This is a genomic window from Streptomyces sp. NPDC002463, assembly GCF_042889835.1.
Lineage (GTDB): Bacteria > Actinomycetota > Actinomycetes > Streptomycetales > Streptomycetaceae > Streptomyces > Streptomyces nymphaeiformis.
Map to the genome: position 1 here is coordinate 592,939 of NZ_JBIARL010000001.1, position 113,344 is coordinate 706,282.

General features: G+C 72.8%; 98 protein-coding genes, 1 pseudogene and 1 riboswitch (2 of these 100 running past the window's edge). Of the genes and pseudogenes, 31 read left to right on the forward strand and 68 right to left on the reverse strand.

Translation table 11 applies throughout. From position 1 onward, the window contains the following. Window positions 1–965, reverse strand: the 5' portion of a protein-coding gene (gene trpS / locus ACFYX3_RS02725; protein WP_389007369.1) for a tryptophan--tRNA ligase. Its footprint begins 49 nt before the window's first position; only the first 965 of its 1,014 coding nucleotides appear in the window; the start codon lies at window positions 963–965; its stop codon lies beyond the left edge, outside the window. Window positions 966–1,080: 115 nt separating this feature from the next. Beyond that, a complete protein-coding gene (gene glyA / locus ACFYX3_RS02730) occupies window positions 1,081–2,349 on the reverse strand; it encodes a serine hydroxymethyltransferase (protein ID WP_389007371.1) in 1,269 nt (422 codons plus the stop codon). A 63-nt stretch (window positions 2,350–2,412) separates the two neighbouring features. After that, a riboswitch (ZMP/ZTP riboswitch) is annotated at window positions 2,413–2,503 on the reverse strand. 115 nt (window positions 2,504–2,618) lie between these two features. Between glyA and rocD the strand changes: the two genes are divergently transcribed. Both rocD and ACFYX3_RS02740 read left to right on the forward strand, forming a co-directional pair. After that, window positions 2,619–3,824, forward strand: coding sequence for an ornithine--oxo-acid transaminase (rocD, locus tag ACFYX3_RS02735; protein ID WP_116159251.1), 1,206 nt, complete (start codon window positions 2,619–2,621; stop codon window positions 3,822–3,824). 170 nt (window positions 3,825–3,994) lie between these two features. Then, window positions 3,995–4,690, forward strand: a complete 696-nt coding sequence (locus ACFYX3_RS02740) for a polysaccharide deacetylase family protein (protein WP_389007374.1) — start codon at window positions 3,995–3,997, stop codon at window positions 4,688–4,690. Window positions 4,691–4,693: 3 nt separating this feature from the next. Here the strand turns inward: ACFYX3_RS02740 and ACFYX3_RS02745 are convergent, their stop codons facing one another. Both ACFYX3_RS02745 and ACFYX3_RS02750 read right to left on the reverse strand, forming a co-directional pair. Continuing rightward, window positions 4,694–5,878, reverse strand: coding sequence for a glutathionylspermidine synthase family protein (locus ACFYX3_RS02745; RefSeq protein WP_389007376.1), 1,185 nt, complete (start codon window positions 5,876–5,878; stop codon window positions 4,694–4,696). 18 nt (window positions 5,879–5,896) lie between these two features. Continuing rightward, complete coding sequence (locus ACFYX3_RS02750) at window positions 5,897–6,196, reverse strand: hypothetical protein (protein WP_389007378.1); 300 nt, start codon at window positions 6,194–6,196, stop codon at window positions 5,897–5,899. 149 nt (window positions 6,197–6,345) lie between these two features. Between ACFYX3_RS02750 and ACFYX3_RS02755 the strand changes: the two genes are divergently transcribed. Further along, window positions 6,346–7,185, forward strand: coding sequence for a hypothetical protein (locus tag ACFYX3_RS02755; protein WP_389008082.1), 840 nt, complete (start codon window positions 6,346–6,348; stop codon window positions 7,183–7,185). Here ACFYX3_RS02755 and ACFYX3_RS02760 read toward each other — a convergent pair. Beyond that, window positions 7,172–8,611, reverse strand: a complete 1,440-nt coding sequence (locus tag ACFYX3_RS02760) for a PLP-dependent aminotransferase family protein (RefSeq protein WP_389007380.1) — start codon at window positions 8,609–8,611, stop codon at window positions 7,172–7,174. The two genes, ACFYX3_RS02755 and ACFYX3_RS02760, sit on opposite strands and share 14 nt — an antisense overlap. Window positions 8,612–8,658: 47 nt before the next feature. On the opposite strand from ACFYX3_RS02760, the gene ACFYX3_RS02765 reads away from it, so the two are divergent. Beyond that, on the forward strand, window positions 8,659–9,159 hold the full coding sequence (locus ACFYX3_RS02765) for a carboxymuconolactone decarboxylase family protein (protein ID WP_389007382.1): 501 nt from the start codon (window positions 8,659–8,661) through the stop codon (window positions 9,157–9,159). Then, on the forward strand, window positions 9,156–9,884 hold the full coding sequence (locus ACFYX3_RS02770; RefSeq protein ID WP_389007384.1) for an isocitrate lyase/phosphoenolpyruvate mutase family protein: 729 nt from the start codon (window positions 9,156–9,158) through the stop codon (window positions 9,882–9,884). Before ACFYX3_RS02765 ends, ACFYX3_RS02770 begins: the two co-directional genes overlap by 4 nt. Here ACFYX3_RS02770 and ACFYX3_RS02775 read toward each other — a convergent pair. From ACFYX3_RS02775 to ACFYX3_RS02800, 6 genes are all read right to left on the reverse strand, one after another. Next, on the reverse strand, window positions 9,878–10,987 hold the full coding sequence (locus ACFYX3_RS02775; RefSeq protein ID WP_389007386.1) for a hypothetical protein: 1,110 nt from the start codon (window positions 10,985–10,987) through the stop codon (window positions 9,878–9,880). The genes ACFYX3_RS02770 and ACFYX3_RS02775 overlap by 7 nt on opposite strands. 1 nt (window position 10,988) lies before the next feature. Then, window positions 10,989–11,357 (reverse strand): hypothetical protein, encoded by a 369-nt coding sequence (locus tag ACFYX3_RS02780; protein ID WP_389007388.1) that lies wholly within the window; start codon window positions 11,355–11,357, stop codon window positions 10,989–10,991. Further along, window positions 11,350–13,086 (reverse strand): hypothetical protein, encoded by a 1,737-nt coding sequence (locus tag ACFYX3_RS02785; protein ID WP_389007390.1) that lies wholly within the window; start codon window positions 13,084–13,086, stop codon window positions 11,350–11,352. The genes ACFYX3_RS02780 and ACFYX3_RS02785 overlap by 8 nt, the downstream gene beginning before the upstream one ends. A gap of 183 nt (window positions 13,087–13,269) precedes the next feature. After that, window positions 13,270–14,259, reverse strand: coding sequence for a malate dehydrogenase (locus ACFYX3_RS02790; RefSeq protein ID WP_389007392.1), 990 nt, complete (start codon window positions 14,257–14,259; stop codon window positions 13,270–13,272). A gap of 360 nt (window positions 14,260–14,619) precedes the next feature. Continuing rightward, on the reverse strand, window positions 14,620–15,117 hold the full coding sequence (locus ACFYX3_RS02795; protein ID WP_389007394.1) for a DUF3017 domain-containing protein: 498 nt from the start codon (window positions 15,115–15,117) through the stop codon (window positions 14,620–14,622). A gap of 1 nt (window position 15,118) precedes the next feature. After that, window positions 15,119–15,979 (reverse strand): bifunctional methylenetetrahydrofolate dehydrogenase/methenyltetrahydrofolate cyclohydrolase, encoded by an 861-nt coding sequence (locus tag ACFYX3_RS02800; protein ID WP_382655163.1) that lies wholly within the window; start codon window positions 15,977–15,979, stop codon window positions 15,119–15,121. A gap of 248 nt (window positions 15,980–16,227) precedes the next feature. Between ACFYX3_RS02800 and ACFYX3_RS02805 the strand changes: the two genes are divergently transcribed. Next, a complete protein-coding gene (locus ACFYX3_RS02805) occupies window positions 16,228–16,959 on the forward strand; it encodes an RDD family protein (RefSeq protein WP_389007396.1) in 732 nt (243 codons plus the stop codon). 98 nt (window positions 16,960–17,057) lie between these two features. On the opposite strand, the gene ACFYX3_RS02810 is transcribed toward ACFYX3_RS02805, so the two are convergent. The 3 genes from ACFYX3_RS02810 to purN all read right to left on the reverse strand — a co-directional run bounded on the left by ACFYX3_RS02810 (window position 17,058) and on the right by purN (window position 20,796). Next, complete coding sequence (locus tag ACFYX3_RS02810) at window positions 17,058–18,491, reverse strand: DUF2079 domain-containing protein (protein ID WP_389007398.1); 1,434 nt, start codon at window positions 18,489–18,491, stop codon at window positions 17,058–17,060. Window positions 18,492–18,626: 135 nt separating this feature from the next. After that, window positions 18,627–20,192, reverse strand: coding sequence for a bifunctional phosphoribosylaminoimidazolecarboxamide formyltransferase/IMP cyclohydrolase (gene purH / locus ACFYX3_RS02815; protein ID WP_359507463.1), 1,566 nt, complete (start codon window positions 20,190–20,192; stop codon window positions 18,627–18,629). Further along, window positions 20,167–20,796 carry a phosphoribosylglycinamide formyltransferase gene (purN, locus tag ACFYX3_RS02820; RefSeq protein ID WP_359507466.1) on the reverse strand — a complete coding sequence of 210 codons (630 nt, stop codon included), beginning with the start codon at window positions 20,794–20,796 and terminating at the stop codon, window positions 20,167–20,169. The genes purH and purN overlap by 26 nt, the downstream gene beginning before the upstream one ends. A 218-nt stretch (window positions 20,797–21,014) precedes the next feature. On the opposite strand from purN, the gene ACFYX3_RS02825 reads away from it, so the two are divergent. Further along, complete coding sequence (locus tag ACFYX3_RS02825; protein ID WP_389007401.1) at window positions 21,015–21,740, forward strand: hypothetical protein; 726 nt, start codon at window positions 21,015–21,017, stop codon at window positions 21,738–21,740. Here the strand turns inward: ACFYX3_RS02825 and ACFYX3_RS02830 are convergent, their stop codons facing one another. After that, window positions 21,741–23,276, reverse strand: coding sequence for a DUF6350 family protein (locus tag ACFYX3_RS02830; RefSeq protein ID WP_389007403.1), 1,536 nt, complete (start codon window positions 23,274–23,276; stop codon window positions 21,741–21,743). A 119-nt stretch (window positions 23,277–23,395) separates the two neighbouring features. Between ACFYX3_RS02830 and ACFYX3_RS02835 the strand changes: the two genes are divergently transcribed. Beyond that, the gene (locus tag ACFYX3_RS02835) at window positions 23,396–24,988 is read left to right on the forward strand and encodes a sigma factor-like helix-turn-helix DNA-binding protein (RefSeq protein ID WP_389007405.1); all 1,593 of its coding nucleotides are present in this window, start codon (window positions 23,396–23,398) and stop codon (window positions 24,986–24,988) included. A gap of 131 nt (window positions 24,989–25,119) precedes the next feature. Here the strand turns inward: ACFYX3_RS02835 and sucD are convergent, their stop codons facing one another. The 6 genes from sucD to ACFYX3_RS02865 form a co-directional block, all read right to left on the reverse strand. Then, window positions 25,120–26,004: a succinate--CoA ligase subunit alpha gene (gene sucD / locus ACFYX3_RS02840; protein ID WP_389007407.1), complete on the reverse strand. Its 885-nt coding sequence runs from the start codon at window positions 26,002–26,004 to the stop codon at window positions 25,120–25,122. Window positions 26,005–26,025: 21 nt separating this feature from the next. Further along, the gene (sucC, locus tag ACFYX3_RS02845) at window positions 26,026–27,204 is read right to left on the reverse strand and encodes an ADP-forming succinate--CoA ligase subunit beta (protein WP_389007409.1); all 1,179 of its coding nucleotides are present in this window, start codon (window positions 27,202–27,204) and stop codon (window positions 26,026–26,028) included. A 395-nt stretch (window positions 27,205–27,599) separates the two neighbouring features. After that, window positions 27,600–28,739 (reverse strand): VWA domain-containing protein, encoded by a 1,140-nt coding sequence (locus ACFYX3_RS02850; RefSeq protein WP_389007411.1) that lies wholly within the window; start codon window positions 28,737–28,739, stop codon window positions 27,600–27,602. Then, entirely contained in the window at window positions 28,736–31,450 is a 2,715-nt protein-coding gene (locus tag ACFYX3_RS02855; protein ID WP_389007413.1) for a DUF5682 family protein, read from the reverse strand. Before ACFYX3_RS02855 ends, ACFYX3_RS02850 begins: the two co-directional genes overlap by 4 nt. Continuing rightward, window positions 31,447–32,604: an AAA family ATPase gene (locus ACFYX3_RS02860; protein WP_389007415.1), complete on the reverse strand. Its 1,158-nt coding sequence runs from the start codon at window positions 32,602–32,604 to the stop codon at window positions 31,447–31,449. Before ACFYX3_RS02860 ends, ACFYX3_RS02855 begins: the two co-directional genes overlap by 4 nt. 118 nt (window positions 32,605–32,722) lie before the next feature. Then, window positions 32,723–33,136, reverse strand: a complete 414-nt coding sequence (locus ACFYX3_RS02865) for a hypothetical protein (RefSeq protein ID WP_389007417.1) — start codon at window positions 33,134–33,136, stop codon at window positions 32,723–32,725. Window positions 33,137–33,284: 148 nt separating this feature from the next. Between ACFYX3_RS02865 and ACFYX3_RS02870 the strand changes: the two genes are divergently transcribed. Next, window positions 33,285–34,610 carry an SWIM zinc finger family protein gene (locus ACFYX3_RS02870; RefSeq protein ID WP_389007419.1) on the forward strand — a complete coding sequence of 442 codons (1,326 nt, stop codon included), beginning with the start codon at window positions 33,285–33,287 and terminating at the stop codon, window positions 34,608–34,610. 38 nt (window positions 34,611–34,648) lie between these two features. Beyond that, on the forward strand, window positions 34,649–36,421 hold the full coding sequence (locus ACFYX3_RS02875) for a DUF5691 domain-containing protein (RefSeq protein ID WP_389007421.1): 1,773 nt from the start codon (window positions 34,649–34,651) through the stop codon (window positions 36,419–36,421). Between the two features lie 221 nt (window positions 36,422–36,642). On the opposite strand, the gene ACFYX3_RS02880 is transcribed toward ACFYX3_RS02875, so the two are convergent. After that, the gene (locus ACFYX3_RS02880) at window positions 36,643–37,050 is read right to left on the reverse strand and encodes a cobalamin B12-binding domain-containing protein (RefSeq protein ID WP_116159276.1); all 408 of its coding nucleotides are present in this window, start codon (window positions 37,048–37,050) and stop codon (window positions 36,643–36,645) included. A gap of 299 nt (window positions 37,051–37,349) precedes the next feature. Between ACFYX3_RS02880 and ACFYX3_RS02885 the strand changes: the two genes are divergently transcribed. Together ACFYX3_RS02885 and ACFYX3_RS02890 are read left to right on the forward strand one after the other, a co-directional pair. Beyond that, entirely contained in the window at window positions 37,350–38,186 is an 837-nt protein-coding gene (locus ACFYX3_RS02885) for a lipase family alpha/beta hydrolase (protein WP_389007424.1), read from the forward strand. A gap of 222 nt (window positions 38,187–38,408) precedes the next feature. Next, the gene (locus ACFYX3_RS02890; RefSeq protein ID WP_389007426.1) at window positions 38,409–39,965 is read left to right on the forward strand and encodes a M23 family metallopeptidase; all 1,557 of its coding nucleotides are present in this window, start codon (window positions 38,409–38,411) and stop codon (window positions 39,963–39,965) included. Window positions 39,966–40,022: 57 nt separating this feature from the next. Here the strand turns inward: ACFYX3_RS02890 and pcrA are convergent, their stop codons facing one another. Continuing rightward, entirely contained in the window at window positions 40,023–42,473 is a 2,451-nt protein-coding gene (gene pcrA / locus ACFYX3_RS02895; RefSeq protein WP_376594248.1) for a DNA helicase PcrA, read from the reverse strand. An 80-nt stretch (window positions 42,474–42,553) separates the two neighbouring features. Next, window positions 42,554–42,907 (reverse strand): hypothetical protein, encoded by a 354-nt coding sequence (locus tag ACFYX3_RS02900; protein ID WP_184931532.1) that lies wholly within the window; start codon window positions 42,905–42,907, stop codon window positions 42,554–42,556. Window positions 42,908–43,264: 357 nt separating this feature from the next. On the opposite strand from ACFYX3_RS02900, the gene ACFYX3_RS02905 reads away from it, so the two are divergent. After that, on the forward strand, window positions 43,265–44,386 hold the full coding sequence (locus ACFYX3_RS02905; RefSeq protein WP_389007429.1) for an NlpC/P60 family protein: 1,122 nt from the start codon (window positions 43,265–43,267) through the stop codon (window positions 44,384–44,386). Window positions 44,387–44,587: 201 nt separating this feature from the next. On the opposite strand, the gene ACFYX3_RS02910 is transcribed toward ACFYX3_RS02905, so the two are convergent. Then, window positions 44,588–45,304 (reverse strand): LuxR C-terminal-related transcriptional regulator, encoded by a 717-nt coding sequence (locus tag ACFYX3_RS02910; RefSeq protein ID WP_389007431.1) that lies wholly within the window; start codon window positions 45,302–45,304, stop codon window positions 44,588–44,590. Further along, complete coding sequence (locus ACFYX3_RS02915) at window positions 45,301–46,563, reverse strand: PspC domain-containing protein (protein ID WP_389007433.1); 1,263 nt, start codon at window positions 46,561–46,563, stop codon at window positions 45,301–45,303. The genes ACFYX3_RS02910 and ACFYX3_RS02915 overlap by 4 nt, the downstream gene beginning before the upstream one ends. Before the next feature lie 156 nt (window positions 46,564–46,719). Here ACFYX3_RS02915 and ACFYX3_RS02920 point away from each other — a divergent pair, with 156 nt between their 5' ends. Further along, entirely contained in the window at window positions 46,720–48,060 is a 1,341-nt protein-coding gene (locus ACFYX3_RS02920; RefSeq protein ID WP_389007435.1) for a PspC domain-containing protein, read from the forward strand. 156 nt (window positions 48,061–48,216) lie between these two features. Here the strand turns inward: ACFYX3_RS02920 and ACFYX3_RS02925 are convergent, their stop codons facing one another. From ACFYX3_RS02925 to guaA, 4 genes are all read right to left on the reverse strand, one after another. Further along, window positions 48,217–48,678 (reverse strand): DoxX family protein, encoded by a 462-nt coding sequence (locus tag ACFYX3_RS02925; RefSeq protein ID WP_389008085.1) that lies wholly within the window; start codon window positions 48,676–48,678, stop codon window positions 48,217–48,219. 321 nt (window positions 48,679–48,999) lie between these two features. Further along, window positions 49,000–50,232, reverse strand: coding sequence for a hypothetical protein (locus ACFYX3_RS02930; RefSeq protein WP_389007437.1), 1,233 nt, complete (start codon window positions 50,230–50,232; stop codon window positions 49,000–49,002). 186 nt (window positions 50,233–50,418) lie between these two features. Continuing rightward, window positions 50,419–51,207: a class II aldolase/adducin family protein gene (locus ACFYX3_RS02935; protein ID WP_376594243.1), complete on the reverse strand. Its 789-nt coding sequence runs from the start codon at window positions 51,205–51,207 to the stop codon at window positions 50,419–50,421. A gap of 198 nt (window positions 51,208–51,405) precedes the next feature. Next, window positions 51,406–52,998 carry a glutamine-hydrolyzing GMP synthase gene (gene guaA, locus ACFYX3_RS02940; protein WP_389007440.1) on the reverse strand — a complete coding sequence of 531 codons (1,593 nt, stop codon included), beginning with the start codon at window positions 52,996–52,998 and terminating at the stop codon, window positions 51,406–51,408. Between the two features lie 392 nt (window positions 52,999–53,390). On the opposite strand from guaA, the gene ACFYX3_RS02945 reads away from it, so the two are divergent. After that, window positions 53,391–53,681, forward strand: coding sequence for a chorismate mutase (locus ACFYX3_RS02945; RefSeq protein WP_116159290.1), 291 nt, complete (start codon window positions 53,391–53,393; stop codon window positions 53,679–53,681). 697 nt (window positions 53,682–54,378) lie between these two features. On the opposite strand, the gene ACFYX3_RS02950 is transcribed toward ACFYX3_RS02945, so the two are convergent. From ACFYX3_RS02950 to ACFYX3_RS02975, 6 genes are all read right to left on the reverse strand, one after another. Next, on the reverse strand, window positions 54,379–56,193 hold the full coding sequence (locus ACFYX3_RS02950) for a GMC oxidoreductase (RefSeq protein WP_389007443.1): 1,815 nt from the start codon (window positions 56,191–56,193) through the stop codon (window positions 54,379–54,381). Between the two features lie 40 nt (window positions 56,194–56,233). Continuing rightward, window positions 56,234–57,907, reverse strand: a complete 1,674-nt coding sequence (locus tag ACFYX3_RS02955; RefSeq protein ID WP_389007445.1) for a succinic semialdehyde dehydrogenase — start codon at window positions 57,905–57,907, stop codon at window positions 56,234–56,236. 152 nt (window positions 57,908–58,059) lie between these two features. Continuing rightward, window positions 58,060–59,751: a serine/threonine-protein kinase gene (locus ACFYX3_RS02960; protein WP_389007447.1), complete on the reverse strand. Its 1,692-nt coding sequence runs from the start codon at window positions 59,749–59,751 to the stop codon at window positions 58,060–58,062. A gap of 172 nt (window positions 59,752–59,923) precedes the next feature. Continuing rightward, window positions 59,924–62,986 carry a protein kinase gene (locus tag ACFYX3_RS02965; RefSeq protein WP_389007449.1) on the reverse strand — a complete coding sequence of 1,021 codons (3,063 nt, stop codon included), beginning with the start codon at window positions 62,984–62,986 and terminating at the stop codon, window positions 59,924–59,926. A gap of 159 nt (window positions 62,987–63,145) precedes the next feature. Continuing rightward, the gene (locus ACFYX3_RS02970) at window positions 63,146–65,542 is read right to left on the reverse strand and encodes a protein kinase (RefSeq protein ID WP_389007451.1); all 2,397 of its coding nucleotides are present in this window, start codon (window positions 65,540–65,542) and stop codon (window positions 63,146–63,148) included. A 212-nt stretch (window positions 65,543–65,754) separates the two neighbouring features. After that, a complete protein-coding gene (locus tag ACFYX3_RS02975; RefSeq protein WP_389007454.1) occupies window positions 65,755–67,491 on the reverse strand; it encodes a glycerol-3-phosphate dehydrogenase/oxidase in 1,737 nt (578 codons plus the stop codon). Between the two features lie 276 nt (window positions 67,492–67,767). Between ACFYX3_RS02975 and ACFYX3_RS02980 the strand changes: the two genes are divergently transcribed. From ACFYX3_RS02980 to ACFYX3_RS02990, 3 genes are all read left to right on the forward strand, one after another. Continuing rightward, complete coding sequence (locus tag ACFYX3_RS02980; protein WP_382655093.1) at window positions 67,768–69,009, forward strand: nucleotide sugar dehydrogenase; 1,242 nt, start codon at window positions 67,768–67,770, stop codon at window positions 69,007–69,009. Between the two features lie 105 nt (window positions 69,010–69,114). Then, on the forward strand, window positions 69,115–69,381 hold the full coding sequence (locus ACFYX3_RS02985) for a hypothetical protein (RefSeq protein WP_389007456.1): 267 nt from the start codon (window positions 69,115–69,117) through the stop codon (window positions 69,379–69,381). A 48-nt stretch (window positions 69,382–69,429) separates the two neighbouring features. Then, entirely contained in the window at window positions 69,430–69,921 is a 492-nt protein-coding gene (locus ACFYX3_RS02990; protein WP_389007458.1) for a hypothetical protein, read from the forward strand. 68 nt (window positions 69,922–69,989) lie between these two features. On the opposite strand, the gene ACFYX3_RS02995 is transcribed toward ACFYX3_RS02990, so the two are convergent. The 4 genes from ACFYX3_RS02995 to ACFYX3_RS03010 all read right to left on the reverse strand — a co-directional run bounded on the left by ACFYX3_RS02995 (window position 69,990) and on the right by ACFYX3_RS03010 (window position 74,352). Further along, window positions 69,990–71,114 carry a GuaB3 family IMP dehydrogenase-related protein gene (locus ACFYX3_RS02995; RefSeq protein WP_086828596.1) on the reverse strand — a complete coding sequence of 375 codons (1,125 nt, stop codon included), beginning with the start codon at window positions 71,112–71,114 and terminating at the stop codon, window positions 69,990–69,992. A 105-nt stretch (window positions 71,115–71,219) separates the two neighbouring features. Beyond that, window positions 71,220–72,722: an IMP dehydrogenase gene (guaB, locus tag ACFYX3_RS03000; protein WP_376591567.1), complete on the reverse strand. Its 1,503-nt coding sequence runs from the start codon at window positions 72,720–72,722 to the stop codon at window positions 71,220–71,222. A 172-nt stretch (window positions 72,723–72,894) separates the two neighbouring features. Next, window positions 72,895–73,497 carry a sigma-70 family RNA polymerase sigma factor gene (locus ACFYX3_RS03005; protein ID WP_030211429.1) on the reverse strand — a complete coding sequence of 201 codons (603 nt, stop codon included), beginning with the start codon at window positions 73,495–73,497 and terminating at the stop codon, window positions 72,895–72,897. A gap of 243 nt (window positions 73,498–73,740) precedes the next feature. Continuing rightward, window positions 73,741–74,352, reverse strand: a complete 612-nt coding sequence (locus ACFYX3_RS03010; RefSeq protein WP_003948568.1) for a response regulator transcription factor — start codon at window positions 74,350–74,352, stop codon at window positions 73,741–73,743. A gap of 441 nt (window positions 74,353–74,793) precedes the next feature. On the opposite strand from ACFYX3_RS03010, the gene ACFYX3_RS03015 reads away from it, so the two are divergent. After that, window positions 74,794–75,141: a WhiB family transcriptional regulator gene (locus ACFYX3_RS03015; protein ID WP_352023917.1), complete on the forward strand. Its 348-nt coding sequence runs from the start codon at window positions 74,794–74,796 to the stop codon at window positions 75,139–75,141. 93 nt (window positions 75,142–75,234) lie between these two features. Here ACFYX3_RS03015 and ACFYX3_RS03020 read toward each other — a convergent pair whose 3' ends face one another. Beyond that, window positions 75,235–76,128 carry a LysR family transcriptional regulator gene (locus tag ACFYX3_RS03020; RefSeq protein WP_376591562.1) on the reverse strand — a complete coding sequence of 298 codons (894 nt, stop codon included), beginning with the start codon at window positions 76,126–76,128 and terminating at the stop codon, window positions 75,235–75,237. An 80-nt stretch (window positions 76,129–76,208) separates the two neighbouring features. Here ACFYX3_RS03020 and ACFYX3_RS03025 point away from each other — a divergent pair, with 80 nt between their 5' ends. Next, the gene (locus tag ACFYX3_RS03025; protein ID WP_389007463.1) at window positions 76,209–76,883 is read left to right on the forward strand and encodes an MOSC domain-containing protein; all 675 of its coding nucleotides are present in this window, start codon (window positions 76,209–76,211) and stop codon (window positions 76,881–76,883) included. A gap of 61 nt (window positions 76,884–76,944) precedes the next feature. Then, entirely contained in the window at window positions 76,945–77,718 is a 774-nt protein-coding gene (locus ACFYX3_RS03030; RefSeq protein WP_388771383.1) for an SDR family NAD(P)-dependent oxidoreductase, read from the forward strand. A gap of 219 nt (window positions 77,719–77,937) precedes the next feature. Here ACFYX3_RS03030 and ACFYX3_RS03035 read toward each other — a convergent pair. Then, window positions 77,938–79,204, reverse strand: a pseudogene (locus ACFYX3_RS03035) (RNA-guided endonuclease InsQ/TnpB family protein). Between the two features lie 138 nt (window positions 79,205–79,342). After that, window positions 79,343–81,172, reverse strand: a complete 1,830-nt coding sequence (locus ACFYX3_RS03040; protein ID WP_389007465.1) for a DUF2264 domain-containing protein — start codon at window positions 81,170–81,172, stop codon at window positions 79,343–79,345. 190 nt (window positions 81,173–81,362) lie between these two features. Here ACFYX3_RS03040 and ACFYX3_RS03045 point away from each other — a divergent pair, with 190 nt between their 5' ends. The 5 genes from ACFYX3_RS03045 to ACFYX3_RS03065 all read left to right on the forward strand — a co-directional run bounded on the left by ACFYX3_RS03045 (window position 81,363) and on the right by ACFYX3_RS03065 (window position 86,726). After that, window positions 81,363–82,460: a substrate-binding domain-containing protein gene (locus ACFYX3_RS03045; protein WP_382655072.1), complete on the forward strand. Its 1,098-nt coding sequence runs from the start codon at window positions 81,363–81,365 to the stop codon at window positions 82,458–82,460. Between the two features lie 102 nt (window positions 82,461–82,562). After that, window positions 82,563–83,879, forward strand: a complete 1,317-nt coding sequence (locus ACFYX3_RS03050; RefSeq protein ID WP_389007468.1) for an ABC transporter substrate-binding protein — start codon at window positions 82,563–82,565, stop codon at window positions 83,877–83,879. 4 nt (window positions 83,880–83,883) lie between these two features. After that, the gene (locus tag ACFYX3_RS03055) at window positions 83,884–84,837 is read left to right on the forward strand and encodes a carbohydrate ABC transporter permease (protein ID WP_389007470.1); all 954 of its coding nucleotides are present in this window, start codon (window positions 83,884–83,886) and stop codon (window positions 84,835–84,837) included. Then, window positions 84,834–85,688 carry a carbohydrate ABC transporter permease gene (locus ACFYX3_RS03060; protein ID WP_376591546.1) on the forward strand — a complete coding sequence of 285 codons (855 nt, stop codon included), beginning with the start codon at window positions 84,834–84,836 and terminating at the stop codon, window positions 85,686–85,688. Before ACFYX3_RS03055 ends, ACFYX3_RS03060 begins: the two co-directional genes overlap by 4 nt. A gap of 18 nt (window positions 85,689–85,706) precedes the next feature. After that, window positions 85,707–86,726 carry a hydroxyacid dehydrogenase gene (locus tag ACFYX3_RS03065; RefSeq protein ID WP_389007472.1) on the forward strand — a complete coding sequence of 340 codons (1,020 nt, stop codon included), beginning with the start codon at window positions 85,707–85,709 and terminating at the stop codon, window positions 86,724–86,726. Here ACFYX3_RS03065 and ACFYX3_RS03070 read toward each other — a convergent pair. Beyond that, the gene (locus ACFYX3_RS03070; protein ID WP_389007474.1) at window positions 86,703–87,125 is read right to left on the reverse strand and encodes a hypothetical protein; all 423 of its coding nucleotides are present in this window, start codon (window positions 87,123–87,125) and stop codon (window positions 86,703–86,705) included. The genes ACFYX3_RS03065 and ACFYX3_RS03070 overlap by 24 nt on opposite strands. Window positions 87,126–87,171: 46 nt before the next feature. On the opposite strand from ACFYX3_RS03070, the gene ACFYX3_RS03075 reads away from it, so the two are divergent. After that, on the forward strand, window positions 87,172–87,870 hold the full coding sequence (locus ACFYX3_RS03075) for an ester cyclase (protein WP_389007476.1): 699 nt from the start codon (window positions 87,172–87,174) through the stop codon (window positions 87,868–87,870). A 64-nt stretch (window positions 87,871–87,934) separates the two neighbouring features. On the opposite strand, the gene groL is transcribed toward ACFYX3_RS03075, so the two are convergent. The 4 genes from groL to ACFYX3_RS03095 all read right to left on the reverse strand — a co-directional run bounded on the left by groL (window position 87,935) and on the right by ACFYX3_RS03095 (window position 91,279). Then, complete coding sequence (groL, locus tag ACFYX3_RS03080) at window positions 87,935–89,563, reverse strand: chaperonin GroEL (RefSeq protein ID WP_041130811.1); 1,629 nt, start codon at window positions 89,561–89,563, stop codon at window positions 87,935–87,937. A gap of 110 nt (window positions 89,564–89,673) precedes the next feature. After that, window positions 89,674–89,982, reverse strand: coding sequence for a co-chaperone GroES (gene groES, locus ACFYX3_RS03085; protein WP_017239619.1), 309 nt, complete (start codon window positions 89,980–89,982; stop codon window positions 89,674–89,676). Between the two features lie 146 nt (window positions 89,983–90,128). Beyond that, window positions 90,129–90,368 carry a hypothetical protein gene (locus ACFYX3_RS03090; protein ID WP_389007479.1) on the reverse strand — a complete coding sequence of 80 codons (240 nt, stop codon included), beginning with the start codon at window positions 90,366–90,368 and terminating at the stop codon, window positions 90,129–90,131. Further along, window positions 90,365–91,279 carry a polysaccharide deacetylase family protein gene (locus tag ACFYX3_RS03095; protein WP_389008088.1) on the reverse strand — a complete coding sequence of 305 codons (915 nt, stop codon included), beginning with the start codon at window positions 91,277–91,279 and terminating at the stop codon, window positions 90,365–90,367. Before ACFYX3_RS03095 ends, ACFYX3_RS03090 begins: the two co-directional genes overlap by 4 nt. Before the next feature lie 164 nt (window positions 91,280–91,443). On the opposite strand from ACFYX3_RS03095, the gene ACFYX3_RS03100 reads away from it, so the two are divergent. After that, window positions 91,444–92,634, forward strand: coding sequence for an SAM-dependent methyltransferase (locus tag ACFYX3_RS03100; protein ID WP_389007481.1), 1,191 nt, complete (start codon window positions 91,444–91,446; stop codon window positions 92,632–92,634). Here ACFYX3_RS03100 and ACFYX3_RS03105 read toward each other — a convergent pair. From ACFYX3_RS03105 to tsaB, 8 genes are all read right to left on the reverse strand, one after another. Further along, the gene (locus ACFYX3_RS03105) at window positions 92,573–93,238 is read right to left on the reverse strand and encodes a hypothetical protein (protein WP_389007483.1); all 666 of its coding nucleotides are present in this window, start codon (window positions 93,236–93,238) and stop codon (window positions 92,573–92,575) included. The genes ACFYX3_RS03100 and ACFYX3_RS03105 overlap by 62 nt on opposite strands. Window positions 93,239–93,248: 10 nt before the next feature. Further along, a complete protein-coding gene (locus ACFYX3_RS03110; protein ID WP_389008091.1) occupies window positions 93,249–94,484 on the reverse strand; it encodes an RNA polymerase sigma factor in 1,236 nt (411 codons plus the stop codon). 64 nt (window positions 94,485–94,548) lie between these two features. Further along, window positions 94,549–94,914 carry a YciI family protein gene (locus tag ACFYX3_RS03115; protein WP_376591534.1) on the reverse strand — a complete coding sequence of 122 codons (366 nt, stop codon included), beginning with the start codon at window positions 94,912–94,914 and terminating at the stop codon, window positions 94,549–94,551. Window positions 94,915–95,013: 99 nt separating this feature from the next. Beyond that, window positions 95,014–95,859 carry a polysaccharide deacetylase family protein gene (locus ACFYX3_RS03120; protein WP_389007486.1) on the reverse strand — a complete coding sequence of 282 codons (846 nt, stop codon included), beginning with the start codon at window positions 95,857–95,859 and terminating at the stop codon, window positions 95,014–95,016. A 57-nt stretch (window positions 95,860–95,916) separates the two neighbouring features. Beyond that, window positions 95,917–96,156: a hypothetical protein gene (locus tag ACFYX3_RS03125; RefSeq protein WP_389008094.1), complete on the reverse strand. Its 240-nt coding sequence runs from the start codon at window positions 96,154–96,156 to the stop codon at window positions 95,917–95,919. Between the two features lie 11 nt (window positions 96,157–96,167). Further along, window positions 96,168–97,274, reverse strand: a complete 1,107-nt coding sequence (gene tsaD, locus ACFYX3_RS03130) for a tRNA (adenosine(37)-N6)-threonylcarbamoyltransferase complex transferase subunit TsaD (protein WP_352023931.1) — start codon at window positions 97,272–97,274, stop codon at window positions 96,168–96,170. Further along, window positions 97,264–97,737 (reverse strand): ribosomal protein S18-alanine N-acetyltransferase, encoded by a 474-nt coding sequence (rimI, locus tag ACFYX3_RS03135; RefSeq protein WP_352024038.1) that lies wholly within the window; start codon window positions 97,735–97,737, stop codon window positions 97,264–97,266. The genes tsaD and rimI overlap by 11 nt, the downstream gene beginning before the upstream one ends. A 17-nt stretch (window positions 97,738–97,754) precedes the next feature. Next, window positions 97,755–98,411 (reverse strand): tRNA (adenosine(37)-N6)-threonylcarbamoyltransferase complex dimerization subunit type 1 TsaB, encoded by a 657-nt coding sequence (gene tsaB, locus ACFYX3_RS03140; RefSeq protein ID WP_376591528.1) that lies wholly within the window; start codon window positions 98,409–98,411, stop codon window positions 97,755–97,757. Window positions 98,412–98,531: 120 nt separating this feature from the next. Here tsaB and ACFYX3_RS03145 point away from each other — a divergent pair, with 120 nt between their 5' ends. Beyond that, window positions 98,532–99,074, forward strand: a complete 543-nt coding sequence (locus tag ACFYX3_RS03145; protein ID WP_385658224.1) for a hypothetical protein — start codon at window positions 98,532–98,534, stop codon at window positions 99,072–99,074. Between the two features lie 7 nt (window positions 99,075–99,081). Here ACFYX3_RS03145 and ACFYX3_RS03150 read toward each other — a convergent pair whose 3' ends face one another. From ACFYX3_RS03150 to glmS, 8 genes are all read right to left on the reverse strand, one after another. Next, window positions 99,082–99,228 (reverse strand): hypothetical protein, encoded by a 147-nt coding sequence (locus ACFYX3_RS03150; protein ID WP_382655044.1) that lies wholly within the window; start codon window positions 99,226–99,228, stop codon window positions 99,082–99,084. A gap of 140 nt (window positions 99,229–99,368) precedes the next feature. Continuing rightward, window positions 99,369–99,869, reverse strand: a complete 501-nt coding sequence (gene tsaE / locus ACFYX3_RS03155) for a tRNA (adenosine(37)-N6)-threonylcarbamoyltransferase complex ATPase subunit type 1 TsaE (protein WP_116159322.1) — start codon at window positions 99,867–99,869, stop codon at window positions 99,369–99,371. Window positions 99,870–99,879: 10 nt separating this feature from the next. Further along, the gene (locus ACFYX3_RS03160; protein WP_359507615.1) at window positions 99,880–101,046 is read right to left on the reverse strand and encodes an alpha/beta hydrolase; all 1,167 of its coding nucleotides are present in this window, start codon (window positions 101,044–101,046) and stop codon (window positions 99,880–99,882) included. A gap of 6 nt (window positions 101,047–101,052) precedes the next feature. Next, window positions 101,053–102,201 carry an alanine racemase gene (gene alr / locus ACFYX3_RS03165; RefSeq protein WP_389007490.1) on the reverse strand — a complete coding sequence of 383 codons (1,149 nt, stop codon included), beginning with the start codon at window positions 102,199–102,201 and terminating at the stop codon, window positions 101,053–101,055. A gap of 20 nt (window positions 102,202–102,221) precedes the next feature. After that, window positions 102,222–103,061: a L,D-transpeptidase gene (locus ACFYX3_RS03170; protein ID WP_389008098.1), complete on the reverse strand. Its 840-nt coding sequence runs from the start codon at window positions 103,059–103,061 to the stop codon at window positions 102,222–102,224. Between the two features lie 122 nt (window positions 103,062–103,183). After that, window positions 103,184–104,638, reverse strand: coding sequence for an NAD(P)H-hydrate dehydratase (locus tag ACFYX3_RS03175; RefSeq protein WP_389007492.1), 1,455 nt, complete (start codon window positions 104,636–104,638; stop codon window positions 103,184–103,186). Window positions 104,639–104,853: 215 nt separating this feature from the next. Next, window positions 104,854–105,222: a holo-ACP synthase gene (locus ACFYX3_RS03180; protein ID WP_376591518.1), complete on the reverse strand. Its 369-nt coding sequence runs from the start codon at window positions 105,220–105,222 to the stop codon at window positions 104,854–104,856. A 7-nt stretch (window positions 105,223–105,229) separates the two neighbouring features. Then, window positions 105,230–107,077, reverse strand: a complete 1,848-nt coding sequence (gene glmS / locus ACFYX3_RS03185) for a glutamine--fructose-6-phosphate transaminase (isomerizing) (protein ID WP_389007495.1) — start codon at window positions 107,075–107,077, stop codon at window positions 105,230–105,232. Between the two features lie 154 nt (window positions 107,078–107,231). On the opposite strand from glmS, the gene coaA reads away from it, so the two are divergent. Together coaA and ACFYX3_RS03195 are read left to right on the forward strand one after the other, a co-directional pair. Beyond that, window positions 107,232–108,287 (forward strand): type I pantothenate kinase, encoded by a 1,056-nt coding sequence (gene coaA / locus ACFYX3_RS03190; protein ID WP_376591514.1) that lies wholly within the window; start codon window positions 107,232–107,234, stop codon window positions 108,285–108,287. A gap of 18 nt (window positions 108,288–108,305) precedes the next feature. Further along, window positions 108,306–109,253 (forward strand): DUF389 domain-containing protein, encoded by a 948-nt coding sequence (locus tag ACFYX3_RS03195; protein ID WP_389007498.1) that lies wholly within the window; start codon window positions 108,306–108,308, stop codon window positions 109,251–109,253. Between the two features lie 67 nt (window positions 109,254–109,320). Here ACFYX3_RS03195 and glmM read toward each other — a convergent pair whose 3' ends face one another. From glmM to ACFYX3_RS03215, 4 genes are all read right to left on the reverse strand, one after another. Then, window positions 109,321–110,679, reverse strand: coding sequence for a phosphoglucosamine mutase (gene glmM, locus ACFYX3_RS03200; protein WP_389007500.1), 1,359 nt, complete (start codon window positions 110,677–110,679; stop codon window positions 109,321–109,323). A gap of 112 nt (window positions 110,680–110,791) precedes the next feature. Further along, complete coding sequence (gene rpsI / locus ACFYX3_RS03205; RefSeq protein WP_116159332.1) at window positions 110,792–111,304, reverse strand: 30S ribosomal protein S9; 513 nt, start codon at window positions 111,302–111,304, stop codon at window positions 110,792–110,794. A 44-nt stretch (window positions 111,305–111,348) separates the two neighbouring features. Next, complete coding sequence (rplM, locus tag ACFYX3_RS03210; RefSeq protein ID WP_041130788.1) at window positions 111,349–111,792, reverse strand: 50S ribosomal protein L13; 444 nt, start codon at window positions 111,790–111,792, stop codon at window positions 111,349–111,351. 489 nt (window positions 111,793–112,281) lie between these two features. Further along, window positions 112,282–113,344: the 3' portion of an ABC-F family ATP-binding cassette domain-containing protein gene (locus tag ACFYX3_RS03215; RefSeq protein ID WP_389007503.1), read on the reverse strand. The gene runs 560 nt beyond the window's last position; only the last 1,063 of its 1,623 coding nucleotides appear in the window; the start codon falls outside the window, past its right edge; the stop codon is at window positions 112,282–112,284.

Consider the following 113,344-nt stretch of genomic DNA (forward strand, 5'->3'; position numbering starts at 1 on the left):
GTCTCCGCGGCGACCGCGCGGGCCTTCTCCGCTCCCTTGGCCAGGACCGAGTCCAGCGTCTCCGGGTCGTCCAGGTATTCCTGGGTGCGGGCCCGGAACGGCGTGACGAAGTCCACCATGACCTCGGCGAGATCCGTCTTCAGCGCGCCGTACATCTTGCCCTCGTAGCTCTTCTCCAGGTCCTCGACGGACGTGGCGGTGAGCGTGGACATGATGCCGAGCAGGTTGGAGACGCCGGCCTTGTTCTCCGGGTCGAAGCGGATCACCGTCTCGGTGTCGGTGACCGCGCTCTTGACCTTCTTCGCGGTGACCTTCGGGTCGTCCAGGAGGTTGATGAGGCCCTTCGGCGTCGACGCCGACTTGCTCATCTTGATCGTCGGGTCCTGGAGGTCGTAGATCTTCCCCGTCTCCTTGAGGATGTACGGGGCCGGGATCGTGAACGTCTCGCCGAAGCGGCCGTTGAAGCGCTCCGCGAGGTCGCGGGTCAGCTCGATGTGCTGGCGCTGGTCCTCGCCGACCGGAACCTGGTCGGCCTGGTAGAGCAGGATGTCCGCGACCTGGAGGATCGGGTACGTGAAGAGGCCGACGCTCGCGTTGCCGGCGCCCTGCTTGGCGGACTTGTCCTTGAACTGGGTCATGCGGGAGGCCTCGCCGAAGCCGGTGAGGCAGTTCATGACCCAGGCGAGCTGGGCGTGCTCGGGGACGTGACTCTGGATGAAGAGGGTGCAGCGCTCGGGGTCGAGACCGGCGGCGAGCAGCTGGGCGGCGGCGAGCCGGGTGTTGGCGCGCAGCTCGGCGGGGTCCTGCGGGACCGTGATCGCGTGCAGGTCGACGACCATGTAGAAGGCGTCGTGGGTCTCCTGCAGGGCGACCCACTGGCGGACGGCGCCGAGGTAGTTGCCGAGGTGGAACGAGCCTGCGGTGGGCTGGATTCCGGAGAGCACACGGGGACTGTCAGAGGCCATGCACATCATTCTCTCAGGTGTGGGAACCGATCCCCGCCTGGCGGTGGGTGAGACCGGGAACACAGCGTGCCCCCGCGCTCCTGGGGACCAGGAGCGCGGGGGCACGGCTCTCTTCTCAGACCGGGAGGCCCGGGGCCGGGTACGCGGCCATGAGGGCGGCGACCTCGGCGCGGACGGTGGCGAGGGTGTCCTCGTCGCCGGTGCCGGCGGCGGTGACGGCGCGGTCGATCCACTCGGCGACCTCGGCCATGTGGTCCGGGGTGAGGCCGCGGGAGGTGAGGGAGGGGGTGCCGATGCGGATGCCGGAGGGGTCGAAGGGCTTCCGCGGGTCGTACGGGACGGTGTTGTAGTTGACGACGATCCCGGCCCGGTCGAGGGCCTTCGCGGCGATCTTGCCCGGGACCTGCCGGGAGGTGAGGTCGATCAGGATCAGGTGGTTGTCGGTGCCGCCGGAGACGAGGTCGAAGCCGCGGGCGAGGAGCGCCTCGGCGAGGGCCTTGGCGTTGGCGACGACGGCGTGGGCGTAGTCGCGGAAGGAGGGCTGGGAGGCCTCGCGGAGGGCGACGGCGATGGCGGCGGTGGTCTGGTTGTGCGGGCCGCCCTGGAGGCCGGGGAAGACGGCCTTGTCGAGGGCCTTGGCGTGCTCCTCGCGGGACATGAGCATGGCGCCGCGCGGGCCGCGGAGGGTCTTGTGGGTGGTGGTGGAGATGACGTCGACGTGCCCGACCGGGGAGGGGTGGGCGCCGCCCGCGATCAGGCCGGCGATGTGGGCGATGTCGGCGACGAGGACGGCGCCGGACTCGCGGGCGATCTCGCCGAAGGCGGCGAAGTCGATGGTGCGGGGCAGCGCGGTGCCGCCGCAGAAGATGACCTTCGGGCGTTCCTTGAGGGCGAGGTCGCGGACCTGGTCGAAGTCGATGAGCCCGTCGTCCTGGCGCACGCCGTACTGCACGCCCCGGAACCAGCTGCCGGTGGCGGAGACGCCCCAGCCGTGGGTGAGGTGGCCGCCCATGGGCAGGGCCATGCCCATGACGGTGTCGCCGGGCTTCGCGAAGGCGAGGTAGACGGCGAGGTTGGCCGGGGAGCCCGAGTAGGGCTGGACGTTGGCGTGGTCGACGCCGAAGAGGGCCTTGGCGCGCTCGATCGCGAGGGTCTCGACCTGGTCGATGTTCTGCTGGCCCTCGTAGTAGCGGCGGCCGGGGTAGCCCTCGCTGTACTTGTTCTGGAGGACGGTGCCGGAGGCTTCGAGCACGGCGGCGGAGACGTAGTTCTCGCTGGGGATGAGGCGCAGGGTCTCGGCCTGGAGCCGTTCCTCGGCGCCGACGAGGGCGGCGAGCTCGGGGTCGGCTGCGGCGAGCGCGGGGTGCTGCTGCTGGACGGTCATGATGCGGTCCTCCGGGCGTTCGGCGGAACGGTCCCGTGGCGAGGTGCGCACGGGACCGGGATCCCGTGATGCCCAGGCGAGCGGCACCTCGTGTGGTGGAGCGCGCTCGGCTCCCCCGGGGTCGCTTCCCCGTACGCCAGTCGCCGTGCGTGTTTCCACAGTAGCGGGCGCGCCGTCGCCGAGGTTTCCCCGTCCGGCATCCGAGCGACGATAAGAAAGGGGCCACAGCCCCTGGGTCACCCCCGATCCGCAGGACGAACGGAGATCCCGTGTCGAGGACAGAAGACGCGATCGCTTCCGCGGACGCGCACAGCGCTCACAACTACCACCCCCTCCCGGTCGTCGTCGCCTCGGCGGACGGCGCCTGGATGACCGATGTCGAGGGCCGTCGCTACCTCGACATGCTCGCCGGGTACTCGGCGCTCAACTTCGGGCACGGCAACCGGCGTCTGATCGACGCGGCGAAGGCGCAGCTGGAGCGGGTGACGCTGACCTCGCGCGCCTTCCACCACGACCGCTTCGCCGACTTCTGCGCGCAGCTGGCGGAGCTGTGCGGCAAGGAGGCGGTGCTGCCGATGAACACGGGGGCGGAGGCGGTCGAGACGGCCGTGAAGACCGCCCGGAAGTGGGGGTACGAGGTGAAGGGCGTGCCGGACGGGCACGCGAAGATCGTGGTCGCGGCGAACAACTTCCACGGCCGGACGACGACGATCGTGAGTTTCTCGACGGACCACGAGGCGCGGGACCACTTCGGGCCGTACACGCCGGGGTTCGAGATCGTGCCGTACGGGGACCTGACGGCGATGGAGGCGGCGGTCACCGAGAACACGGTGGCGGTGCTGCTCGAACCGATCCAGGGCGAGGCGGGGGTCCTGGTCCCGCCGGCCGGCTATCTGGCGGGGGTGCGGGAGCTGACCCGCCGGCGGAACGTGCTGTTCATGGCGGACGAGATCCAGTCGGGTCTGGGCCGGACGGGGCGGACGTTCGCGTGCGAGCACGAGGGGGTCGTGCCGGACGTGTACATCCTGGGGAAGGCGCTGGGCGGCGGTGTGGTGCCGGTGTCGGCGGTGGTGGCCGACCGTGACGTCCTCGGGGTGTTCCGGCCGGGTGAGCACGGGTCGACGTTCGGCGGGAACCCGCTGGCGTGCGCGGTGGCCCTGGAGGTGATCGCGATGCTGCGGACGGGCGAGTTCCAGGAGCGCGCGGCGGAGCTGGGCGAGCACCTGCACGCGGAGCTGGGGCTGCTCGTGGGCGGCGGTGCGGTGGAGGCGGTGCGCGGGCGCGGTCTGTGGGCCGGGGTGGACATCGTGCCGTCGAAGGGCACGGGCCGGGAGATCTCGGAGAAGCTGATGGCGCGTGGGGTCCTGGTGAAGGACACGCACGGTTCGACGATCCGGATCGCTCCGCCGCTGGTCATCTCGAAGGAGGACCTGGACTGGGGTCTGGAGCAGCTGAGGGGGGTGCTCTCGGACTGACGGGGTCCGTTTGAGGGAGGGCGGGGAGCGGTCCGGTCCGGACCGACCCGGACCGCTTCCAGAGGGCTGCGGGCGCTCCGGTTCGGACCGCCCGGGTCCGCTTCCGGAGGGTGGCGCGAGGTCAACTCGGCGCATTGACAGGGCACTTGGTCTAGGCCAATGATGCCGCCATGCCGAGACTCCGTCTGCGTCACGCCGTGCGTGCCGCGCTCGCCGCCCTCGTCCCGCTCGCGCTCCTCGGCGCGGTCGCCGGACCCACGCACGCCGCCCCGGAGGCGGCCTGGCCCGAGCCCGTCCCGGTGGTCTCGCACGTCGAGACCACCGACCCGGTCGTCTTCATCACCATCGACGACGGCTGGTACCACGACCCGGCGGCCGCGAAACTGCTGCTCGACCGCCGGGTGCCCGCCTCGCTGTTCCTGCTCCCGGGGGCGTACTCGTACGACTCCGGCTACTTCCACACCCTGCTCGACCAGGGCCGCTCCCGCGTCGAGAACCACACCGTCGGCCACCCGGACCTGACCACCCTCGACGCCGCCGGGCAGAAGGCGGAGGTCTGCGGGGCCCGTGACCGGCACCTCGCGGAGTTCGGCGACGGGCCGCGGCTGCTGCGCCCGCCGTACGGCACGTACGACGCGACCACCCGGACCACCGCCCGCGCCTGCGGGGCGAAGGCCCTGGTGACCTGGACGTACGACCTGACGACCTGGGGCCAGTGGACCCCGCCGACCCCGTCGCTGAAGGCCGGCGACATCATCCTGCTGCACTTCAACGAGACGGTGACGCAGGACCTCCGGCGGGCCCTGGACGCGGCCGAGGCCGCCGGTCTCACGCCCGCGCCGCTGCGGGACTACGTCCCCGAGTAGCCGCTACAGGATCACGTGCGGGAGGAAGCGGGCGTACTCGTCGGTGACGAGCCCCGCCGACTCCCGGATCCCGAGCCCCGCCGCCTCGTCCTCGACGACCCACGCGCCGAGCACCACCCGGTTGCCGTCGAAGTCGGGCAGCGGGGCCAGCTCCTGGTAGCAGCAGGCCTCCCCGTCCCGTACGAACGGCTCCGTACCGGCCTCGTGCAGGGTGACGCCCGCGCCCTCGCGGCCGAGCAGCGGCTTGGCGACCCAGCCCGCGGTGGAGGCGAGTTCGCGCGGCCCGTCGAGGTAGGCGGGCAGCAGGTTGGGGTGGTCCGGGTTCAGCTCCCACAGGATCGCGAGCAGCGCCTTGTTGGAGAGCAGCATCTTCCAGGCCGGTTCGATCCAGCAGGTCGTGCCGGTGCCGCCGCCGTTGTCGAGGGTGTCCAGGACGTGCCGGCCGAAGCGGTCGGTGGTCAGCCACTCCCACGGGTAGAGCTTGAAGCAGCTGCGGAGGAAGCGGAGCCGGTCGTCCACGAAGCGGCGCGAGAGCCGGTCCCAGCCGATCCGCTCGACGGAGAGCATCTCGGTGTCGAGCCCGGCCTGCTGGGCGGTCTCGCGCAGGTACGCGACCGTCATCAGGTCCTCGCCGAGCTCGTCGCCGTCCGAGTGGGCGAAGTGGACGGGGCCGGGCGGCAGCAGCGGGGCCTGGCGCCTCCAGGCGTCGACGAGCCGCTCGTGGAGGGAGTTCCACTGGTCGGCGCCGGGGAACCGTTCCTCCATCCAGAACCACTGCGGGCTCGCGGCCTCCACGAGGGAGGTCGGGGTGTCGGCGTTGTACTCCAGCATCTTCGCCGGGCCCGTGCCGTCGTAGCGCAGGTCGAAACGGCCGTACAGGGAGGGGAGTTCGGCCCGCCGCCGCCAGGACTCGGCGACGAGGCCCGCCAGCCTCGGGTCGGTGATCCCGAGCTCGGCGAAGCGGTCGTGCTCGACGATGTGCGCGGCCGCCGCCAGACACAGCGCGTGCAGCTCCTCGACGACCTCCTCCAGCGCCTCGACCTCGGGCAGCGAGAAGGAGTAGTACGCGCTCTCGTCCCAGTACGGGCGCAGCGAACCGTCCGGGTGGCGGGTCAGCGGATAGACGAGACCCTGCTCCTCGACGGTCTGCTGCCAGCCGGGCCGGGGATCGATGGTGTGCCGTTCCATGGTGCGTGCCTGCCCGCCTCAGCCGCCGCCGGTGCCCGAGCAGCCGAAGCCGCCGGTGTCGACGGCGGTCTTGTCGAAGCTGCCGCCGCTCACGCGCTTGTCGCGGACGGAGCCTCCGTAGTAGTACGCGCCGCGGGTGGTGCTGCCGTTGTCGTCGTCGCTGCCGCCTCCGCCGCTCTCGCAGCGGTAGCTGGGCAGCTCCTCGCGGGTCAGCGGGTCCACGCACCGCCGGTCCGGCTCCGAACCGCACGCGGTGATCGTCGCCGCGAGCACACCCATCCCGCCGAGCACCACCGTGCTCGACCTCAGCCTGCGCATGTCCGCCGCCTCCCCTTCACCGCGCCACGTCTTCACCGCGCCACGCTTCCGCCGCGTCACGTCCTCGCCGCGTCACGCCCTTCGCGACCGCACAGTGTAGGCCGGTGATTTTCGGCCTCAGGATCTAGAGTCCTTTCGTGCTACTCGGGATGATTTGCGCGCTCGCCTCGTCCGTCTGCTTCGGCGCGGCCTCGGTGCTCCAGGCGATGGCGGCCCGCGCCGCCGAGCCGGGGACGGGCGGCGGCGTCGACGTCGCGCTGATGTGGCGGGCCCTGCGGCAGTGGCGCTATCTCGCCGGCCTCGGGGCGGACGGCCTGGGCTTCGTGCTGCAGATCGTGGCGCTGCGGACGCTGCCCATCTACGTGGTGGGCGCGGCCCTCGCCGCGAGCCTGGCGGTCACGGCGGTCATCGCCTCCCGTGTCCTGAACGTGCGGCTGCGCCGGGTGGAGTGGTGGGCCGTGGCCGTGGTCTGCGCGGGGCTCGCGATGCTGGCGCTCGCCTCCGGCAAGGAGGGCCACCGGGACGGCTCGGAGGCGCTGCGCTGGGCGCTGCTCGGGATCTCCTTCGGGGTACTGCTGCTCGGCGTCGTGGCGGGCCGGCTGCCGGAGCGGTCCCGTGCCCTCGTCCTCGGCCTCGGGGCGGGGTTCGGCTTCGGGGTGGTCGAGATCGCCGTCCGGCTGATCGACGGCATCGACTTCACCGACCCCGTCTGGTACGCGCTCCTCGTCGGCGGCGGGGCCGCGTTCATGCTGCTGACCTCGGCGCTCCAGCGCGGCTCGGTGACGACGGCGACGGCGGGCGCGGTGCTCGGCGAGACGATCGGACCCGCGATCGTCGGGGTGGCGTGGCTCGGGGACCGTACGCGGGAGGGGCTCAACTGGCTGGCGATCCTCGGTTTCGCCGTGGCGGTGGCGGGCTCCCTGACCCTGGCCCGCTTCGGCGAGGCTCCCGCGCCGGAGCCGGCCCGGGAGCCGGTCAGCCCGTCGTGAGGTCCCCTTGCGGCAGCACCCCGCACAGGGCCTGGAGCGCACCCTGCCAGCCGCTGTCCGGGGGTGTGGCGTAGCCGACGACGAGGCCGTCGAGGGTGGGCGGCACCGTGGGGCGGCGGAACCGGTTGACGCCCTGGACGGCCAGGCCGCGCCAGGCGGCGGCCCGGAGGGTGGCCTGCTCGGTGCCGGGCGGCAGGGCCAGGACGGCGTGGAGGCCGGCCGCGATGCCGCTGACCCGGGTCTCCGGCGAGTGCGCGGCGACGGCCGCCACCAGTTGGTCGCGGCGTCGCCGGTAGCGCAGCCGCATCGCCCGTACATGCCGGTCGTACGCCCCCGAGCGCAGGAACTCGGCGAACGCCAGCTGGTCCGGCGCGCTCGACGACCAGTCCGCGGCCCCCTTCGCCGCCGCGACCTCCTCGGCCAGGCCCTGCGGCAGGACCATCCAGGCGAGGCGGAGTCCGGGCGCCAGGGACTTGCTCGCGGTTCCGAAGTAGACGACGCGCTCGGGGTCGAGGCCCTGGAGCGCGCCGACCGGCTGCCGGTCGTAGCGGAACTCCCCGTCGTAGTCGTCCTCCAGGACGAAGCCGCCGGAGGCCCGCGCCCAGTCGACGACGGCCGCCCGCCGGTCCGGGGGCAGGGCGCCGCCCAGCGGGTACTGGTGGGCGGCCGTCATGAGGACGGCCCCGCATCCGTCGAGCCCGGACAGCTCGTCGGTCCGCGTGCCGCGCTCGTCGAAGGAGAGGACGGGGGTGCCGAGTCCGGCCCGGCGCAGGAGGTCGTCGTGCAGCCAGAGTCCGTACGACTCGACGGCCACGTCCCGCACGCCCCGGGCCCGCAGCACCTCGCCGATCAGCGTCAGGCCGTGCACGAAGCCCGCGCAGATCACGATCCGCTCGGGCCTGGCGTGCACGCCCCGGGCGCGGGCGAGGTACTCGGCGAGGGCGGTGCGCAGTTCGGGGCGGCCGCGCGGATCGCCGTACCCGAAGGCCTCGTGCGGGGCGTCGGTGAGGGCCCGGCGGTACGCCTTGAGCCACTCGGCGCGCGGGAAGGAGGCGAGGTCGGGGGTGCCGGACTGCAGGTTGTGCACGGGCGCGCCGGGCCGGGCCCGGCCGGTGGCCGCCGACGGGGGCGAAGGGAACGACGGCGCCGGCGTCCGGGGCGCGGCGCGGCGGGCGACGCGGGTCCCGGAGCCCTGCCGTGCGGTGAGCCAGCCCTCGGCGACCAGTTCGGCGTAGGCGTCGGCGACGGTGTTGCGGGCCATTCCGAGGTCGGCGGCGAGCGAGCGGGAGGACGGCAGCCGGGTGCCGGCCTCCAGGCGCCCGCTGCGGACCGCCTCTCGCAGGGCGTCCATCAGGCCGGCGCGAAGCCGGGTGCCGCGGAGTTCCAGATGGAGGTCGGCCCCGAAAGTGGACCAGTCGTTCGCCATGGAAATGGACCATACCCCTGCGCCACCCGGCTCGTACGGTGGACGGCATGACGACCACCACGAGCACCGCCGTGTACGCCCACGAGCACGCCCCCCGCCTCCCCCTCGCCGAGCACGTCCCCGAGTTCTACCGGGCGATGCTCCGGTTGGAGGCGGCGGCCGCGAAGGACCTCGACCCGACGCTGTACCACCTGATCAAGCTCCGGGCCTCGCAGGTCAACCGCTGCGCGTTCTGCATCGACATGCACAGCAAGGACGCGCTGGCCGAGGGCGAGAGCATCGAGCGGATCGTGCAGCTGGCCGCCTGGGAGGAGTCCCGGCACTTCTACACCGAGCGCGAGCTCGCCGCGTTCGCGCTGACCGAGGCCGTCACCGTCCTCACCGACGGCTTCGTGCCCGACGAGGTGTACGCGCGGGCCGCCGAGCACTTCGACGAGACCGAACTCGCGCGGGTCATCGCCGCGATCGTCACGATCAACGCCTGGAACCGGATCGGCGTCACCACCCGCATGACGCCCGGCCACTACACCCCGAAGGCCGCGTCGTGAGCGCCGAGGTGCTGCGGGCCCTGCACCGGGACCGGCCCGCGGACCGGCCGCTCGTGCTGCCGGGACCGTGGGACGCGGCGAGCGCCCGCACCTTCGAGGAGGCCGGCTTCCCGGCCCTCGCCACCCCGAGCGCGGGGATCGCCGCCTCTCTCGGGTACGAGGACGGGGCGACGCCCGCCGAGGAGATGTTCGCCGCGGTGGCGCGCATCGTCCGGGCGGTGTCCGTCCCCGTCACGGCGGACCTGGAGGGCGGCTACGGGCTGTCCGCCGCCGAACTCGTCGAGCGGGTGCGGGAGACCGGCGCGGTCGGCGTGAACCTGGAGGACGGCGACGGCGCGGGCGGGCTCAAGGACCCCGGGGCGCACGCGGAGTGGCTGGCGCAGGTACGGGCGGCGGCCGGGCCCGGGCTCTTCGTGAACGCGCGCGTCGACACGTACCTCCGCGAGGGCGTCGCCGATCCGGCCGGGGACGCGGTCGCCCGCGCCCGCCTGTACGCGGAGGCGGGCGCGGACTGCGTGTACCCGATCATGGCCCCGGCCGCCGACCTGCCGGGCCTGCGGGCGGCCCTCGGCGACCTGCCGATGAACGCCCTGTCCCTCCCGGACGGCCCGTCCTTCGGCGAGCTCGGCCGCCTGGGGGCGACCCGCGTCACCTTCGGCCCCGGCCTGCTGCTCCGGTCCCTGCGCGGGCTCGCGGACCTGGCGGCCGAGGTGCGGGCTCAGTAGTCCCCGGGACGGAAGAACTCCAGGGCCACGCGGAGCCGTTCGCGCTGCTCGGGCCAGTCGGCCTCCGGGCCGGCGGCCAGGATCGCGTACTGGTTGCCGTCCGGGGCCGTGAAGGCGCGGTCGACGACCTTGCGGCGGCCGCCCTCGCGGTCGTACGCGTACACGAGCTCGGCGGAGTCGGCCGGCGCGCCGGCCTCGCCGGAGACCCGCCCGAGGCTGATCTCGGAGTACCCGGGCTTGTTGGTCCGCCCGTCCTCGGAGGCCCCGCGCAGCGCGTCGTACGGCGTCATGCCCGCGCCCTCGATGACGAAGACCTGGATCAGGCTCCGCCCGTCGGGCGCGTTGTAGAACACGCCCTGCTCGTTCTCGGTCCGGTTCCAGCCCTCGGGAACGGCGATGGTGAAGCCCTTGAGGTCCTGCTGGGCGCGGTAGCCGGGCGGGGGGACGTCGTCGAGGGGCGTGTCGGAGGGAGAGGGGGTCTCCGAGGGGGCCTGGTCCGGGGACTCGCTGCCCGTGGCGGTGGCGGTGGCGGTGGCCGAGACGGAGGCCGGAGGCCCGGCCGCCGGGCTCTTCCCGCCACCGCCCCACACCATCCAGCCCGCCACGGCACCCCCCACGACGACGGCCCCCGCCACCCCGGCCACGAGAACACCCCACGGCCGGGGCCGGGCCGCCGGGACGGGCGGCCCGGGGTACTGCCGGCCACCGGAGTCGTGGACGAACTCCGGGGCGTAGCCCGGAGGAGGAGGCGGAGACGCCACGGCCCCGGCAGCCGACCCGGGCCGGGCGAACGCGGGCCCGGCGGTCACACCGCCGTCCGGGACCACGGGTCCAGCACTCCGGCCGGGCCACGGGAGCACGGGTTCAGAGGCCTCGCCGCCCTGCGGGACCACAGGTCCGGCAGCCTCGCCGCTCTCCGGCACCACTGGTCCCGGAGCCGCGCCGGCCTCCGGGACCACGGGTCCGGCCGTCGTGCCGCCCTGCGGCACCACAGGCGCCGGGGCCCCGGCGCTCCACGCGGGCGCAGGAGCGGTCCCCGCGGTCCCCGGCTCCACCGCCTCCCAGCTCTGCGTCTCGTCGTTCCAGCGGGCCTTGCCGGTCATCTCATCCTCCGAGCAGGGCGCCGACGGCCTGGCCGACGGCCACGCCCGAGGCGAGGATGCCCGTCACCGCGCCCGCGTCCGTGAGGGCGCGGCGCAGGGCGGCGAGGCGGCCGGTGCCCGCGCTGCCGGTGCCCTCGATCTCGTCCTCCGCGTCGGAGAGTTCGGCGTCGAGCGCGGCCGTCTGCTCCGAGGGGACGACGCCCCCCAGGTCCGCGCGGAGCCGGCGGATGGCCTGGAGGAGCTCCTCCTGCCGGGCGTCGCGGGCGGGCTCGGAGCCGTTCACCGTGCTGGTGACGGTGTTGTTGTCGCCGATGACGACGTTGCCACTGGTGTTGGTGACGTGAATGCCGTTCCCCGTGTTGTCAGCCACGGTCGCCTCCGGTCGTGGAAGTGGTGAAGGTCTTGCTGGTCACGGTGTTGTGGTGGCCGACGGTCACGTTCCCCTTGGTGTTCTCGATGAACGTGCCGCCCTCCGCCACGTGCACGATCTTCTGCTCGAACTCGGCCGTCTCGTAACCGGCTTCGCGCAGCGCGAGCGTCACGCCGTTCGCGACCCGGTCCTGCACGCTCTTCAGGTAGCGGCTGACGTCCATCTCCTGGAAGAGGGAGGCCTCGTCGTCGGAGCCGAGCTCGCGGACCGAGGCCCACGGCCCCTCGGGCAGCGCGCCCGCGTGGCCGCCGGTGAGCACGCGCCACAGCTGGACGACGGAGCGGCCGATCGTGACGAGGGCGTCGCCGGCCGAGCGCGGGGTCCGGCCGAGCGCCCAGACGGCCTTGCCGAAGTAGTGGTTGTGCCGGTAGCGATGGGCGATCCGGTCCGCGTACCGGTAGAGCGGCTTCACCGGCCGCAGGACGTGCGGGGCGACCTCCAGCATGAGCATGCCGCCCTGGGTGTGGACGCGGACGAAGACGGTGGTGACGATCTCCTCGCCCCAGCCGCCGACCCGGATGCGGAGGAAGTGCCGACGGGTCTCGCCGCCCTCCTCGATGGAGCGCGAGCGGTGCGCCTCGAAGCCCTCGGGGGTGTACGGGGCGTCCGTGCGGGCCGGCAGTCCGTCGACGGGCAGGAAGACCACCTCGTCGATCTCCAGCTCGCGCAGCCGGTCCCGTACGGCGGCCTGGAGCTGCGGCGAGCCGTGCGCGGAGGGCACGCGCAGCGCCTCCAGGAGGGGGACGACGTGCCGCAGGACGGCGCTGTTGTCGAGCGGTTCGGGCATCTTGTCGTCGAGGTTCTTGCGGGGACGCAGCTCGACGGAGAGCGACCAGGGCTCGTACGCGGAGCCGGCGCCGCAGAACGGGTCGTGGGAGCCGTACATGATCAGCCGGGCGTGCTGTTCGACCCGGATCCGGTCGCGCAGCCGGCGGAAGCGGGCGCCCTCGGCCTGTTCGGCCGGGTCGGAGCGCTGGTCGGCGAAGCGCTCGCGGGACAGCTCCTGGGTGAGCGCGCGGGCGAACTGGCCGCGCTGGACGGCGACCGCCCAGGCCACGAGGAGCGGCACGGCGATGGTGATCCACACCTCGAGCGGGCCGACCTGCCACAGCTCCTCGGCGACGAAGCTGATCGCGAGGGCGAGGAATTCGCCCGTGTCGGAGAGCGCGCCGACGGGCTCCCAGCCCGACTCGTCGTCGGCGAACGCGAGGGCGAGGAGGAACAGCGCGGACTGGGCGAACATCAGCCGTCCGTACCAGCGCAGCAGGAACGCGGCGACGACCCGGTACACGGGGGCGACGGCGGGGCCGCGCACCCAGCGGGCGAGGGAAAGGATCAGGTAGGGGGTGAGGACGAGCGCGATCAGGCCCTTGGTGAGGGGGATCGCGACGATCCAGAGGGCGAGGATGCCGGCGGCCCAGGCGAGTTCGACGCGGCGGGCGCGCAGCGCGTGGGCGAGGACGCGGCTCGCGTCGTGGCCGAGGGAGGGGGCGGCGAAGCGCTCCTCGTGGACGTACAGCTCGTCGATGACCGCGTCACGGAACCGGTCGTCGAGGTACGTGCCGGCGCAGAGCAGCCGGGTCGCCTCGCTGGCGGCGGGTAAACGGCGCGGGTCCACGGCGGCGGACGGCGGTCCGCTGGGCTGGTGAGGTACGAACGACTGCGCCAAAACTCCCCCGATTGAGTGGAACTGTCCATGTTTCCCGCCGAGTTGGCCAGGAACCGGTGGGACAGCATAGGGGAGGCGGACACTCCGCGTCGGCCCGGAAGAACGACGCCCCCGGGCCGTACGGTCGGTCGTACGGCCCGGGGGCGCCGAGAGTGTGAAGCTGCGGTCAGCTTCGGGTCGGACTCAGATGAGGCCGAGCTCGCGCACCGCGTCGCGCTCCTCGACGAGCTCCTGGACGGAGGCGTCGATGCGGGTGCGGGAGAACTCGTTGATGTCCAGGCCCTGGACGATCTCGTACTTGCCGTCCTTGCAGGTGACCGGGAAGGAGGAGATCAGGCCCTCCGGGACGCCGTAGGAGCCGTCGGACGGAACGCCCATGGAGGTCCAGTCGCCCTCGGCGGTGCCGTTGACCCACGTGTGGACGTGGTCGATGGCGGCGTTGGCGGCGGAGGCCGCGGAGGACGCGCCACGGGCGTCGATGATCGCGGCGCCGCGCTTGGCGACGGTCGGGATGAAGGTGTCGGCCAGCCACGCCTGGTCGTCCACGACCTCGGCCGCGTTCTTGCCGGCGATCTCCGCGTGGAAGACGTCCGGGTACTGGGTCGCGGAGTGGTTGCCCCAGATGGTGAGGCGCTTGATGTCCGTGACCGAGGAGCCGGTCTTCTGGGCCAGCTGCGTCAGGGCGCGGTTGTGGTCCAGGCGGGTCATGGCGGTGAAGCGCTCGGCCGGGACGCCCTTGGCGGCCGACTGGGCGATCAGGGCGTTGGTGTTGGCCGGGTTGCCGACGACGAGGACCTTGATGTCGTCCGCGGCGTGGGCGGCGATGGCCTCGCCCTGCGGCTTGAAGATGCCGCCGTTGGCGGCGAGCAGGTCGCCGCGCTCCATGCCCGGGCCACGCGGGCGGGCGCCCACGAGCAGACCGATGTTGGCACCCTCGAAGCCCTGGTTCGGGTTGTCGAAGATGTCGATGCCCTTGAGCAGCGGGAAGGCGCAGTCGTCGAGCTCCATGGCGGTGCCCTCGGCGGCCTTGACGCCCTGCGGGATCTCGAGGAGGCGAAGCTTGACCGGCACGTCCGCGCCGAGCAGGTGGCCGGAGGCGATGCGGAAGAGCAGCGCGTAGCCGATCTGGCCGGCCGCGCCGGTCACGGTGACATTCACGGGAGTGCGGGTCATGGCGATCTCCGTAAGACAGCTGGCGGTGGGGGTCCCTGCCCCTGGTGCTGGACAGCTCCCCTGATCGACGATCGATCACGTGATCGATCGGTGTCTCGACGTGAAGAGATATCCAGCGGTCAGGCTATCCGACCCGGACCCCCGCGAATCCCCATCCCCTTGTGGTCCGGCTCACTGCCACCCGTCCGGGGACGGTCACCGGCGGTGAATGCGGGGCCGAGATAGCGGAATGGTCACTTCCGTGCCACAGCGCGCCGACGGAGCTTGTACCCGGCTCGGCGTGCACATGACCCTTGAACACGACGGCGCCCGCCCTCCCACGGGGGAGAGGGCGGGCGCCGTGCCGCACGACCCGTGCGGCTAGGTGACCGTGAGGTGGAGGACGTCCTCCAGGAACGGGATCCGCAGCCACGGGTGCGGCTGCACCATGAGCGCGAACAGCACGATCAGGCCGCCCATCACCCCGTACGTGATCATGTCCGTGAAGCGGGAGCGGACGGCCAGCATGCCGACGGACGGCAGCACCCGCCGCATCGCCGCGCCCGTGAGGAGCGCCGTCCCGACCAGGATCGCGCCGACCCGGAAGGCCTGCGGGAACGGGTCCGTCCCCACCACGAGCAGGCCGAGCCCGGCGAGCACGAGGACGGCGAGCAGCGGCCACTGGCGCGCGGGCGCCGGGGCGTCGCCGGGGGCCGCCCGGCCGCCGCCCTCGGGGCGCGCGGTGTCGGTGGTGAGCCGCTGCCGCGGACCCTTCACGCCGTCCTCCGCGGCGACGCCGGCGGCATCCGCGCCGCCCGCGCCGTTCACGGCTTCCGCGCCGTCCGGGTTACCGGGTGTCCCCGGGGTCCCGGAGGTCACCTCAGAGCGCCGCGGCCGCGCGCTCGGCGGCCTCGACGACGTTGACGAGGAGCTGCGCACGGGTCATCGGGCCCACGCCGCCGGGGTTCGGGGAGATCCAGGCGGCCACCTCGGCGACGCCCGGGTCCACGTCGCCGACGATCTTGCCCTCGCCGTTGCGGGAGACGCCGACGTCGAGGACGGCCGCGCCCGGCTTCACGTCCTCGGGCTTGATCAGGTGCGGCACGCCGGCGGCCGCGACGATGATGTCGGCGTTGCGCAGGTGCGACGAGAGGTCCCGGGTGCCGGTGTGGCACTGGGTCACGGTCGCGTTCTCGGAGCGGCGGGTCAGGATGAGCGGCATCGGGCGTCCGATGGTGACACCGCGGCCGACGACGACGACCTCGGCGCCGTTGATCTCCACGCCGTGGGCGCGGAGCAGGGTGACGATGCCGTTCGGCGTGCAGGGCAGCGGCGCGGGCTCGTTGAGGACGAGGCGGCCGAGGTTGGTCGGGTGCAGACCGTCCGCGTCCTTGGCCGGGTCCATGAGCTCCAGGATGCGGTTCTCGTCGATGCCCTTGGGCAGCGGCAGCTGGACGATGTAGCCGGTGCAGGCCGGGTCCTCGTTGAGCTCCCGTACGACCGCCTCGATCTCCTCCTGGGTGGCGGTGCCCGGCAGGGTGCGCTGGATCGAGGCGAGGCCGACCTGCGCGCAGTCCCGGTGCTTTCCGGCCACGTACTTCTGGCTGGCCGGGTCGTCGCCGACCAGGATCGTGCCGAGTCCGGGCGTGATGCCCTTCTCCTTGAGGGCCGCCACACGGACGGTGAGATCGGACTTGATCGCGGCTGCGGTGGCCTTGCCATCGAGAATCTGGGCGCTCATGGAGACATCCTCCCGGATGACCCCCGCGTTGTTCCAATTCGCCCGGGCGGAGCGGCCGGCGATACGGAGCGACAGGTTGCACTTGCACAACTTCGGTACGTATCGACTGGACAAAATCTCGCCGTTGCCACCACGATGACCGCGCAGTATCGCGGAAAGTGCCGGGGGGTATCCGCTCACATGCCGTGAAAGTCCTCCGCCCGGGCCGCGTCGTCCCCGCACAAGGAAATTCACGGAGGAACCCCTCGATGAGCTTCGGCGATCCGAACAACCCCTACGGCCAGCCGCAGGACCCGAACCAGCAGCAGCCCGGCTACGGCTACCCGCAGCAGGCCCCGCAGGGCGTTCCCCAGCAGGGCTACGGCTACCCGCAGCAGCAGCCGGGCGCGTACCCGCAGGCCCCGGGCACCCTGCAGGCGAACAACGGCTACATCAGCGTGCACGGCCTCGGCACGGTGCAGGTCGCCTCGATGGGTCTGCGGTTCGGCGCGCGCCTGATCGACAGCGTCGCCATCGGAATCGTCTACTGGGTCCTGACGGCCATCGGCCTGGCCGGCGTGGTGGGCGCGACCGAGAGCATCGACGACTGCAGCGGCATGGACCCGATGTCCGATGCCTACAACACCTGCATCAACAACGCGGCGCAGCAGGCCGGCGAGGCCGCCGGCAGCATCTTCGCCGCCTTCTTCGCCGCGCTCTTCCTGCTGTTCATCGCCACCCTGCTCTACGAGTGGCTGATGATCGCCTTCGTCGGCGCCACGCTCGGCAAGATGGCGCTCGGCCTCCGCGTCGTCAAGGAGAACACGGGCGGCAAGCCGGGCCTCGGCGGCGGCTTCATCCGCTGGATCATCCCGATGCTCGGCGCGATCGTCTGCGGCATCGGCCAGCTCGTGGTCTACCTGTCGCCGTTCTTCGACAGCACCGGCAAGACGCAGGGCTGGCACGACCGTGCCGCCGGCACGCTCGTCATCAAGAAGTAGTCCCGCAGCGGGTCCCCCGCTGCTCCGAGGGCCGTCCGGCACAGCGCCGGGCGGCCCTCGGCCGTTGTCCGCGGCCTCGGGTCCGTTTCAGGACCGCTTCAGGACCGCTTCAGGACCGCGAAGCCGTCCGAGCGGTAGGTGATCTCGTACCGCGCCTCGGGGTGCAGCTGCGCGGCCAGCTGTGCCGGATCCGACACCTGCTGCCCCCAGCCGCGCAGGTCGAAGGCGAGGTAGTCCGGGGTGGCGCCCTTCGACGTGCCCACCCAGTAGACCCGGTGGCCGGCCGTGAGGTGCGCGAGGAGCGAGACGTCCGCCTCGACGCTCGCCCCCTCCGGCACGGCGTCGACCGCCGCCCGCGCCTCCAGGGTCCGGCTGTCCGTCTTGTACGTCTCCGGCTTCGTGAGCTCCCGCAGCGGCAGGTTCGCGGCGAGGACGAGCCCCACCGCCGTCGCCACCGGGATCACGACCTTCCCGTACGAGACGAGCCAGGCGCGCGGCGAGGTGCGGACCGAGCGGACGCCGTCCACGAGGGCCAGGAAGACGACGGGCATGAGGATCGCGCTGTAGTGCCAGTGCATGCCCCAGTGGTTGGGGTCCTGGGAGAGGAAGCGCCAGCCGAGGGTCGGCAGGACGAGCAGGATCAGCGGGGAGCGCAGGGCGAGGAAGCCGGTGATCGCGAGCAGGTAGAACACCATCTCCCACCGCTCGCCCGAGGCGAGGGCGTCGCCGACGACCTGCCCGAAGGAGGTGTCGGCGCCCTGGCCGGTCTTCTCGATCTTGGACCAGTAGTCGTACTGGCCGAGCTTGCTCGCCGCCGGGATCAGGACGAGGACCGTCAGCGCGAAGGCCGCCGTGCCGAAGCCCGCCAGGGCCGCGCCCAGCTTCTTCTGCCCCTTCAGGAAGAGGACCGCGCCGACCATGGCGACGGTGAGGCCCATGTCCTCCTTGACCAGGACGAGCGGGGCCGACCAGACGGCGGCCGCGGTCCAGCGCCCGAGGAGCAGGGCCCGGCACGCCAGGGCGAGCAGCGGGACGGCGAAGGCGATCTCGTGGAAGTCGGACCTGACGGCCTCCTGGAGGCCCCAGGACAGCCCGTACGCGATCGTCAGGCCGATGCCGGCGGCCCGGCTGCCGAGGATCTGCTGGGTGGTGCGGCCGACGACGACGGCGGAGGCGGCGAAGAGCGCGGCCTGCCCGAGGAGCAGCGAGGCCGGGGAGGGCCAGATCCAGTAGAGCGGCGCGAGCAGCGCGGTGACGGGGCTGAAGTGGTCGCCGAGTATCTGGAAGCCGGGGCCCTTGATGTCGACGACGGGCGCGCGGAACTCGGCGTACGCCCTGACCGACTGCCCGAAGATCCCGAGGTCCCAGGAGGGCGTGCGGAAGTGCGTGTACTGCACCCAGGAGTAGAGGAAGTACAGGCCGCAGAGGACGCCCGCGAGGATCAGGTACGGGCGGAGGGGGGCCGGGGAGAGGCCGCCGGACGGCTCGGCGTCGGTGGACTCCGCCGCGGGCCTGTTCAGTACGTCCAACACCACGTCCCCCACTACCGGCGGCCGACAAAAGAGCCAACCCATTAGACCAGAGTCCACCCGATCGGCGGAGTCGCCGCGGCAAGCGCACAGGGCCCCCGCGAGCGCGGGAGCCCTGTGTTCAGCGTGGGGTCACCGTCAGTGGAAGAAGTGACGCGTGCCCGTGAAGTACATCGTCACGCCGGCCTTCTTCGCCGCCTCGACGACGAGCTCGTCGCGCATCGAGCCGCCCGGCTGCACGACCGCCTTCACGCCGGCCGCGGTGAGGATCTCCAGGCCGTCGGGGAAGGGGAAGAAGGCGTCGGAGGCGGCGTACGAGCCGCGCGCCCGCTCCTCGCCCGCCCGCTCGACGGCCAGCTTCGCGGAGTCGACGCGGTTGACCTGGCCCATGCCGACGCCGACCGAGGCACCGTCCTTGGCGAGCAGGATCGCGTTGGACTTGACCGCGCGGCAGGCCTTCCAGGCGAAGGCGAGCTCGGCGAGCTCCTCGGCGGAGAGCGCCTCGCCGGTCGCGAGGGTCCAGTTCGCCGGGTCGTCGCCCTCGGCCTGGAGGCGGTCGGTGACCTGGAGGAGGGCGCCGCCGTCGACGGGCTTGACCTCGACCGGGTTGGCCGGGGCGCCCTCGGCCTTCAGGACGCGGATGTTCTTCTTCTTGGCGAGGATCTCGACCGCGCCGTCCTCGTAGCCGGGGGCGACGATGACCTCGGTGAAGATCTCCGCGACCTGCTCGGCCATCGCGACGGAGACCGGGCGGTTGACGGCGATGACGCCGCCGAACGCGGACAGCGGGTCGCAGGCGTGCGCCTTGCGGTGGGCCTCTGCGACGTCGGCGCCGACCGCGATGCCGCACGGGTTGGCGTGCTTGATGATCGCGACGCAGGGCTCGGCGTGGTCGTACGCGGCCCGGCGCGCGGCGTCGGTGTCCGTGTAGTTGTTGTAGGACATCTCCTTGCCGTGCAGCTGCTCGGCCTCGGCGAGGCCGCCCGTGCCGTCGACGTAGAGGGCGGCGCCCTGGTGCGGGTTCTCGCCGTACCGCAGGACGTTCTTCCGGGCGTACGTGGCGCCGAGGAAGTCCGGGAAGCCGGAGTCGTCGGCGGCCGCGTAGTCGTCGGCGAACCAGGAGGCCACGGCCACGTCGTACGCGGCGGTGTGCTGGAAGGCCTCGGCGGCGAGCCGCTTGCGGGCGGTCAGGTCGAAGCCGCCGGCCTGGACGGCGGCGAGCACGTCCGCGTACCGCTCGGGGCTGGTGACGATCGCGACCGACGGGTGGTTCTTGGCGGCGGCGCGGACCATCGATGGGCCGCCGATGTCGATCTGCTCGACGCACTCGTCCGGGGTGGCGCCGGAGGCGACCGTCTCGCGGAACGGGTAGAGGTTCACGACGACGAGGTCGAAGGGCTCCACGCCGAGCTCGGCGAGCTGCGCGCGGTGCGACTCCAGGCGCAGGTCGGCGAGGATGCCGGCGTGCACGCGCGGGTGGAGGGTCTTGACGCGGCCGTCGAGGCACTCGGGGAAGCCGGTGAGCTCCTCGACCTTGGTGACGGGGACCCCGGCGGCGGCGATCTTCCCGGCGGTGGAGCCGGTGGAGACGAGCTCGACACCGGCCTCGTGCAGACCGCGGGCCAGCTCCTCGAGCCCCGTCTTGTCGTAGACGCTGACCAGCGCGCGGCGGATGGGCTTAACGGTGTCCGTGTTCACCGACATGAACCTTTCGTCCCTCAATGCGGTAGCCGTGCCGGGCGAGACGCCCCACGACGTCGACGAGCAGCGAGCGCTCGACTTCCTTGATGCGCTCGTGCAGAGCGGCTTCATCGTCCTCGTCCCGCACCTCGACCACGCCCTGGGCGATGATCGGGCCGGTGTCGACACCGTCGTCGACGAAGTGGACGGTGCATCCGGTGACCTTCGCGCCGTAGGCGAGGGCGTCGCGCACCCCGTGGGCACCGGGAAAACTGGGCAGCAGCGCCGGGTGGGTGTTGACGACCCGGCCGCCGAAGCGGGCGAGGAACTCCTTGCCGACGATCTTCATGAAACCGGCCGAGACGACGAGGTCCGGCTCGTACGCGTCGGTGGCCTCGGTCAGCGCGCGGTCCCACTCCTCGCGGGTCGCGTGGTCCTTGACCTTGCACACGAAGGTCGGCAGCCCGGCGCGCTCGGCGCGCTCCAGGCCGACGATGTTCTCGCGGTCGGCGCCGACGGCGACGATCTCGGCGCCGTATCCCTCGGGGTCGGCGGCGATGGCGTCGAGGAGGGCCTGCAGATTGGTACCGGACCCGGAGACCAGGACGACGAGGCGGGCGGCAGCCACTGGGTCACTCTTTCCGTGGTGTTTGTACGGTCGTACGAACGAATCGTGCCCCTCGATACGGGGAACCCTACGAATGGCCCGACGGCAGCAACGATACCGGCACACAGGACGGCCCCCACGGGACGGGGGCGGAGCAGGGCGGTAGCGTCAGGGTCCGACGCCAGCAGGGGCCGTGGACGCGGCCGCGGTCACGACGACAGAGGGAAGACGTTCAGCAGATGCCGGAACGCCAGTCCACGGACGACAACAACCCGTTCGCGCCGCCGCCCGAGGGCCGGCCGGATCAGCCGTGGCAGCCGCGGCGACCGGAGGGCTCGGACGACGACACGTCCGGCACCCCGGACTCGTCGGGGCCGTCCGACGGCCGCTGGAGCCCGCGCCAGCCGGGCCCCTCCCAGGACGGCTTCGGGCGGGGTCCCGAGCGCCGGCAGGGAGGCGGTCAGGGCGGCCCCGAGGGTGGGCCCGGGCAGGGCCCGGGGATCCGCTGGGACCCGACGGACCCGGCGCAGCGACGCGCGCGGTACGCGATCCTCTCCGGCATGTGGGGCTTCTTCTTCGCGATCTTCGAGATCCCGGAGCTGGCGCTGCTGCTCGGCGCCCTCGGCCTCTACTGGGCGATCAGCTCGCTGCGCGCCAAGCCGAAGGCCCCGGCCGCGGAAGTGTCACCGACGTCACAGACGCCGGCCCCGCCCGCGGCGGCCCAGCCCACGGGTCAGGGCGCGACCGCCGCGACCGCTCCGCTGCGCTCGATGCGGACGGCGGCGATCAGCGGCCTCGTCGCGTCGAGCCTGGCGCTGATGATCGTCGCGGTGGGCTTCACGATGCAGCTCGTCTACCGGGACTTCTACGAGTGCCGCGACGACGCCCTGACCCACGCGGGCCAGCTGGCCTGCAACGACCTCCTGCCGAAGCCGCTGCGCGCGGGCTTCGGGGTGCGGGAGTAGTCAGTCGGTGGAGGGTGGCGGCGGGGGTGCTTCCCAGGCCGCCGGGAGGTAGTCGTACGGCTCGAAGCCGGGATCGTCGCCGAAGGGGTCGGCGTACGCGGCGGGGCGCGGGGCCGGGCGAGGGGCATCGCCGCCGTCCGGGCCCGGGCCGGTGCGGGCCTCCTCGCCCGCCGGGGCGTCGGGTACGGCGGCGTCCACGGGTCCGGACGAGGCGGCGACGGGCACGCCGACGGTGACGGAGGCGCCGACGGAGGCGCCCACGGACGGGGCGGCCGGGGCGGGTACGGGCGCAGGGGCGCTTGCGGCGGGGACGGGAGCGCGCTCGGGCCCGGGCCTCTCGGAGCGCGGCACTCGGCGGCCCCAGGCCCGTACCCCCATCGCCACCGGCACCCCCACGCAGACTCCCCACAGCACCGCCGCCGTGCCCGCCTGCCACCACACGGGACCGAACGCCGAGAGCCGGCCGGTGCCGAGCGGGCCGCCCGCCGCGCCCGCCAGGACGGCGACGGCCGCCCCGCACCCCCAGGCCGCGCCGAGCGCCGCCAGGGCCGCCTCCCGGGCCGCCCAGGTCCGTGCCGCGCGGCCCACCAGACGGCCCTGGAGCACGGCGGCGACCAGCGGGACCGCCGCGGCCGCCCAGTGGACCCAGGTGCCGCGGCCCTCGGCGGGCAGCGCGGCGAACAGCGGGAAGGGCGGCACGGCCGGGTCGCCGACGAGCCCGAGGGGCGTCGCGAGGGCCCCCGTACCGAGGGTGAAGCCCGGCCCGAGGCCGTACGCGGCTCCCCAGACGGCCGCGTTCGGCAGCAGCGCCAGGACGAGCAGCAGGACCGTCACCCGACCGGACCACTCCCCCGCGAGACCTTCGAACGAGGCCTGTGCGCGGCCCGCGTGCCAGGCGAGCGAGACGGCCGCGGCGACCGCGCCGCCGGCGAGGAGCGTCAGGGTCCCGAGCCCGGCGGCGCGCAGGGCGGCGGCCGCCTGCCGCTGCCCGGGCAGGGGGCGGCCGAGGGCCGTCCAGACGCCCGTGCCCGCGGCGCCGGCGGCGACGGCGGGGAGCCAGAGTCCGGCCGTGACGAGGTCGGCGGGCAGGGGGCCGCTCTCGCTGTAGACGACGACGCCGGCCGCCACGAGCAGGTACCCCCCGGCGACGGCGCCGACGGCGCCGCCAGGCGAGGGGCGCGGCCGGACCACGCCGTCCCCCGGGTCGAGGGTGTCGCGGGCGGCCCGGTGGACGAGCCAGACGGGCAGGGCGACGAGCAGCAGCGGGACGACGCCGAGGGGGGCGGGCAGTCCGGACAGGGTGTCCGTACGGACCAGGTCGACGCCGTGGGCGAGCAGCCAGATGCCGGCGGCGACGTGCAGGGCGCCGGCGGGACCGCTGTCGGGGTACGGGGAGCTGATCCAGGCCGCGATCACCAGGACGGCGAGGGCGCCGAGACCGAGCCCGGCGGCGACCGCGCCCCGGACGCAGGCGGTGGCGAGCGCGGCGGAACGGCCGCCCTGGACCAGGGGGTGCGGCTCGGTCACATGGGTCACGGGGTCATGCTGCCAACGACACGCGCTTTCGCCGCGTAACAGGCAAACCTCCGCTGTGTCGCTCAATATACGTTTATGTACTTTTCCGCCCAGAGCAGCTCTGCGGGAGGTCGACGCCGATGAGCCGGAGCACCGCGGATTCCGCATCGTCCGCCACCCTGCCGACCCCGAAGGAGCGGCGCAGGTTGCGTGAGGCCCTCGCCCTCACCGAGGAGCAGGTCGCCGAGGCCATGGGCGTCACGAAGGCCACGATCAGATCCTGGGAAACGGGCCGCTCAGCCCCCCGAGGCCGCAAACGCGAGGCGTACGCCCGCCTGCTGGGCACGGACGGCCCCCTCGGGCAGGAGGGGGATCGGGCGCCTGGGGAGGGGGCCCGGCCGGTACAGGCAGAGGCCCGGGCACACGAGGCGCAGCCGCACGCTCAGGCCGAGGCCCGAGCCGGGGTACAGCAGGCCGAGGACGAGGCCCGGCCGGACGGGCAACAGGACGAGACCGAGGCCCAGCCGGGCCGGGCCGAGGCGCAAGCGGTGCAGGCCCGGACGGAGGGCGTGCAGGCCCGGACGGAGGCCGTGCAGGCCCGGACGGAGGCCGTGCAGGCCCGGACGGAGGCCGTGCAGGCCCGGACGGAGGCCGTGCAGGCCCGGGCGGAGGCCGTGCAGGCCCGGGCGGAGGGCGAACCAGGTCGGCCGCAGGCCCAGGCCGAGGCGCAGGCCCATGTGGCCCGGCCGCAGGCCCAGGCCCAGGCCCCGCCCCCCGCTTCGGGGAACGTGCGGCCGCGGGCTGCCGGCAAGCGGGCCGCCGGACCGCCTCGGGGGCCGGTCCCGGTGCCGGGGATCGCTGCCGGGCCCGGGCGGAACGGGGCCTCGAAGGCGCCCGAGCGACTGAAACCGGTGGAGGCCCCGGCCGAGCCGGGCCTCACTCCCGAGGAGGCCTTCGACGCGCTGTACGCGTACGCCGCGCCGGGCCTGGTCCACCAGACGTACCTGCTGACCGGGCGCCGCGGGCTCTCCCGCGAGGCCGTCGAGCGCGCGTTCCACCACGCATGGGATCACTGGCCCGAGGTCGCCGTGGACGCGGACCCGGTGGGCTGGGTGCGGGCGACGGCGTACGAGTACGCCCTCTCCCCCTGGCACCGGTTCCGCCGCGCACACAAGCACCCCGACGCCCCGCCGGCCGAGGCGAACCGCCGGGCGCTGCTCGGCGCGCTGCTCGAACTGCCGCCGCCGTACCGCCGCACCGTCCTGCTCTACGACGGGCTCGGCCTGGACCTGCCGGAGACGGCCGCCGAGACGGAGGCGAGCACGCCCGCCGCCGCGAACCGGCTGCTGCACGCCCGCACGGTCATCGGGGAGCGGCTGCCCGAGCTCGCCGAGCCGGAGGCCCTGCACCGGCGCCTGAGCGCGCTGGTCGCGGAGGCCCCGACGGCGACCCTGTCGGCCGCCCGTACGATCCGGTCGGGCAGCGAGCGCCAGCGCCGCAAGTGGACGCAGGTGGTGCTCGGTGTCACGGCGGTCCTGATCGGCGTCACCGGCTTCACTGCGGCGACCGCGCCGACCCGCTACATCCCGGTGAACGCCCCCGGCGAGACCGTCAACGGCGTACCGGTGCGCGGCGGCCCGCAGAAGCTCCGCCCGGAGGACCTGGAACTCCGCGAGAAGCTGCGCTCCGAGCCCAACCCGGGCCCGGAGCGGCTGGTCCCGGCGGTCGAATAAGCCCGGACGCGAAGGAACGGGCCCCGCCCCCACCCGGTTTCCCGGGAGGGGCGGGGCCCGCTCACGTACTGCCCGCTGTCAGGCCGCCGTGCGAATCAGCCCGTTCAGCAGATTCAGCCGATTCAGCCGATTCAGCCCGCGAGGATCGCGCGCGCCAGCTTGGCCGTCTCGGTCGGCGTCTTGCCGACCTTGACGCCGGCGGCCTCGAGGGCCTCCTTCTTCGCCGCGGCGGTGCCGGAGGAGCCGGAGACGATGGCGCCGGCGTGGCCCATGGTCTTGCCCTCGGGCGCGGTGAAGCCCGCGACGTAGCCGACGACCGGCTTGGTGACGTTGGCCTTGATGAAGTCGGCCGCACGCTCCTCGGCGTCGCCGCCGATCTCGCCGATCATGACGATCAGGTCGGTGTCGGGGTCCGCCTCGAACGCCGCGAGGGCGTCGATGTGCGTGGTGCCGATGACCGGGTCGCCACCGATGCCGACGGCGGAGGAGAAGCCGAGGTCACGGAGCTCGTACATCATCTGGTACGTCAGCGTGCCGGACTTCGAGACCAGGCCGATGCGGCCCGGCTTCGTGATGTCGCCCGGGATGATGCCGGCGTTGGACTGGCCCGGGGTGATGAGACCGGGGCAGTTCGGGCCGATGAGGCGGGTCTTGTTGCCCTTCTCGACGGCGTACGCGTAGAACGCGGCCGAGTCGTGGACGGCGATGCCCTCGGTGATGACGACCGCGAGGGGGATCTCGGCGTCGATCGCCTCGACGACGGCGGCCTTCGCGAAGGCCGGCGGCACGAAGAGGACCGAGACGTTGGCGCCGGTCGCCTCCATGGCCTCCTTGACGGTGCCGAAGACCGGGACCTCGACGCCGTCGAAGTCGACCTTGGTGCCGGCCTTGCGCGGGTTCACGCCGCCGACGATGTTGGTGCCGTCACCCAGCATGAGCTTGGTGTGCTTCATGCCCGTGGCACCGGTCATGCCCTGGACGATGACCTTGCTGTCCTTGTTGAGGAAGATAGCCATGGCTGTGGTTTCCCCTGTCCCTTACTTCGCAGCCGCGAGCTCGGCGGCCTTGTCGGCCGCGCCGTCCATGGTGTCCACGCGCTGCACGAGCGGGTGGTTGGCGTCCGACAGGATCTTGCGACCCAGCTCCGCGTTGTTGCCGTCGAGGCGCACGACCAGCGGCTTGGTGACCTCTTCGCCCTTGGAGGCGAGGAGCTCCAGGGCCTGGACGATGCCGTTGGCGACCTCGTCACAGGCGGTGATGCCACCGAAGACGTTGACGAACACGGACTTGACGTCCGGGTCGCCCAGGATGATCTCCAGGCCGTTCGCCATGACCTCGGCGGAGGCGCCGCCACCGATGTCGAGGAAGTTGGCCGGCTTCACGCCGCCGTGGTTCTCACCGGCGTACGCGACGACGTCCAGGGTCGACATGACCAGGCCCGCGCCGTTGCCGATGATGCCGACCTGGCCGTCGAGCTTGACGTAGTTGAGGCCCTTGGCCTTGGCGGCAGCCTCGAGCGGGTTGGCTGCGGCCTTGTCCTCGAGCGCCTCGTGCTCCGGCTGACGGAAGTCGGCGTTCTCGTCGAGGGACACCTTGCCGTCGAGGGCCAGGATGTCGCCGGAGGCGACCTTGGCCAGCGGGTTGACCTCGACGAGGAGCGCGTCCTCGGCGACGAAGGTCTTCCACAGGGTCACGAGGACCTCGGCGACCTTCTCGGCCACGTCGGCCGGGAACTGCGCCAGGGCCACGATCTCGCGGGCCTTCTCGATGTCGACGCCCTTGTTGGAGTCGACCGGCACCTTCGCGAGCTTCTCGGGGGTCGTCGCGGCGACCTCCTCGATGTCCATGCCACCGGCGACGGACGCCATGGCGAGGAAGGTGCGGTTGGTGCGGTCGAGGAGGTACGAGACGTAGTACTCCTCGACGATCTCCGGAGCGGTCTCCGCGATCATCACCTTGTGGACCGTGTGGCCCTTGATGTCCATCCCGAGGATGTCCGTCGCGCGGGCGACGGCCTCGTCCGGGGTGGAGGCCAGCTTGACGCCGCCGGCCTTGCCGCGGCCACCGACCTTCACCTGCGCCTTGACGACCGACTTGCCGCCAAGACGCTCGGTGGCCTCGCGCGCCGCCTCAGGCGTGTCGATGACTTCACCGGCCAGCACCGGTACACCGTGCTTGGCGAAGAGGTCCCTCGCCTGGTACTCGAACAGGTCCACGCGCGTCCGTCCCTTTTCTGATGATCGCGGTTCGTTGTCTGCGTGGGCGTGCCGCGAAGGGCAACGTGACTGCGCTGTCACAAGGGAGGCGTGCACGGAGTCCGTGGACGCGGCATGTCCGTCTCGCAGGTTATCCCCGTGGGCCGTGGGTCCCTAAATCGCAGATCACAACAGAGCGGTGATACGGGTCACAGACCGTACGGGTCGGGGGGCTGTCCGTAGGGGTGGCGGTACGGTCCCGGAGGCCCCTCGTGGCAGGCGGGGACTGGCCTGCGCGCCCCTCACGACGCGCCGGGCGCGAGGGTGAGGGCCGTTCCGCCACGCGTGTGATATGGACCTCAATCGGGTCGCGGGCGCCCGAGTGGGTGGTCCTTCGGCGACGGATTCCGCACCGCTCACGGCTCGGGTATCGGCAGGGGGCGCTTCTCCAGGGCGGCCGCCATGACCTCCGGGAACAGGTCGGGGGTGCAGGCGAAGGCCGGGACGCCGAGCGCGGCGAGCGCCGCCGCGTGGTCCCGGTCGTAGGCGGGGGCGCCCTCGTCGGAGAGCGCGAGCAGCGCGACGAACTGGACGCCGGAGGCCTTCATCGCCGCGACCCGCTTCAGCATCTCGTCGCGGATGCCTCCCTCGTACAGGTCGCTGACGAGGACGACGACGGTGTCGGCGGGGCGCGTGATCCGCGACTGGCAGTAGGCGAGGGCGCGGTTGATGTCGGTGCCGCCGCCGAGCCGGGTGCCGAAGAGGACGTCGACCGGGTCGCCGAGCTGCTCGGTCAGGTCGACGACGGAGGTGTCGAAGACGACGAGGCGGGTGGCGAGCGACCGCATCGAGGCGAGCACCGCGCCGAAGACGGCGGCGTGCACGACGGAGGCGGCCATGGAGCCCGACTGGTCGACGCAGAGCACGATCTCCTTCCGGACCGCCCGGGAGGCGCGCCCGTGGCCGACGAGCCGCTCGGGGACGACCGTGCGGTGCTCGGGCAGGTAGTGCTTGAGGTTGGCGCGGATCGTGCGGTCCCAGTCGATGTCGCGGTGGCGGGGGCGGCTGATCCGTGCAGAGCGGTCGAGCGCGCCGCCGACGGTGGCGCGGGTGCGGGTGGCGAGGCGCCTCTCCAGGTCGTCGACGACCTTGCGGACGACGGCCCGGGCGGTCTCCCGGGTCGTCTCGGGCATCGCCTTGCCGAGGGAGAGGAGGGTGCCGACGAGGTGCACGTCGGCCTCGACGGCCTCCAGCATCTCCGGCTCCAGGAGGAGGGTGGCGAGCCCGAGCCGGTCGATCGCGTCGCGCTGCATGACCTGGACGACGGAGCTCGGGAAGTACGTGCGGATGTCGCCGAGCCAGCGGGCGACGGAGGGCGCGGAGGCGCCGAGCCCTGCCGAGCGGTGACCGCTGTCGGCCGTGCGGTCGTAGAGCGCGGTGAGGGCCCGGTCCATGGCGGCGTCGGTGCCGGTGAGCGCCCGGCCGGTGCCGTCGGCGTCGCCGCCGCCCAGGACGAGGCGCCAGCGCCGCAGCCGCTCGTCGTCGGTGAGGGTCATGCGGGGGCCTCCGTTCCGAGGGTTCCGAGAATGAGGTGGAGCAGCGGCAGCACGGCGTCGGCGCGCGCCGGGTCGGGGGTGGGGGCGAAGCCGGGCGGGAAGGTGTCGTACGCGGCGGCGCGACCATGGGCCGGACCGCGCGCGACGAGCTCCCCGAGGGTGCGGCGCACCCCCTGCTCGTACCCGGAGAAGGTGCGCCGGAGCAGCGGCAGGACATCGGCGAACGCCCCGGCCGGGACGGACGTCAGCCAGGCGTCGACCAGCCCGAGGAGCCGCTCGTCGTGCACGAGGAGCAGCCCGCCGCCGGAGGCCCCGCCGACGAACCCGTCGATCCAGCCGGCGGCGTCACCGGGCGGGACGCCGGGCGAGAGCGCCCGGCTCATGAGCAGCCCGGCCTCATCGCCCCCGACCCATCCCTCGTCGACCAACAACCGAGCGGCCCGCCCCCGCAGAACACCGGGTATCCGCTCCCGCCCGGCAAGCACCCGGAGCACACAGACCCAGCGGTGGAGGAGACCGTCCGGGCTCCGGGGGCGGTCGGGGTCACCGAGGCGGTCGGGACCGTCCGGGTCGTCGAGGCCGTTCGCTCTCTCGGGGCGGTCGGGACCGTCCGGGCGCTCGGGGCCGTGCGGGCCCTCGGGGTCGCCTGGGTCGCCTGGGCGCCCGGAACGGTGCTCGCCCTCGGGGCGGTCCGCGAGGAGGCCGATCGCGGTGTGGACGGCGTCGAGCCGGTCCCGCATCTGCGCGGCGGCGTCCGTGTCGAGGGCGGCGCAGGCGGGCGGCAGGCCGACGCAGATCCGCTCGGCGAGCCCGGCCGCAACCTCGCCGAGGGCGGCCGTGCCGGTGCCGCGGACGTCGCCGTAGCGCAGGGCGCGGGCCAGCGCCGGGAGGGCCTGGGCGAGATGGGCGACGTCGGTGTCGAGCGCGGCCCGGTCGGCGAGCGCCCGCATGACGACGGGCAGCGCGTCCGTGAGCCCGGCGAGGAGGCACTGCTCGGCGAGGGCGGTGATGTCACCGAGGGCGGTCGCGGCGAGGGCGCGGGACTCGGCCCGGGCGGTGGCGGCGGCCTCGACGGTGGTGCCCCAGACGCCGGCCTCGGCGACCCGGACGTGCAGTTCGGGCTCCCAGCGCAGCCGCCAGGTCTCCCGGAAGGTGCCGGTGCCGGACCGCCCGGCGGCCGGCTCGCCCCAGGGGACGCCGAGGAGGCGCAGCCGGTGCAGCAGGCGGCTGCGCTCGCCGTCGGTGTCCTTGCGGAGGTCGAGTCCGAGCTCGCGCTCCTGTGCCTCGGGCTTGAGGCGCAGAGTGCGCTGGCGTCGGGCCAGATCGCGCTGGAGGGGTACGGCGGGGGCGGCGGCCGGGACCTCGCCGAGGACGTCGCCGACGACGAGGCGGTCGCGGACGAGGTCGAGCGGCACGTCGGAGCCCTCGCAGAGGACGGCGCGGACGGCGTCGGTCGTCTCGTCGAGGCCGGGGCGCGGGCGGCCGCGCAGGGCGGCGAGGGTCTCGGCGAGCCGGACGGCCTCGATGACGTGGGCGGAGGAGACGGGGTGGTCCTCGGCCCTGAGGAGGCCGGCGACCTTGGTCATCCAGCGCTCGACGGGCCGGTCGGGGGCGGCGAAGAGGTGCGCGTACCAGCCGGGCGCGTCGATCCCGGCGCCGTAGCCGGAGCGGCGGGCGAGCCTGCGGTGGGTCCAGGGGACCCAGGTCAGCTCGGCCTTCGCCCGGGGCAGGCCCTTCAGGAGGGCCTTGTCGGCGGCGACGGTGGTCCTGCGAGTGAGCGCGGGCACGTGCCAGGCGCCGCAGACGACGGCGACGGAGTCCCCGAACTCCTTGCGGGCGGCGCGCAGCTTGAGCCGCATGTGCGCCTCGCGGACGAGGTCGCGGGGGTGGCCGCCGTGTCCGTACGTCTCGCGGAGGGCGCCCATGGCCTCGGCGAGGGCGGTGAAGGGGGCGGTGGGGTCGCCGTCGGCACGCAGCTCGACGACGTCCTCCCACCAGCGCTCCGCGTCCTCGTACCCGGCGGCCCGGGCGAGTTCGGCGACGGGGTCGATCCGCAGGCCGCTGCCGCTGACTTCGTCCTCCTCGTCGGTCCAGGTGGGGTCGGCGGCGGCGAGGGTGTGGGCGGCGGGGAGGTCGACGAAGCGGACGGCGGCGCCGTGGTCGAGGGCCCAGCGGATCGCGACCCACTCGGGCGAGAACGCGGCCATCGGCCAGAACGCGGCCCGCCCGGGGTCGTCCACGGCGTGGGCGAGCAGGGCGACGGGCGGCCGCATGTCCGGGTCGGCGGCGAGCGCGACGAGGGCGTCGGCCTCGGCAGGCCCCTCGACGAGAACCACGTCGGGCCGCACCGCCTCGAGCGCGGCCCGCACCCCCCGCGCGGACCCCGGCCCGTGATGCCGCACCCCGAGCAGCAGGGGCCCGCCTGACCGGGCGGCGAGACCGCCCGAGCCGGAGCCGGAGTCCGCAGTCGAAGCGGCGTCGGCGGGGCCGGCCGAGCCGGGGCCGGAGTCCGCAGCCGAAGCGGCGTCGGCGGGGCCGGCCGAGCCGGGGCGGGTGCCCGAGGCCGGGCCCGCGTCCGGAGGTGCGGCCGGTGCCGGGGCGCCCCGGCCCGTGCCCGACGGGCGGCCGGGGTGCGGCGCCCGGTGCGCGTCCGGCGCCCGCGACGGGTCCGGCACCCGACCCGCGTCCGGGGTCGTAGGGGCGGCCGTCATGTGCTCACCTCGCGGCAGGCGCGGTAGAAGTCCTTCCAGCCGTCCCTCTCCCTGACGACCGTCTCCAGGTACTCCTGCCAGACGACCCCGTCGGCCGCCGGGTCGCGGACGACCGCGCCGAGGATGCCGGCGGCGACGTCGGCGGGGCGCAGGACGCCGTCGCCGAAGTGGGCGGCGAGGGCGAGTCCGCCGGTGACGACGGAGATCGCCTCGGCCGTGGAGAGCGTCCCCGAGGGGGACTTGACCCTCGTCCGGCCGTCGGTCGTGACCCCGTCCCGCAGCTCGCGGAAGACGGTGACGACCCGGCGGATCTCGTCGGCGCCGTCGGGCAGGGCGGGCAGTTCGAGGGAGCGTCCGAGCTGCTCGACCCGGCGGGAGACGATGTCGACCTCGGCCTCGGGGGTCGCGGGCAGCGGGAGCACGACGGTGTTGAAGCGGCGGCGCAGGGCGCTGGAGAGCTCGTTGACGCCCCGGTCCCGGTCGTTGGCGGTGGCGATCAGGTTGAAGCCGGGGACGGCCTGCACCTCCTGGCCCAGCTCGGGGACGGGCAGGGTCTTCTCGGACAGGATCGTGATGAGCGTGTCCTGCACGTCGGCGGGGATGCGGGTGAGTTCCTCGACGCGGGCGGTCATGCCCCGGGTCATCGCGCGCATGACGGGGCTGGGGACGAGGGCGTCCCGGCTGGGCCCGTGGGCGAGGAGCTGCGCGTAGTTCCAGCCGTACCGGATGGCCTCCTCGGGCGTGCCTGCGGTGCCCTGGACGAGGAGGGTGGAGTCGCCGCTGACGGCGGCGGCGAGGTGCTCGGAGACCCAGGTCTTGGCGGTGCCGGGGACGCCGAGCAGGAGCAGCGCCCGGTCGGTGGCGAGCGTGGTGACGGCGACTTCCACGATGCGGCGCGGTCCGACGTACTTGGGCGTGATGACGGTCCCGTCGGGGAGCGTGCCGCCGAGGAGGTAGGTGGCGACGGCCCAGGGCGAGAGGCGCCAGCGGGCGGGCCGGGGCCGGTCGTCGGCGGCGGCGAGGGCCGCGAGTTCACGGGCGAAGGCGTGCTCGGCGTGCGGCCGCAGGGCCTCGGCCGTGGTCTGCGGCCGTCCCGGTCCGGCGTCCGTCTCGACACCGGAACCGGGCGTGGCGATGGTTTCGGGCACGGGCATGGATCCCCCTCCAGATCGTTCGACCTGCTGTGCGATCCACCGTGCACCATGCCACTGACAATCGATCGTCGACCGGATGTCGCCGCTGGTCAGGGCCTGTTGGGGAGCTGAGGGAGGGTCAGCCGACGATCGGGGAGACGGCGACGCAGCCGCCCGCCATCGCCTGCTCGCCCTTGGCCTCCTTGATGACCTTGCCGTCGTGGATGACCTTGCAGGTGAGGCCGGCGGGGTCGAGCGAGATCGGCATGACGGCCGGCGGCATGATGCCCTTCAGGGTCACCGTCTTCTTCCACGGCGTGGCCGGCTTCTTCTCGGTCTCGATCTTCGGCTCCATCGCGGTGCCGCCGCCGGCGTGGTAGTCGATCGACTCGATGCCCTTGCCGCTGACCTCGTACGTGACCTCGTAGGTTTCGTCGACGGACTTGTCGACCTGGTCGGCGGCCTTCTCGGCGACCTCGGAGCAGGCCCCGAGTCCGAGGGCGAGGCCGGCGACGGCGAGGGCCGAGGCGGCGGTGCGGGCGGTGCGCTTCATGGGGTCCCCTGGGCGGCGTGGTGCGGTTCTTCGGTCGCCGCAGAAAACCGTAAAGGGATAGTAAAGTCAAGTCGTCGCTCCCGCCACCGCCTCTCCCGGAACCACCAGGTCAGAGGCGTTGTCAGTGGCCCCCTCTACCGTCGAGGACATGAATGCCATGGGGGAGCACTGGACGGTGGAACAGGTGCTGGCACTCGCTCCTGACGAAGCGTCGCGGGGAGCGGGAGCCGAGCTCGGCGCGGCCGGGCCCTGGTCGGAGACGGGGTGCGGCGACGGCGCCGTCTGGGGCCTGTGCAAGGGCAGCGGGAGCGTGCCGTACCGGACGGTCGTCGACACCACGGGGCCCGCGTACTCCTGCGACTGCCCCAGCCGGAAGTCCCCCTGCAAGCACGCGCTCGGCCTGCTGCTGCTCCGCGCGGCCGACGGGATCGCCGCCGGGGACTCCCCCGCGCCGGGCTGGGCCGCGCGATGGCTCACCGCGCGGCGCGGGCGGGCCGGGGACGCGGTCCCGGGGGCGGCGGCGGACCCCGCGGCGGCGCGCCGCCGGACCGAGCGCAGAGCGGCCCGGATCACCGCGGGCGCCCAGGAGTTGGAGGAGCGGCTCGCCGATCTGCTGCGCGGCGGCCTGGCGGCGGCCGGGCAGACGGGGTACGGGCTGTGGGAGGAGACGGCGGCCCGCATGGTCGACGCCCAGGCGCCGGGGCTGGCCGGGCGGGTCAGGGAGCTGGGGGCGATACCGGGCTCGGGGCCGGGCTGGCCGGTGCGGCTCCTGGAGGAGTGCGCGCTGACCCGTCTCCTCGACCGGGCGTGGCTGGCGGCGGACCGGCTGCCCGCCCCGTTCGCGGCGACGGTGCGGACCCGGGTGGGCCTCACCTCCCCGGCCGACGGCGTCCCGGTGCGGGATCACTGGCTGGTCCTCGCCCAGTACGACGCGTCCGACGCCCGGCTGACGACCCGCCGGATCTGGCTGCACGGCACGACGACCGGGCGCACCGCGCTCCTGCTCTCCTTCGGCGCGGCGGGCAGAGCGCCCCGACTCGCGCTCCCCGTCGGCGCACTGCTGGACGGCGAGCTGACCCCGCACACCGGCTCGGGCCAGGTGCGGGCGGAGCCGGGCGAGCGGTTCGTCCCGGTCGCGGGCCCCGTCGCGCCGCCGGCGGGCGGCCCGGTCGGCGCGGCGCTCGACGCGTACGGCCGCGCGCTGGCCGAGGACCCGTGGCTGGACTCGTGGCCGGTGACGCTGACCGGAGTCGTACCGGCGCCCGCGGATTACGGCTGGCAGCTCGCCGACGCCGACGGCCGCGAGGCACTGCCCCTGACGCCCGCCGCCCAGTCGCGCCCCGGTCTCTGGCGCCTGGTCGCCCTGTCCGGCGGCGCCCCGGTGACCGTCTTCGGGGAGGTCGGGCACCGGGGGTTCACCCCGCTCGCCGCCTGGTCGCCGGAGACCCCCGGCGAGACGGTCCCCCTCATATGACGCCCGGCCACCGCGCACCGACCCACCGGAGGAGCCCGATGGACACGACCACCGCGCCCGCCGCGACGGCGGGAGACACGACCGACGACGTGAGCCGCACGACCGCGCCCGACCACGACGCGAGCCGTGCGACCACGCCCGCACCGGCCGAGAGGGCCGCGCCGCAGACCCCGGCCCGGCCGGCAGCCACGGTCACGACCGCGGCCGTCGCCGCCCGCGCCGGGGCGCCCTGGGAGGAGCTCGTCAGCTCGGCGATGCTGGGGACGGACCGGCGGCCGCCCGCCGGGCTCGCGGCCACAACGGCGGCCAGGGACATGCCGGGTGCACTGCTCGACGCCGCAGCGCTGCACACCATACGGCGCAGGGCGGGGCTGCGGCCCGGGCCCGCCGCGCCCCTGCCGGAGCCGGCTCCGGAGGACCCCCGCGCACCGCTGCCCGAGGCCGCCCGGCTGCGGCTCGACCAGCTGCTCGCCGGGCGGGCCGCGCCCTCGCCCGCCGGGCGGCGCGGGGCCGCCCCCGACCTGGCCGAGCTGCTCCCCCAGTGGCTGGCCCTCGCCAACCGGCACGGCTACAAGGCACCGCCCGCCGCCCTGCCGGCGCTGCTCGACGCGGCCAGGGCCCGCACCGATCTGCGGCCCCAGGCGCTGCGCCTGGCCGGTCCGCGGGGACTGTGGCTGGCCCGGCTCAACCCCGAATGGCGGTTCGCACTCCGGGGCACGGGCGCGGGCGGCCGGCTCCCGTCCGCGCAGGAACCGGAGGGGGTGCGCGCGCTGTGGGACGAGGGCCTGTTCGCCGAGCGGGTCGCCCTGCTCACCGCCGTACGGACCGAGGATCCGGCCGCGGGGCGCGCGCTCCTCGCGTCGACCTGGTCGGCCGAGCGGGCGGAGGACCGGCTGATGTTCCTGGACTCGCTGCGTGCCGGACTGTCCGACGCCGACGAGGAGTTCCTGGAGGAGGCCCTCGGCGACCGCAGCCGCAACGTCCGGGCCACCGCCGCCGAGCTGCTCTCCGCCCTGCCGGCCTCCGCCCTCGCGGGCCGGATGGCGGGCCGGGCCGCGACCTGCGTCGGCCTGGACCGGACGGCCCCGGTACCGACCATCGCCGTCGAGGCCCCGCACGAGTGCGACGCGGCGATGCAGCGGGACGGCCTGGTGGCGACGCCCCCGGCGGGGCGGGGCGAGCGTTCCTGGTGGCTGGGCCAGCTCGTCGAGGCGGCGCCGCTGCCGTCCTGGCAGGCCAGGTTCGGGGGGCGCGGCCCGGAGGAGATCGTGGCGCTGCCGGTCGCCGACGACTGGCAGGGCGAGCTGCACGCAGCCTGGTGCCGAGCCGCCGTGCGGCAGCGGGACCCGGCGTGGTCGCGGGCGCTGCTCGGCTCCCCCGCGGTCCCGCCCGCGACGGGCCCCGGCACCTCGTCCCTGGCGGAGCGCGCCCAGCTCCTGTCGACGCTGCCCGTGGAGGAACGGGCGCGCTGGGTCGCCTCGTTCGTCGCGGCGCACGGCCTGTCGGAGGCGTTCCAGCTGCTCGGCGTCTGTGCCGTCCCCTGGGCGGAACCTCTGGGCGCGGCCGTGATCGACGCCCTCGACATCGCGCGGGAGGCGGGCAGTTACCCGTGGAGCTTCAGCGGGGTGATGGGCCTGGCGGAGCGCTGTCTCGCGCCGGAGGCGGCACGACAGCTGGAGTCCCTGACGGCCCGCCCGGACGAGGCTGAGGACAGCTCCCCCGGCGCGGGCGACTACTGGGCGGAGGCTTTCCAGCGCCTGGTCTCCACCCTCCGCCTCCGCGCGACGATGCACGCGGAGCTCACCCCGTGAGGCGGGTCGCCCGGAAGGCTCACGCGGTGACGCGCGGTTCACCCGGAAGGATCACGCCGTGACGCGCGCCGGACGCCGCGAAGGCTCACGCGGTGACACGCCGGGCGCCGGGCCGGCTCCCGAAACGCCGACAGGGCCCTCCCGTACGGAAGGGCCCTGTCGGAGGACAAGCACCGGGCAGCGGACGAGCGCCGCTCAGCGGGACAAGCACCGCGCAGCGGTTACGCGGCGACGCGGATGTTCGCGTTCACCCAGTCGACGATGGACGCGGTCGTCGCGCCCGGCGTGAAGATCTCCGCCACGCCCTTCTCCTTCAGCGGCGGGATGTCCGCGTCGGGGATGATGCCGCCGCCGAAGACCTTGATGTCCTCCGCGTCGCGGTCCTTGAGGAGCTCCAGGACCTTCACGAACAGCGTGTTGTGCGCCCCGGAGAGGATCGAGAGGCCGATCGCGTCGGCGTCCTCCTGGATCGCGGTGTCGACGATCTGCTCGGGCGTCTGGTGGAGCCCGGTGTAGATGACCTCCATGCCCGCGTCGCGGAGCGCCCTCGCGATGACCTTGGCCCCGCGATCGTGGCCGTCGAGACCCGGCTTGGCGACGACCACGCGGATCGGACCGCTCACACCCATCACTGCCTCCACATGCGACCCCCGCGCCTCTTTGCCGGGGAGGTGAACGAACGTTATCCCCAGCATCCCGCACCCGGCCGTTTCGCGGTGGCCACCGAGGGGGAAATCACACGTGGGACATGTTCGCTCTGCGTCGTCCCCGCTTTCGGGCCCTCCTCCTGGGCCCACCAGCCGCAAGCGGGGCCGGTCGCGAAGGGAGCCGCGACGAGGTCGCCGCGCCCCGTGCCGTCGTCCGTACGGCACGGGGCGCGGCGGACCGGCGTACCGTTCGGCCCCGCGTGCCGTACGGGAGGCCGGCCATGGAGCTCGGCAAAGTCACCGCCCTGATGAAGGCCACCGCGCTGGAAATCGCGATCCTCACCGGCCATCTCGTCCTCTACCCGTCCGGGATCGTCGCCGAGCGGCTCTCCCCCGCCAAGACCCCGGCCAGGACGCCCACCACGGCGGCCACCGAGCCCCCCGCGCCGCCCACGCCCCTCGCCCAGGGCACCCGCCCGGTCGTCCTCCTGCACGGCTTCGTCGACAACCGTTCGGTCTTCGTCCTGCTGCGCCGCTCCCTCCTCCGGAACGGCCGTGACTGCGTCGAGTCGCTCAACTACTCCCCGCTCACGTGTGACCTGCGGGCCGCCGCCGAGCTGCTCGGCCGCCGGGTGGACGAGATCCGCGCCCGTACCGGACACGAAGAGGTCGACATCGTCGGGCACAGCCTGGGCGGGCTCATCGCCCGCTATTACGTACAGCGACTGGGCGGCGACACCAGGGTGCGCACCCTGGTCATGCTCGGCACCCCGCACGCGGGCACGAGGGTGGCCCCGCTCGCCGACGCGCATCCGCTGGTGCGGCAGATGCGGCCCGGTTCGGAGGTCCTGCGGGAGCTCGCCGGGCCCGCGCCGGGCTGCCGGACGCGGTTCGTGAGCTTCTGGAGCGATCTGGACCAGGTGATGGTGCCGGTGGAGACCGCCAGCCTCGACCATCCCGACCTGCTCGTGCACAACGTGCGGGTGAGCGGGATCGGCCATCTCGCGCTGCCCGTGCATCCGACGGTGGCCGCGGGGGTCCGCGAGGCCCTCGACGCGGGTGGTCCGGCCGTCTCCGGGACGCGGGAGGAAGGGCCGGGCGCCACCTCCGTCGCCTGACCGCGCGACACCGTTCTTCGAACGTTCATCGAACACAAGGCCAAAGCTCTCCACCCGACCTGGCAAAACGCGGCCGATTGCCCGTTTCCTGCGGGCCCAAACCCTGCGGAAGATTGTCCGCCGCGCGTACCGCCGGGTACAGTCGCGCCACTGCTTACCCCCGGGACACCCCTCACGGGCCCGCCCCGGACTGGTCCTGCTGCCGAGGCGAGAGAGACGTTGGTGAACGACCAGCACCCCCACGCCGGGTACGTCGGAGACGGCGCCCACACCACCGGCAGCTTCGCCATCGACCCGCTGTTCGGCGCCTACCCCGGCGGTCAGGCCGACCACAGCGGCCAGTGGGACCTCGGTCAGTACGCCGCCACCGGCACGTACGCGACGACGGGGCAGTACGACACCACGGGGCAGTACGACACGACCGGCCAGTGGGACACCACGGGCCAGTGGAACGCCGCCGCCTCCTACGAGGCCACCGGCGCGTACGAGACCACCGCGACGCAGTACGACACCACCGGGCAGTGGGACGCCTCCGCCTGGACCGAGGCCCAGCACACCGGCCAGTACGAGAACGTCCACGCCGGCGCCTACGCCGCCCAGGGCACGTACGGCTACGAGGCCTACGACGCCACCGGCCAGTGGGCCGCCCCCGCCTTCGCGACCGAGACCGGCGCCTTCGACGCGACCGCCTGGAACCACGCGACCCCGGAGCCCGAGCCGGTCGTCCCCCAGCAGTACACCCCGCAGGCGGAGCACACCTCCGAGTTCGCCGTCGAGTACGCCCCCGAGGGGTACGAGGACCACGAGGGCCACGCCTCCGCCGAGGACGACGAGACCTACGCCCCGGAAGCCCTCGCCGACGGCGAGGACGACACGTACCACGACGCGTACGACCACGACGCGTACGACGACGGGTACGACCACGACCCGTACGACGACGAGCCGGACGCCGGGCCCGCCGTCGAGATCCGTACGGATGCGCCCGTCGCCGGCCGCCCCGTGCGCCGCTCCTCCGGCGGCAACCGCGGCCGTCGCCGTACCCCCGCCAAGCGGTCCGCGCTGCTGACCGTCGCCGTCCCCTCCGCCTGCGTCATGGGGGTCGCCGGCATCGCCGCCGCCTCCGTCGGCGGCCTCACCGGCCCCACCACGAGCGACTCGCAGAAGAGCAACACGACCGCGCTCGCCGCCGCCGACCCGGCCTCGGTGAAGCAGGTCGCCGCCAACAGCGCGCTCGACACCCAGCTCGCCGCACTCAGCGCCGACGCCCGCGACTTCGGCGACCGCGCCAGCCGCACCCAGGAGCGCATCGACCTCCGGGCCCGCCAGGCGGCCGACAAGAAGAAGCGCGAGGAGGAAGCGGCCCGCAAGGAGGCCATGCGTCCCAAGTTCGCGCTGCCCGTGGCGCTGCACCGGCTCAGCGCGCGCTTCGGCCAGTCGGGCGTCAACTGGATGTCCGTGCACACCGGGATCGATTTCCCCGTGTTCACCGGCACACCCGTGATGGCCGCGACGGACGGCACCGTCCGCACCCAGCTGAACAGCGCCTACGGCAACATGGTGATCGTGACCGCCCCGGACGGCACCGAGACCTGGTACTGCCACCTCAGCAGCGCCAAGATCCGCTCGGGTTACGTGAAGGCCGGTGACGTCATCGCTTACTCCGGCGACTCCGGCAACTCCACCGGCCCGCACCTCCACTTCGAGGTCCGGCCGAACGGCACCGCCGCGATCGACCCGCTGCCCTGGCTGCGCAGCCACGGGCTCGACCCGACGAGCTGAGCTTCCCCATACGCAGGGAAGGGCCCCGGCATCGAGCCGGGGCCCTTCCCTTCTCCGCTACAGCTTCTCGACCGGCGCGTACCGCAGCAGCAGCCGCTTCGGCTTGTCGTCGCCGAAGTCGATCGTCGCCTGGGCGTCCGAACCCGCACCCGTCACCGTCATGACCGTGCCGAGGCCGAACTGGTCGTGCGTGACGCGATCGCCGACCTGGAGGGAGATGACCGGCTTCTCGCCGGCGCGCCGGGTGGCGAAGCCGGAGGGGCCGGAGCGCGCGCGGGAGGAGGAGAGCGAGGAGGTGATCCCCGAGGTCGGCCCGGCGGGCTTGGCGATCGGACCGGTCCGCTTCCACTCCAGGTACGCGGGCGGGATCTCCTCCAGGAACCGCGAGGCCGGGTTGTACGAGGGCTGGCCCCAGGCGCTGCGCATCGACGAGCGCGTGAGGTAGAGCCGCTCACGCGCGCGCGTGATGCCGACGTACGCGAGGCGCCGCTCCTCCTCCAGCTCCTTCGTCTGCCCGAGGGCGCGCATGTGCGGGAAGACGCCGTCCTCCATGCCGGTCAGGAACACCACGGGGAACTCGAGGCCCTTGGCGGTGTGCAGGGTCATCAGTGTGATGACGCCCCGGCCCTCCTCGTCCTCGTCGGGGATCTGGTCGGAGTCGGCGACGAGGGCGACCTTCTCCAGGAACTCGGCGAGGGTCGCGGGCTCCTCGCCGCGCTCCTGCTCGAACTCGAGGGCGACGGCGGCGAGTTCCTGGAGGTTCTCGATGCGGGTCTCGTCCTGCGGGTCGGTCGATGCCTGGAGTTCGGCCAGGTACCCCGTCCGCTCCAGGACGGCCTCCAGGACGACGGCGGGGCCCGCGCCGGACTCGACGACCGTGCGCAGCTCGTCCATGAGCGCGTTGAACCGCTTCACGGCGTTCGCCGAGCGCGCGGCCATGCCGTACGCCTCGTCGACCCGCTTGAGGGCCTGCGGGAAGGTGATCTTCTCGCGCAGCGAGAGGGCGTCGATCATCGCCTCGGCGCGCTCGCCGATGCCCCGCTTGGGGACGTTGAGGATGCGGCGCAGCGGGACGTTGTCCTCGGGGTTGGCGAGGACGCGGAGGTACGCGAGGACGTCCCGGACCTCCTTGCGCTCGTAGAAGCGCACGCCGCCGACGACCTTGTAGGGCAGTCCGACGCGGATGAAGATCTCTTCGAAGACACGGGACTGGGCGTTGGTCCGGTAGAAGACGGCGACGTCCCCGGCCTTGGCCTCGCCCGCGTCGGTGAGCCGGTCGATCTCGTCGGCGACGAACTGGGCCTCGTCGTGCTCGGTGTCGGCGACGTAACCGGTGATCTGCGATCCCGCGCCCGCGTTCGTCCACAGGTTCTTGGGGCGGCGGGACTCGTTGCGCTCGATGACGGCGTTGGCGGCGGAGAGGATCGTCTGGGTGGAGCGGTAGTTCTGCTCCAGGAGGATCGTCGTCGCGTCCGGGTAGTCCTCCTCGAACTGGAGGATGTTGCGGATGGTCGCGCCGCGGAAGGCGTAGATCGACTGGTCGGCGTCGCCGACGACGCACAGCTCGGCCGGGCCGAGGTCCTCGTAACCGGTGCCCACGAGCTCGCGCACGAGGGTGTACTGGGCGTGGTTGGTGTCCTGGTACTCGTCGACGAGGACGTGGCGGAAGCGGCGGCGGTAGTGCTCGGCGACGTCCGGGAACGCCTGGAGCAGGTGGACCGTCGTCATGATGATGTCGTCGAAGTCCAGGGCGTTGGCCTCGCGCAGCCGCGCCTGGTACATCCGGTACGCCTCGGCGAGCGTCTTCTCGAAGCCGTCGGCGGCCCGGTCGGCGAAGGTCTCCTCGTCGATCAGCTCGTTCTTGAGGTTCGAGATCTTGGCGCTGAAGGACTTCGGCGGGAACTTCTTCGGGTCGAGGTCCAGGTCCCGGCAGACCAGCGACATCAACCGCTTGGAGTCGGCGGCGTCGTAGATCGAGAAGGAGGAGGTGAAGCCCAGCCTCTTCGACTCGCGGCGCAGGATGCGGACGCAGGCGCTGTGGAAGGTCATGACCCACATCGCGTTGGCCCGCGGTCCGACGAGCTGCTCGACGCGCTCCTTCATCTCGCCGGCGGCCTTGTTCGTGAAGGTGATCGCCAGTATCTGGCCGGGGTGCACGTGCCGGGTGGCCAGGAGGTGGGCGATGCGGTGGGTGAGGACCCGGGTCTTGCCGGAGCCGGCGCCCGCGACGATGAGCAGCGGGGTGTCCGTGTGGACGACGGCGGCGCGCTGCTGCTCGTTCAACCCGTCCAGGAGCGCGGCGGCGTCCACGACGGGCCGGGGGTGGCCGTCGCGGTAGTGCGTCTCCCGGGCGGGCGGGGGCGCGTCGAAGTGCTCCCCGAAGAGGTCGTGCGGGACCTCTTCCATGGCCGGGGAGCCGTGCTCCTCGTCCTCGGGGTGGGGCGGGGGCTCCTCCGAGGAGTGGTTCTGGAGGCCGGCCAGGAAGCTGTCGTCAAAGAGGCTGCTCATCGCCTCACGAGTCTAGGACGCCCCGCCGACATCCGGGCCCGCCTTCGGGACCCTCGTGCGCGTTCCGGCTGCGGAACGGCTCACACCCAGAGGGTCGCGATGAAGATGTTCGCCATGGTCAGGCCGCCGACGGCGCCGAAGAGGGCCTTGTCGACCTTCTCCTCGTCCCGCTTGACGTAGACGAGGCCGAGGATCACCACGAGGATCGCCATCTTGATGCCGATCTTGAGGTTGTTCAGCGTGTGGTCGTCGGCCTGGTTGAGGCCGACGAGCGCGACGCCCGTGATCAGCATCGTCAGCGCGCCGTGCAGCATCGCGGGAACGAAGCGGGCCGTACCGGCGCCCATCGCCTTCATCTGGGTGAGGAAGCCGCCGAGGAGGGAGGCGATACCGATGATGTGCAGGGCGACGAAGACATTGATGAGTACGTCCATGGGGCGGAGCCTAACCGGGGCCCTAGCACCGCTCTCCGGCCGGGTCCACTCCCCACGCCGCTCCGGTCGGACGACCGCCGGAATGTCCCCGGCCGCTCACCCCGTGCGAACTCCAGGCGAAAGAGAACGGTCCCCGACACGTCAACTGACGCCAATAGCGGTCAACTCCCCGTCCGGCCGTGACCCCGCGTTTAGCGTCCTCCACCAGGTGACCGGCTCCCCACCACCGCCGGCGATCCGGCGGCCGTCGGTCACCCCCGCCGAGAAAACCCGGCGGCGGCCCGTCTCCCCTGTGCGGTCCGCCGTCGGCCCGGCGGGCACCGTCCCCCTCAGGGAAAGAGGATGTGACCCGCCCTCGTGGCAGCGCACCGGAAGTCCAAACAGTCCCCCCTCGGCGTCTCGGCGGTCCGCACCGCCGCCACCCTCGCTCTCGCCTCGGCGGCGGCGGCGACGCTCTTCGAAGGGTCCGGACACGCGGACCCCCGGCCCACCACCGCCCAGGTCAAGGCGAAGGTCGACCGGCTCTACGAGGAGGCCGAGGTCGCGACCGAGCGGTACAACGGGGCGAAGGAGAAGGCCGACGAGGCGCGCGCCGCCTTCGACCGGCTGCGCGACGAGGCCGCCCGCAGGACCGAACGCCTCAACACCGCCCGGGACGCACTCGGGGCCATGGCCGCCGCCCAGTACCGCTCCGGCGGACTCGACCCCGCCGTCCAGCTCGCCCTCACCTCCGATCCCGACCAGTACCTGGAGCGGGCCGCGCTCGCCGAGAAGGCCGGAGACCGGCAGACGGCCGCCCTCACGGCCGTACGGCACGAACTCGCCGCGATCCGGCAGCTGCGCGGCGAGTCGGCGGACAAGCTGACCGCGCTGCGCGGGCAGGAGGCGGAGCTGCGCCGCCAGAAGGCCACCGTGGTCGGCAAGCTGGCGGAGGCCAGGAACCTCCTCGCCCGGCTGACCGCGGAGGAACGCGCACGGTACGAGGCGGCCGCCGCGGCCCGGGACGACTCCCGCGCCGACGCCTCGACGCGGCCCGACGGCCCGAGCGGTGCGGGCACGGCCGGCGGCCCCTCGACCGTGCGGGCCGACCGCTCCTCGGGCGGCGAGCGCGAACCGGTGACCGCCCCCGACGGACGGGCCGCCGCCGCCATCTCCTTCGCCCGCGCCCAGCTCGGCAAACCGTACGTGTGGGGGGCGACGGGCCCCTCCGCGTACGACTGCTCCGGTCTCACCCAGGCGGCCTGGCGCGCGGCCGGCGTCTCCCTGCCCCGCACCACGTACACCCAGATCAACGCCGGCCGACGCGTCTCCCGCTCCCAGCTCGCCCCCGGCGACCTCGTCTTCTTCTACTCCGGGATCAGCCACGTCGGGCTCTACATCGGCGGCGGCCAGATGATCCACGCCCCCCGCCCGGGCGCACCGGTCCGGATCGCCCCCATCGACGAGATGCCCTTCGCCGGCGCGACGCGGGTCGGCTGAGCCCCCGCTCGGGCCAGGCGCCCCGGACCCCGTTCGGACCAGGCGGCTCAGTCGAGGCGGCTCGGCCGAGGCGACTCGGGCCAGGCGGCTCGGGCCAGGCGACTCGGGCGGGCAGCGCAGACCCGGCGACGCGAACCGGGCGGCTCAGGCCCTGCGACGCGAACCGGGCGACTCAGACCCGGCGACTCGTATCAGGCGGGGTCAGACCAGGCGGCGGGCGGTGGCCCAGCGGGTCAGCTCGTGCCGGTTGGAGAGCTGGAGCTTCCGCAGCACCGCCGAGACGTGCGACTCGACCGTCTTCACCGAGATGTAGAGCTGCTTGGCGATCTCCTTGTACGCGTATCCCCGGGCGATCAGCCGCAGCACCTCCCGCTCCCGCTGGGTGAGCCGGTCCAGGTCCTCGTCCACCGGGGGCGCGTCCGTCGAGGCGAAGGCGTCCAGGACGAAGCCGGCGAGGCGCGGCGAGAAGACGGCGTCGCCCTCCTGGACCCGGAAGATCGAGTCGACCAGGTCCGTGCCGGTGATCGTCTTGGTGACATAGCCGCGGGCACCGCCCCGGATCACCCCGATGACGTCCTCGGCCGCGTCCGAGACCGACAGGGCCAGGAAGCGGACCGGGTCCTCGGTCGCGCCCATCAGGCTCGCACAGCGCCGCAGCACCTCCACGCCGCCGCCGCCCGGCAGGTGGACGTCCAGGAGGACGACCTCGGGGCGGGTCGCGGTGATGACCGTGACCGCCTGGTCGACGTCGGCCGCCTCGCCGACCACCTCGACGCCGGTGACGTCGGTCCGGCCGATCTCGGCCTGGACCCCGGTGCGGAACATCCGGTGGTCGTCGACGAGCACCACCCGCACCCGGCGCTCCGTGCCCTGCGCCCCCGCATCGGTTCCGGTCGTCGCTCCGGTCTCGTCGCTCATCCGTCCGCCCTCTCCATCTCGAGCTCCACTTCGGTGCCCCCGCCCTGCGGTGACCGCAGCCGGGCCGTACCGCCGTTGCGCTGCATACGGCCGATGATCGATTCTCGTACGCCCATCCGGTCCTCGGGCACGGAATCCGGGTCGAAGCCCGGTCCCCGGTCCCGCACCGAGACGAAGACCGTACGGCCCTCCACCTCGGCGTACACCTGCACGGCCCCGCCCTCGCCACCGTACTTTGCGGCGTTGACCATCGCCTCGCGTGCGGCCTGCATCTGCGCGGTCAGCTTCTCGTCGAGGGGGCAGTCGCCGACGACGACCACCTCCAGCGGGACCCCGTGCTTGTCCTCGACCTCGGCCGCCGCTCTCTTCACCGCCTCCGCGAGGGTCTCGGGCTCCTCGTCCCTGCCGGTGCCCTCGGGCTTGTAGAGCCAGTTCCGCAGCTCGCGCTCCTGGGCGCGGGCGAGGCGGCGCACCTCGCCGGCGTCGTCGGCGTTGCGCTGGATCAGGGTCAGGGTGTGCAGCACGGAGTCATGGACGTGGGCCGCGACCTCGGCGCGCTCCTGGGCACGGATGCGCATGGTCCGCTCTTCGTTGAGGTCCTGCGACATGCGGACCAGCCAGGGGCCGGCGAGGAGCGCTATGCCGGTGAGGACCGCGACGGCGGCGGTCACGGCCGTGCCGAGCTGGGCGACGGAGCCGCGGACCACCACGAAGACCGCGAGGCCGGTGCCGACGAGGCCGACGCCGACGAGGCCGCGGACGAGCTGGAGCGCGCGCTTGTGGCGCCCGGGCTCGGTCCAGCTGGCCCGGCGGGCGTTGTCCGCCTGTCTCCAGACGAGCGCGACGCCGACGGCGATGAGGAGCAGGGGCCATATGTAGCGTCCGGTCTCGTTGTCGACGCTGACGTTCCCGACGAGGGCCGCGAGGCCGATGCCGAGCGCGATCAGGGCGACGACCTGGCCCTGGTCCGGTTTGCGGAGTCTGCGGCGGCCGTCCGATGTGGTCTCGAAGAGGGAGCGCGGGGCGGACCTTCCGCCGACGCCGAGCGGGACGACGATCCAGAACACCGCGTAGAGCACGAGGCCCAGGCCGTTCGAGAAGAACAGCACCACGAAGAGCGCGCGCACCCAGACGACCGGCAGGCCGAGGTGGCCCGCGAGGCCCCGTGCGACACCGCCGAGCCACCGCCCGTCGGCGCTCCGGTAGAGCCTGCGCACGGGTGGTTCGTCGGTCTCGGTGACACGAGCGGTTGCGGACATGCACCGATCGTCACACGTTCGGCCCGCCCCGGACATCAGGGTCGGCCCTGAGATCGTCCCTGGCAACGACTCGGGGGCGGGGGGCCCGTGAATATCAGGGTCGGGCCAGGGTCGGCCCCGGTGCCGCGGAACGTCACCGGCCGTCACCATGGAGGCATGACGAGTTCGATGCCTTCGCAGCACGAGGCCCCGCCGCCGGCGGAGGCCGATCCCGCCCCGCCACTCCGGCGCTCGCGCAGCAGCAACGTCGTGGGCGGCGTCTGCGGAGGTCTCGGACGGCGCTTCGACCTCGACCCGGTGATATTCCGGGTGGTGATCGGCGTGCTGTCGGTCGCGGGCGGCCTGGGCCTCGTGTTCTACGGCTTCGCGTGGCTGCTGGTCCCGCTCGTGGGAGAGGACGAGAGCGAGGGCCGCAGACTGCTGATGGGCCGGGTGTCCGGGGCTTCCCTGGCGGCCCTGCTGATGGCGCTGATCGGCTGCGGGATCTTCCTTTCGACACTGCACAGCGGGAATGTCCTGGGCTTCACGCTCATCCTGACGCTCGCCGTGTGCGGGGCGGCGGTCTGGTCGCAGCGGCGGCGGGTCGGCGGCGAGCCCGAGGGCCGGTCGGACACCGCGGCCGGCCTCACGGTCGCCGAGGCGCCGCCCGAGACCAAGGCCCCGCCGATCTTCGAGTCCCCCTCCTGGTGGAAGGACCCGATCGTCAAGGACGGCTCGACGGGCAAGATCGCCGTCGGCTACCTGTGGGGTCCGCACGGAATCCTGGACGAGGACGGCCGGGTGAACGGCGAGGTGCCGAAGCCGGGCAGTCAGTGGGGTCCCGGCCCGTCGGAGCCCGGGCGTCCGACCCCCTCCGTCCGCCGGAGCCCACTCTCCATCGGGGGGCTCGTCTTCCTGCTCGCGCTGATAGCGGGCGGCCTCGGGACGGGCCTGACGTGGGACACCCACCCGCTGGGCACCAGCCTGCAGGCCGGCCTCTCGGCCGCGCTCGCGGTCTTCGGCCTGGGCCTCGTCGTCAGCAGCTTCCTCGGACGGACCGGGTTCGGCACGGTCTTCCTGACCGTGGTCACGGCCGGCCTCCTGGCCCTGGCCACGGCGCTGCCCGACCGGATCAGCACCGAGTGGGTCCGCGAGACGTGGACGCCGGCCTCGGTCGCCGCCGTGCAGCCGGGCTACGAGCTGGGCAGCGGGGTCGGGACGCTCGACCTGACCCGGCTCCCGCTCCCGGCCGGCACGACCGTGACGACGCACGTCGAGGTCGGCGCCGGGCGGCTCGAGGTGATCGTGCCGAAGAGCGCGGTGGTGAAGCTGCACGCCGAGGTGGGCCTGGGCGATCTGCAGCTGCCGGGCGCACCCGCCGGCGACATCGACATCGCGCCGGGCCGTGACGTGACCCGGACGCTCACCCCGTCGGCCGGGACCGCCCCGGCGGGCACCCTGGACCTCTCGCTCGAGGTCGGACTCGGACAGGTGGAGGTCACCCGTGCTGCTTCATGAGTTCCGCCCCGGCCGGCTGCTCGTCGGCCTGACGGCCCTCGTCCTGGCCGCCGCCTACGCGGGCGACGCCTCCGGCGCCTGGACGACCCCGTGGTACGCGGTGATCCCCCTCCTCTGCGGCGGCCTGGGCACCGCCGCCCTCGCGACCTGGGTCGCCTATCGAATACGGCGCCGTTCGGCGAGGAGCCGGTCCAGTGAGAGCACCGGGGCCCCGGCCAGCAGCAGCGGGAGCCAGGACATCAGATAGATCAGGTCGTTGCCGAGGTAGTACGGGTGGACCTGCCAGCTCACGGTCAGCCAGAAGCTCAGCGAGATCAGCGCGCCGCCGAGCGCGGCCAGTCGGGCGAAGAGACCGAAGAGGGTTCCGAGCCCGACGGCGAGCTCTCCGAAGGCGATGGCGTATCCGAAGCCGGTCGGGTTGTTGAGGGCGAGGTCGACGAGGGCGGGGATCGCGGAGCTGTCGCGGACGCCGCGCATCATCTCGCCGATGGAGCCGCTGCCCGCGTCGGCGAAGAAGGCGGAGTCGGTGAGCTTGTCGAGTCCGGCGTAGACGAACGTGACCCCGAGGAAGATCCGCAGCGGAAGGAGGGCATAGCGGGAGGCGGTCGCCCGCCACACGTCGAAGGTCGCCTTCCGCTCGACAAACCGCCCGTTGTCACCGGACGCGTCGGGACCACCCACTGCGCCCGGACCACCGGCCGCGCCGGGGCCGCCTGACGCGCCGCGGCCACCTGACACACCCGAGCCGCCCGAACCGCCCGACGTGCCGGTCCCGCCGAGGCCGTCGGTCCTGCCCGGGACCGTCGGGTCGTCGTCCCTGTCGTGCGGTTGGTCCGTCTGTCCCGTCATCGTCGGTCACCTCTCCACGCCCCGTACGGCTGTTCGCGGGTCGATTCTCCTCGCACACGGCGCCGGGGACGCGGGAAGGGGGCCGGAGGGTCAGTCCAGGACCTCGATCGTGACCCGGTTGGTCTCCACACCGGCCGCCGTGACGACCGAGACCTCCACCCGGCCCGGTTCCACGTCCGCCGGGAGGGGGACGGTCAGGGACGTGTCGGTGGGGTTGGCGAAGCCGCCGGGGACCGGGACCAGCGGCACGTGGGCGTGGACGGGGCCGATGCGGACGACCAGGCGGGTCAGCGGGTCGGGGGCACCGGCGCCCGGCGGGACGAAGCCGCAGCCGCGGATCTCGATGTCGTCGCCCGTGCGGATCGGGGCGTCGAGGTCGCCGGCCTCCCGGGACCGGACCACGGAGTGGATCGCGGGACGGACGCCCTCGGTGCACTTCGCGGCGAGGTGCCAGGCCGCCGAGACGCCGACGAGCAGCACGAGGGACCAGGGCACCTCGGGGAGCCGGTCGGGGTCGCCGGCCAGACCGACGGCGGCCAGGGCGAGGACGGCACCGGAGACGAGGAGGTACTGGACGTCGGCGAGGGCGGCCCGGCCGCTGTCGTCGCAGACGAGGTCGCCGGCGCGGGGCCGGTCGGCGCGCACCTTCTGGAGGCGGCCGGCCGCGATCCCCAGGGCGACGACGAGACGGGCGGTGACGGTGACGGAGGCGACGAGGGCGAGGACGGTGAGCAGGCCCGCGCCGCGGGCGAGAGCGAAGGCGGTCGTGCCCGGTGATCGGAAGGCGAGGAAGAGGAGGGTGTAGCCGAGGAGCAGCAGCCAGCCGGCGGCGACGGCACGGGTGGTGGAGAGCCGGTTGTCCTCGCCGATCAGCGGGGCGAGGAGACCGCCGCGGGCCCGGTGGGCGTGGGCGGCGGCGCTGAGCAGGACGGCGAGGACCAGGGCGGTGCACAGGCCGGCCGTGCGGGCCCCGGTCCAGCCGCCGTCGATGGCGGTGAGGGCCTGGCCGAGGAGGAGGGCGAGGACGGCGCCCCAGACCGCGCCGTGACCCCCGCGCCGGACGCGGTCGAGCCAGGCGTGCCCGGCCTCCCGGCCGCGCACGGCAACCGCGCGGGCGGACTGGGCGAGCTCGTCGGAGACCCACTGGCGGGCGGCGACCGGCGAGTGGGCGACGGCCGCGGGGACGCCGTGCCCGGCGGCGAGTTCGTCGCGCCGGGCCAGGAAGGCGGCGACGGCGCGCCGGTGGCCGGTCTGCCCACAGTGCGCGCAGCCGGCACAGGCCGTCGCGTGCTCGCCGTACTGTCTCGCCTCTTGAACCGCCACGGTGCTCACTCCCGAGCTCACTTCACGGCCCGCTTCGATGCGTCCCGGCGCGCCCCGAAGGGTCAACCAGCCGTTGATTGCAGGGAATTGTGCCGCACCGACGGCTCCCGCGCCTGCCGCGTGCGCCCCGCCGAAGAGTGATTGCCGCGCCATCTCATTGACGTACAGAAGGGTGAAGCGATGGTGTTACGACAGGAGTTCGGGATCCGTTCGGCTGATCCTGCGCCACAGGGGCTGGTAGTTGATCCAGGCGACGAGGTCGCTGCCGAGCTGCTCCCGGGTGGCGACCGCGTCGCGGTGGTCGATGAGCACCGGTTTGCCGGCTGCGCGCGCGGCCAGTTGGACCTGGGCGCAGCGTTCGAGGGCGATGAACCACCAGGCGGCCGCGTCGACGGAGGTGCCGACGGTGAGCAGTCCGTGGTTGCGGAGCACGATCGCCTTGAAGGCGCCGAGGGCGACGGCGATCCGGCGGCCTTCCTCGGCGTCCACGGTGACGCCGGTGTAGGCGTCGTAGAGGGCGTGGTCCTGGTAGAAGGCGCAGGCCTCCTGGGTGAGGGGGTCGAGGAGTTCGCCGAGCGCGGCGAGGGCCCGCCCGTGGACCGAGTGGGTGTGGGCGACGGCGACGGCGTCGGGCCGGGCGCGGTGGACCTGGGCGTGGACGGTGAAGGCGGCCTGGTTGACGTGGTGGCCGCCGCGGACGACCTGACCGTCGCCGTTGACGAGGATGAGATCGCTCGCGGTGAGCTCTTCGAAGGGGGCTCCGAAGGGGTTCACCCAGAAGCAGTCGGGATGCTCCGGGTCGCGGGCGGTGATGTGGCCGGAGACGCCCTCCTCGTACCCGAGCCGCGCGAAGACCCGGAGCGCGCCCGCGAGCCGCTGCTTGCGATGGGTGCGTTCCTCCTCGGCCGTCGCGTGGACGGGCGGCAGGGCGAAGTGGAGCCGTTCGACGGGTACGGGGTCCGGTATCACGCTCATGCGCGGGAAGGTAACGCCCGGCCGGTCAAGTCACCAGAGTCCCGACGCGAACACGACGAAGCCGCCGACCACGGGACGCCCGGACACGACGAAGCCGCCGCCCCGGAGGTCCGGGGACGACGGCTTCGACGGAATGCGGCAGGGCTCATCCCCTACTCGCGTGCGGCAGGGCTTGCCCCCACTCGCGTACGGGAGGGATTACTCCCACTCGATGGTGCCCGGCGGCTTGCTCGTGACGTCGAGGACGACACGGTTGACGTCGGCGACCTCGTTGGTGATGCGGGTCGAGATCTTGGCGAGCACCTCGTAGGGCAGGCGCGACCAGTCGGCCGTCATCGCGTCCTCGGAGGAGACGGGACGCAGCACGATCGGGTGGCCGTAGGTGCGGCCGTCGCCCTGGACGCCCACGGAGCGGACGTCGGCGAGGAGGACGACCGGGCACTGCCAGATCTCACGGTCGAGACCGGCCGCGGTGAGCTCTTCGCGGGCGATGGCGTCGGCCTCGCGCAGCAGGTCCAGGCGCTCCTTGGTGACCTCGCCGACGATGCGGATGCCGAGGCCGGGGCCGGGGAACGGCTGGCGCTGGACGATCTCCTCGGGCAGGCCGAGCTCCTGGCCGACCATGCGGACCTCGTCCTTGAAGAGCTGCCGCAGCGGCTCGACGAGCTCGAACTCGATGTCGTCGGGGAGGCCGCCCACGTTGTGGTGCGACTTGATGTTGGCGGTGCCGGTGCCGCCGCCGGACTCGACGATGTCCGGGTAGAGGGTGCCCTGCACGAGGAACGCGACCTCGGGGCCCTCCTCCTGGAGGATCTCCAGCTGCGCCTGCTCGAAGACGCGGATGAACTCACGGCCGATGATCTTGCGCTTGGTCTCCGGGTCGGAGACGCCGGCGAGCGCGTTCAGGAAGCGCTCCTGCGCGTCGACGACGACCAGGTTCGCGCCGGTGGCGGCCACGAAGTCCTTCTCGACCTGCTCGGTCTCGCCCTTGCGCATCAGGCCGTGGTCGACGTACACGCAGGTGAGCTGCGAGCCGATGGCCTTCTGCACGAGCGCGGCGGCCACGGCGGAGTCGACGCCGCCGGAGAGACCGCAGATGGCACGCTTGGAGCCGACCTGGGCGCGGATGGCCGCGACCTGCTCCTCGATCACGTTGCCCGTGGTCCAGCTGGGCTCGATGCCCGCGCCGCGGTAGAGGAAGTGCTCGAGGATCTGCTGGCCGTGCGTGGAGTGCAGCACCTCGGGGTGGTACTGGACGCCGTACAGCTTCTTCTCGTCGTTCTCGAAGGCGGCGACCGGCACGACGTCCGTGGACGCGGTGACGGTGAAGCCCTCGGGGGCGGCGGAGCAGGCGTCGCCGTGCGACATCCACACGGACTGCTCGACCGGGGTGCCCTCGAAGAGGGTGGAGCCGGCCTTGGAGACGTGCAGCGGGGTCCGGCCGTACTCGCGGGCGCCGGTGTTGTCGACGGTGCCACCGAGGGTCGTCGCCATCAGCTGGAAGCCGTAGCACATGCCGAAGACGGGGACGCCCGCCTCGAACAGCGCGCGGTCGAGGCGCGGGGCGCCCTCGGCGTACACGGAGGACGGGCCGCCGGAGAGGATGATCGCCTTGGGGTTCTTGGCCAGCATCTCGGCCACCGGCATGGTGGACGGGACGATCTCGCTGTAGACCCGCGCCTCACGGACGCGACGGGCGATGAGCTGGGCGTACTGGGCGCCGAAGTCGACAACGAGGACTACGTCCGGGTTGGAGACGTCGGGCGCGGCAGCGGGAGTCGCTGATGACACTACGGCGGCCTTCCGGCGGTAGGAGCGGTTCCCCGGGGATCTCTCGGGGGTCTCTCGGGATTTCCCTGAGGTTCCCTGGGGGTCCTTGAGGGTTCCCTCGAAGGGGGGCTATTTGTCGATTCTACCGGCGCGCCGGTGTCGCTTTTCGTCTCACCATCCGAACCCGGGTTGTCCCGGGGTGCGCGGAAGGGTCCATACTGTCGCCATGCGCAAGCACTCGACCTTCGTCTTTACCTATGGCAACCGGCCCACCGGCTGCCATGGTCGTGCTGCTTGAGCAACTGACAAGCGACTTCCCAGGCGCCCCGGGCCGACAAGGCCCGGGGCGTTCTGCTTGTCTCCGGGCGATGTCGCCCCGGGGCTCCGGACCCGACACCACGAGGAGCCCCGACATGACCGCCATGACCCAGACCGAGAAGACCGGCGCCCGCACCGACGAGGCGGCTGCGCTGATCGGCGACGCCCGTGAGCGCATCGACGCGCTCGACGACCGGATCATCGGCCTCATCCAGGAACGGGTGGCCGTCTCGGCCGTCATCCAGGAGGCCCGGATCTCCTCGGGCGGCCGCCGGGTGAACCTGGCCCGCGAGATGGAGGTCCTCGGCCACTACAGGGACGCGCTGGGCAAGCCGGGCACGGCGCTCGCGATGACGATGCTGGAGCTGTGCCGGGGCCGCATCTGAAGAAACCGCCGGCGGAACCGCCCCGGGGCCGCACCCGAGGAAACCGCTGAAGAAACCGCTGAAGAAGCCCCCGGGCCACACCTGAAGAGCCCCTGAAAACGCATCCGGGTGCGTGCCCGCACCCGCGTTCGGTACGGCTCTCACCCGTACGGCGCGTGACCGGCTCCGGCCGGGCTTCGTTGGTCCGGGTGTCCGTGCCAGCCAGGGGCGGGCCCGAAGAAACCACGCGTGGCTTCGCTGGGGCGTGTGGCGTACCTCTCCGGTACGTCGTGGGACCTCGCACCAGCGCGTGTGACCGGACAGCAGGGGACAGCAGCCCGGTCACCCAGAAAGGGCGGTCGGTCCCGGGGACGCCCGGGGCCGGCCGCAACCGGCCGATCTCCCGATCCTCCCGTCCCCCTGATCCCCGATCCCCTCCCCCTGCGGCGCAACCCCCCGGCGCCGCCCCGCTCGGCACCGCCGCTGCCCTGACACCGGTGCCGACCCCGAGGGCCCCGCGCCGCGACCGGAATCGCGAGCGCGGGGCCCTTTTCACGCCCTGCATCAGGACGTGACGCGCGTCACACGAAGAACCCGTGCAACCGCTACAACCAATCGCGGGGGCCGGAGGTCATCTATGCAGCAACACCAAAGCTGGAGGGGCGCTGCACTCGGAGGGGGGTGCAGCGCCCTTTCCTGCGAAGGGGCGCCGAGCCGCTCAGTCCTTCTTCGGCGGGACCGCCGGCATCCCCAGGAACGGCAGCCGCAGGGCGCCGAAGGCCTCGGACGGGACGGCGGGCGACTTCGGCTCGACGGCCGCGATCCGTGCGTACGCCTCCCCCTGCCGCGGGCGCGGGTCCTCCTCGCCCTTGTTCGGCCAGAAGGACATGGCGCGCTCCGCCTGGGCCGTGATCGTCAGGGACGGGTTGACGCCGAGGTTGGCGGAGACGGCCGCGCCGTCGACGACGGAGATCCCCGGGTGGCCGAAGAGCCGGTGGTACGGGTCGATGACGCCGGTCTCGCCGTCGGCGCCGATCGGGCAGCCGCCGAGGAAGTGCGCGGTGAGCGGGGTGCCCATCAGCTCGCCGACGTTGGAGCCGGCGAAGCCGTTGATCTCCTCGGCGAGGAGGGTGGCGGCCTGGGTGGCCTCCGGGATCTGGACCGGGTTGGGCGCGCCGTGCCCCTGGCGGGCCGTGAGCAGGCCCTTTCCGAGGCCGCCGGGCTTGCGGTAGGTCGTGAGTGAGTTGTCGAGGGACTGCATGACCAGGCCGATGATGGTCCGCTCGGACCAGTGCCAGTTGGAGAGCGAGCGGACGGCGAGCGTCGGGTGCTTGAGCAGGTTGAGGAACCAGCTGCGCACCCGGTGGGCCCCGTAGGGCACCTGGAGGACGGTCAGGCTGCCCATCGAGTTGGAGCCCTTGCCGTACCGGACGGGCTCGATGTGGGTGTTCTCGTCGGGGTGGACGGACGAGGTGATCGCGACGCCCCTGGTGAAGTCGGCCTTCTCCTTGCCGTGCTTCCTGCGGTAGCGGCGGTCGGTGGTCTGGGCGCCGACGAGGCCCTCGGAGTTGGTGCGGGTGAGCTCGCCGAGCCGGTTCGAGATCCGGGGCAGCAGTCCGCTGTCCTTCATCCGGTGCAGCAGGGTCTGCGTGCCGTACGTGCCGGCCGCGATGACGACCCGCCGGGCGGTGAAGGTCCGGCCGGCGCCCTTCCGGCGGTTGTCGGTCGGCAGGGTCTTCACCGCGAAGCCGCCGCGCGAGTCCTCGGTGACCGTGACGACGGTGGTCATGGGGTGGACGGTCGCGCCCGCCTTCTCGGCGAGGTACAGGTAGTTCTCGTTGAGGGTGTTCTTGGCGCCGTGGCGGCAGCCGGTCATGCACTCGCCGCACTCGGTGCAGGCGCGCCGGGCCGGGCCCGCGCCGCCGAAGTAGGGGTCGGCGACCTCGCTGCCGGGCTTGGCCCTCGACGTGCCGTCGGCGTCCTCGCCGTCCCCGAAGAAGACGCCGACGGGCGCCATGTGGAAGGTGTCGCCGATGCCCATGGCCTGCGCGGCGGACTTCAGGTGCACGTCGGAGGGGGTCATCGTCGGGTTGATGCGGACGCCGAGCATGCGCTTCGCCTGGTCGTAGTACGGCCGCAGCTCCTCCTGCCAGTCCGTGATGTCCTTCCACTGCGGGTCGTCGAAGAAGGGCTTCGGCGGTACGTAGAGGGTGTTGGCGTAGTTGAGGGATCCGCCGCCCACGCCGGCGCCCGCGAGCACCATGACGTTGCCGAGCAGGTGGATGCGCTGGAGGCCGTAGAGGCCGAGGGCGGGGGCCCACAGGAAGTTCTTCAGGTCCCAGGAGTTCTTGGGCAGGGTCGCGCGGGTGAAGCGGCGCCCGGCCTCCAGGACGCCGACCCGGTAGCCCTTCTCGGTGAGGCGGAGGGCGGTGACCGAACCGCCGAAGCCGGAGCCGACGACCAGGACGTCGTAGTCGTAGCCGTCCTCCGGGCCGTCCTCGGCCTGATTCTGGGCAGGGGGTACCGCGGTCATGGCTCTCCTCGTACGGAAGGGGTGTGGGAAAGACGGGGCGTCAGCGCAGGCGCAGGGCCTTCATCGCCTTCAGGGACACGCTCATGAACGCGGCGTACTTCTCGTCGTCCATCCCGAAGGAGGGGGCGAGCGGGATCAGCCGCTGCTGGGCGACGGTCTGCGCCTCGGTGTACTTGAGGATGCCCTCGGAGCCGTGGCGGCGGCCGAGCCCGGAGTCCTTCATGCCGCCCATCGGGGACTGCACGCTGCCGTACGCGGGCGCGTACCCCTCGTTGATGTTGACGGTGCCGGTGCGCAGCCGGGCCGCGACGGCGTGGCCGCGGCGCGAGTCCCTCGTCCAGACGGAGGAGTTCAGGCCGTACGGGGTGGCGTTGGCGAGCTCGACGACCTCGTCCTCGTCCGTGAAGCGGTAGACGGAGACGACCGGGCCGAAGGTCTCCTCGGTGCAGACGGCCATCGGGGCCTCGACGCCGTCGAGGATGGTCGGCTCGTAGAAGAGGGGGCCGATGTCGGGGCGGGCGACGCCGCCGGCGACGATCTTCGCGCCCTTGGCGACGGCGTCCTCCACGTGCGTGGTGACGGCCTCCAGCTGCCGCTCGCCGACGAGGGAGCCCATGTCCGCCCCGTACGCGAGGGAGTTGCCGAGGCGCATGGCCTTGGTGCGGGCGGCGAAGCGGTCGAGGAAGGCGTCGGCGATCGACTCGTGCACGTACAGCCGCTCGATGGAGATGCAGAGCTGTCCGGCGGAGGAGAAGCAGGCGCGGACGGCTCCGGCGGCGGCCTTCTCGACGTCGGCGTCCTCGAGGACGAGCATCGCGTTCTTGCCGCCGAGTTCCAGGGTGACGCCGACGAGCCGGGCGGCGGCGCCCTTGGCGACCTCACGGCCGGTGCGGGTGGAGCCGGTGAAGGAGACGTAGTCGCCGTGGGCGACGACCTCGGGGCCGACGACCGGGCCCTCGCCCAGGACGACCTGGAAGACGCCGGCGGGCAGGCCGGCCTCGATGAGCAGGTCACGGGCCCAGAGCGCGGTGAGCGCGGTCTCCGTGTCGGGCTTCATGACGACGGCGTTGCCCGAGACGAAGGCGGGGAGCGCGTCGCCGACGGAGAGCTCCAGCGGGTAGTTCCAGGGGGCGATCTGGCCGATGACCCCGCGCGGCTGGCGCAGCTCGGTGACCTTGGTGAGGGTCGGCACGACACCGGTGTGGCGCTTGGCGCGCAGGTACGAGGGGGCCTTGCGGCCGTAGTGGCGGGCGGCGACGGCCACCGCCTGCACCTCCTCGTGGGCGTGCAGGCGGGCCTTGCCGGTCTCCAGCTGGATGAGGTCGAGGACCTCGGCCTGCCGCTGGAGGATCAGGTCGTGGAAGCGCAGGAGGACGGCGGCGCGGGCCCGGACCGGGGTGGCGGCCCAGGCGGCCTGGGCGGCACGCGCGCGCGTGAAGGCCTCGGCGACGTCCTCGGGGGTGGACTCGGGCAGGTCCGCCAGCTTCTTCCCGGTGAAGGGGGTGTGGTTGGCGGTACGGCCGGATCCGACGACACCGCGGGTGAGCCGGGCGACCAGCTCGGGCGTCACGACGTCGGCGGCGGTCCGCGCGCCGGCGGGCGCGGGCGCGACCGGGTTGGTCGCACCGGCGGGAGCGGCCGGGCGGCCCGCCTCCGCGGCGGTGTCGGCGTCGGCGGGAACCGTGAGGGCGGCGGGGGCCTGCGAGTCCGTCATGGGGCCGAGCGTAAGCCGCGTTCCGGCCTTTGGGTACCCGTCGGTAACGCGTTTTCACCGTCCACACACATCACGCCAGCGATCACTGGCACGTAAGTCCTGATCAGGGGCTTACGGCTGCCGGAGACCCGGCGCGGAGATTTTTCCGCCCCTCAGGCCCCCGGCGCGCGCCAGTGCCGGACGACGATGTCGAACTGCTCTCGGGTGGTCTCCCAGCTCGACTCCGGCGAGGACATGTAGATCGCGTACTCGGTGCCGTCGTCCTCGTAGTACATCTGGTCGATCGCGTGCCGCGGCCCGGGGAAGGTCTTCTTCTCGGTCCAGGTGAACTCCCACAGACAGGAGCGGACCTGGTCGCGGTAGGTCGTCTGGTCGAGCTTGACCCGGTTGTAGTCCATGCGCTTCCCGAGCTGGCGCTCCAGGTCGATCGCGTGCATGTACGGATTCTCGAAGTCGGGGCTCCGGTCGATGCTGATCCGGATGCGGTGGCGGCCGTTGTCCGGCGTGTAGTCGATCTGGTCGCCCTCCGTCTGCCGCTTCCAGCCGTCCGGTACGAGCAGGCTGAAGCCCTCCGGGTCCTCGACGCGGTGCCAGCCGGCCGGGATGCCGGTGTCGGGGGCCTTCTTGGTCGCGGGGGCGGTCGTCGTGGTCCGCCCACCGGCGTCACGGTCATGGTCTCCACCCGCGTAGTTCATCGCGGCGAAGACGGCGCCGCCGGCGACGACCCCCGCCAGCAGCGCCGCGAGCACGGCGGAACGCCAGCGGCCGCGACCGGAGGAGGACGAGGAGGCGGGCACGAGAGTGGCAGGCCCCTGCGGCCCGTGGGGCTGCTGGGGTACGTGTGCCGGCTGGTGCTGCTGCGGCGGTTCGGGCCATCGCGCGGTGACCTTCGGCGGCCCGTCCGTCGGGCCCTCCGCACCGACGTCGGCAGTCGTGCCGTCCGCCCCGGGGTCCAGGTCCTCCCTGGCCACCCGCTGGGTCGGCACGTACGCCTGCGCAGCCGCCGGCGCGCGCCCCTCCATCGCGTCGAGCAGCATCCGCTCGGCCTCATCCGCTCGCGGCCGCTGCGCCGGGTCCTTGCGCAGCAGCGCCACGATGACGGAGGCCAGCGGCCCCGCCTTCTGCGGGTGCGGCGGCTCCTCGGTCACCACGGCCTGCATGGTGCTGATCGGCGAGGTGCGGCGGAACGGCGAGGTGCCCTCCACCGCCGTGTACAGCGTGGCGCCGAGGGACCAGAGGTCGGAGGCGGGACCCGGGTCGCCGCCCTGCACCCGCTCGGGCGCCAGGTAGTCGATGGAACCGACGATCTCACCCGTCCGGGTGATCGTGGAGTCCCCCTCGATCGCCGCGATCCCGAAGTCGGTGATGAGGACGCGCCCGTCGCGCGCGAGCAGCACGTTGCCCGGCTTGACGTCCCGGTGCAGCACCCCGGCCGCGTGCGCGGCACGCAGCGCGCCGACGACGTGCAGCCCGATCCTGGCCGCCTCGCGCGGCTCGATCGTGCCGGCCTCCTTGGCGGCGTCGGCGAGCGAGGGCCCGTCGACGTACTGCATGACGATCCACGGCCGGTTGTCGTGCTCCAGGACGTCGTGGACGGTCACCACGCCCGGGTGCGTGATCCGCGCGGCGGCCCGCGCCTCCTTCTGCGTACGGGCGTGCAGCACCAGCCGGTCGGCCTCGGCCACGAACCGGCCCGCCGTCAGCTCCTTGACCGCCACCACGCGGTGCAACACCTCGTCGTGCGCGCGCCAGACCTTGCCCATGCCGCCGCGTCCGATGGACTCGCCCAGCCGGTAGCGACCGGCGAGCAGCAGCCCCGACCCTGTGCTCTGAGAATGTTCCACTTGCCCCCGCCCGTTCCTTCTGATGCAAGGTTACGGAGGGGGGGACGGCGGGCGGAACCTCGGGGCGGTCATAGGAACAGCACTGTGACCGGGGGCCGGTGGAACTTTCGTATCAGCATCCCGGATCCCACCCATTCGGATCTCACCGGTCCGGATCTCACCGTCCCGGATCTCACCGTCCCGGGCGGAACGCCTTCGTCGCCTGCTCGTAGACCTCGGACACCTTGTCGCGCTCGCTCTCCGGGCCGATGACCTGGACGACGTGGTACCGGCCGCCGTCGATCACGACGAGATTGCGCACGAAGACCTGGCGGCCCGTGCTGTCCGGCCAGGTGTAACTGCCCTCGGCCGTCGGTGTCCGGCCGATGTCCACCCGGCGCGCCCGCTCCACCTGCGCCCAGCTGGACGAGCGATACGGCTCCAGCTCCCGCTCCTTGACGTTCTGGTACTCCAGCGGGTCCGAGCCGTCGTCCCGGACGCTGTCCCGGCCGGGGACCACGATCATCGTGAACCCGCCGTCGGTGAAGCGCACTTGCCCGGCGTCGTTGATCGGGCTGCGCCGCCACCCCTTCGGGACCCCGATCCGGAAGCCCTCCGGGTCCTGGCGCACTTCGTACCCGGCGGCGAGCGCGGGGGCCGAAGGGCCGGCGGGGGGCGGGGTGGTGGCCGGCTCGGCGGTCGGCCGCGAGGACGGCTTCGCCGTCGGCTGCGCGGTCGGTCCGGCGGACGGCTTCGCCGTCGCGGGCGCGGTCGTGGGCGTGGTCGGCGCGGTGGGCTGCTCGCCCTCCTTGGGCATGAAGAGGACGGCGTACGCGACGGCCCCCACGAGCAGCAGGAGGACGAGGAGCAGGAGCGTGCGGCCCAGGGCGCGCGGGGAGCCGGGCGTACGGGAGGACGACGGGCGCGCGGAGGACCGGGGGGCGCGCGGGGCGCGCTGCGGGATCTCGCCGTCGTACTCCTCGCGGATCCCCTCCTGGAACTCCTCGCGGAACCCTTCGTGGAACTCCTCGCGGTAATCGGGCTCTACGCGCGCGTGGCCGTACTCCTCACCGTGCCCAGGGCCCTGCCGGGTCGCGGGGCGCGGGTCCTTGCCGCGCTTGTGGCGGTGCCGGCCCGCCCCCGCTCCCCCGCGCCACCGGCGCACCAGCTCACCGCGCCGACGCACGATCGGCAGCCTGGCCTCGTCGAAGGACGGCAGCGGTACGACTCCGAGCCCGGCGTCCGGTTCCGGCGCCGAGCGGACGAGGGAGCGCAGCCAGCCGCGCAGCTCCTCGAAGTCCGGCCGCTCGGTCGGGTCCTGACGCAGCAGGGACTCCACGACCGGGCGCAGGGGCCCGCACTCCTCGGCGAAGGCCGGCGGCTCCGCGCAGACCAGCTGCACCAGCTCGGCCGCGCTGTCCTCGGGGTACGGGGCATGGCCCTGGACGGCCCGGTAGAGCAGCGCGCCGAGCGCCCACAGGTCGGTCGCGGGGCCGATCGGCGGGGCGAGGCGCCAGTTCTCGTGCACGGGGCCGGCCTGCTCGGGCGCCCAGCGCTCGGTCACGGCACCGACGACCGCGATCCTGGTCTGGCGGGCCCGCTCGGCGGCGAGCCGCGTCGTCGGGCCGCGGTGCGCCTGCGCCGGGATCGCGACCGGCGCCTCGTCGCGGGCACCGACGGGGACCGGGAGGCGCGCGGGGTCCGGGGCCGCCGCGGTGTACCCGGCGGGCAGGGCCGGGCGGCCCGAACCGGGCAACACGCTGCCGCCACCGGCCGGGATCGGCCCCGAGCCGTCCCGCGAGGCGTGCGGGCCGTCGCTCCAGCTGCCGGCCAGCATGACGCGCGGCGGCGGGCCGGCCTGCGGACCGCCGTACGGCTCGTCGCCGTCGTCCTCGTCTTCCTCGTCCTCGGCCACCCGCGCCCACCACTGCGGCTCGGGCGCGCCGGCCGCCTGCGCGGTCGGCGGCGGGGGCGGTGCGGGCGTGTCCGGCGGTGCGGGGCGCTGGGCGGGGAGCGACCCGGTCTCGCCGAGCGCTGCGGCGGCTCGCGCTCCGGCGCGGTACGCGGCGATGGCCCCGGCCCGCGCGGCCCGCACGTCGGCGGTGGGCGGCACGGGCACGGGCTGTGTCTCGGCGGGGGCCGGCGTGGCCCGCCCGTAGGGGTCGGCTCCGTAGGGGTCGGCTCCGTAGGAGTCGGGGGCGGGGGGGCCGTAGGGGCCGGGCCCGGTGGCGTCCGGGTGCGGCTCGCCGCCGGACCCGCCGTCCTCCTCGCCCTCGCCGACCTCCTCGTACACCTCGACCTCGTAGGCCTCGGAGGCGTACTCCTCAGGGGCGTACTCCTCGGAGGCGTACTCCTCGACCTCGTGGGCCGCAGAACCGTACGCGCCGTCCTCGTACCCCTGGGAGCCGTACGCGCCGTCCTCGTACCCCTGGGAGCCGTACGCGCCGTCCTCGTACTCCTCGGAGCCGTACCCGCCGTCCCCGTAGGTCTCGGAGCCGTACCCCTCGGAGCCGTACGCGTCGACCTCGTAGGTCTCCGCCCCGTACCCCTCGGAGCCGTGCCCCTCCGCCCCGTACGGGTCAGCCCCGTCATCCCCCTGCTCAAGCTCCTCCGGCTCGGCGGCCGGAGCCGGCGCCGCGAACCCGTCCTCCGGTGCCGGGACCGGGGCGTAGCCGCAGAGGGCCTCCTCGGCCGCGCCGGCCGCGAGGCCGGTGAGGACCACGCGGCCGTCGTCGCAGACGAGCACGGTCCTGGCGGTGATGTTCCGGTGCACCCAGCCGTGCGCGTGGAGCACCCGCAGGGCGGTGAGGACGTCGGCGCCTATCTCGGCGGCGCGGTACGGGTTCAGGGGCCGCTCGGCGAGGAGCGCGGCCAGCGGTCTGGCGGCGACGCGCTCGCTCACTATCCACAGCGAGCCGGCCTCCGCGAAGACGTCGAAGACCTGGTCGAGGAGCGGATGGTCGGGGATCTGCGCGGCGGCCTGGGCCGCCTCGATCGCCCGGCGGACGACGGGCTCGGCCGGCCGGCGGGTGGCCTGCCCCGCGGCTCCGCCGTAGGGGTCGGCGGGACCGCCCTGCCCGTCGTCGAGCACCTCGGCGTCGACGAACTCCGGCAGCGGCACCTGGCGGACCAGGACCTCCTGCCCGCTGTACGTGTCGAACGCGCGCGTCTCCACCGGGTCGTACGCGTCGGCGTCCGCCGGTGGCAGCGGAAGGCGGTAGCGGTCGGCGAGCACCCTTCCCGCGTAGTCGTCCACGACGCCTCCCCCGCGCGCACGCTGTCCCCCGTGGCCCGCGGATCCCTCGGGATCGGGCGGGATCACGCGAGTTCGCTGTCAGTTCCGGTCCGGCACCGCGCAGTTGACGGCTCTGTTCGGCTGCTTTCGGTCCGTGAACCTCACGATACGTGCCACCGGTCAGTCCTTGGGGCTGAACGTGGCGAACGCCGTCTCCCGCAGCGTCTTGCACTCGGCGCCGTTCCACTCGTCCGTCGCGCAGCTGACCATGATGGAGTAGCCGTGCGTGGCGTCCACCTTGAAGCCGCGGTTGAGGACGTGGACGCGGATGCCCTTCTGGGTGCGCTCGAACTCCCAGTCGGCGACGGTCGGGTAGCCCTTGTAGGAGACCGTCCTTATGCCGAGGTGCTTGTAGTCCTGGCTGGTGGCGGCCACGCCGTACCGGGCGAGCTCCCAGGCGCTCGCCGCGTCGTCCTTCGGGCTGCCGTTGTAGTCGACCTGGACGCGCGGGAAGCCGCCGCTCTCGCTGAAGATCGCGCCGAGCGAGTAGCCCGGGATCGAGCGCTGCTTGAAGGACGCGGGCATCGCCATCGAGAAGTGCAGCGGGCCGTTGGTGACGACGGTGTAGCCGGCGGGCAGCTGCTTGCCGGCGTCGCCGTCGGGCTTGTCGGAGGGTGTGGTGCCGTGCTGCCCGTCGGTGGACCCGGTCGTGCCGTCGGCACCGGTCGCCCCCGTGCTGCCGTTGTCGCCGGGCTGCACGCCGCCCTGCTGGCCGGGGCCGCCCGAGGACTGGCCCTGGGCGCCGCCGGAACCGGAGCCGCCGGAGCCGTCCGCGCCTCCGGTCGAGGCGCCGGCGGAGGCCGTGGTGCCGTCACCACCCTTGCCCTGGTTGCCCTCGTCGCCCCCGCCGCCGAGGGAGACCGCGAGGATCGTCCCGAGCACGGCGAGGACGGCGACCGCGGCGATGATCACCAGGGTGCGGCGCGGCACGACGTCGGTCAGCGGCGCGCGGGCCGGGGTGGGCTTGCCGCCGCCCCGCAGCGGCTCGGTCGCGAGCCTCGGGGCGGCCGCCGGAGTCGGCTCGGCCTTCACGGACGCCGCCGCGTTCCGTACGGACTTCAGTGCGCCCCGCATCCGCTCGGCGGCCGCGTCGGGCCCCTTGTCGGCCGCCGGGGTCGCCGGAACCACCGCGGTCTGCTCGGGGCGCGGCGGGAGCGGGATGACGGTGGTGGCCTCGGGCGAGGCCGCGGGTGCCGGCTCGGGCGCGTCGAGCACGGCCCGCAGCAGGACCCGGGCGCCGGCGTCGTCGAGCCGCTGTGCCGGGTCCTTGGCGAGCAGGCCGTAGATGACCTTCTCCAGCTCGGGGCCGGCGTTCTTCGGCGGGTCGACCGGCTCGGTCATGACGGCCGTGAGGGTGGCGATGGCCGAGCCCTTGTCGTATGGCGGGTTTCCCTCGACCGCCGCGTAGATGAGACCGCCGAGCGACCACATGTCGGCGGCCGGTCCGGGCTTGTGGCCGCGGGCGCGCTCCGGGGAGATGTACGAGGGGGCGCCGACGAGCATGCCGGTGGAGGTGATCGAGGGGTCGCCCTCCACCTGGGCGATGCCGAAGTCGGTGAGGACGACGCGGCCGTCCTCGGCGATCAGCACGTTGGACGGCTTCACGTCGCGGTGCAGGATGCCCTCGCGGTGCGCCGAACGCAGCACGTCGAGGATGGCGAGGCCGACCTCGGCGGCGCGCCGGGGCGTGAGGGTGCCGTCCTCGCGGACGGCGTCGGCGAGGGACTTGCCCTCGATGAGCTCCATGACGATCCACGGGCGGTCGTCCTCGTCGACGACGTCGTACACGGTGACGGCGCCGTTGTTGCGGATCCGGGCGATGGCCTTGGCCTCGCGCAGGGTCCGGGTGATGAGGCGTCGCTTCTCGTCCTCGTCGATGCTCGTCGGGAAGCGGAGCTCCTTGACGGCGACGGTACGGCCGAGGGTCTCGTCGACGGCGCGCCAGACGGTGCCCATGCCGCCGCGGCCGAGGACCGCGCCGAGCCGGTAGCGGCCGGCGAGCAGCCGTCCCTCGCCGGCCGGTTCCTTGCGGAGCCTGTCGCCGCCGCGCGTGGTGGGGCCGGTCCGGCGGTCGCTCTCGCCGTCGCCGTCCCCGGCGCCGAATCCGGCGCGTCCGGTCGACGGCTCGGTGCCGCGCAGCCGCCCGGCGGCGACGGCGTCGCCCGCACCGGTCCCGCCCGTGCCCGTCGCCCGGCCGGACGGTGCGTCCTGAGGGTCCTTCACGTCCCCGGCGGACTCGCCGCGGACCGGGTCCCCGGCACCCTGAGAGGACCCCGCGGACTCCGCGGACCTCCCGAGCCCCACGGCCTCCGCAGGCTTCCCGTCTCCCGCGTCCCGCTTCGGCTCACGCCCGTCCCGAGGGTCCTGTGCACCCCCGCTGACCTGCGCGTCCTCTGCGTTCCGCTCCGGCTTGCGCGCGGCCGGAACCGCTCCTCGGTCGCCGTCGGTCGCGGCCCCCGCGGCGGCGTCCCGCCTGGGGTCCCTCGCCTTGTCCCGCGACTGCTCCGCCTCCGACATGCGTCCCCTCTGCGATCCCTGATCTTCGCCGCGTCTGCCGCTTCCCGCGCGATGCGGTAACCCGCCCTGGAAGAGAGGCCATTGTCCCTCACCTCGGGGCGGGTGGCGCCCCCGGGTCCGCACTCCGGGATACGACGCCTCCGGGCACCCCGCAGGTTCCCACCGGACACGGACCCTTCGGACCCCCTGCACGGCGGCCCGCGGACGTCTCGTCAGATGGGCACGATGTCCGGCGCGCCGAGCCGCGCGGCGTCCGCCGTCAGGTCGTCGGGCTGCCGCTGCGACTCCCTCTCGGCCTCCACCCGCTTCTCGTAGTGCTCGACCTCCTTCTCGATCTGGCGCTCGTCCCAGCCGAGGACCGGTGCCATCAGTTCCGCGCATTCGCGGGCGCTGAGCGTGCCCCGGTCGAAGGTCTCGATGGAGATCCTGGTCCGCCGGGTGAGGACGTCGTCGAGGTGGCGCGCGCCCTCGTGCGAGGCGGCGTAGACGATCTCGGCGCGCAGGTAGTCCTCGGCCGCCGCGAGCGGTTCGCCGAGGCTGGGGTCGGCCGCGACGAGGTCGAGGATCTCATCCGTCAGGGAGCCGTAACGGTTGAGGAGATGCTCGACCCGGACGACGTGCAGCCCGGTCCTGGCGGCGATTCTCGCCCGCGCGTTCCACAGGGCGCGGTAGCCCTCGGCGCCGAGGAGCGGGGTGTCCTCGGTGACGCAGGGGGCGACGCTTCCCCAAGCACTTCGTGCAGGGGATACCCCAGGACCGAGGCCGTGCACCGCCTCGTCGACGGCGTCCTTCGCCATCACGCGGTACGTCGTGTACTTGCCTCCGGCGACGACCACGAGGCCGGGGACCGGGTGGGCGACGGTGTGCTCGCGGGAGAGCTTGCTGGTGGCGTCCGACTCGCCGGCGAGGAGCGGGCGCAGGCCGGCGTAGACGCCCTGGACGTCGTCCCGGGTGAGCGGGGTGGCGAGGACGGTGTTCACGTGCTCCAGGAGGTAGTCGATGTCGGCGCTGGAGGCTGCGGGGTGCGCCTTGTCGAGGTCCCAGTCGGTGTCGGTGGTGCCGACGATCCAGTGCCGGCCCCAGGGGATGACGAAGAGGACGGACTTCTCGGTGCGCAGGATCAGTCCGGTGGTCGAGTGGATGCGGTCCTTGGGCACGACGAGGTGGATGCCCTTGGAGGCGCGGACGTGGAACTGGCCGCGCTCCCCGATGAGGGCCTGGGTGTCGTCGGTCCACACGCCGGTGGCGTTGACGATCTGCTTGGCCCTGATCTCGTACGCCTGCCCGGCCTCGACGTCCTGGACGCGGGCGCCGACGACCCGCTCGCCCTCGCGGAGGAAGCCGACGACGCGGGCCCGGCTGGCGGCCCTGGCGCCGTAGGAGGCGGCGGTGCGCACGAGGGTGGTGACGAAGCGGGCGTCGTCCATCTGGGCGTCGTAGTACTGCAGGGCGCCGACGAGGGCGTCCTTCTTCAGGCAGGGTGCGACGCGCAGGGCGTTGCGCCGGGAGAGGTGGCGATGGACGGGGAGTCCCCGGCCGTGTCCGGAGGAGAGCGACATCGCGTCGTACAGCGCGACGCCCGAGCCGGCGTAGAACCGCTCCCAGCCCTTGTGCTGGAGCGGGTAGAGGAAGGGGACCGGCTTCACCAGGTGGGGTGCGAGTCGCTCCAGGAGCAGTCCGCGCTCCTTGAGGGCCTCCCGTACGAGGGCGAAGTCCAGCATCTCCAGGTAGCGCAGGCCGCCGTGGATGAGCTTGCTGGACCTGCTGGAGGTGCCCGAGGCCCAGTCGCGGGCCTCGACGATGCCGGTGGAGAGCCCTCTCGTGACGGCGTCGAGGGCGGTTCCGGCGCCGACCACTCCGGCGCCGACGACCAGCACGTCCAGCTCTCGCTCGGCCATGGCCGCGAGCGCCTCGGCGCGCTCGGCGGGTCCCAGTGTCGCTGTCCTCACGCTGCTTGCCTCCCGTCATCCCCCAGATCACGCCGCGAACATCGAGCCGTGAACCGGGCCCGTGTGGTCCGGCTCACAGCTCGATTCTGGCCCGCCCCCGCGACTTCAGCCACCGCCTCGCCGCTGACCTGTGGATAACACTCGGCGACCTTCGGGCACACAATGCCGCATCTCGGTCATATTTACGCCTAGTCTGACATTGCGCTCGACCCGTTCTGTCCACCGGGCTTGCGCGTCGCGTCACCTCCGGCTACCGGGAAGGACGGCCCACCCCCCATGCCCGCTGATCTCGCCGTCATCGGCCTCGGCCACCACGGACTCCCCCTGGCCCAGGCCGCCACCGCCGCAGGCATCGACACCATCGGCTACGACACCGACCCGCGCCCCGTCGTCGAACTCGCCGCCGGGCGCTCCCCGGTCGACGGCTCGCTCACCGTCCCCGAGATCCGCCGGATGCTCGCGGGGGGCTTCCGGCCGACCACCGACCCCGCCGAGCTCGGCCGGGTCCGCACCGCCGTCCTCTGCGCCCCGACCTCCCTCGGCCCCGACCGGACCCTCGACCTCACCGCCGTCACCGACGCCGCCCGCGCGCTCGCCGCCCGGCTGCGCCCCCACACCACCGTCCTCCTGGAGTCCCCGGTCCCCCCGGGCACCACCGAGGGCCTCCTCCGCGAGGTCCTGGAGTCCGGCTCCGGCCTGCGCGCCGGCCGCGACTTCCACCTGGCGTACTCGCCCGGCCGCCTCGACCCCGGCAGCCGCACCCACGGCTACGTCGGCACCCCCAAGGTCATCGGCGGCCTCACCCCGGCCTGCACCGAGTCCGCGGCCGCCTTCTACGGCCGGCTCACCGACAAGGTGGTACGCGCGCGTGGCCCCCGCGAGGCGGAGACGGTCAAGCTCCTGGAGACCAACTTCCGGCACGTCAACATCGCCCTCGTCAACGAGATGGCGGTCCTCTGCCACGAACTCGGCGTCGACCTGTGGGACGTCATCCGCTGCGCCGAGACCAAGCCCTTCGGCTTCCAGGCCTTCCGCCCGGGACCCGGCGTCGGCGGCCACGGCGTCCCCGTCGACACGGTCGGCGCCCACCGCCCGCTGCGCCTCGTCGAGCTCGCCGGCCAGGTCAACGAGCGCATGCCGCAGTACGTCGTCCAGCGCGCCGCGACCCTCCTCAACGAGCACGGCAAGTCGGCCCGCGGCGCCCGGATCCTGCTGCTCGGCATCACCTACAAGCCCGACCTCCCCGACCGGCAGGGCTCCCCCGCCGACGAGATCGCCCGCCGCCTGATGGACCTGGGCGCGGCCGTCAGCTACCACGACCCGCACGTCCCCGACTGGCGCGTCCGCGAGCTGCCCGTCCCCCGCGCGGACTCGCTCTACGAGGCGGCCGCCCACGCCGACCTCACGGTCCTGCTCCAGCACCACCGCACGTACGACCTCCAGGGCCTCTCGGTGAAGGCCCAACTCCTCCTGGACACCCGCGGCGCGACGCCCGCCGGAGCCGCCCACCGGTTGTGAGGACGGCCCCGGCCGGAATTCCCTGTACCGGCGTCATATGCGGCTGCTAGCCTCCGGGACCACCGCGCGCACTCTTCCCGCGCGCACCGTCCCGGGGGCCCCTTCGTGTTCGTCGTCATCCTCCTGCTCCTCACGTTCTTCCTGACCGGAGGAGTCTGCGGCCTCTGGGTCGCGCTCAACGTGAAGGACTCCGCAGTCCGCCTGGAACGGTGGCACCTGCGCAACCTCGACCTGCGCGCCCAGGCCGCCGGACACCTCGGCCCGCACGGCCGGATCCTCACCGCCACCGGCTTCCGCGTGGTCGGCGGGGCACTGGCCCTGCTCGGGTTCGGGATGATCCTCGCGCCGCTGACCGCGGCGCTCCTCGGCTGACACCGTTCACGCCGACCGCACTTCTCTGTTCCCTGGGGGGATCACCACATGTCTCAGCCTGTTCCGCCGCCCGGAAACCCGTTCGCCGACGGTGCCGCGCCCCAGCAGTACCCGGTGGCCCCGCCGTCGGCGCCCGCCCGCGACAACCTGGCGCTCGGCCTGGTGGCCGCCCTGGTCGCGGCGATCGTCGCCGCGGTCGCCTATGGCGGCGTCTCCGGGGCCGTCGGGCGGGAGATCGGCTGGTTCGCCGTGGGCGTCGGGTTCCTCGTCGGCTTCGCGGCCGGCAAGACCGGCGGCAGCAACCCGGTGCTGCCCGTGGCCGGCGGCGTGCTCTCGCTCGGCGCGGTCTACCTCGGCCAGTTGATCAGCCTCGCGGTTCTGGGCGCCACGGCGCTGAACGTCTCCGCCACCGAGCTCTTCTTCGATCACTTCGACCTGCTCACGTCCGCGTGGAAGGAAGACCTGGACCCGATCACGTTCCTGTTCTTCGCCCTCGCCGCCTTCGCCGGGTTCTCCGGCGCCAGGAAGGCCGCCGGATAGCGCCCGCCCCGTACGCCGAGGGGCCCCGCACCACCCGGTGCGGGGCCCCTCGGCGTACGGACGGAAGGTCAGCGCTTGTGCTGCGCGTCCGCGACCGTGACCTCGACGCGCTGGAACTCCTTGAGCTCGCTGTAGCCCGTGGTGGCCATCGCGCGGCGCAGGGCGCCGAAGAAGTTCATCGAGCCGTCCGGGATGTGCGACGGGCCCGCGAGGATCTCCTCGGTGGTGCCGACGATGCCCAGGTCGACCAGCTTGCCGCGCGGCACGTCCTCGTGGACGGCCTCCATGCCCCAGTGGTGGCCCTTGCCGGGCGCGTCCGTGGCGCGGGCCAGCGGGGAGCCCATCATGACGGCGTCGGCGCCGCAGGCGATGGCCTTCGGGAGGTCGCCGGACCAGCCCACGCCGCCGTCGGCGATGACGTGCACGTACCGGCCGCCGGACTCGTCCATGTAGTCGCGGCGGGCCGCGGCCACGTCGGCGACCGCGGTCGCCATCGGGACCTGGATGCCCAGGACGTTACGGGTGGTGTGCGCGGCGCCGCCGCCGAAGCCGACCAGGACACCGGCCGCGCCGGTGCGCATCAGGTGCAGGGCCGCGGTGTACGTGGCGCAGCCGCCGACGATGACCGGGACGTCGAGCTCGTAGATGAACTGCTTCAGGTTCAGCGGCTCGGCCGCGCCCGAGACGTGCTCGGCGGAGACCGTCGTGCCGCGGATGACGAAGATGTCCACGCCGGCGTCGACGACGGCCTTCGAGAACTGGGCGGTGCGCTGCGGGGAGAGCGCGGCGGCGGTGACGACACCGGAGTCGCGCACCTCCTTGATGCGCTGCCCGATCAGCTCTTCCTTGATCGGGGCGGCGTAGATCTCCTGCAGACGGCGCGTCGCGGTCGCCTCGTCCAGCTCGGCGATCTCGTCGAGGAGCGGCTGCGGGTCCTCGTACCGGGTCCAGAGACCCTCCAGGTTCAGGACGCCCAGGCCGCCCAGCTCGCCGATCCGGATGGCGGTCTGCGGCGAGACGACCGAGTCCATCGGGGCGGCCAGGAACGGCAGCTCGAAGCGGTAGGCGTCGATCTGCCAGGCGATCGAGACCTCCTTCGGGTCCCGGGTGCGCCGGCTCGGGACGACGGCGATGTCGTCGAACGCGTACGCCCTGCGGCCGCGCTTGCCGCGCCCGATCTCGATCTCAGTCACGATGTGTGGCCTTTCCCTCTACGTCTGCGCCTACCAGTATCCCCGACACAAGCGTGAGGGGCGGCTCCGGCCACATGCCGGAACCGCCCCCACGGTCGCGCTGCGTTACTTCCTGCTGTAGTTCGGCGCCTCGACCGTCATCTGGATGTCGTGCGGGTGGCTCTCCTTGAGGCCCGCCGAGGTGATCCGGACGAAGCGGCCGTTCGCCTGGAGCTCCGGCACCGTGCGCCCGCCGACGTAGAACATCGACTGGCGCAGACCGCCCACCAGCTGGTGGACGACGGCCGCGAGCGGGCCGCGGTAGGGCACCTGGCCCTCGATGCCCTCGGGGACGAGCTTCTCGTCGGAGGCGACGCCCTCCTGGAAGTAGCGGTCCTTGGAGAAGGAGCGCTGCTCGCCGCGGGACTGCATGGCGCCGAGCGAGCCCATGCCGCGGTACGACTTGAACTGCTTGCCGTTGATGAAGAGCAGCTCGCCCGGGGACTCCTCGCAGCCCGCGAGCAGCGAGCCGAGCATCACCGTGTCGGCGCCGGCGACGAGGGCCTTCGCGATGTCGCCGGAGTACTGCAGACCGCCGTCACCGATGACCGGGACGCCGGCCGCCTTGGCGGCGAGGGAGGCCTCGTAGATCGCGGTGACCTGCGGGACGCCGATGCCGGCGACCACGCGGGTGGTGCAGATGGAGCCCGGGCCGACACCGACCTTGATGCCGTCGACACCGGCGTCGATCAGCGCCTGGGCGCCGTCGCGGGTGGCGACGTTTCCGCCGATGACGTCGACCGAGGAGTTCGACTTGATCTTGGCGACCATGTCGCCGACCAGGCGGGAGTGGCCGTGCGCGGTGTCGACGACGATGAAGTCGACGCCCGCCTCGATCAGGGCCTGGGCGCGCTCGTACGCGTCACCGGCGACACCGACGGCGGCGCCGACGAGCAGCCGGCCTTCCTTGTCCTTGGCGGCGTTCGGGTACTTCTCGGCCTTGACGAAGTCCTTGACCGTGATGAGGCCCTTGAGGAGGCCCGCCTCGTCGACCAGCGGCAGCTTCTCGATCTTGTGGCGGCGCAGCAGCTCCATGGCGTCCACGCCGGAGATGCCGACCTTGCCGGTGACCAGCGGCATCGGGGTCATGACCTCGCGCACCTGGCGGCTGCGGTCCGACTCGAAGGCCATGTCGCGGTTGGTGACGATGCCGAGCAGCCTGCCGGCCGGGTCGGTCACCGGGACGCCGCTGATGCGGAACTTGGCGCAGATCGCGTCGGCCTCGGCGAGCGTCGCGTCCGGGTGGACCGTGATCGGGTCGCTGACCATGCCGGACTCGGAGCGCTTCACCAGGTCGACCTGGTTGGCCTGGTCGGCGATGGAGAGGTTGCGGTGCAGCACACCGACACCGCCCTGTCGCGCCATGGCGATCGCCATGCGGGACTCGGTGACCTTGTCCATCGCGGCGGAGAGGAGCGGGATGTTCACCCGCACGTTCTTCGAGATGTACGAGGCGGTGTCGATCTGGTCGGGCGCCATGTCGGACGCGCCGGGCAGAAGCAGCACGTCGTCGTAGGTCAGCCCGAGTGTCGCGAATTTCTCGGGCACTCCGTCGACGTTGGCAGTCATGACACCTTCCCAAATGGCCTTGATCGGTGCGGGATGTCCATGCTAACGGGCTGGAGCGGTGTCTCATTCCACGAGCAAGATCACCGGGAAGCTTTGGACGTTCGCACGTGTACGAAAGGGATGACCGAGCCCGGCAAGGCTTACTGCTCGGCCAGGGCGCGCGCAGATCGGGTCACTGCTCGGCCAGCGCCCGGAGCCGGCTGAGGGCGCGGTGCTGCGCGACCCGGACGGCGCCCGGGGACATGCCGAGCATCTGCCCGGTCTCCTCGGCGGTCAGCCCGACCGCGACCCGCAGCACGAGCAGCTCGCGCTGGTTCTCCGGGAGGTTGGCGAGCAGCTTCTTGGCCCACTCGGCGTCATCGCTGAGCAGGGCCCGCTCCTCGGGACCGAGGGAGTCGTCGGGCCGCTCGGGCATCTCGTCGGAGGGGACGGCCGTGGACCCCGGGTGCCGCATGGCGGCCCGCTGGAGGTCGGCGACCTTGTGCCCGGCGATGGCGAAGACGAAGGCCTCGAAGGGCCTGCCCGTGTCCTTGTAGCGCGGCAGCGCCATCAGGACGGCGACGCAGACCTCCTGCGCGAGGTCCTCGACGAAGTGCCGTGCGTCGCCGGGCAGCCGGTTGAGGCGGGTGCGGCAGTACCGCAGGGCGAGCGGATGGACGCGCGCGAGCAGGTCATGGGTGGCCTGCGCGTCGCCGTCGACCGCGCGGTGCACGAGCGCGCCGATCTCCCCCTGCCCGGCAGGCATGGGGGAACCCACGGTCTCGTCGTCGCGCATCGCTCCATGGTGCCCCGACGCCTCTCGGTTCGCGGCACCGCGTCCGTAGTTGTGCACCGAAGCGTTATGAGCAGGTGCGCCGGCACTCATCTCCCGCGCCCTCCCCTCCCGCTCGATCGACTCGTCCCCGAGGAACTCCACATCTCAAGGATGCGGCATTCCGCGGGGAAGTGACACAAGCCCACCCCGTCCACCCCGCGACGGACGCGGGTGAGGACGGGGAGACGGCAGGTGACCTGCGATTCAGCGGACCAGGCCCCAGCGGAATCCGAGCGCGACGGCGTGCGCCCGGTCGGACGCGCCGAGCTTCTTGAAGAGGCGCCGGGCGTGGGTCTTGACCGTGTCCTCGGAGAGGAAGAGCTCGCGCCCGATCTCCGCGTTGGACCGGCCGTGGCTCATGCCTTCGAGGACCTGGATCTCGCGCGCGGTGAGGGTGGGCGCGGCGCCCATCTCGGCCGAGCGGAGGCGGCGGGGGGCGAGCCGCCAGGTCGGGTCGGCGAGGGCCTGCGTGACCGTGGCCCGCAGTTCGGCGCGCGAGGCGTCCTTGTGCAGGTAGCCACGGGCACCCGCGGCGACCGCGAGCGCGACGCCGTCGAGGTCCTCGGCGACCGTGAGCATGATGATGCGGGCGCCGGGGTCCGCGGAGAGCAGCCGGCGGACGGTCTCCACGCCGCCCAGACCGGGCATGCGTACGTCCATCAGAATCAGGTCCGAGCGGTCCGCGCCCCAGCGGCGGAGGACTTCCTCGCCGTTGGCCGCGGTGGTCACGCGCTCGACGCCGGGCACGGTCGCGACCGCGCGGCGGAGCGCCTCTCGGGCAAGCGGGGAGTCGTCGCAGACGAGGACGGATGTCATGCCTGACCTCCGCGGCTCTCGCAGCTGTTGCGCGTCACCTTGAGCCTCCAGGGCTGTACGTATCGTCACCTGTGCGGTTGACGCTCTCGGACATGTGCCCGATCGCTTCTTCCTTCAACCGCCTCGCAACTCTCAACGACGGTCACTCGAAAGAGTTACGGGTCGGACGACGTCTTCGGCACTCTACGTGAGGAGTCGTGCGCGGAGGAGAGTGTCGCAGGTCGTTCGTCCCAACATCAAAAGCTATGCCCCATTTAGCTGGTTTTCTTCCCTTTTCGCAGTGTCTGTGACTAGATTCGCAATGAGTCATATTTACATCTACTTCGACAGTAGGTGTAACCACCCGACCGCCACCCGACCTGTCGGGACCCGAGGAGCCCGGCCATCGGCCATCCACCCGCCCACCTATCCGTTCGACACGGTTTCAAGGGGACAAGCGCAATGGCAGATTTCTCCCGCCTTCCCGGACCCAACGCCGATCTGTGGGACTGGCAACTCCTCGCGGCCTGCCGCGGAGTCGACAGCTCCCTGTTCTTCCACCCCGAGGGAGAGCGCGGCGCGGCACGGAGTGCGCGTGAGAACTCGGCGAAAGAGGTCTGCATGCGGTGCCCGGTGCGCGCGGAGTGCGCGGCACACGCACTCGCCGTGCGGGAGCCCTACGGCGTATGGGGCGGCCTCACCGAGGACGAACGCGAAGAACTCATGGGACGCGCGCGCAATCGCCTGGTCACGACGGCACCGGCGGCCGCATCGGTCGCGTCGGCCGCGTCCATCGTGGAGCGTATGTGAAGGAACGTTTCCTCAACGTGCACATGAACTGAATGACTCACGCGCCCGCGCGCGCGTCATGACCACGTGTCGCGTCGCTACGTGACCACGTGTCTACGCGCGCGTGGCGGCGCGGATCAGCTCGTCGAGCGTGGCGGCCACGGCCGGCACCTGGGCGAGGTCCGGCAGCGTCAGGGCCACGATCTCCCGCTCCACGGCCGGCTCCACGGCCACCGTCCGCGCGCCCTTGGGCCGTACGGACTCGATGGCCAGTTCCGGCAGGACGGCGACGCCCAGACCGGCGCCCACCAGGCCCACCACGGCCGGGTAGTCGTCGGTGGCGAAGTCGATGCGGGGCGTGAAGCCGGCCTCCTCGCAGACGTCGACGAGCTGGCGGCGGCAGCGCGGGCAGCCCGCGATCCAGGACTCGTCCGCGAGTTCCGCGATGCCGACCGCCCCGGCGTCGGCGAGCCGGTGCCCCTCGGGCACCAGGCCGACGAGCCGGTCGGCGAGGAGCGGTCGGACCACCAGGTCGTCCCACTCGGCCTGCCCGGCCCCGTACCGGAACGCCAGGGCGATGTCGCAGTCGCCCTCGCGGAGCATCTCGATCGAGCGCGGCGGTTCGGCCTCGACGAGGGAGACCCGGGTCCCGGGGTGCGCGGCCCGCAGTGCCGCCAGCGCGGTCGGTACGAGCGTGGAGCTGCCGCTCGGGAAGGAGACCAGCCGGACGCGGCCCGCCCGGAGCCCCGCGATGGCGGCGACCTCCTCCTCGGCGGCGGTGAGCCCGGCGAGGATGCCGGAGGCGTGGCGCACCAGGACCTCGCCGGCCTGGGTGAGGCGCATCTCGCGTCCCGTACGGATCAGCAGCGGCGTGCCGGCGGAGGCTTCGAGCGCCTTCATCTGCTGGCTGACGGCGGGCTGGGTGCAGCCCAGTTCGCGCGCGGCGGCCGAGAAGGAGCCCGTGGCGGCGACGGCGCGCAGGACGCGGAGGTGGCGGGCCTCGATCATGCGTCCAGCATAAGCGACTCTTGGGTGAAGCAGCCCGTTCTCACGTGCGCCTTTGAGATCGCCCCGCCTACAGTGCCCGCATGACCTTGCTGAGTGTGAATGTGGGCCGCGCCAAGCCCGTGGAGTACACCGACGCCGCCTCGGGGATGACGGGCATCGACAAGCGTCCGGTGGAGGGGCCCGTACGGATCGAGGCGCCCGGAGCGCCCGGCGTCGGGGCGAGCGGGGTCGCCGGGGACGCGGTCTGCGACCTGCGCTTCCACGGCGGGAACGACCGGGCCGCGTACGCCTTCGCCCGGGAGGACATGGACCTGTGGGAGCGGGAGCTCGGCCGCGAACTGGCCAACGGCTCCTTCGGCGAGAACCTCACCACGCGGGGCCTCGACGTGAACGGGGCGCTGATCGGCGAGCGGTGGCGGATCGGCGAGGAGGTGGTCCTGGAGGTGACCGGCGGCCGCGTCCCGTGCCGTACGTTCGCCGGCTTCGTCGAGGAGAAGGGCTGGGTGAAGCGGTTCACGCAGTCGGAGGCCGGCCCCGGCGCGCTGCTGCGGGTGATCGTGCCGGGCGAGGTGAAGGCCGGCGACCCGATCACCGTGCTGCACCGGCCGGACCACGCCATCACCGTGGCGCGCCTGCACCGCGCCGCGACCACCGAACGCGACCAGCTGCCCGCCATGTTGGCCGCCGCCGAGTGGATGGAGTCGGGGCTCCTCGCGCTCGCCCGCCGGTACAAGGAGAAGTACGCCTCGTCGTAGCGGCGGGAGTGGGCGCCCGGGAGCCCGGCCGGGTCCGGAGGACAGGCATTAGGTTGCCCGTATGACGACTGCACTGATTACGGGCGCCACCGCGGGCATCGGGGCCGCCTTCGCACGGAGACTGGCGGCGGACGGCCACGACGTCGTGCTCGTGGCCAGGGACGTGAAGCGGCTGCGCGAGCAGGCGACCGAACTGCACGACCGGCACGGCGTCGAGGCCGAGGTGCTGGCGGCGGACCTCTCCGAGGAGAAGGGCATCGCCGCCGTCGAGGCCCGGCTCTCGGACCCGAAGCAGCCGGTGGACATGCTGGTGAACAACGCGGGCTTCGGCAACAAGGGCCGTTTCCTCGAAGTCTCCATGGCCGACGAGCTGAAGATGCTGACGGTGCACTGCGAGGCGGTGCTGCGGCTGACCTCGGCGGCGGTCACCTCGATGAAGGGCCGCCGCCGGGGCGCCGTCGTGAACGTCGCCTCGGTGGCGGCCTTCCTGCCCCGCGGCACCTACGGCGCCTCGAAGGCCTGGGTCGTGCAGTTCACCCAGGGCGCGGCGCGGGACCTCGCGGGCAGCGGGGTGCGTCTGATGGCGCTCTGCCCCGGCTTCGTACGGACCGAGTTCCACGAGCGGGCCGGGATGGGCACGGACAACATCCCGGGCTGGATGTGGCTCGACGCGGACAAGCTGGTGGCGGCGGCGCTCACCGACCTGGAGCGGGGGCGGACCCTGTCGATCCCCGACCCCCGCTACAAGGCCCTCATGGGCGTGGTGAAGCTGGCGCCGCGCGGCCTGCTCGGCGGGGTCTCCTCCAAGGCGGGCCGCAAGTACGGTCCGCAGTAGCCCTGGTTCAGGCCCCCCTTCTCCTTCGTACGCCCCGATCGTCGGAGCCGCCGTCGCCGACACGGCGTTTCCGAACCAGTCCCTGCCGCCGTTGTCCGCGATGAGCGTGCCGGCGGACAGGGCGGGGGAGCCGGCGGCGAGCCGCAGGTCGGGGTGCGGGGCGGTTCACGAAGGTGTTGTTTTGGAGTGCTCTCCCCCGCGAACGGAGAAGATTCCCACCTACCTGACGGCGGCGGGCTTGACGCGGCGTGCACGCCTGACGACTGCCCTCCCGGCAGCCGGGACGAACGCGAGGCCCATCCGGTAGAGGTGCAGGATGTTCCGGCCCGCGTTGTGGTCGGCTTTTCCTGTCCAGCCGCAGTCAGGGTTCTTGCACACGAACACGGCCTGGGACTCCCGGCTGCCAGGGGCGATGTGCCCGCAGGCCGAGCAGCGCTGGGAGGCGCCGGGTGCGGGCACCTCGTGGAGACTGCCACCCGCAAGGGCTGTCCTGTACGTCAGCAATCGGATCGTGCGGCCCCACGCCTCCGCGTGGATCGACCGGCTGAGGCCCGACTTCTGAGCGACATTCCTACCTGGCCTGTCCACCGTGCCCTTGGCGGACTTGACCATGTTCGGGATGGTGAGCGCCTCCACCACAACGGTGCTGTACTTCCTGGCCATATCGGTTGTGGTCTTGTGCTGCCAGTCCAGGTGCCTACGCTTGGCTCTCGCGCGAAGCCCTTGGATCCGGTCGTAGGTGCGCTGCAAGCGGCCGGAGGTCTTCTCCCCATGCTTGCGGGAGGTCCTGCGGTGGGCAGCCCGCCGCTCCAATCGGAGCAGGCTGCTCTGCTCCTCCTCGGTCAGCCATGAGCCGTGTGTGTAGACAGACCCGTTCGAGAGGGCAAGGGGGACGCTTACACCCACGTCGATGCCAACTTCGCTCCCCTGATGAAGCGCAGGTGTGGCTTCAAGGGTCGCGACACGGAAGGTGATGTGCCAGCCGAGCGCATCCTTCACCAACCTGGCCCCAGTGATGCGGTTCCCCTGGTTCGCCCGCTTGCCCACAGGGAGATCCTTGGTCCAGCGGAATCTGACACGGCCGATCTTTGGGATGCTGACCACACCCCAGCGGCGGTGTACTCGGCTGACATGCAAGTCCCGGCCCTGCGGAATGTCCACCGACAGCACCGACCGAGAACGCGTCTTGAACGTCGGCTCTTGCGCCCGGCCGTCCCAACAGTTTCGCCACGCCACGAGATACGTCTTCAGTACCGTCTGCGCAGCCTGCGCCGGCAGTACGCCAAGCCAATCGATCTCTTTGCGAGCCTGGCGGATGGCCGCGTCCGCAGCTACCGGCGAACGCTGGTGCTTGGGGAGCATCTGCCACCATTCATGCAGCAGATTCCACATTCCCCCGGGCGGCATGGGCTTGGTCATCAACAAGTCGGGCTTGCGCAGGCGTCAGCGCCAGCCGGGCGCGATGCCCGAACTGTCGTTTCGCCATCGCATGCCCACTCACGGGGACCAAGCTAAGTCGACTCGTTCAGCCCGAGGCAGCAATGCCGGAAGTCGACGCAGTTTGGCTCACTCTTGCACGAACCAGCTCTGCTGACGCACGGCGTGGATCGGCAGATGCTCGACCTCACAGTTCCTTCGGGTCCAAGACTTCGAGCTCTTCGAGATCGAGCTGCGTGGTGGTGCCGTTCCGCCAGGTCACGGTGAGCGTGTGGGGGCCGGTGACGTGGACGTTCGCGAGGTCGGACACGGGTGCGGGGTCGGGTTCGGCGGTGAGGGAGGCGAGGGCGACGAAGAGCGTCGCGGGGCCGCTCGTGGTGCCGTGCAGGGCCAGGGTGCGGGTCCCCGGGCCCTGCAGGGTCTCCCCGGTGGGGAGTTCCCCGGCGTCCGGCCGGTAGCCGTGGACCGGGTGGAGCTGGGCGTGCGGGCCTTCGGGGGTGACGGCCCAGCCCGTCTGCCGTACGGGCGTCCCCTCCGGGGCGCCGAGGACCAGGTGGGCGCGGAGTTCGGCGCGGCCGTGGGCGAGGGTCGCGGAGAGGACCCGGACGCCGGGCAGCGGGTGGTGGAGGGAGGCGGCCCGGTCGGGGCCGGTGCAGAGGGGGACGGCGGGGCCCCGGGTGGTGGCCTTCCCGTCGGCGAGCAGGGCGAAGTGGTTGTCGGCCTCGACGGTCCCCGTACTGGGTCCCGTACGGGTGGAGTAGGCGTGGCGGGCGTAGCCGGGGTCGTCCTCCTCGCCGGGCGCGCTGCCGACGTGGTTGCTGCCGTGGTTGTGGAGGCGTACGAGCCCGTCGGCGGCGGTGGTCTGGACGAGCAGCCCGGCGGGGGCGAAGGCGCGGACGGTGTCGGCGCGTTCGGCGGGCAGGGGTTCCTCGGGGTCGGTCCAGGCGGGGTGGTCGGCGGGCAGGAGGAGACCGAGGAAGCCCTTGGAGGCCCAGTAGGGGGAGCCGGGTCCCGAGTACTCCTGGACGAGCGGCGGGTACGGGCCGTGCCAGCCGAGGCCGAGGAGTCCGCGCTCGTCGGTGGCGCCGCGGTCGAGGAAGTACCGCAGGGTGCCGGAGGCGAGGCGGCGGGTGGTGCCGGGGGTGAGCGGGGTGTGGCCGGTGAGGGTGCCGAGCCAGGGGGCGGCGGCCGCGGCGAAGCGGTAGATCAGGGACCGCCCGTACGGGACGGGGGCGCCGTTGGCGTCGAAGAGGTGGACGTAGTCGTCGAGATGGGCGCGGAGGCGGGGCCCGTAGGTGTCGAGGAGCTGCCGGTCGCCGGCGAGGTGGGCGTGGAGGACGGGGTAGAAGTGCAGGGCCCAGGCGTTGTAGTGGTCGAAGGCGCGGTTGTCGCCGTCGCTGTACCAGCCGTCGCCGAGGTACCAGTCCTCGACGCGGGCGAGGGAGCGGTCGATCGTGGCGGCGGCGAGGCCGGTCTCGATGCCGGCGTCCTGGAGGAAGCCGGCGACGGTGAGGCCGAAGAGCCACCAGTTGTTGTCGACGGGGGACGGTGCGAGGGCGGGGCGGAGCCAGTCGGCGACCTGCTGCCGGGTGCGGTCATCGAGGCGGTCCCAGAGCCAGGGGCGGGTGAGGCGGAGGCCGAGGGCGACCGAGGCGGATTCGACGATCGCCTGGCGGGTGCCGGCCATCAGGGGCCACGCGTCCCGGTCTTCCCGTCCCGGCTTCTCGGTCCCGGCCGCGAGCCCCTCGGCGTAACGGTCGAGGTGGCCGTGCGGGTCCTCGCCGTGGGCGCCCGCGACGCGGAGGGCGGCGAGGAGGAAGGTGCGGGCCCAGCCCTCCAGGCCGTCGGAGCGGGGGCCCGACCAGCTGGGGCGGGGGCCGGGGAGGTCGACGAGGCCGCGCCTCGGGGAGGCGAACGGGCGGACGTCCAGGAGGAGTCGGTCGGCCGCGTCCTCCCAGTGGGCACGGGTCCAGCCGGTGTACGGGCTGAGCTCACGGTTCTCGGGCGGCGTGGGCATGATGCTCCCTGGGGCTCCGTGCGATGACGTCTGCGTCGCTGTCTGCGTCGTCGTCCGCATCGCCGGGAATCCTGGACAGACTCCGATCGATCGTCAAGGGAATCGGAGCGAATGATCGAAACTTCTGTCATTCGATCATTCCTGGAGCTAGGCTCGACGGACCACCACCACCGCGAGGGGGAACCGCGCCGTGCGCGAGAGTGCTGCCGAACGACACGACCGACTGCTGGCCCTGGTGCGCGAGCGCGGCACCGCCCGCGTCTCCGAACTGGCCGAACGCCTCGGGGTCTCCCCCGTCACCGCCCGCCGGGACGTCGAGGTCCTGGCCGGCCGGGGCCTGCTCGACCGGGTGCACGGCCAGGTCTCCTGGCCCCGGCGGGGGGCCGGGCCCGGCGGCGGTCGCCCCGGCGAGGGCCTGGTCCTGGGGCTGCTCGCCCCCTCCGCCACGTACTACTTCGCCGAGGTCATCAGGGGGGCGCACGAGGCGGCGGCCCGCGCCGGGGCGCGGCTCGTGCTGCGGATCTCCGACTACCGGCCGGAGGAGGACCGGGCCCGCACCGAGGGCCTGCTCGCGGCGGGCGCCGAGGGCGTCCTCGTCGCGCCGGGCTGGCGGGGGCCCGAGGACCGGCTCGCGTACGGGGACTGGCTGGCCGAACTGCCCGTGCCGGCCGTGCTCCTGGAGCGCCGCGCCGAGCCCGGCAGCCCGCTCGACGGCCTGGACCGGGTCTCCTCCGACCACGCCCACGGGGTGCTGCTCGCCCTGCGCCATCTGCTCTCGCTCGGCCACGCGACCCCGCTGCTCGTGGCCCGCCGGGACTCCCCGACCGCGCTCGCGGTGCGCGCGGGCTACGCCGAGGCGCTGGGCACGCTGGGCCTGAAGGAGCCGCGCCCGGTCATCGACTCCGTGCCGGCCGAGGCGGATCCGGAGGGCTTCGAGCGGGCGGTGCGGGCGCTGCACGAGGCCGTCGGTTCGGGCCTGGCGAGCGCGGCCCTGGTCCACAACGACGTGGACGCGATCGAGATCGTGCAGCGCCTGGCCGAGCTGGGCGTGCGGGTGCCGCAGGACCTGGCCCTGATCGCGTACGACGACGAGGTCGCCGCCCTCGCCGACACCCCGCTGACGGCGGTCGCCCCGCCGAAGCGGCAGGTGGGCCGGCACGCCACGGAACTCCTGGTGGAGCGGCTCACGGAGGGGTCCGGGGAGGAGTCGGCGCGCCGGCATCTGAGCCTGCTGCCGTGGCTGCGCGTGCGGGCCTCGTGCGGGGCGGGCACGACACCCACAGTTTGATCTTTTTTCGATCAATCAATCTTTCGCTCTTGACTTCGGTCATGAACGGTCACAGGATCACGGCCACAACCTCCCAGCCGCCCCGCCCTCAGGAGCCGTGCCGTGACCCGTACTTGGAGCAGAACGTCCCGCGTCATAGCCGGCACCGCCACCGCCCTCGCCGTCCTCACGGCCTGCGGCGGCGGCGGTGACGACGCCTCAAGCAAGCCCGACGGGCCCGTGACCATCACCTTCTGGGGCTGGGCCAAGGGCTCCAAGGACGTCGTGGACGCCTTCAACGCCTCCCACAAAGACATCCGGGTGAAGTTCGAGGAGATCCCCTCCGGCACCGCCGGCGGCTACGCCAAGATCTCCAACGCCGTGAAGGCGGGCAACGCCCCCGACCTGGTCTCCATCGAGTACTCCTCGCTCCCCGAGTTCGTGAGCTCCGGCGCCCTCCAGGACATCGGCGACCAGTTCACCGAGGCCGACCGCGCCAAGCTCCTCCCGCAGTCCGTCGAACTCACCACCCTCGGCGGGAAGTCCTGGGCCGTCCCCTTCGACGCCGCCCCGCAGGCCTTCTTCTACCGCAAGGACCTCTTCGCCAAGTACAAGCTGCAGGTCCCCACCACCTGGGACGCCTTCAAGAAGGCCGCCGAGCAGGTCAAGAAGGCCGACGCCAAGGCCCGTATCGCCACCTTCTTCCCCGACGACCCGACCACCTTCGAGGCCATGGCCTGGCAGGCCGGCGCCCAGTGGTTCAAGGCCGAGAACGACACCTGGAAGATCGACACCACCGACCCGGCCACCACCAAGGTCACCGCCTACTGGCAGGGCCTCCTCGACGCCGACCTCGTCCACAAGGACGCCTCCTTCAGCCCCGAGTGGGTCGGCTCCCTCAAGAACGGCACCACCATCGGCTACCTCGGCGCCTCCTGGGGCGCGGGCGTCCTCAAGGGCAACGTCCCCGAGCTGAGCGGCAAGTGGGCCGTCGCCCCCGTCCCCACCTGGGACGGCAAGCCCGCCAGCGGCATGCTCGGCGGCACGTCCTTCGCCGTCACCAAGGACAGCAAGCAGAAGGCCGCCGCGGTCACCTTCGCCGAGTGGATGTCCACCACCGAGGAGGGCGTGAAGGCCCGGATCGCCTCCGGCACCTCCTCCGCCTTCCCCGCCGCCGCGGCCCTGCGCCCGGTCGCCAAGAAGGCCTTCGACGCGAGCTACTACGGCGGCGAGGACATCTACGCCCTCTTCGAGGCCGCCGGCGCCTCCATCAACCCCAACTGGTCCTGGGGCCCGACCACCGGCACCACCAACACCGCGATCAAGGACCGGTTCGGCAAGATCGCCCAGGGCGGCCCGACCCTCGCCGACGCCGTCAAGGCCGGCCACGACGCCACCGTCGCCGAACTCACCAAGCGCGGCCTGAAGGTCGAGGGCTGACCGGATGAAGGCCCGCACCCGCGCCGCCACACTTCTGCTGACCCCCTTCTTCGTCCTGTTCACCGCGGTGATGGTGGTGCCGATCGGATACGCGGTCTGGCTCAGCCTCTTCACCGAGAAGCAGTCCGGACTGGGCTTCGGCGGCACCGAGACCGTCTTCACCGGACTCGACAACTACACGGCGGCGCTGGGTGAACGGGCCTTCGTCGAGGGCTTCGGCGTCCTGCTCGGGTACTGCCTGCTCTACATCCCGCTGCTGCTCGCCGGGGCCCTCGGCCTCGCCCTCCTGCTCGACTCGGCGCTCGCCCGCGCCCGCCGCTTCTTCCAGCTCGCGCTGTTCCTGCCGCACGCCGTGCCCGGCATCATCGCCGCCCTGATCTGGGTCTACCTCTACACGCCCCAGCTCAGCCCGGTCGTGCAGGCCATGGACGCCGGAGGCATCGGCTTCGACTTCTTCTCCCCCGAAGGCACCCTGCCCTCCGTCGTCAACATCGCCCTGTGGGAGTGGCTCGGCTACAACATGGTCATCTTCTACGCCGCCCTCCAGGCCATCGACCGCTCCGTCCTCGAAGCCGCCACCGTCGACGGCGCGAGCGCCTGGCGCATCGCCTTCTCCATCAAGGTCCCGCTCATCAGGTCCTCGCTCGCGATGGTCGGCCTCTTCACGATCATCGGCTCCCTCCAGCTCTTCACCGAGCCGCTCATCCTCAACAAGGGCACCGGCTCCGCCGTCACCTCCACCTGGACGCCGAACATGTACGCGTACACCGCGGCCTTCGACCGCAACGACTACGGACTCGCCGCGGCGGCCTCCGTACTCCTCGCCCTCACGGCGGCGCTGCTCTCCTTCGCGGTGACGCGCCTGACGGGCCGCCGCAAGGCGGGCACGGCGAGCGCGGCACGCGAGCGGGTCGCGGCGGGCAGGCGGGGCACGGCCCGAAAGGAGCAGCCGGCATGAGCAAGCCCCGCACCCCCTCCCTCTGGCTCTCCAGGACGGCCGTCAACGGCGCCCTGGTCCTGGCCGTCGTCTACATGCTCTTCCCGCTGGTCTGGCTGCTCACCGCCGCCACCAAGGACGCCGGAGGCCTCCTCGCCGGAAACGCCTTCTCCTTCGAGGGCTTCGACCTCGGCGGCAACCTCTCCCGGATCGCCGCGTACAACGACGGCATCTACTTCCACTGGTACGCCAACAGCCTCCTCTACGCGGGCCTCGGCGCCCTCGCCTGCTCCCTGATCAGCGTCGCCGCCGGATACGCCTTCCACGTCTACGACTTCCGGGGCAAGGAGAAGCTCTTCGGCCTCGTCCTCCTGGGCGTGCTCGTCCCCACCACCGCGCTCGCCCTGCCGATGTACCTCCTGGCCAGCGAGGTCGGCATCGTCAACACCTACTGGGCCGTCCTGATCCCGGTCCTCGTCAACCCCTTCGGCGTCTACCTCTCCCGCGTCTTCTGCGCCGGCTACATCCCCGACGAGGCCCTCGAAGCCGCCCGTATCGACGGCGCCGGCGAGATGCGCGTCTTCTGGTCCATCGGCCTGCGCATGGTCATGCCCGGCTTCGTGACCGTCTTCCTCTTCCAGTTCACCGCCGTCTGGAACAACTTCTTCCTCCCCCTGGTGATGCTCTCGGACCAGAAGCTCTACCCGCTGAGCCTCGGCCTGTACGCGTGGAACAGCAACGCCCACGCCGAACCCGACTACTACCCCCTCGTCGTCACCGGCTCCCTGCTCGCCGTCGTCCCCCTCGTCATCGCCTTCGTCTCCCTCCAGCGCCACTGGAAGGCCGGTCTGACGGCCGGCAGCGTCAAGTGAGGAAGGCCGTCATCCACGATGCACCCGACCACTGACAACCGCCCGAACCTCCTGCTGGCGATGGGCCCCGGGGTGGCCGACCGCCTCCTCACGGACACCCACCGCACCCGCCTGGCCCGACTCGCTCACACCGACCCCCATCTGGTGGCCCACGACCTGACGGCCCCCGACCCCCGGGTCGCCGCCGCGCTCGCCGAGGCCGAGATCCTCCTGACCTGCTGGGGAGCGACCCCGCTGACGGCCGAGGTCCTGGCACGGGCCCCACGGCTCAAGGCGGTCGTCCACGCGGCGGGCTCCGTCAAGCACCACATCACCGACGCCTGCTGGGAACACGGCCTCCGCGTCACCTCGGCCGCCGGGGCCAACGCGCTGCCGGTCGCGGAGTACACGCTGGCGGCGATTCTCTTCGCCGGGAAGCGGGTGCTGCGCTCGGCCCAGCGGTACGCCGAACTCCGCACCGACGACACCTGGCTCACGGAATCCACCCCCTGGGGCAACTACCGCCGCACGATCGGCATCGTCGGCGCCTCCCGCATCGGCCGCCGGGTCGTCGACCTGCTCCGCCCCTTCGACGTCGACGTCCTCCTGTACGACCCGTACGTGACGACCCCACCGCCCGGCACGGAACTGACCGACCTCGACGACCTCTGCGCCCGCAGCACGGTCGTCTCGATCCACGCGCCGCAGCTCCCCTCCACGCACCACATGATCGGCCCGGCACAGCTCGCCGCGATGCGCGCCGGCACCACCCTGATCAACACGGCCCGAGGCTCCCTGGTCGACGAGGAAGCCCTCCTCCCCCACCTCGTCACGGGCCGCCTCCACGCGATCCTCGACGTCACGGACCCGGAACTCCCCGCCCCGGACTCCCCCCTGTGGACCCTCCCGAACGTCCTCCTCACCCCCCACGTCGCCGGCTCCCTGGGCAACGAACTCCACCGGATGGCGGACCAGGCACTGGAGGAGGTGGCACGGTACGGGAGGGGCGAGCCGTTCGCGGAGGAGGTCCGGGTCTCAGACCTCCAGCGCTCGGCGTAGGCGTTCGGCCTCGGCGAGGACCAGGGGGACGGTACCGGGGTCACAGTGGAAAACGGCGGGCAGCACGTCGGACCAGGATCCGAGGTGCAGGGCGAGGGCGGTGCACTCCCGCGCCCGGGGCGGGTCCAGGGCGAGCGAGGCCATCAGGGCCGTCTTGCCCGCCCAGGCCTCCGCCCGCCACCACACGTAGCCGGTCCCGGTGCGGCAGAAGTCGCCGAGCTCCGCCAACTCCTCTTCACGGCCGAGGAGTTCGGCAGGAGCGATGCGGCGCACCTGCTCCCGGTATGCCGAGCGAACCGCCGGCGGAGCCCCGGCGACCACCCGGTTCCCGTCTCCGATCACGACGGTCCCCGCGCTGTTGTCGACCGTGACCGGACGCTTCCCCCCTGCCCGCTCCATGCGTCCAACCTAGACTGGAAAGGTCCTACCTGGGTCGGGAGGCGTCATGACATTCGTGCAGATCATCGACTGCAAGACGAGCCGGGTCGACGACCTGAACCGGCTCATGGACCGGTGGGTCGAGCAGACCAAGGGGAAGCGGACCGCGACGCACAGCATCGTCGGGAAGGACCGTTCCGACTCCTCGCACGTCGTGGAGATCGTGGAGTTCCCGTCGTACGACGTCGCCATGCGGAATTCGCAGCTTCCGGAGACCGACCGGATCTTCCGGGAGATGGTCGCGCTCTGTGACGAGATGCCGACCTTCACCGATCTGGACGTCGTCCGGGACGAGCAGATGTACAAGGCGGCCTCGCGCCGGTTCTTCGAGCTGGTCTCGATGCCCGGGGAGCTGCCGCCGCTCGACGAGGTGTTCGCCGAGGGGTACCACGACCACGATCCGAACAATCCGACCGACACGGTCGGGATGGACGCGCTGCGGCGTGAGTCCGAGATGTGGCGGTCGGCGTTCGACTTCACGTTCACCGTCGAGGACCAGATCGCCGACGGTGACCGGGCCTGCACCCGCTGGACCTGGAACGGCACCCATGTCGGCGACTTCATGGGGATCCAGCCGACCGGGATGGAGGTGAGCATGACCGGCATGGTCGTCCACCGCTTCCGGGAGGACGGGAAGGCCGTCGAGGGGTGGTGGCAGTACGACCTGCTCGGGTTGATGGAGCAGCTCGGGGCCGTGGAGGCCTAGCCAAGCAGTGAGGCCCGGTGCTCCCGCGACGGGAGCACCGGGCCTCAGCCGTCAGTCAGCTGCCTCAGTGGGAGTGGCCGTGACCGTGGCCGTGGCCGTGGTCCGCCGGCTCCTCTTCCTTCTTCTCCACCACGAGGGTCTCGGTGGTGAGGAGGAGGGAGGCGATCGAGGCGGCGTTCTCCAGGGCGGAGCGCGTCACCTTCACCGGGTCGATGACGCCGGCCTTGACCAGGTCGCCGTACTCGCCGGTCGCGGCGTTGAAGCCGTTGCCCTTCTCCAGCTCCGCCACCTTCGAGGTGATGACGTAGCCCTCGAGGCCGGCGTTCTCGGCGATCCAGCGCAGCGGCTCGACGGCGGCGCGGCGGACGACCGCGACACCCGTGGCCTCGTCGCCGGTCTTGTCGAGGTTGCCCTCGAGGACCTTGACGGCGTGGACGAGCGCGGAGCCACCACCGGAGACGATGCCCTCCTCGACCGCGGCGCGGGTCGCGGAGATGGCGTCCTCCAGACGGTGCTTCTTCTCCTTCAGCTCCACCTCGGTGGCGGCGCCGACCTTGATCACGCACACGCCGCCGGCCAGCTTCGCGAGGCGCTCCTGGAGCTTCTCGCGGTCCCAGTCGGAGTCCGTGGACTCGATCTCGGCCTTGATCTGGTTGACGCGGCCCGCGACGTCCTCGGAGTTGCCACCGCCGTCGACGATGGTGGTGTCGTCCTTGGTGATGGTCACGCGGCGGGCGGTGCCCAGCACGTCGAGACCGGCCTGGTCGAGCTTGAGGCCGACCTCCTCGGCGATGACGGTGGCGCCGGTGAGCGTCGCCATGTCGCCGAGCATCGCCTTGCGGCGGTCGCCGAAGCCGGGGGCCTTGACGGCCACGGCGTTGAACGTGCCGCGGATCTTGTTGACGACGAGGGTGGAGAGGGCCTCGCCCTCGACGTCCTCGGCGATGATCAGGAGCGGCTTGCTGGCGCCGGCCTGGATGACCTTCTCCAGGATGGGCAGCAGGTCCTGGATCGAGGAGATCTTGCCCTGGTGGATCAGGATGTACGGGTCGTCGAGGACGGCCTCCATACGCTCCTGGTCGGTCACCATGTACGGGGACAGGTAGCCCTTGTCGAAGGCCATGCCCTCGGTGAAGTCGAGCTCCAGGCCGAAGGTGTTGGACTCCTCGACGGTGATGACACCGTCCTTGCCGACCTTGTCCATCGCCTCGGCGATGAGCTCGCCGACCTGCTGGTCCTGCGCGGAGAGCGCGGCGACGGCGGCGATGTCGGACTTGTCCTCGATCGGGCGCGCGGTGGCGAGGAGCTCGTCGGAGACGGCCTTGACGGCGGCGTCGATGCCCTTCTTCAGGGCGGCCGGGGAGGCGCCGGCGGCGACGTTGCGCAGACCCTCGCGGACCAGGGCCTGGGCGAGCACGGTGGCGGTGGTGGTGCCGTCACCCGCGATGTCGTTGGTCTTGGTCGCCACCTCCTTCACGAGCTGGGCGCCGAGGTTCTCGTACGGGTCCTCGATCTCGACCTCGCGGGCGATCGTGACACCGTCGTTGGTGATGGTGGGGGCGCCGAACTTCTTGTCGATGACGACGTTGCGGCCCTTGGGGCCGATCGTCACCTTCACCGTGTCGGCAAGCTTGTTGACGCCGCGCTCAAGGGCGCGACGGGCGTCCTCGTCGAACTTCAGGATCTTCGCCATGGGAGCGGTTCAGCCCTCTCGGAATGGGGTGGAACGAACTGCGCCCCCGGACGCCCGGTGCGGGGTCAAGGGGCGCAGCTCAAAGCATCTGCTTCAGATACTTCGGTGAATTACTTCTCGACGATCGCGAGCACGTCGCGAGCCGAGAGGACGAGGTACTCCTCGCCGTTGTACTTCACCTCGGTGCCGCCGTACTTGCTGTACAGCACGATGTCGCCGGTCTTGACGTCGAGCGGCAGACGCTCGCCGTTCTCGAAGCGGCCCGGGCCCACGGCCAGGACGACGCCCTCCTGGGGCTTCTCCTTGGCGGTGTCCGGAATGACCAGGCCAGAGGCGGTGGTCTGCTCGGCGTCGAGCGGCTGGACCACGATGCGGTCCTCGAGCGGCTTGATGGCAACCTTGGAGCTGGTGGTCGTCACGATCCGACCTCCCCCTTCGGAGATCTCACGGGGTTAACTGTCTGAGGTGGCGACCAGGTGGATCCGTCGTCGCGGGTGCCGGACCTGCCCGTCGCTGTGTTGGCACTCTCCAGTGGGGAGTGCCAGGGCCGAGACTATGACCGCGATTAGCACTCGGTCAAGCGGAGTGCCAATTCATCGCTCCGTGGCGTGACCGTACGGGGTCCGCCGGCCTCTTCGCAGCGCTTCGCGTCGACCGCCGCCCGCACCCGCTGGACCGGTGAGGGGTGGGGGTTCACCCGTTCCGCCGCCTTCCGGCCGAGCCGTTCGATCGGGTCGACGGAGGAGGCGCAGGCCGGGAGGGCGAGGAGCGCGCCGGTCACGGCGAGCACGGCGAGCCACCTCACACGTAGTCCTCGAGCTTCGCGACCGCGTACCCCTTGGACGTGATCACGTTCATCACACGCCGGATCATGTCCGGCATCGTGCCCTTCCAGTCCTCCTTGCCCCGGAAATGGGTGAGGACGATGTCGCCGGGGTGCAGGTCCCGGTCCCACTCGCGCCACTCCATGTGGTCGGGGAAGGCTTCGGCGGCCCAGAGCGGGACGGCCTTGATGCCGCAGGACTTCGCGGCGGTCAGGGTGTCCTCGTTGTAGTTGCCGTACGGCGGGCGGAAGAGCGTGGGCCGCTTGCCGAACTGCTTCCCGATGACGTCCTGCATGCCGCAGATCTCGCGCTTCTGCTCGCTGTACGAGAGTGCGGGCAGGTAGCGGTGGTGGAGGGTGTGGTTGTTGAGGGCGACGCCCGACTCCTCGGACTTCTGCATCTTCGCGAAGTAACCGTAGTCGTCGTTGACGACGTAGTCGCTGAGGAAGGCGCTGTAGGGGATCCGCAGCTCCTTCATCATCTTCAGCAGCTGGGGGTCCTTCTCCGCGCCGTCGTCGATCGTCAGGAAGACGACCTTCTGCTTGGTGGGCACGGTGGTGAAGACGGGCGGCAGGCCCTCGCCGTCGGTCTCGAAGCCCTTGCGGGTGGTGATCTTCGGCTTGACGGCGGGCGGGGCGGGCGCTTCGAGCGGGGGTTTGGCGAGGCCCCATTTCTTGGCGGCGAGCACGCGGGCGGCCCGCTGCGCGCGGACCTTCTCGACGTACGCGCCGAGGGCGCCGGCGGCGGGGGCCTGCTTCTCGGCGGCGGCGGGGGCGGGCGCGCCGCGCTCGGGTGCGGCGCTGCCGGAGCAGGCCGTGGCGGCGGAGGCGAGGGCGGCCACGGCGAGCGCCGCCCCGAGCGTCCGGCGGGAGCGGTGCACACCTTTTGCCATCATCTGGTCCTTTTGTCGTACGAGCTGCATGGCGCCGCATCCTGTCAGCGCGAGAGCCCCTTCCGGGCCGCGACACCGCCGTACGGCCCCCACCGTCCCCCGGCCGGCCCACAAGCCCCGCGGGGGTGTCCCGTCGGTCGGGCCGGGCACTCCCAGGCCCCAGAATGGGACGGGTGACCGACCTCGCCTCCTTCGCCGCCCTGCTCGCCCCCGAGGGGCAGACGCTCCTCGCCGCCCTGCGCGACTACGACCCCGCGCAGGAGCTCGCGGTCGCCTCCCGGCTGCGCCGCGACCACCCCGCCGAGCTCGTCACCGCGGCCCTCGGCCAGGCACGGCTGCGGCAGCGGGCGGTGGCGAAGTTCGGCGCGGAGGACGCGTACCGGATGTACTTCACGCCCAACGGCGTCGAGCAGTCCACCCGCGCCTCGGTGGGCGCGTACCGGGCGGCCCGGATGAAGGCGCTCGGCGTCCGAGGCGTCGCGGACCTCTGCTCCGGGATCGGCGGCGACGCGATCGCCCTGGCCCGCGCCGGGATCTCCGTCCTCGCCGTCGACCGGGACCCGCTGACCGCCGAGGCCGTACGGGCCAACGCGGCCGCGCTCGGGCTCGCGGAGCTGATCGAGGTCCGGTGCGCGGACGTCACCGAGATCGACACGAGCCCGTACGACGCCGTCTTCGTCGACCCGGCGCGGCGCGGCGGCCGGGGCAGGATCTTCGACCCCGAGGCGTACTCCCCGCCGCTGTCCTGGGCGATCGAAGCGGCCCGCCGCGCCCCGCACGCCGCCCTGAAGGTGGCGCCGGGCATCCCGCACGAGGCGGTGCCGGAGGAGGCCGAGGCGGAGTGGATCTCGGACGGCGGGGACGTGAAGGAGGCCGTGCTGTGGTTCGGCACGGAGCCGGGCGCCCGCCGGGCCACCCTGCTGCCCTCCGGCGCCGGGCTCACCGGCCGGGGGCTGCCCGATCCGGAGGTCCGTGCGGTCGGCCGCTATCTGTACGAGCCGGACGGTGCCGTGATCCGCGCGCACCTCGTCGCCGAGGTCGCGGAGGAGCTGGACGGCGGCCTGATCGACGAGACGATCGCGTACGTGACGGCGGACGAGCTGAGGGAGACCCCGTACGCCGCCGCGTACGAGATCACCGACGAACTCCCCTTCAACCTGAAGAAGTTGAAGGCCCTGCTGCGGGAGCGCGAGGTCGGCACCCTCACCGTGAAGAAGCGCGGCTCGGCGGTCGAACCCGAGGAGATCCGCCGCAAGGTGAAGCCGAAGGGCCCCAACTCGGCGACGGTACTGCTCACTCGGGTCGCGGGTGCCCCGACGATGCTGATCGGGCGGCCGGCCGGCGGGGGCCGTTGAGCCGCACCGCGAAGCGGTAGTGGCCGACGGCCTTCGCCACGCCGGTCAGACCCGTGATCCAGAGGATCAGGGCGACGCCCATGCCGTACGCGACCAGGCCGTAGCCGTCGTCACGGCTGACGCCCGCCGGGACCGCGAAGCCCAGCCAGAGGCCGACCCCGCACATCGCGAACGACAGCAGCAGCCAGACGACGCTGAGGACGGGGGCGCTCACCCGGGCGTCCGTCGGACGGTGCCGGTCGAGGGCCGCCCACTGGGCGAGGCGCTCACGGACGGTCCGGTCGCGCCGCAGGCTGCGGACGGTCAGCCACACGGCCGGGACGAAGACCCCGATGCCGAGGGCCGCCACGACGACCCCGACCGCCATCGTCATCGGGTCGGGGAACGGCGCGCCGAGCGCGATGAGCAGCACGCCGATGAGTCCCCAGCCCAGTTGGAGCAGGAGGAACCAGACCAGGAACAGCGTGAGCCGCCCGACGCCGAGCAGCCGTCTGCCGAGTTCGTCGAGCGCCAGCGCCCGGTCGGCGAGCAGCGCCTCCCGGTCGGGCCAGCTCCGGAGTTCGGCGGGCGGGGGCGGCGGAGGGAACGGGGTACGCGGGGACATGTCCAGCACCCTAAGGCGCGCCGCGCCGGGACTCCTCGGCGCGGGCACCCGTCACCTCGCCCGCGCGCCCCAACAGCAGTTCCCGTTCGCTCTCGTTCCTCGTGAGCGCGGCCGCGCGCTCGAACTCCGCACGGGCCTCCTCCGTACGGCCGAGGCGGGCCAGGAGGTCGCCGCGGACGCTCGGGAGCAAGTGGTAGCGGGCCAGGGCCGGTTCGGCGGCGAGCGCGTCGACGAGGGCGAGGGCCGCGGCGGGGCCCTCGGTCATCGACACGGCGACCGCGCGGTTCAACTCGACGACCGGGGAGGGGGTGAGGGTGCCGAGCCGGTCGTAGAGCGCGGCGATGGTCGCCCAGTCCGTCTCCTCGTACGAGGCGGCCCGCGCGTGGCAGGCGGCGATCGCGGCCTGGAGGGCGTACGGCCCGTAGGCGCGGCCGTCCCCGGCGCGGGCGAGGGCCGCGTATCCGCGGCGCGTCAACAGCCGGTTCCAGCGGCTGCGGTTCTGGTCGGCGAGGAGCACCGGCCGCCCGTCGGGGCCGGTGCGGGCGGGGATGCGGGAGGCCTGGAGTTCGAGGAGGGCGGACAGGCCGTGCGCCTCGCTCTCGGCGGGCATCAGGGCGGCCAGGCCCCGGGCGAGCCGCAGCGCGTCCTCGCACAGGCCGGGCCGCAGCAGGTCGTCGCCCGCGGTCGCCGCGTACCCCTCGTTGAAGATCAGGTAGACGACCTCCAGGACGGAGCCGAGCCGGGCCGCCCGCTCCTCCCCGTACGGCACCTCGAACTCCACGCCCTCCTTCGCGAGCGTCCGCTTGGCGCGGGTGATCCGGGCCGCGACCGTCGCCTCCGGGACGAGGAAGGCACGGGCGATCTCGTCCGTCCGGAGCCCGCCGACGAGCCGCAGCGTGAGCGCCGCGCGCGCGTCGGCGGAGAGCACCGGGTGGCAGGTGGTGAAGACGAGCCGGAGCACGTCGTCGTCGATGTCGCCCGGTCCCGACGGCTCGGGGTCGTACGACTCCTCCGAGAGCGTCCGGCCCACCTCGGCGAGCTTCCGCGCGTACGTCTCGCGGCGCCGCACGAGGTCGACGGCGCGGTGCTTGGCGGCGGCCGTCAGCCAGGCCCCCGGGCTGTCCGGGACTCCTGACCGCGGCCACTGCTCCAGGGCGGAGACGAGCGCGTCCTGGGCGAGCTCCTCGGCGATGCCGACGTCACGGACGATCCGCGCCACGGTGGCGATGATCCGCGCCGACTCCATCCGGAAGACCGTCTCCAGCGTGCTCTCCACCACCGTCACGTCTCACATGACAGCACAGCGCGGGTCAGCCTTCCGGCATCTCCTCGACCTCGCGGACCTCCAGGCCGACCTTCCAGTGCGGCGGGTGGACGGCCAGGAACCGCTTCCCCCACTCGACGGCCTCGGCCATGTCCTTGCACTGGAGCATCGCGTAGCCGCCGACGACCTCCTTGGTCTCGGTGAACGGGCCGTCGGTGAACGACAGCTTCCCGTCCGACCAGGTGATCCGGGTGGCCTCTGCGGTCGGCTTGAGCCCGGCCGTGTCCACCATGGCGCCGGCCTTGGTGATCTCCTCGAAGAGGGCGCCCATGCGCTGCTCGAAGCCGGGGTCGGCGCTCTCCATGTCGATGGTGTTCTCCTCGATGCGCACGAGGGACAGGTAGCGGGGCATGACGACTCCTCGGTGGTGCGGTGGGCGGGGCCGTTCCCCGCCGTCCACACATACGTCGAACGGGATCCGTCCGCATCGACACCGCGCCCGGAGAATTTCTCAGACGTAGTCCTCCAGGCGCGCGACCGTGAAGCCCTGCTCCTGGATCTTCCGCAGCATCGTCGCCGTCATCTCGGTCATCGTCCGGCCCTTGAGCTCGGACGGGCCGCGGAAGTGGGCCAGGATGATGTCGCCGGGGTGCAGCTTCCGGTCGCCGCGCTGGTACTGCATGTTCTTGATCTGCATGGACTCGCGCCACAGCACGATCGCGTCGAGCCCGCACTCCCCCGCCGCCGCGCGCGTGGCCTCGTTCCAGTTGCCGTACGGCGGGCGGAAGAGCCGCGGGGTGGTGCCGTACCGCTGCTTCAGCTTCGTCTGCTGGCCGCATATCTCGCGGCGCTGGGCCTCCGGGGAGAGGGTGCGCAGGTTGGGGTGGGTGAGGGTGTGGTTGGCGAGGCCGTTGCCCTGGGCCATGAGCGGCGCGAAGTACGGGTAGTCGGTGCGGATGGCCGAGTCCGTGAGGAACATCGTGAACGGGACCTTGAGGTCCTTCATCATCCGCACGAACCCGGGGTCCTTCTCGGCCCCGTCGTCGATCGTGATGAAGACGATCTTCTCGCGGGTGGGGATCTCGCTGATGACGGGCACCGGCCCGCCGGCCGCGCGGACCACCGGCTTGACGGCGGGCGGTGCGGGCGGGGCGGCGAAGGGCTTCAGACCCCACTTCCGGTACGCGGCGGCAGCGGCGGCTCCGGGGGCCTTGTCCTCGGCGGAGGGCGTGGCTGCTGGTGCGCTCGTCCGCTCCGGGAGGGGTGCGGCCGCGGCGGACGGCTCCTCCGCCGTGCAGCCGGTCACCAGGAGGGCGACGGCGGTCAGGGTCGCCCACAGCGCGATCGTCTTCTTCACGCGCTGTGGGATGCCCGAAGCGGTCGAAAGGTTGCTCTATTTTCGAGCCGATATCGCTTATTCGACCGATTCGAAGCGCCAGCGGTGGACCGGACGGGTGATCAGCTCCGCGTCCGGCTCCGGCAGCTCGGGCAGCTCGGCGTCGAACGCGTCCGCCTCCCACCAGGTGAGGACGAGGACCCGGTCCTGCGGGGCCCGGAAGACCTCCCGGCGGACCGGCTCACGGGCGAGGACCCGCGCCCGCGCCCACTCCAGGAGCTCGGCGCCCCGGCCCCGGGCGGCCCTGGCCTCCCACATGAGCGTGAGCCTCACGAGTACAGGTTCTCCTTGCTGACCTCGTGCACGTGGTCGTGGCCGTGGTCGTGCGACGCACCGGGCACGTGGGGGTCCGTCACCGGCAGCGACGAGTCCGCCGACAGCTCCAGGTCGGAGGCCGGCCGGTTGCGGGCGACCATCTCGGAGCCGAGGGCCGCGACCATCGCGCCGTTGTCCGTGCACAGGCCCGGCCGGGGCACCCGCAGCCGGATCCCGGCGCGCTCGCAGCGCTCCTGGGCGAGGGCCCGGAGCCGCGAGTTGGCGGCGACGCCGCCGCCGATCATCAGGTGGTCGACGCCCTCGTCCTTGCAGGCCCGGACGGCCTTGCGGGTGAGCACGTCGACGACCGCCTCCTGGAAGGACGCGGCGACGTCCCGTACGGGCACGTCCTCGCCGGCCGCCCGCTTGGCCTCGATCCAGCGGGCCACGGCCGTCTTGAGGCCGGAGAAGGAGAAGTCGTACGCGGGGTCCCGGGAGCCGCTGAGGCCGCGCGGGAAGGCGATCGCCGCCGGGTCGCCCTCCTTGGCGAGCCGGTCGATGACCGGTCCGCCGGGGAAGCCCAGGTCGAGCACGCGGGCGATCTTGTCGAAGGCCTCGCCGGCCGCGTCGTCGATGGTGGCGCCCATCGGCCGCACGTCGGAGGTGATGTCGGCGGAGAGCAGCAGCGAGGAGTGCCCGCCGGAGACGAGCAGGGCCATCGTCGGCTCGGGCAGCTTGCCGTGCTCCAGCTGGTCGACGCAGATGTGCGAGGCGAGGTGGTTGACGCCGTAGAGCGGCTTGCCGAGGGCGTAGGCGTACGCCTTGGCGGCGGAGACGCCGACGAGCAGGGCGCCCGCGAGGCCGGGGCCCGCGGTGACGGCGATGCCGTCGAGGTCCTTCGCGGAGATCCCGGCCGTCTTCAGGGCGCGCTCGATCGTCGGGACCATGGCCTCCAGGTGGGCGCGGGAGGCGATCTCGGGCACGACGCCGCCGAAGCGGGCGTGGGTGTCGACGCTGGAGGCGACGGCGTCGGCGAGGAGCGTGGTCCCGTGGACGATGCCGACGCCGGTCTCGTCGCAGGAGGTCTCGATGCCGAGTACGAGCGGTTCGTCAGCAGCCATCTGAATCAGTCTCTGTTCCTTGAACGGTGTGTCGCATCACGAGCGCGTCCACGTTGCCGGGCTGGTAGTAGCCGCGGCGGAAGCCGATGGGCTCGAAGCCGAAGCGCTCGTAGAGCTTCTGGGCCCGGGTGTTGTCCACGCGTACTTCGAGGAGGACCTCTTCGCACTCGAAGGCGGTCGCGGCCTGGAGGAGGTCGGTGAGGAGCCGGGCGCCGAGGCCCGTGCCCCACTGGTCGCGGGCTACGGCGATGGTCTGGACGTCGCCGAGGCCGCCGGCGGCGGCGAGCCCGGCGTAGCCGACGAGCCGGCCGCCGGCGGGGTCCTCCGCGACGACGTAGTGGCGGGTGGCCGCGGGGCCCCTGGCGTGCGCGAGCTCCGACCAGAACATCCCCTCCGACCAGGCGTCCTCGGGGAACAGCTCGGCTTCGAGCGCGAGCACGGGCTCGATGTCCCACCAGCGCATCTCACGGAGCACGGCCGTCACTTGGGGGTGACCACCTTGTAGTTCTTCGGCACCTGCGCGTCGGGCCGGCGCAGGTACATCGGCAGCGGATCGAGGAAGCCGCCCTCGCCCGCGGCCAGCCTCTCCGCCGCGAGGGCGGCGAGCGCGGCGGCCGACTGGTGCTCGGGCTCGCGGGCGTCCGGGAAGGCGTCCGGGTAGAGGAGCGCGCCCGCGCCGACCACCGGAAGCCCGGCGAGGGACTCGGCGATGTCGGCGGGCCGGTCGACGGACGCCTCGGTCACCCGCGTACGGGAGTCCTCGTACCGCGCCCAGTAGACCTCCTTGCGGCGCGCGTCCGTGGCGACGGCGAAGGGCTCGTCGATCCCGGAGGCGTACGCGAGGCCGTCGAGGGTGCACAGGCCGTGCACGGGCACGCCGAGCGCGGAGGAGAAGGCCGCCGCCGTGACGAGGCCGACCCGGAGCCCGGTGTACGGGCCGGGGCCGACGCCGACGACGATCCCGGTGACCGCGTCGAGTTTCAGCCCGGCCTCCTGGAGGACCCGGTCGACGGCGGGCAGCAACAGCTCCCCGTGGCGGCGGGCGTCGACCTGGCCCGACGAGGCGACGACGGCCTCGCCGTCGTGGAGGGCGACGGTGACGGCGGGGGTGGCGGTATCCATGGCGAGCAACAGCACGCGAACAGCCTACGGCTCCCGGGCACGCTGCCCCGAACCTCGGTCCGGCGGCTGCTACCGTCACCCTTCGATACGTTCGTACGAAAGGTGGGCACGGTGGCACGGAGCAGCTCGGGATTCGTGGCCGGGCTCACGGCGGCGGCCGTCGCCGCGGTCTGCTTCCTCGCCTACCAGGCCTCGGCGAACGCCCCGGCCGACCTGTCGGTGAAGCCGCCGGCGTCGGGCAGGACCACCCCCTCGGTCTCGCCGAGCGGCGGCCCGAAGCAGCCGGCGAAGGACCCCCTCGCGGTCCCGGCGGGCTCGGGCACGGGCGAGCGCGTGGTGTACGCGCTGTCCGACCGCCGGGTGTGGCTCGTGGACGCCCGGGGCAAGGCGACCCGGACGTTCGAGGTGTGGCCGAGCACGGTCGACCCGCTGCCCGGCGCGTACACGGTGGGCTCGCGCTCGGGCTCGGTGCGCGGCTCGGACGGCGTGCGGATCGAGCACGTCGTCCGCTTCGCGACGGCGCAGGACGTGGCGATCGGCTTCAGCGCGGCGGTCGACGGCTCGACGCCGTCCCCGGACCCGGCGAGGAAGACCGGCGGCATCCGGATGAAGCGGGCCGACGGCGACGCGATGTGGACGTTCGCGGTGATCGGCGCGAAGGTCGTCGTCGTCTCCTGAGCCTCGGCTACGCCGCCTCGTCCCGTACGGCCTCTTCCTCTTCGGGTTCGGCCGGCGGCGGGGTCGACAGCGCGCGAGCGGCCGCGCAGGACGCGAGCAGCTCACTCATCGAGACGTGGTCCCGGCCGGGTTCCGCGCGTTCGGGCGTCGCCATGCATGCCTCCCGTAGGTTAGGTACACCTAACCAGCTCGTGCATCCATGTCACCACGGCTCGCGGGACCCACGCAACACCTTCCCGACACGTTGTCGGAATCTACGTGCGTTCGGATACGTGCGCGCCGCCACGTGTGCGGTCAGATCAGCGTGAGCTCCTCGCCGGCCCAGCGCGCGCCGATCCCGCGCAGCACGACCGTGCGCCGGTCGTCGTCGGTGTCTCCGGTCACCCGGTGGATGAGGAGGTGCAGGCGGTCGTCGGTCAGCTCCTCGACCTTGCCGTCGCCCCATTCGACGACGACCACGGACTCGGGCAGCGAGACGTCCAGGTCGAGGTCCTCCATCTCGTCGAGCCCGCCGCCGAGGCGGTACGCGTCGACGTGGACGAGGGCCGGGCCGCCGACCAGGGACGGGTGGACGCGGGCGATGACGAAGGTCGGGGAGGTGACGGCCCCCCGCACCCCGAGGCCCTCGCCGAGGCCGCGGGTCAGGGTGGTCTTCCCGGCGCCGAGCTCGCCGGTGAGCATGACGAGGTCGCCGGGGCGGAGGACCTTCGCGAGCCGGCGGCCGAGCTCCTGCATCTGCTGCGGGGAGTCGACGGAGAGGGTGGCGCCGGAGACGGGCGGATGAGCTGCTTCCATACGTGCCAACTTAGCTCGTACGGAACGACTCCCCCGCCGGGACGGCACCGGCCCGCACGAGCAGGTCGGCCAGGCGGTCGGTGACCGCCTCCGGGTGCTCCAGCATCACCAGATGGCCCGCGTCCGGGACGATGACCAGCTCCGCGTCCGGCAGGAGGGCGGCGATGGCCTCGGTGTGCGAGCTGGGGGTGACCAGGTCGTTGTCGCCGGCGAGCGCGAGCACCGGCAGCTCGCCGAAGGCGGCGAGGGCGGCGGCCTTGTCGTGCTCGGCGAAGGCCGGGTAGAAGGCGGCGACGACGTCGATCGGGGTCGACTCGATCATCCGCTCGGCGAAGCGGGCGACGGCCGGGTCGACGTCCTTCGAGGCGAACGAGTACTTCTTGATCAGCCCGGCGAACAGGTCGGCGGTCGCCCGGCGCCCGCGCTCGACCAGCTCGGCCTGGGAGCCGAGGGCCCGCAGGACGCCCGGCAGGACCCGCCGGACGGCGTTGACGCCGGCGAGCGGCAGCCCGTACGACACCTCGTCCAGCTTGCCCGCCGAGGTGCCGACGAGGGCGACGCCGGCGACCCGGTCGCGGATCAGCTCCGGGTACTGCTCGGCGAGCGCCATCACCGTCATGCCGCCCATGGAGTGACCGACGAGCACGAGCGGCCCCTCGGGCGCGGCCGCGTCGAGGACGGCCTTCAGGTCGCGGCCGAGGAGGTCGATGGAGACGGGCACCCCGTCGGGCCCGGCCTGGGAGTTCCCGTGCCCGGAGCGGCCGTGGCTGCGCTGGTCCCAGTGGACGGTGCGGACGAGCCCGCGCAGGGCGGCCCGCTGGAAGTGCCAGGAGTCCTGGTTGAGGCAGTAGCCGTGGCTGAAGACGACGGTGACGGGGGCGGGTGCCTTCCGCCCGAAGAGCCGCCGGCGGCGGCCGGGCGAGGAGGTGTCCGGCTCGACCTCGTCCACCTCGTAGTACAGGACGGTCCCGTCGTCGGCGAGGGCCCGGCCGGGCGTGCCCCGCAGCCCGCCGTACGGCCCGGCGGCGTCCAGGGCGAGCCGCGCCTTCTGCCGTACGGAACGGCCGACCGTGAGCCGCTCGACGGCGACCCCCGCGGCCGCTCCGGCGGCGAGGACGCCTATCGCGGCACCGGCGAACCCGGCCCTCCGCCAGCTGCTGCCGCTCGACTCCGCCATGGCGGGCTACTCCCCCAGGTAGACGCGCGGGACGCGCGCGCCGATCCGGGTGACGATCTCGTACGCGATGGTGTCGGCGGCCACCGCCCAGTCCTCGGCGGTCGGCTCGCCCCCGTCGCCGGGGCCGAAGAGCACCGCCTCGGTGCCGGGCTCGGGGGTGTCCCCGCCGAGGTCGACCACGAACTGGTCCATGGCGACGCGCCCCGCGACCGTGCGGACGCGGCCGTCGACGAGGACGGGCCCGCGCCCGGAGGCGTGCCGGGGAACCCCGTCGGCGTACCCGAGCGGGACGAGCCCGAGGGTGGTCGCCTCGCCGGTCACGTAGTGGTGCCCGTAACTCACCCCGTGCCCGGCGGGCACCTGCTTCACCAGCGCGACGCTCGCCTTGAGCGACATGACGGGCCGCAGGCCGAGCTCGGCGGAGGTGCCGAGCTCGGGGCTCGGCGAGACGCCGTACATCGCGATGCCGGGCCGGACCAGGTCGAAGTGGGCCTCGGGCAGGGTGAGGGTGGCCGGCGAGTTCGCGATGTGCCGGACCTCGGGACGCACCCCCGCCCGCTCGGCGTGGTCGAGCATCTGGCGGAAGACGTCGAGCTGGGCGGCGATGGACGGGTGGTGCGGCTCGTCCGCGCAGGCGAAGTGGGACCAGAGGCCGGTCACCTTGACGAGCCCGTCGACCTCCGCCTTGAGCGCGGCCTCGACGAGCTCGGGCCAGTCGGCGGGCTGGCAGCCGTTGCGTCCGAGCCCGGTGTCGGCCTTGAGCTGAATACGGGCGGTCTTCCCGACCGCCTTGGCGGCCCGGACGACCTCCTCCAGGGCCCACATCCCGCTCACGGACATGTCGAGCCCGGCCTCGATGCCCTGGTCCCAGGGATCGCCCGGCGTCCAGAGCCAGCACATGACCGGCACGTCCGTGATCCCGGCGGCGCGCAGCGCGAGCGCCTCGTGCGGGGTGGCCGTCCCGAGCCAGTCCGCGCCCGCTTCCAGGGCGGCGCGGGCGCAGCGCAGGGCGCCGTGTCCGTACGCGTCGGCCTTGACCACGGCCATGATCCGGACGTGGGGGGCGACGCGGGCGCGCAGCGTGCGGACGTTCGCACGCAGCGCGCCGAGGTCGATCTCGGCGCGGGCCCTGGGGGGCGGAGGTGTCTCAGTCATCGCGCCCAGTCTCTCAGGTGTCAGTGCCCGGGCCGCTTTCCCCAGATGTAGACCCGGTCACCCTTGCGGAGGACGCCCCAGAGTTTCCCCGCGTTCGCGTAGCTGAGATTGACGCAGCCACGGCTGCCGCCGGGCGTGGCGAGCTGTCCGTATACGGCGTGGAAGGCCTGGCCGCCGCTGAAGAACTGGGCGTACGGCATGGGGGTGTCGTAGATGGACGACCAGTGGTCCTTGTGACGCCGGTAGACGGTGTGCCAGCCGGTGCGGGTGGCGTAACCGGGCCGCCCGGTCCGCACGTTGACCACCGCGTATGTCACCTTCTTCCCCTTTTGCACCCACATGAGCTGACGGTCGAGGTCGACGCAGGCGACCGCGTACGACTTCACGGGGCAGCGCCGGCCCGGGTCGAGGTTCTTCCGGGCGGCGAGCAGCTCGGCGCGGGCCCAGGTGACGGGCCCGGCGAAGCCGACGGCCGGCTTGATCTTCTCCTTCACCTGGAAGGCGCGGATCGCCCGGCAGTCGGCGGCGGACTGCTTCCCGTCCACGGGAAGCCGGAGCAGTCGCTCGACCTGCCGCTGATAGGTCCCCGTCTTCGCGGTGCAGGCGGCCCCGCCGACGGCGCTGCGCGGCAGGAACTCGACGAGCTCGTCGACCTGCTCCTCGGGCTCGGGCACGGCCGCGTCCCCCTCCGTCTGCAGGGGCGGCAGCACCTGATCGGGCGTATCCATCGGATACTCGGCCCGCCCGCCCCCGACGACGCCGGGCACGAGCGGATCGGGATCCGCGGCGAGGAGGCCACCGGCGGGCGGGGCGGCGAGGGCGACGGGCCCCAGCGCGAGGGAGGCGGCGAGAGCGAACAACACGGGTGCGGTACGGCTTCTCCAACTGGTCACCCCGCCCACCCAATCCGCCCCGCGCACCGCAGGCGCGCGGGAACCCACGGCTGGGTCAACGGTGTTCGCCCGAGTGGGGGGCGAACTCCCTACGGCGCGCCCGTCACGTCCAGCCACGCCCCCTTCAGGGCGTCCGCGACCTCCGTCGCCGTCACCGGCGCGCCCCCTTCCGACGCCCGTCGCGCGGCAAGCCCGTGCAGGTACGCCGCACAGGAGGCCGCGTCGAAGGCCCGAAGCCCCGCCGCGAGGAGCGACCCCGCGAGCCCCGACAGGACGTCGCCGCTCCCCGCCGTCGCCAGCCACGACGTCCCCGTCGGGTTCACCCGTACGGGACCCTCCCCGCCCGCCCCGCACACCACCGTCGTCGAGCCCTTCAGGAGGACCGTCGCCCCGAAACGGCCCGCCAGTTCGCGCACCGCCGCCAGGCGCCCGGCCTCGACCTCCTCCCGCGCGACGCCGAGCAGCGCCGCCGCCTCGCCGGCGTGCGGGGTGAGCAGGGTCGGCGCCGTACGGGACCGCACGGCGTCCGGCGAGAGCCCCCGCAGGCCGTCCGCGTCGACGAGTACGGGAACGTCCGAGGCGAGGACCTCCGCGACGGCGACCGCGGTGCCCGGGCCCTCCCCGAGGCCGGGCCCGACGACCCAGGACTGGACGCGGCCGGCCTTGTCGGGGGGCCCGGGGTGCACCAGGGTCTCGGGGTGCGCGGCGATCACCCTGTCGCCGGCGTGGCCCACGTACCGCACGGCCCCCGCCCCGCCGCGCAGCGCGCCGGCGACGGCGAGCACGGCGGCACCCGGATAACGTGCCGATCCGGCGAGAACCCCGACGACACCCCGCCGGTACTTGTCGCTCTCGGCGCCCGGCACGGGCAGCAGCCACGCCAGGTCCTCGTGCTGGAGGGCCTCCAGGTCCGGCACGCCGGGAAGGACGTCGCCGAGGCCGATGTCGACGAGCCGGAGGGCGCCCGCGTACTCCCGTGCCGGGTCGACGAGCAGGCCCGGCTTGTACGCCCCGAAGGTGATCGTCGCGTCGGCCCGCAGCGCCTCGCCGTGGACCTCGCCGGTGTCGGCGTCGACGCCGCTCGGCAGGTCGACGGCGACGACGACGGCGTCGGAGCCGCGCGCGGCGCGGGCGACGGGCACGGCGTCGGGGCGCAGGCCGCCGCGGCCACCGATGCCGGTGATGCCGTCGAGGACGAGGTCGGCGCCGGCGAGCACGTCGTACGGATCGTCGACGACGCGCCCGCCGACGGCGCGCAGCGCGGCGAGCCCGCCCTCGTGCGCGCGCTCTCCCAGCAGCACGGCGGACACCCCCGCCCCGCGCCGGGCGAGCCGGGCGCCGGCGTACAGGGCGTCGCCGCCGTTGTCACCGCTGCCGACGAGGAGGACGACCCGGGCGCCGTACACCCGTCCCTTCCCGAGCAGCGAACAACAGGCGGCGGCGAGTCCGGCGGCGGCGCGCTGCATGAGCGCACCGTCCGGAAGGCGGGCCATGAGCTGAGCCTCGGCGGCGCGAACGGTCTCCACGCGATAAGCGGTACGCATGCGAGCAGTCTGCCGCCGCCAACCCGGCGGCGCCTCCGCGTTCCGCGCCTTGACCCGCACCACCAGGGCGCCGTCACTCGCGGTGCGGGTCCAGGCTCGGAAGCCTCTGGCGCCGGCAGGGCGCGGGTCCGTTGTGCCCACCCGTTCCGCCCCAGGGGAACGGGTGGGCACAACGGCGCGACGCAGGCCCGCAACGGACGGCGAGGCCCCGGCGCTCAGCCCTCCGCGATCACCACCGCCGACGCCACCCCCGCGTCGTGGCTCAGGGAGACGTGCCAGTGGCGGACGCCCAGTTCCGCCGCTCGGGCCGCCACCGTCCCGCGGACGCGGAGCCGTGGCTGGCCGCTGCCCTCGACGTACACCTCCGCGTCGGTCCAGTGGAGGCCGCCCGGCGCTCCGAGGGCCTTCGCGAGGGCCTCCTTCGCGGCGAAGCGGACGGCGAGGGACGCGGGCCCGCGCCGTTCGCCGCTCGGGAGGAGGATCTCCCGCTCGACGAAGAGGCGCTGCAGCAGCCCCGGTGTCCGCTCGATGGACGCGGCGAAGCGGTCGATCTCCGCCACGTCGATCCCCACCCCAATGATCATTTCCCACTCACTCCACGGTCACGGATTTGGCCAGGTTGCGCGGCTGGTCGACCTCGTTGCCCCGCGCGGTGGCGAGCTCGCAGGCGAAGACCTGGAGCGGCACGGTGGCGACCAGCGGCTGGAGCAGCGTAGGCGTGGCGGGGATGCGGACGAGGTGGTCGGCGTACGGGACGACGGCGTCGTCGCCCTCCTCGGCGATGACGATGGTCCGCGCCCCACGGGCCCGGATCTCCTGGATGTTGGAGACGATCTTGTCGTGGAGGACGGAACGACCCCGCGGCGAGGGCACGACCACCACCACCGGCAGGTCCTCCTCGATGAGCGCGATCGGCCCGTGCTTGAGCTCGCCCGCCGCGAAGCCCTCCGCGTGCATGTACGCGAGCTCCTTGAGCTTCAGGGCGCCCTCCAGGGCCACCGGGTAGCCGACGTGACGGCCGAGGAAGAGGACCGTGTCCTTGTCGGCGAGGGACCGGGCGAGCGCCCTTACGGGCTCCATGGTCTCCAGGACGCGCTCGACGTCGTCGCCGATCCGGGCGAGGTCGCGGACGACGGCGTGGATCTCGTCGCCCCACTTGGTGCCGCGCACCTGCCCGAGGTAGAGGGCGAGCAGGTAGCAGGCGACGAGCTGGGTCAGGAAGGCCTTCGTCGAGGCGACGGCGACCTCGGGCCCCGCGTGCGTGTAGAGCACCGCGTCCGACTCGCGCGGGATCGTCGAGCCGTTGGTGTTGCAGACGGCGAGGACCTTCGCACCCTGCTCCCGCGCGTGCCGGAGCGCCATCAGCGTGTCCATGGTCTCGCCGGACTGGGAGATCGCGATGACCAGGGTGCGCCGGCCGAGGATCGGGTCGCGGTAGCGGAACTCGCTGGCGAGCTCGACCTCGCAGGGGATCCGGGTCCAGTGCTCGATGGCGTACTTGGCGATGAGCCCGGCGTGGAACGCGGTGCCGCAGGCGACGATGACGACCTTGTCGGCCTCGCGGAGCACGGCGTCGGGGATGCGCACCTCGTCGAGGGTGAGCCGGCCGGCGCCGTCGATCCGCCCGAGGAGGGTGTCGGCGACGGCCTTGGGCTGCTCGGCGATCTCCTTGAGCATGAAGTAGTCGTAGCCGCCCTTCTCGGCGGCGGAGGCGTCCCAGTCGACGTGGTAGGCGCGGACGTCGGCGGGCACGCCGTCGAAGTCGGTGACGGTGACGCCGTCCCTGGTCAGCTCGACGACCTGGTCCTGACCGAGCTCGATGGCGGACCGGGTGTGGGCGATGAAGGCGGACACGTCGGAGGCGAGGAAGTTCTCGCCCTCCCCCACGCCGACGACGAGCGGCGAGTTCCGGCGGGCGCCGACGACGACGTCGGGCTGGTCGGCGTGGACCGCGACGAGGGTGAAGGCGCCGTCGAGGCGGCGGCAGACGAGCCGCATGGCCTCGGCCAGATCACCCACGGACGAGAACTCCTCGGCGAGGAGGTGGGCGACGGTCTCGGTGTCGGTCTCGGAGAGCAGCGTGTGGCCGCGCTCGGCGAGTTCCTCCCGGAGGGCGGCGAAGTTCTCGATGATGCCGTTGTGGACGACGGCGACGCGCCCGGCGTTGTCGAGGTGCGGGTGCGCGTTGGCGTCGGTGGGGCCGCCGTGGGTGGCCCAGCGGGTGTGCCCGATGCCGACGGAGCCGCCGGGCAGCGGCCGGTCGACGAGCTCCTTCTCCAGGTTAACGAGCTTGCCCGCCTTCTTGGCGGCGGCGAGCCCGCCGTCCGCGAGCACGGCGACGCCTGCGGAGTCGTACCCCCGGTACTCCAGCCGCTTCAGCCCCGCGACGACCACATCAAGCGCCGACTGCCCGCCGACGTATCCCACGATTCCGCACATGACGGCAGGCTACGCCGGAACCCCTCCCACCGGCCGGAGTCGACGCCGGGCGCGCGTCGACGACTCCGCCGGGGGCCATCCCGCCGGATGACGCCTTTCGTCACGTGACCGACCCCACGACCCACGGACGTCTCCGACCCCCGACAATGGCGGGGTGATCACTTCGCCGCCACGAAGCTCCGACGGAGACGGCCCCCGCAACGGCGCCGGGACCGGAGAGGGCGCCGGACAGGGGAGCCCCCGCAACGGGACGGGGCACCGCCGGCCGTCCGAGGCGACCCCGTACGTCGACCTCACCCGCGCCGAGTGGAGCGCCCTGCGCGACAAGACGCCGCTCCCGCTGACCGCCGACGAGGTCGAGCGGCTCCGCGGCCTCGGGGACGTCATCGACCTCGACGAGGTGCGGGACATCTACCTCCCGCTGTCCCGGCTGCTGAACCTGTACGTGCAGGCCACCAGCGGTCTGCGCGGCGCGCTGAACACCTTCCTCGGCGAGAGCGCCGAGCAGCGCGGGACCCCGTTCGTCATAGGGGTCGCCGGTTCGGTGGCCGTCGGCAAGTCGACGGTCTCGCGACTGCTCCAGGCGCTCCTGGCCCGCTGGCCGGAGCATCCGCGGGTGGAGCTGGTGACGACGGACGCCTTCCTCTACCCGATGGAGGAGCTGAAGGCGCGCGGTCTGATGTCCCGCAAGGGTTTCCCCGAGTCGTACGACCGCCGGGCCCTGACCCGCTTCGTCGCGGACGTCAAGGCGGGCAAGGACGAGGTCTCGGCGCCGGTCTACTCGCACCTGATCTACGACCGGGTGCCCGGCGAGCGGCTCGTCGTGCGCCGCCCGGACATCCTCATCGTGGAGGGTCTCAACGTCCTCCAGCCGGCGCTGCCCGGCAAGGACGGCCGCACCCGCGTCGGTCTCGCCGACTACTTCGACTTCTCGGTGTACGTGGACGCCCGGCCGGAGGACATCGAGCGCTGGTACCTGAACCGCTTCCGGAAGCTGCGCGACACCGCGTTCCAGGACCCGTCCTCGTACTTCCGGCGCTGGACGCAGGTCTCCGAGGACGAGGCCTTCGACTACGCCCGCACGATGTGGCGGACCATCAACAAGGTCAACCTCCTGGAGAACGTGGCCCCGACGCGCGGCCGGGCGACCCTCGTCGTCCGCAAGGGCTCCGACCACAAGGTGCAGCGTCTGAGCCTCCGGAAGCTCTGAGCTCCGTACGCTCTCCCCATGCTGCATCTGAGGCTGATCGTCCCGCCCGACCGCACCGCCGCTGCGGTGCGGCTGATCGAGTCGACGGTCGGCACCGCCCATGTGGTGGTGCTGTCCGGCGCGGCCCGGGACCCCTCGGGCGACGTGGTGATGTGCGACGTGGCCCGCGAGGCGGGCGACGAACTGCTGCACGGGCTGCGGGAGCTGAGGATCGACCAGGACGGCTCGATCGCCGTCGAGAGCATCGACCTGTCGCTGTCGACGCGGGCGGACGCGGCCGAGCTGGAGGCCCCGGGCGAGCCGGCGGACGCGGTGATCTGGGAGCAGCTGGCGGGGGCGACGCACGAGGAGTCGACGCTCTCGATCACGTACAGCGCGTTCATGATCCTGGCGACGATGATCGCGGCCTGCGGTGTCGTCCTGGACAACGCGATCCTGATCGTGGGCGCGATGGCGGTCGGCCCGGAGTTCGGCCCGCTGGCCGGTGTCTGCACGGCGGTCGTGCAGCGCCATCCGAAGCTGGCGGCTCGCTCGCTGATGGCGCTGTTCGCCGGCTTCACGGCGGCGATGATCGCGACGACGGTGTTCAGCCTGGGGATGGACGCGCTCGGCCTGTTCAGCAAGGCGCAGCTGGACGCGGACCGCCCCAACACCAGCTTCATCTGGCAGCCGGACCCGTTCTCCTTCGTCGTGGCGCTGCTCGCGGGCATCGCGGGCACCCTGTCCCTGACCTCGTCCAAGTCGGGGGCCCTGGTGGGCGTGGCGATCTCGGTGACGACGGTCCCGGCGGCCGCGAACGCGGCGGTGGCGCTCAGCTACGGCGACCTGAGCCAGATGTGGGGCTCGATCGCGCAGCTGACGCTCAACCTCTTCGGCATCATGCTGGCCGGGACGCTCACCCTGTACGGGCAGAAGATGCTGTGGCGGACCCAGCGCGGCCGCTGGCGCCGCGCGCCGAAGGCCTGAGGAACGGAGGAGGGCCCCCGCCACACGGCGGGGGCCCTCACTTCTGCATGACGGTGCCTCAGAAAGCCTAGCCCAGCGCGGACTTCACGACATCCGCGAGGCGCTGCGCGACCGCGCGGGCCTGCTCGATGTCGGCGGCCTCGACCATGACGCGGACCAGCGGCTCGGTGCCGGAGGGGCGCAGCAGGACGCGGCCGGTGGAGCCGAGCTCGCGCTCGGCGTCGGTGACGGCCGCGGCGAGCTCGCCGGAGGTGTTCACCCGGGACTTGTCGACGTCCTTGACGTTGATGAGGATCTGCGGCAGCCGCTCCATGACGCCGGCGAGGTCCGCGAGCGACTTGCCGGTGGCGGCGACGCGAGCGGCCAGCATCAGGCCGGTGAGGGTGCCGTCGCCGGTGGTGGCGTGGTCGAGCACGATGACGTGGCCCGACTGCTCGCCGCCGAGGGCGTAGCCGTTCTCCTTCATGGACTCCAGGACGTAGCGGTCGCCGACCGCGGTCTGGACGAGGTTCAGGCCCGCGCCCTCCATGGCGAGCTTGAAGCCCAGGTTGGACATGACGGTCGCGACGACGGTGTCGCCGCGCAGGGTGCCGGCCTCGCGCATGGCGAGGGCGAGCACGGCGAGGATCTGGTCGCCGTCGACCTCGTTGCCGGAGGCGTCCACGGCGAGGCAGCGGTCGGCGTCGCCGTCGTGGGCGATGCCCAGGTCGGCGCCGTGCTCGACGACGGCGGCCTTGAGCAGGTCCAGGTGGGTGGAGCCGCAGCCGTCGTTGATGTTGAGGCCGTCGGGCTCGGCACCGATGGTGACGACCTGCGCGCCGGCGCGGGAGAAGGCCTCGGGCGAGACGCGGGAGGCGGCGCCGTGGGCCTCGTCGAGGACGATCTTGAGGCCGTCGAGGCGGTTCGGGAGGACGGTCATGAGGTGCGAGACGTACGTCTCGAAGCCCTCGCCGAAGTCGCGCACACGGCCGACGCCGGCACCGGTCGGGCGCTCCCACGGGGCGCCGGTGCGGTGCTCCTCGTACACGGCCTCGATCTTGTCCTCGAGGTCGTCGGCGAGCTTGTGGCCGCCGCGGGCGAAGAACTTGATGCCGTTGTCGGGCATGGCGTTGTGGCTGGCGGAGAGCATCACGCCGAGGTCGGCGCCGAGGACGCCGGTGAGGTGGGCCACGGCCGGGGTGGGCAGGACGCCGACGCGCAGCACGTCGACGCCGGCGCTGGCGAGGCCCGCGACGACGGCCGCTTCGAGGAACTCTCCGGAGGCGCGCGGGTCCCGCCCGACCACGGCGGTCGGCCGGTGGCCCTCGAAGGTGCCCGCCTCGGCGAGCACGTGCGCGGCCGCGACGGACAGGCCGAGCGCGAGCTCCGCCGTCAGGTCCGCGTTGGCGACGCCGCGTACGCCGTCCGTGCCGAAGAGTCGTCCCACAGCTGTCCTCCGAAAATATGTGCCCAGGTTCTGAAAGAGGTTATGAAAAAACGTACGCCCCGACGGCACGGGCAGTGCCGCCGGGGCGTACGAAAGCAGCGAGCAGGCGTGATTAGCGCTTGCTGTACTGCGGAGCCTTGCGGGCCTTCTTGAGACCGGCCTTCTTCCGCTCGACCGCGCGGTCGTCACGGGAGAGGAAGCCGGCCTTCTTCAGCGCCGGGCGGTTGTTCTCGACGTCCGCCTCGTTCAGCGCACGGGCCACGCCGAGGCGCAGGGCGCCGGCCTGGCCGGAGACACCGCCACCCGCGATGCGGGCGATGACGTCGTAGCGGTTGTCGAGCTCGAGCACCTTGAAGGGCTCGTTGACTTCCTGCTGGTGCACCTTGTTGGGGAAGTAGTCCTCAAGGGTGCGACCGTTGATCTTCCACTTGCCGGTGCCCGGAACGATCCGGACGCGGGCGATGGCGTTCTTGCGACGGCCCAGGCCGGCGGCCGGCTGCGGGTCGCCGAAGCGGGACGCGAGCGACTCGGAGGTGTACTCACCCTCGACGAGCTCGGTCTCGGTGGTGTACTCCTCGACGCCCTCGAACTCGTCGACGGGGATCTCGGGGGTGGTCTCGGCCACGATGCTCCTCAGATTTCTTTCGTTCTTAGGGGGTGTGGCCGGAATTACTGCGCGACCTGGGTGATCTCGAACGGAACCGGCTGCTGGGCAGCGTGCGGGTGGTTCTCGCCCGCGTAGACCTTCAGCTTCGAGAGCATCTGACGGCCCAGGGAGTTCTTGGGGATCATGCCCTTGATGGCCTTCTCGACGGCCTTCTCGGGGTTCTTGTCGAGCAGCTCGTCGTAACGGACGGAGCGCAGACCACCCGGGAAGCCAGAGTGGCGGTAGGCCATCTTCTGGGTCTTCTTGTTGCCGGACAGGTGAACCTTGTCGGCGTTGATGATGATGACGAAGTCGCCCATGTCCATGTGGGGGGCGTAGACCGGCTTGTGCTTGCCTCGCAGGAGGTTCGCAGCCGTCGTCGCCAGACGGCCCAGGACGATGTCCTGCGCGTCGATGATGTGCCACTGGCGAGTGACATCGCCAGGCTTGGGGCTGTACGTACGCACTTCGTAGCCTTCGCTTCTTCAGTGGATGGAGTCCAGACACACCTGAAGCGATCATGCAGCTGGGGCCTGCACTGCCGGGATCATCGCCCGTATGCGAGCCACTGGTAACTGCTCCAGGGAACCTGCGTAAGGGCCCTTCGCGTGAGAACGACGAAGCCAATACGCATAACAAACCGCAACAGTACCCGCGCCACCCCCGACGGGTCAAAACGCCGTGAGACCCCTCTCCCCCGCCGCCCTCACACGCCTCGGCCCCGGGGGCCTCCCCGGCTTCGCCCGGCTGCGCCGGACTCCGTCCGCCGGCCGTGGCCCGAGGCCGAGTTCCGCCGACCGCCCGAGGTCACCGCGCCCGCTCGACCCGCCGCTCGACCTCTCCCCCCCGCCGCCCTCACACGCCTCGGCCCCGGGGGCCTCCCCGGCTTCGCCCGGCTGCGCCGGACTCCGTCCGCCGGCCGTGGCCCGAGGCCGAGTTCCGCCGACCGCCCGAGGTCACCGCGCCCGCTCGACCCGCCGCTCGTCCCACACCGGCTCCGACGTCTCCCGTACGACACCGTCCGACCCGAAGACCAGGAAGCGGTCGAAGCTCTTCGCGAACCACCGGTCGTGCGTGACGGCCATCACCGTGCCCTCGTACGACTCGAGGCCCTCCTGGAGCGCCTCCGCCGACTCCAGGTCCAGGTTGTCCGTCGGCTCGTCGAGCAGCAGCGCCGTCGTACCCGCCAGCTCGAGGAGGAGGATCTGGAACCGCGCCTGCTGCCCGCCCGACAGCTTGTCGAACGGCTGGTCCCCCTGCCGCTCCAGCTCGTACCGCCGCAGCACCGACATCGCCGCGCCCCGGTCCTTGGCGTGCTCGGTCCACAGGATGTCGACGAGCGGCCGCCCGGCCAGCTCCGGGTGCGCGTGGGTCTGCGCGAAGTGCCCCGGCACGACCCGCGCGCCGAGCTTCCAGTCGCCCGTGTGCGCGACCGAGGGGTCACCGGCGAGCAGCCGCAGGAAGTGCGACTTCCCGGACCCGTTCGAGCCGAGGACGGCGACCCGCTCCCCGTAGAAGATCTCAAGGGAGAACGGCTTCATCAGACCGGTCAGTTCGAGGTTCTCGCAGGTCACGGCCCGCACCCCGGTCCGCCCGCCGCGCAGCCGCATCCGGATGTCCTGCTCGCGCGGCGGCTCCGGCGGCGGACCCGCCTCCTCGAACTTCCTCAGCCGCGTCTGCGCCGCCGCGTACCGCGACGCCATCTCGTGGCTGACCGCGGCCGCCTGCCGCAGGTTGATCACCAGCTTCTTCAGCTGCGCGTGCTTCTCGTCCCAGCGCCGCTTCAGCTCCTCGAAGCGGGCGAACCGCTCCCGCCGCGCCTCGTGGAAGGTGTCGAAGCCGCCGCCGTGCACCCAGACGTCCGATCCGGCCGGGCCGGGCTCGACCGCGATGATCTTCTGCGCGCCCCGGGAGAGCAGCTCCCGGTCGTGGGAGATGAAGAGCACGGTCTTACGGGTCTCCCGCAGCCGCTCCTCGAGCCACCGCTTGCCGGGCACGTCGAGGTAGTTGTCCGGCTCG

Bases quoted from the DNA above. Each gene is read 5' to 3' on its own strand.
- glyA (WP_389007371.1), bottom strand. From the start codon at position 2,349: ATGACCGTCCAGCAGCAGCACCCCGCGCTCGCCGCAGCCGACCCCGAG.
- ACFYX3_RS02740 (WP_389007374.1), top strand. From the start codon at position 3,995: ATGCCGAGACTCCGTCTGCGTCACGCCGTGCGTGCCGCGCTCGCCGCC.
- ACFYX3_RS02745 (WP_389007376.1), bottom strand. From the start codon at position 5,878: ATGGAACGGCACACCATCGATCCCCGGCCCGGCTGGCAGCAGACCGTC.
- ACFYX3_RS02750 (WP_389007378.1), bottom strand. From the start codon at position 6,196: ATGCGCAGGCTGAGGTCGAGCACGGTGGTGCTCGGCGGGATGGGTGTG.
- ACFYX3_RS02755 (WP_389008082.1), top strand. From the start codon at position 6,346: ATGATTTGCGCGCTCGCCTCGTCCGTCTGCTTCGGCGCGGCCTCGGTG.
- ACFYX3_RS02760 (WP_389007380.1), bottom strand. From the start codon at position 8,611: ATGGCGAACGACTGGTCCACTTTCGGGGCCGACCTCCATCTGGAACTC.
- ACFYX3_RS02765 (WP_389007382.1), top strand. From the start codon at position 8,659: ATGACGACCACCACGAGCACCGCCGTGTACGCCCACGAGCACGCCCCC.
- ACFYX3_RS02775 (WP_389007386.1), bottom strand. From the start codon at position 10,987: ATGACCGGCAAGGCCCGCTGGAACGACGAGACGCAGAGCTGGGAGGCG.
- ACFYX3_RS02790 (WP_389007392.1), bottom strand. From the start codon at position 14,259: ATGACCCGCACTCCCGTGAATGTCACCGTGACCGGCGCGGCCGGCCAG.
- ACFYX3_RS02800 (WP_382655163.1), bottom strand. From the start codon at position 15,979: ATGAGCGCCCAGATTCTCGATGGCAAGGCCACCGCAGCCGCGATCAAG.
- ACFYX3_RS02805 (WP_389007396.1), top strand. From the start codon at position 16,228: ATGAGCTTCGGCGATCCGAACAACCCCTACGGCCAGCCGCAGGACCCG.
- purH (WP_359507463.1), bottom strand. From the start codon at position 20,192: ATGTCGGTGAACACGGACACCGTTAAGCCCATCCGCCGCGCGCTGGTC.
- ACFYX3_RS02825 (WP_389007401.1), top strand. From the start codon at position 21,015: ATGCCGGAACGCCAGTCCACGGACGACAACAACCCGTTCGCGCCGCCG.
- ACFYX3_RS02835 (WP_389007405.1), top strand. From the start codon at position 23,396: ATGAGCCGGAGCACCGCGGATTCCGCATCGTCCGCCACCCTGCCGACC.
- sucD (WP_389007407.1), bottom strand. From the start codon at position 26,004: ATGGCTATCTTCCTCAACAAGGACAGCAAGGTCATCGTCCAGGGCATG.
- ACFYX3_RS02850 (WP_389007411.1), bottom strand. From the start codon at position 28,739: ATGACCCTCACCGACGACGAGCGGCTGCGGCGCTGGCGCCTCGTCCTG.
- ACFYX3_RS02855 (WP_389007413.1), bottom strand. From the start codon at position 31,450: ATGACGGCCGCCCCTACGACCCCGGACGCGGGTCGGGTGCCGGACCCG.
- ACFYX3_RS02860 (WP_389007415.1), bottom strand. From the start codon at position 32,604: ATGCCCGTGCCCGAAACCATCGCCACGCCCGGTTCCGGTGTCGAGACG.
- ACFYX3_RS02865 (WP_389007417.1), bottom strand. From the start codon at position 33,136: ATGAAGCGCACCGCCCGCACCGCCGCCTCGGCCCTCGCCGTCGCCGGC.
- ACFYX3_RS02870 (WP_389007419.1), top strand. From the start codon at position 33,285: ATGAATGCCATGGGGGAGCACTGGACGGTGGAACAGGTGCTGGCACTC.
- ACFYX3_RS02875 (WP_389007421.1), top strand. From the start codon at position 34,649: ATGGACACGACCACCGCGCCCGCCGCGACGGCGGGAGACACGACCGAC.
- ACFYX3_RS02880 (WP_116159276.1), bottom strand. From the start codon at position 37,050: ATGGGTGTGAGCGGTCCGATCCGCGTGGTCGTCGCCAAGCCGGGTCTC.
- ACFYX3_RS02885 (WP_389007424.1), top strand. From the start codon at position 37,350: ATGGAGCTCGGCAAAGTCACCGCCCTGATGAAGGCCACCGCGCTGGAA.
- pcrA (WP_376594248.1), bottom strand. From the start codon at position 42,473: ATGAGCAGCCTCTTTGACGACAGCTTCCTGGCCGGCCTCCAGAACCAC.
- ACFYX3_RS02900 (WP_184931532.1), bottom strand. From the start codon at position 42,907: ATGGACGTACTCATCAATGTCTTCGTCGCCCTGCACATCATCGGTATC.
- ACFYX3_RS02910 (WP_389007431.1), bottom strand. From the start codon at position 45,304: ATGAGCGACGAGACCGGAGCGACGACCGGAACCGATGCGGGGGCGCAG.
- ACFYX3_RS02915 (WP_389007433.1), bottom strand. From the start codon at position 46,563: ATGTCCGCAACCGCTCGTGTCACCGAGACCGACGAACCACCCGTGCGC.
- ACFYX3_RS02920 (WP_389007435.1), top strand. From the start codon at position 46,720: ATGACGAGTTCGATGCCTTCGCAGCACGAGGCCCCGCCGCCGGCGGAG.
- ACFYX3_RS02935 (WP_376594243.1), bottom strand. From the start codon at position 51,207: ATGAGCGTGATACCGGACCCCGTACCCGTCGAACGGCTCCACTTCGCC.
- ACFYX3_RS02945 (WP_116159290.1), top strand. From the start codon at position 53,391: ATGACCGCCATGACCCAGACCGAGAAGACCGGCGCCCGCACCGACGAG.
- ACFYX3_RS02950 (WP_389007443.1), bottom strand. From the start codon at position 56,193: ATGACCGCGGTACCCCCTGCCCAGAATCAGGCCGAGGACGGCCCGGAG.
- ACFYX3_RS02955 (WP_389007445.1), bottom strand. From the start codon at position 57,907: ATGACGGACTCGCAGGCCCCCGCCGCCCTCACGGTTCCCGCCGACGCC.
- ACFYX3_RS02970 (WP_389007451.1), bottom strand. From the start codon at position 65,542: ATGTCGGAGGCGGAGCAGTCGCGGGACAAGGCGAGGGACCCCAGGCGG.
- ACFYX3_RS02980 (WP_382655093.1), top strand. From the start codon at position 67,768: ATGCCCGCTGATCTCGCCGTCATCGGCCTCGGCCACCACGGACTCCCC.
- ACFYX3_RS02990 (WP_389007458.1), top strand. From the start codon at position 69,430: ATGTCTCAGCCTGTTCCGCCGCCCGGAAACCCGTTCGCCGACGGTGCC.
- guaB (WP_376591567.1), bottom strand. From the start codon at position 72,722: ATGACTGCCAACGTCGACGGAGTGCCCGAGAAATTCGCGACACTCGGG.
- ACFYX3_RS03005 (WP_030211429.1), bottom strand. From the start codon at position 73,497: ATGCGCGACGACGAGACCGTGGGTTCCCCCATGCCTGCCGGGCAGGGG.
- ACFYX3_RS03010 (WP_003948568.1), bottom strand. From the start codon at position 74,352: ATGACATCCGTCCTCGTCTGCGACGACTCCCCGCTTGCCCGAGAGGCG.
- ACFYX3_RS03015 (WP_352023917.1), top strand. From the start codon at position 74,794: ATGGCAGATTTCTCCCGCCTTCCCGGACCCAACGCCGATCTGTGGGAC.
- ACFYX3_RS03020 (WP_376591562.1), bottom strand. From the start codon at position 76,128: ATGATCGAGGCCCGCCACCTCCGCGTCCTGCGCGCCGTCGCCGCCACG.
- ACFYX3_RS03025 (WP_389007463.1), top strand. From the start codon at position 76,209: ATGACCTTGCTGAGTGTGAATGTGGGCCGCGCCAAGCCCGTGGAGTAC.
- ACFYX3_RS03030 (WP_388771383.1), top strand. From the start codon at position 76,945: ATGACGACTGCACTGATTACGGGCGCCACCGCGGGCATCGGGGCCGCC.
- ACFYX3_RS03040 (WP_389007465.1), bottom strand. From the start codon at position 81,172: ATGCCCACGCCGCCCGAGAACCGTGAGCTCAGCCCGTACACCGGCTGG.
- ACFYX3_RS03055 (WP_389007470.1), top strand. From the start codon at position 83,884: ATGAAGGCCCGCACCCGCGCCGCCACACTTCTGCTGACCCCCTTCTTC.
- ACFYX3_RS03060 (WP_376591546.1), top strand. From the start codon at position 84,834: ATGAGCAAGCCCCGCACCCCCTCCCTCTGGCTCTCCAGGACGGCCGTC.
- ACFYX3_RS03065 (WP_389007472.1), top strand. From the start codon at position 85,707: ATGCACCCGACCACTGACAACCGCCCGAACCTCCTGCTGGCGATGGGC.
- ACFYX3_RS03070 (WP_389007474.1), bottom strand. From the start codon at position 87,125: ATGGAGCGGGCAGGGGGGAAGCGTCCGGTCACGGTCGACAACAGCGCG.
- ACFYX3_RS03075 (WP_389007476.1), top strand. From the start codon at position 87,172: ATGACATTCGTGCAGATCATCGACTGCAAGACGAGCCGGGTCGACGAC.
- groL (WP_041130811.1), bottom strand. From the start codon at position 89,563: ATGGCGAAGATCCTGAAGTTCGACGAGGACGCCCGTCGCGCCCTTGAG.
- ACFYX3_RS03095 (WP_389008088.1), bottom strand. From the start codon at position 91,279: ATGGCAAAAGGTGTGCACCGCTCCCGCCGGACGCTCGGGGCGGCGCTC.
- ACFYX3_RS03100 (WP_389007481.1), top strand. From the start codon at position 91,444: ATGGGACGGGTGACCGACCTCGCCTCCTTCGCCGCCCTGCTCGCCCCC.
- ACFYX3_RS03105 (WP_389007483.1), bottom strand. From the start codon at position 93,238: ATGTCCCCGCGTACCCCGTTCCCTCCGCCGCCCCCGCCCGCCGAACTC.
- ACFYX3_RS03110 (WP_389008091.1), bottom strand. From the start codon at position 94,484: ATGGAGTCGGCGCGGATCATCGCCACCGTGGCGCGGATCGTCCGTGAC.
- ACFYX3_RS03115 (WP_376591534.1), bottom strand. From the start codon at position 94,914: ATGCCCCGCTACCTGTCCCTCGTGCGCATCGAGGAGAACACCATCGAC.
- ACFYX3_RS03125 (WP_389008094.1), bottom strand. From the start codon at position 96,156: ATGTGGGAGGCCAGGGCCGCCCGGGGCCGGGGCGCCGAGCTCCTGGAG.
- tsaD (WP_352023931.1), bottom strand. From the start codon at position 97,274: ATGGCTGCTGACGAACCGCTCGTACTCGGCATCGAGACCTCCTGCGAC.
- rimI (WP_352024038.1), bottom strand. From the start codon at position 97,737: ATGCGCTGGTGGGACATCGAGCCCGTGCTCGCGCTCGAAGCCGAGCTG.
- ACFYX3_RS03150 (WP_382655044.1), bottom strand. From the start codon at position 99,228: ATGGCGACGCCCGAACGCGCGGAACCCGGCCGGGACCACGTCTCGATG.
- tsaE (WP_116159322.1), bottom strand. From the start codon at position 99,869: ATGGAAGCAGCTCATCCGCCCGTCTCCGGCGCCACCCTCTCCGTCGAC.
- ACFYX3_RS03160 (WP_359507615.1), bottom strand. From the start codon at position 101,046: ATGGCGGAGTCGAGCGGCAGCAGCTGGCGGAGGGCCGGGTTCGCCGGT.
- alr (WP_389007490.1), bottom strand. From the start codon at position 102,201: ATGACTGAGACACCTCCGCCCCCCAGGGCCCGCGCCGAGATCGACCTC.
- ACFYX3_RS03175 (WP_389007492.1), bottom strand. From the start codon at position 104,638: ATGCGTACCGCTTATCGCGTGGAGACCGTTCGCGCCGCCGAGGCTCAG.
- ACFYX3_RS03180 (WP_376591518.1), bottom strand. From the start codon at position 105,222: ATGATCATTGGGGTGGGGATCGACGTGGCGGAGATCGACCGCTTCGCC.
- glmS (WP_389007495.1), bottom strand. From the start codon at position 107,077: ATGTGCGGAATCGTGGGATACGTCGGCGGGCAGTCGGCGCTTGATGTG.
- ACFYX3_RS03195 (WP_389007498.1), top strand. From the start codon at position 108,306: ATGCTGCATCTGAGGCTGATCGTCCCGCCCGACCGCACCGCCGCTGCG.